Origin of the sequence: Aphanothece hegewaldii CCALA 016 (genome assembly GCF_003007785.1) — a bacterium.
GTDB lineage: Bacteria > Cyanobacteriota > Cyanobacteriia > Cyanobacteriales > Microcystaceae > Chroococcus > Chroococcus hegewaldii.
Genome location: NZ_PXOH01000001.1, coordinates 115,344 through 229,951, shown reverse-complemented (window position 1 = coordinate 229,951; position 114,608 = coordinate 115,344). Strand labels below are relative to the sequence as shown.

Annotated in this window: 124 protein-coding genes and 1 tRNA gene (2 of these 125 cut by a window edge); 51 read left to right on the top strand and 74 right to left on the bottom strand. The window is 38.6% G+C overall.

Annotated elements, in window-relative coordinates:
* The 3 genes in view from C7H19_RS01095 to C7H19_RS01085 are tightly spaced (at most 50 nt apart) and all read left to right on the top strand, a layout consistent with a single transcriptional unit that may run on beyond the window.
* Positions 1-156 carry the end of a thiol-disulfide oxidoreductase DCC family protein gene (locus C7H19_RS01095; protein ID WP_106455036.1) on the top strand. The gene continues 330 nt to the left of window position 1, outside the view, so 156 of the gene's 486 nt are visible here — the last part of the coding sequence; the start codon falls outside the window, past its left edge; the stop codon is at positions 154-156.
* A 17-nt stretch (positions 157-173) separates the two neighbouring features.
* Positions 174-386, top strand: coding sequence for an RNA-binding S4 domain-containing protein (locus C7H19_RS01090; RefSeq protein ID WP_106455035.1), 213 nt, complete (start codon positions 174-176; stop codon positions 384-386).
* Positions 387-436: 50 nt separating this feature from the next.
* Positions 437-1,021 (top strand): endonuclease dU, encoded by a 585-nt coding sequence (locus C7H19_RS01085; protein WP_106455034.1) that lies wholly within the window; start codon positions 437-439, stop codon positions 1,019-1,021.
* On the opposite strand, the gene prfA is transcribed toward C7H19_RS01085, so the two are convergent.
* The 31 genes from prfA to rplC all read right to left on the bottom strand — a co-directional run bounded on the left by prfA (position 1,018) and on the right by rplC (position 18,115).
* A complete protein-coding gene (prfA, locus tag C7H19_RS01080) occupies positions 1,018-2,130 on the bottom strand; it encodes a peptide chain release factor 1 (RefSeq protein WP_106455033.1) in 1,113 nt (370 codons plus the stop codon). The genes C7H19_RS01085 and prfA overlap by 4 nt on opposite strands.
* A gap of 100 nt (positions 2,131-2,230) precedes the next feature.
* A complete protein-coding gene (rpmE, locus tag C7H19_RS01075; protein ID WP_106455032.1) occupies positions 2,231-2,485 on the bottom strand; it encodes a 50S ribosomal protein L31 in 255 nt (84 codons plus the stop codon).
* Positions 2,486-2,515: 30 nt separating this feature from the next.
* A complete protein-coding gene (gene rpsI / locus C7H19_RS01070; protein ID WP_106455031.1) occupies positions 2,516-2,929 on the bottom strand; it encodes a 30S ribosomal protein S9 in 414 nt (137 codons plus the stop codon).
* A complete protein-coding gene (rplM, locus tag C7H19_RS01065) occupies positions 2,929-3,384 on the bottom strand; it encodes a 50S ribosomal protein L13 (RefSeq protein ID WP_106455030.1) in 456 nt (151 codons plus the stop codon). Before rplM ends, rpsI begins: the two co-directional genes overlap by 1 nt.
* The gene (gene truA / locus C7H19_RS01060; protein WP_106455029.1) at positions 3,381-4,217 is read right to left on the bottom strand and encodes a tRNA pseudouridine(38-40) synthase TruA; all 837 of its coding nucleotides are present in this window, start codon (positions 4,215-4,217) and stop codon (positions 3,381-3,383) included. Before truA ends, rplM begins: the two co-directional genes overlap by 4 nt.
* Before the next feature lie 17 nt (positions 4,218-4,234).
* The gene (gene rplQ / locus C7H19_RS01055) at positions 4,235-4,585 is read right to left on the bottom strand and encodes a 50S ribosomal protein L17 (protein WP_106455028.1); all 351 of its coding nucleotides are present in this window, start codon (positions 4,583-4,585) and stop codon (positions 4,235-4,237) included.
* Between the two features lie 34 nt (positions 4,586-4,619).
* On the bottom strand, positions 4,620-5,564 hold the full coding sequence (locus C7H19_RS01050; RefSeq protein WP_106455027.1) for a DNA-directed RNA polymerase subunit alpha: 945 nt from the start codon (positions 5,562-5,564) through the stop codon (positions 4,620-4,622).
* Positions 5,565-5,668: 104 nt separating this feature from the next.
* Positions 5,669-6,061, bottom strand: coding sequence for a 30S ribosomal protein S11 (gene rpsK / locus C7H19_RS01045; RefSeq protein WP_106455026.1), 393 nt, complete (start codon positions 6,059-6,061; stop codon positions 5,669-5,671).
* A gap of 45 nt (positions 6,062-6,106) precedes the next feature.
* Positions 6,107-6,490, bottom strand: coding sequence for a 30S ribosomal protein S13 (gene rpsM / locus C7H19_RS01040; RefSeq protein WP_106455025.1), 384 nt, complete (start codon positions 6,488-6,490; stop codon positions 6,107-6,109).
* A 71-nt stretch (positions 6,491-6,561) separates the two neighbouring features.
* Positions 6,562-6,675 (bottom strand): 50S ribosomal protein L36, encoded by a 114-nt coding sequence (gene rpmJ / locus C7H19_RS01035; protein ID WP_106455024.1) that lies wholly within the window; start codon positions 6,673-6,675, stop codon positions 6,562-6,564.
* A 112-nt stretch (positions 6,676-6,787) separates the two neighbouring features.
* Entirely contained in the window at positions 6,788-7,015 is a 228-nt protein-coding gene (infA, locus tag C7H19_RS01030; protein WP_106455023.1) for a translation initiation factor IF-1, read from the bottom strand.
* A gap of 183 nt (positions 7,016-7,198) precedes the next feature.
* Complete coding sequence (locus C7H19_RS01025) at positions 7,199-7,756, bottom strand: adenylate kinase (RefSeq protein ID WP_106455022.1); 558 nt, start codon at positions 7,754-7,756, stop codon at positions 7,199-7,201.
* Positions 7,757-7,866: 110 nt separating this feature from the next.
* The gene (secY, locus tag C7H19_RS01020; protein WP_106455021.1) at positions 7,867-9,186 is read right to left on the bottom strand and encodes a preprotein translocase subunit SecY; all 1,320 of its coding nucleotides are present in this window, start codon (positions 9,184-9,186) and stop codon (positions 7,867-7,869) included.
* Positions 9,187-9,300: 114 nt separating this feature from the next.
* Positions 9,301-9,750, bottom strand: a complete 450-nt coding sequence (gene rplO, locus C7H19_RS01015) for a 50S ribosomal protein L15 (RefSeq protein WP_106455205.1) — start codon at positions 9,748-9,750, stop codon at positions 9,301-9,303.
* Between the two features lie 12 nt (positions 9,751-9,762).
* A complete protein-coding gene (gene rpsE / locus C7H19_RS01010) occupies positions 9,763-10,284 on the bottom strand; it encodes a 30S ribosomal protein S5 (RefSeq protein ID WP_106455020.1) in 522 nt (173 codons plus the stop codon).
* A gap of 14 nt (positions 10,285-10,298) precedes the next feature.
* Positions 10,299-10,661 carry a 50S ribosomal protein L18 gene (rplR, locus tag C7H19_RS01005; RefSeq protein WP_106455019.1) on the bottom strand — a complete coding sequence of 121 codons (363 nt, stop codon included), beginning with the start codon at positions 10,659-10,661 and terminating at the stop codon, positions 10,299-10,301.
* A 2-nt stretch (positions 10,662-10,663) separates the two neighbouring features.
* Positions 10,664-11,206: a 50S ribosomal protein L6 gene (rplF, locus tag C7H19_RS01000; protein ID WP_106455018.1), complete on the bottom strand. Its 543-nt coding sequence runs from the start codon at positions 11,204-11,206 to the stop codon at positions 10,664-10,666.
* A gap of 24 nt (positions 11,207-11,230) precedes the next feature.
* Positions 11,231-11,632, bottom strand: coding sequence for a 30S ribosomal protein S8 (rpsH, locus tag C7H19_RS00995; RefSeq protein ID WP_106455017.1), 402 nt, complete (start codon positions 11,630-11,632; stop codon positions 11,231-11,233).
* 86 nt (positions 11,633-11,718) lie between these two features.
* A complete protein-coding gene (gene rplE, locus C7H19_RS00990; RefSeq protein ID WP_106455016.1) occupies positions 11,719-12,273 on the bottom strand; it encodes a 50S ribosomal protein L5 in 555 nt (184 codons plus the stop codon).
* A gap of 78 nt (positions 12,274-12,351) precedes the next feature.
* Positions 12,352-12,711, bottom strand: coding sequence for a 50S ribosomal protein L24 (rplX, locus tag C7H19_RS00985; RefSeq protein ID WP_106455015.1), 360 nt, complete (start codon positions 12,709-12,711; stop codon positions 12,352-12,354).
* 14 nt (positions 12,712-12,725) lie between these two features.
* Positions 12,726-13,094: a 50S ribosomal protein L14 gene (gene rplN, locus C7H19_RS00980; RefSeq protein WP_106455014.1), complete on the bottom strand. Its 369-nt coding sequence runs from the start codon at positions 13,092-13,094 to the stop codon at positions 12,726-12,728.
* A 31-nt stretch (positions 13,095-13,125) separates the two neighbouring features.
* Positions 13,126-13,380: a 30S ribosomal protein S17 gene (rpsQ, locus tag C7H19_RS00975; protein ID WP_106455013.1), complete on the bottom strand. Its 255-nt coding sequence runs from the start codon at positions 13,378-13,380 to the stop codon at positions 13,126-13,128.
* 7 nt (positions 13,381-13,387) lie between these two features.
* The gene (gene rpmC, locus C7H19_RS00970; RefSeq protein ID WP_106455012.1) at positions 13,388-13,633 is read right to left on the bottom strand and encodes a 50S ribosomal protein L29; all 246 of its coding nucleotides are present in this window, start codon (positions 13,631-13,633) and stop codon (positions 13,388-13,390) included.
* 1 nt (position 13,634) lies between these two features.
* Entirely contained in the window at positions 13,635-14,054 is a 420-nt protein-coding gene (rplP, locus tag C7H19_RS00965) for a 50S ribosomal protein L16 (protein ID WP_106455011.1), read from the bottom strand.
* A 52-nt stretch (positions 14,055-14,106) separates the two neighbouring features.
* Positions 14,107-14,832 (bottom strand): 30S ribosomal protein S3, encoded by a 726-nt coding sequence (rpsC, locus tag C7H19_RS00960; RefSeq protein WP_106455010.1) that lies wholly within the window; start codon positions 14,830-14,832, stop codon positions 14,107-14,109.
* A 27-nt stretch (positions 14,833-14,859) separates the two neighbouring features.
* Positions 14,860-15,219: a 50S ribosomal protein L22 gene (gene rplV / locus C7H19_RS00955; protein WP_106455009.1), complete on the bottom strand. Its 360-nt coding sequence runs from the start codon at positions 15,217-15,219 to the stop codon at positions 14,860-14,862.
* A 78-nt stretch (positions 15,220-15,297) separates the two neighbouring features.
* Entirely contained in the window at positions 15,298-15,579 is a 282-nt protein-coding gene (gene rpsS / locus C7H19_RS00950; RefSeq protein WP_106455008.1) for a 30S ribosomal protein S19, read from the bottom strand.
* A 59-nt stretch (positions 15,580-15,638) separates the two neighbouring features.
* Positions 15,639-16,472, bottom strand: coding sequence for a 50S ribosomal protein L2 (gene rplB / locus C7H19_RS00945; RefSeq protein WP_106455007.1), 834 nt, complete (start codon positions 16,470-16,472; stop codon positions 15,639-15,641).
* A 48-nt stretch (positions 16,473-16,520) separates the two neighbouring features.
* Positions 16,521-16,826 carry a 50S ribosomal protein L23 gene (locus tag C7H19_RS00940; protein ID WP_245927230.1) on the bottom strand — a complete coding sequence of 102 codons (306 nt, stop codon included), beginning with the start codon at positions 16,824-16,826 and terminating at the stop codon, positions 16,521-16,523.
* 10 nt (positions 16,827-16,836) lie between these two features.
* On the bottom strand, positions 16,837-17,469 hold the full coding sequence (rplD, locus tag C7H19_RS00935) for a 50S ribosomal protein L4 (RefSeq protein WP_106455005.1): 633 nt from the start codon (positions 17,467-17,469) through the stop codon (positions 16,837-16,839).
* A gap of 7 nt (positions 17,470-17,476) precedes the next feature.
* On the bottom strand, positions 17,477-18,115 hold the full coding sequence (gene rplC / locus C7H19_RS00930) for a 50S ribosomal protein L3 (RefSeq protein WP_106455004.1): 639 nt from the start codon (positions 18,113-18,115) through the stop codon (positions 17,477-17,479).
* 670 nt (positions 18,116-18,785) lie between these two features.
* On the opposite strand from rplC, the gene C7H19_RS00925 reads away from it, so the two are divergent.
* On the top strand, positions 18,786-19,028 hold the full coding sequence (locus C7H19_RS00925) for a DUF4327 family protein (RefSeq protein WP_106455003.1): 243 nt from the start codon (positions 18,786-18,788) through the stop codon (positions 19,026-19,028).
* Between the two features lie 6 nt (positions 19,029-19,034).
* Here the strand turns inward: C7H19_RS00925 and C7H19_RS00920 are convergent, their stop codons facing one another.
* Entirely contained in the window at positions 19,035-19,772 is a 738-nt protein-coding gene (locus C7H19_RS00920) for a Uma2 family endonuclease (RefSeq protein WP_106455002.1), read from the bottom strand.
* 152 nt (positions 19,773-19,924) lie between these two features.
* Here C7H19_RS00920 and C7H19_RS00915 point away from each other — a divergent pair, with 152 nt between their 5' ends.
* The 4 genes from C7H19_RS00915 to C7H19_RS00900 are packed head-to-tail and all read left to right on the top strand — an operon-like array spanning position 19,925 to position 26,563.
* Positions 19,925-21,073, top strand: a complete 1,149-nt coding sequence (locus tag C7H19_RS00915) for a vWA domain-containing protein (protein ID WP_106455001.1) — start codon at positions 19,925-19,927, stop codon at positions 21,071-21,073.
* Between the two features lie 18 nt (positions 21,074-21,091).
* Positions 21,092-24,379: a tubulin-like doman-containing protein gene (locus C7H19_RS00910; protein ID WP_106455000.1), complete on the top strand. Its 3,288-nt coding sequence runs from the start codon at positions 21,092-21,094 to the stop codon at positions 24,377-24,379.
* A gap of 25 nt (positions 24,380-24,404) precedes the next feature.
* Complete coding sequence (locus C7H19_RS00905) at positions 24,405-25,907, top strand: methyl-accepting chemotaxis protein (RefSeq protein WP_146136483.1); 1,503 nt, start codon at positions 24,405-24,407, stop codon at positions 25,905-25,907.
* A 29-nt stretch (positions 25,908-25,936) separates the two neighbouring features.
* Positions 25,937-26,563 (top strand): OmpA family protein, encoded by a 627-nt coding sequence (locus tag C7H19_RS00900; RefSeq protein ID WP_106454998.1) that lies wholly within the window; start codon positions 25,937-25,939, stop codon positions 26,561-26,563.
* A gap of 4 nt (positions 26,564-26,567) precedes the next feature.
* Here the strand turns inward: C7H19_RS00900 and C7H19_RS00895 are convergent, their stop codons facing one another.
* On the bottom strand, positions 26,568-26,912 hold the full coding sequence (locus C7H19_RS00895; RefSeq protein ID WP_106454997.1) for a hypothetical protein: 345 nt from the start codon (positions 26,910-26,912) through the stop codon (positions 26,568-26,570).
* A gap of 205 nt (positions 26,913-27,117) precedes the next feature.
* Between C7H19_RS00895 and cdf31 the strand changes: the two genes are divergently transcribed.
* Positions 27,118-28,044, top strand: a complete 927-nt coding sequence (gene cdf31, locus C7H19_RS00890) for a CDF family zinc efflux transporter Cdf31 (RefSeq protein WP_219907550.1) — start codon at positions 27,118-27,120, stop codon at positions 28,042-28,044.
* Positions 28,045-28,303: 259 nt separating this feature from the next.
* On the opposite strand, the gene C7H19_RS00885 is transcribed toward cdf31, so the two are convergent.
* The 4 genes from C7H19_RS00885 to C7H19_RS00870 all read right to left on the bottom strand — a co-directional run bounded on the left by C7H19_RS00885 (position 28,304) and on the right by C7H19_RS00870 (position 31,040).
* A complete protein-coding gene (locus C7H19_RS00885) occupies positions 28,304-29,263 on the bottom strand; it encodes a YsnF/AvaK domain-containing protein (protein WP_106454996.1) in 960 nt (319 codons plus the stop codon).
* Between the two features lie 110 nt (positions 29,264-29,373).
* Complete coding sequence (locus tag C7H19_RS00880; RefSeq protein ID WP_181280495.1) at positions 29,374-29,973, bottom strand: YsnF/AvaK domain-containing protein; 600 nt, start codon at positions 29,971-29,973, stop codon at positions 29,374-29,376.
* 300 nt (positions 29,974-30,273) lie between these two features.
* Positions 30,274-30,627 carry a carbon dioxide-concentrating mechanism protein CcmK gene (locus C7H19_RS00875; RefSeq protein WP_106454994.1) on the bottom strand — a complete coding sequence of 118 codons (354 nt, stop codon included), beginning with the start codon at positions 30,625-30,627 and terminating at the stop codon, positions 30,274-30,276.
* 104 nt (positions 30,628-30,731) lie between these two features.
* On the bottom strand, positions 30,732-31,040 hold the full coding sequence (locus C7H19_RS00870; protein WP_106454993.1) for a carbon dioxide-concentrating mechanism protein CcmK: 309 nt from the start codon (positions 31,038-31,040) through the stop codon (positions 30,732-30,734).
* Between the two features lie 105 nt (positions 31,041-31,145).
* On the opposite strand from C7H19_RS00870, the gene C7H19_RS00865 reads away from it, so the two are divergent.
* Positions 31,146-33,305 carry a Tex family protein gene (locus tag C7H19_RS00865; RefSeq protein ID WP_106454992.1) on the top strand — a complete coding sequence of 720 codons (2,160 nt, stop codon included), beginning with the start codon at positions 31,146-31,148 and terminating at the stop codon, positions 33,303-33,305.
* Here C7H19_RS00865 and C7H19_RS00860 read toward each other — a convergent pair.
* Entirely contained in the window at positions 33,302-33,868 is a 567-nt protein-coding gene (locus C7H19_RS00860) for a Uma2 family endonuclease (protein ID WP_106454991.1), read from the bottom strand. The two genes, C7H19_RS00865 and C7H19_RS00860, sit on opposite strands and share 4 nt — an antisense overlap.
* Positions 33,869-33,900: 32 nt before the next feature.
* Positions 33,901-34,374: a riboflavin biosynthesis intermediates N-glycosidase gene (locus C7H19_RS00855; RefSeq protein ID WP_106454990.1), complete on the bottom strand. Its 474-nt coding sequence runs from the start codon at positions 34,372-34,374 to the stop codon at positions 33,901-33,903.
* Between the two features lie 93 nt (positions 34,375-34,467).
* Between C7H19_RS00855 and C7H19_RS00850 the strand changes: the two genes are divergently transcribed.
* Entirely contained in the window at positions 34,468-34,794 is a 327-nt protein-coding gene (locus C7H19_RS00850) for a DUF433 domain-containing protein (RefSeq protein WP_106454989.1), read from the top strand.
* A 14-nt stretch (positions 34,795-34,808) separates the two neighbouring features.
* Here C7H19_RS00850 and C7H19_RS00845 read toward each other — a convergent pair whose 3' ends face one another.
* The 3 genes from C7H19_RS00845 to C7H19_RS00835 all read right to left on the bottom strand — a co-directional run bounded on the left by C7H19_RS00845 (position 34,809) and on the right by C7H19_RS00835 (position 38,771).
* Positions 34,809-35,939 carry a tetratricopeptide repeat protein gene (locus tag C7H19_RS00845; RefSeq protein ID WP_106454988.1) on the bottom strand — a complete coding sequence of 377 codons (1,131 nt, stop codon included), beginning with the start codon at positions 35,937-35,939 and terminating at the stop codon, positions 34,809-34,811.
* A gap of 85 nt (positions 35,940-36,024) precedes the next feature.
* The gene (locus C7H19_RS00840; protein ID WP_245927228.1) at positions 36,025-37,446 is read right to left on the bottom strand and encodes a BCD family MFS transporter; all 1,422 of its coding nucleotides are present in this window, start codon (positions 37,444-37,446) and stop codon (positions 36,025-36,027) included.
* Between the two features lie 62 nt (positions 37,447-37,508).
* Positions 37,509-38,771, bottom strand: a complete 1,263-nt coding sequence (locus tag C7H19_RS00835) for an RNA-guided endonuclease InsQ/TnpB family protein (RefSeq protein WP_106454987.1) — start codon at positions 38,769-38,771, stop codon at positions 37,509-37,511.
* Positions 38,772-38,931: 160 nt separating this feature from the next.
* On the opposite strand from C7H19_RS00835, the gene C7H19_RS26975 reads away from it, so the two are divergent.
* Both C7H19_RS26975 and C7H19_RS00830 read left to right on the top strand, forming a co-directional pair.
* Entirely contained in the window at positions 38,932-39,066 is a 135-nt protein-coding gene (locus tag C7H19_RS26975; protein ID WP_281261709.1) for a hypothetical protein, read from the top strand.
* A gap of 5 nt (positions 39,067-39,071) precedes the next feature.
* Positions 39,072-39,515 carry a DUF29 domain-containing protein gene (locus tag C7H19_RS00830; RefSeq protein ID WP_106454986.1) on the top strand — a complete coding sequence of 148 codons (444 nt, stop codon included), beginning with the start codon at positions 39,072-39,074 and terminating at the stop codon, positions 39,513-39,515.
* Positions 39,516-39,579: 64 nt separating this feature from the next.
* Here the strand turns inward: C7H19_RS00830 and C7H19_RS00825 are convergent, their stop codons facing one another.
* Genes C7H19_RS00825 through pilM form a run of 4 tightly spaced genes read right to left on the bottom strand, consistent with a single transcriptional unit; the run spans position 39,580 to position 44,505 of the window.
* Positions 39,580-41,787 (bottom strand): secretin N-terminal domain-containing protein, encoded by a 2,208-nt coding sequence (locus C7H19_RS00825; RefSeq protein ID WP_245927203.1) that lies wholly within the window; start codon positions 41,785-41,787, stop codon positions 39,580-39,582.
* A 37-nt stretch (positions 41,788-41,824) separates the two neighbouring features.
* Positions 41,825-42,619 (bottom strand): pilus assembly protein, encoded by a 795-nt coding sequence (locus C7H19_RS00820; RefSeq protein WP_106454985.1) that lies wholly within the window; start codon positions 42,617-42,619, stop codon positions 41,825-41,827.
* Entirely contained in the window at positions 42,616-43,398 is a 783-nt protein-coding gene (locus C7H19_RS00815; protein ID WP_106454984.1) for a PilN domain-containing protein, read from the bottom strand. Before C7H19_RS00815 ends, C7H19_RS00820 begins: the two co-directional genes overlap by 4 nt.
* Positions 43,399-43,401: 3 nt before the next feature.
* On the bottom strand, positions 43,402-44,505 hold the full coding sequence (pilM, locus tag C7H19_RS00810) for a type IV pilus assembly protein PilM (protein WP_106454983.1): 1,104 nt from the start codon (positions 44,503-44,505) through the stop codon (positions 43,402-43,404).
* A gap of 160 nt (positions 44,506-44,665) precedes the next feature.
* Here pilM and C7H19_RS26970 point away from each other — a divergent pair, with 160 nt between their 5' ends.
* Together C7H19_RS26970 and C7H19_RS00805 are read left to right on the top strand one after the other, a co-directional pair.
* Positions 44,666-44,800, top strand: coding sequence for a hypothetical protein (locus C7H19_RS26970; protein WP_281261708.1), 135 nt, complete (start codon positions 44,666-44,668; stop codon positions 44,798-44,800).
* Positions 44,801-45,237: 437 nt separating this feature from the next.
* The gene (locus C7H19_RS00805; protein WP_106454982.1) at positions 45,238-46,488 is read left to right on the top strand and encodes an FIST signal transduction protein; all 1,251 of its coding nucleotides are present in this window, start codon (positions 45,238-45,240) and stop codon (positions 46,486-46,488) included.
* A 20-nt stretch (positions 46,489-46,508) separates the two neighbouring features.
* On the opposite strand, the gene C7H19_RS00800 is transcribed toward C7H19_RS00805, so the two are convergent.
* Positions 46,509-46,594, bottom strand: a tRNA-Leu gene (locus C7H19_RS00800).
* 84 nt (positions 46,595-46,678) lie between these two features.
* Positions 46,679-49,702 carry a plasmid replication protein, CyRepA1 family gene (locus tag C7H19_RS00795; RefSeq protein ID WP_106454981.1) on the bottom strand — a complete coding sequence of 1,008 codons (3,024 nt, stop codon included), beginning with the start codon at positions 49,700-49,702 and terminating at the stop codon, positions 46,679-46,681.
* Positions 49,703-49,838: 136 nt separating this feature from the next.
* Between C7H19_RS00795 and C7H19_RS00790 the strand changes: the two genes are divergently transcribed.
* On the top strand, positions 49,839-50,060 hold the full coding sequence (locus C7H19_RS00790; protein WP_106454980.1) for a DUF5678 domain-containing protein: 222 nt from the start codon (positions 49,839-49,841) through the stop codon (positions 50,058-50,060).
* A gap of 61 nt (positions 50,061-50,121) precedes the next feature.
* Here the strand turns inward: C7H19_RS00790 and crtB are convergent, their stop codons facing one another.
* The 3 genes from crtB to nfi all read right to left on the bottom strand — a co-directional run bounded on the left by crtB (position 50,122) and on the right by nfi (position 53,359).
* Entirely contained in the window at positions 50,122-51,048 is a 927-nt protein-coding gene (crtB, locus tag C7H19_RS00785) for a 15-cis-phytoene synthase CrtB (protein WP_106454979.1), read from the bottom strand.
* Positions 51,049-51,145: 97 nt separating this feature from the next.
* A complete protein-coding gene (pds, locus tag C7H19_RS00780; RefSeq protein WP_106454978.1) occupies positions 51,146-52,582 on the bottom strand; it encodes a 15-cis-phytoene desaturase in 1,437 nt (478 codons plus the stop codon).
* 111 nt (positions 52,583-52,693) lie between these two features.
* Positions 52,694-53,359 carry a deoxyribonuclease V gene (gene nfi, locus C7H19_RS00775; protein WP_106454977.1) on the bottom strand — a complete coding sequence of 222 codons (666 nt, stop codon included), beginning with the start codon at positions 53,357-53,359 and terminating at the stop codon, positions 52,694-52,696.
* Between the two features lie 144 nt (positions 53,360-53,503).
* Between nfi and proS the strand changes: the two genes are divergently transcribed.
* Both proS and C7H19_RS00765 read left to right on the top strand, forming a co-directional pair.
* A complete protein-coding gene (proS, locus tag C7H19_RS00770; protein WP_106454976.1) occupies positions 53,504-55,306 on the top strand; it encodes a proline--tRNA ligase in 1,803 nt (600 codons plus the stop codon).
* A gap of 248 nt (positions 55,307-55,554) precedes the next feature.
* Positions 55,555-56,181 (top strand): alpha/beta hydrolase, encoded by a 627-nt coding sequence (locus C7H19_RS00765; RefSeq protein ID WP_106454975.1) that lies wholly within the window; start codon positions 55,555-55,557, stop codon positions 56,179-56,181.
* A 28-nt stretch (positions 56,182-56,209) separates the two neighbouring features.
* On the opposite strand, the gene C7H19_RS00760 is transcribed toward C7H19_RS00765, so the two are convergent.
* Positions 56,210-57,136 (bottom strand): glycosyltransferase family 2 protein, encoded by a 927-nt coding sequence (locus tag C7H19_RS00760; RefSeq protein ID WP_106454974.1) that lies wholly within the window; start codon positions 57,134-57,136, stop codon positions 56,210-56,212.
* Between the two features lie 191 nt (positions 57,137-57,327).
* Between C7H19_RS00760 and C7H19_RS00755 the strand changes: the two genes are divergently transcribed.
* Positions 57,328-57,615: a DUF427 domain-containing protein gene (locus tag C7H19_RS00755; protein ID WP_106454973.1), complete on the top strand. Its 288-nt coding sequence runs from the start codon at positions 57,328-57,330 to the stop codon at positions 57,613-57,615.
* Positions 57,616-57,650: 35 nt separating this feature from the next.
* Positions 57,651-57,893 (top strand): hypothetical protein, encoded by a 243-nt coding sequence (locus tag C7H19_RS00750; protein ID WP_106454972.1) that lies wholly within the window; start codon positions 57,651-57,653, stop codon positions 57,891-57,893.
* Here C7H19_RS00750 and C7H19_RS00745 read toward each other — a convergent pair.
* Positions 57,890-58,969 carry a GspE/PulE/PilB domain-containing protein gene (locus C7H19_RS00745; RefSeq protein ID WP_106454971.1) on the bottom strand — a complete coding sequence of 360 codons (1,080 nt, stop codon included), beginning with the start codon at positions 58,967-58,969 and terminating at the stop codon, positions 57,890-57,892. The two genes, C7H19_RS00750 and C7H19_RS00745, sit on opposite strands and share 4 nt — an antisense overlap.
* Positions 58,970-59,187: 218 nt before the next feature.
* Here C7H19_RS00745 and mfd point away from each other — a divergent pair, with 218 nt between their 5' ends.
* Entirely contained in the window at positions 59,188-62,685 is a 3,498-nt protein-coding gene (gene mfd, locus C7H19_RS00740) for a transcription-repair coupling factor (RefSeq protein WP_106454970.1), read from the top strand.
* A 111-nt stretch (positions 62,686-62,796) separates the two neighbouring features.
* Here the strand turns inward: mfd and C7H19_RS00735 are convergent, their stop codons facing one another.
* Together C7H19_RS00735 and C7H19_RS00730 are read right to left on the bottom strand one after the other, a co-directional pair.
* Complete coding sequence (locus C7H19_RS00735; RefSeq protein ID WP_106454969.1) at positions 62,797-63,105, bottom strand: hypothetical protein; 309 nt, start codon at positions 63,103-63,105, stop codon at positions 62,797-62,799.
* Between the two features lie 61 nt (positions 63,106-63,166).
* Entirely contained in the window at positions 63,167-63,727 is a 561-nt protein-coding gene (locus C7H19_RS00730; protein WP_106454968.1) for a Cif family virulence factor, read from the bottom strand.
* Between the two features lie 152 nt (positions 63,728-63,879).
* On the opposite strand from C7H19_RS00730, the gene C7H19_RS00725 reads away from it, so the two are divergent.
* The 7 genes from C7H19_RS00725 (at position 63,880) to C7H19_RS00695 (ending at position 72,868) form a co-directional block, all read left to right on the top strand.
* Entirely contained in the window at positions 63,880-65,367 is a 1,488-nt protein-coding gene (locus C7H19_RS00725) for an efflux RND transporter periplasmic adaptor subunit (RefSeq protein ID WP_245927201.1), read from the top strand.
* Positions 65,368-65,472: 105 nt separating this feature from the next.
* Positions 65,473-68,763, top strand: a complete 3,291-nt coding sequence (locus tag C7H19_RS00720) for an efflux RND transporter permease subunit (protein ID WP_106454966.1) — start codon at positions 65,473-65,475, stop codon at positions 68,761-68,763.
* Between the two features lie 183 nt (positions 68,764-68,946).
* Positions 68,947-69,168 (top strand): hypothetical protein, encoded by a 222-nt coding sequence (locus tag C7H19_RS00715; RefSeq protein ID WP_106454965.1) that lies wholly within the window; start codon positions 68,947-68,949, stop codon positions 69,166-69,168.
* 96 nt (positions 69,169-69,264) lie between these two features.
* Complete coding sequence (locus C7H19_RS00710; RefSeq protein WP_106454964.1) at positions 69,265-69,678, top strand: NINE protein; 414 nt, start codon at positions 69,265-69,267, stop codon at positions 69,676-69,678.
* Positions 69,679-69,685: 7 nt separating this feature from the next.
* Positions 69,686-70,201, top strand: a complete 516-nt coding sequence (locus C7H19_RS00705; RefSeq protein ID WP_106454963.1) for a ComEA family DNA-binding protein — start codon at positions 69,686-69,688, stop codon at positions 70,199-70,201.
* A gap of 4 nt (positions 70,202-70,205) precedes the next feature.
* On the top strand, positions 70,206-70,655 hold the full coding sequence (locus C7H19_RS00700) for an SRPBCC family protein (RefSeq protein ID WP_106454962.1): 450 nt from the start codon (positions 70,206-70,208) through the stop codon (positions 70,653-70,655).
* Positions 70,656-70,801: 146 nt separating this feature from the next.
* Positions 70,802-72,868 (top strand): BRCT domain-containing protein, encoded by a 2,067-nt coding sequence (locus C7H19_RS00695; RefSeq protein ID WP_106454961.1) that lies wholly within the window; start codon positions 70,802-70,804, stop codon positions 72,866-72,868.
* A gap of 60 nt (positions 72,869-72,928) precedes the next feature.
* Here C7H19_RS00695 and C7H19_RS00690 read toward each other — a convergent pair whose 3' ends face one another.
* Positions 72,929-73,975, bottom strand: coding sequence for an NAD(P)/FAD-dependent oxidoreductase (locus C7H19_RS00690; RefSeq protein ID WP_106454960.1), 1,047 nt, complete (start codon positions 73,973-73,975; stop codon positions 72,929-72,931).
* Positions 73,976-74,105: 130 nt separating this feature from the next.
* On the opposite strand from C7H19_RS00690, the gene C7H19_RS00685 reads away from it, so the two are divergent.
* The 3 genes from C7H19_RS00685 to C7H19_RS00675 all read left to right on the top strand — a co-directional run bounded on the left by C7H19_RS00685 (position 74,106) and on the right by C7H19_RS00675 (position 78,611).
* Positions 74,106-74,942: a YaaW family protein gene (locus tag C7H19_RS00685; protein ID WP_106454959.1), complete on the top strand. Its 837-nt coding sequence runs from the start codon at positions 74,106-74,108 to the stop codon at positions 74,940-74,942.
* A 39-nt stretch (positions 74,943-74,981) separates the two neighbouring features.
* Positions 74,982-76,307, top strand: a complete 1,326-nt coding sequence (locus tag C7H19_RS00680) for an O-antigen ligase family protein (RefSeq protein ID WP_106454958.1) — start codon at positions 74,982-74,984, stop codon at positions 76,305-76,307.
* A gap of 231 nt (positions 76,308-76,538) precedes the next feature.
* Entirely contained in the window at positions 76,539-78,611 is a 2,073-nt protein-coding gene (locus tag C7H19_RS00675; RefSeq protein ID WP_106454957.1) for a choice-of-anchor Q domain-containing protein, read from the top strand.
* A gap of 20 nt (positions 78,612-78,631) precedes the next feature.
* Here the strand turns inward: C7H19_RS00675 and C7H19_RS00670 are convergent, their stop codons facing one another.
* Positions 78,632-79,360: a YdcF family protein gene (locus tag C7H19_RS00670; protein ID WP_425428851.1), complete on the bottom strand. Its 729-nt coding sequence runs from the start codon at positions 79,358-79,360 to the stop codon at positions 78,632-78,634.
* A complete protein-coding gene (locus C7H19_RS00665) occupies positions 79,354-81,912 on the bottom strand; it encodes a DNA gyrase/topoisomerase IV subunit A (RefSeq protein ID WP_106454955.1) in 2,559 nt (852 codons plus the stop codon). Before C7H19_RS00665 ends, C7H19_RS00670 begins: the two co-directional genes overlap by 7 nt.
* A 108-nt stretch (positions 81,913-82,020) precedes the next feature.
* Here C7H19_RS00665 and C7H19_RS00660 point away from each other — a divergent pair, with 108 nt between their 5' ends.
* Positions 82,021-82,425, top strand: a complete 405-nt coding sequence (locus C7H19_RS00660; RefSeq protein ID WP_106454954.1) for a response regulator — start codon at positions 82,021-82,023, stop codon at positions 82,423-82,425.
* Positions 82,426-82,567: 142 nt separating this feature from the next.
* On the opposite strand, the gene C7H19_RS00655 is transcribed toward C7H19_RS00660, so the two are convergent.
* Positions 82,568-83,326, bottom strand: coding sequence for an LmeA family phospholipid-binding protein (locus C7H19_RS00655; RefSeq protein ID WP_106454953.1), 759 nt, complete (start codon positions 83,324-83,326; stop codon positions 82,568-82,570).
* Between the two features lie 204 nt (positions 83,327-83,530).
* Between C7H19_RS00655 and C7H19_RS00650 the strand changes: the two genes are divergently transcribed.
* Together C7H19_RS00650 and C7H19_RS00645 are read left to right on the top strand one after the other, a co-directional pair.
* Entirely contained in the window at positions 83,531-84,310 is a 780-nt protein-coding gene (locus C7H19_RS00650) for an amino acid ABC transporter ATP-binding protein (protein WP_106454952.1), read from the top strand.
* Positions 84,311-84,406: 96 nt separating this feature from the next.
* Positions 84,407-84,922 (top strand): PPC domain-containing protein, encoded by a 516-nt coding sequence (locus tag C7H19_RS00645; RefSeq protein WP_219907549.1) that lies wholly within the window; start codon positions 84,407-84,409, stop codon positions 84,920-84,922.
* Here C7H19_RS00645 and C7H19_RS00640 read toward each other — a convergent pair.
* Positions 84,898-85,512, bottom strand: a complete 615-nt coding sequence (locus C7H19_RS00640) for a class II aldolase/adducin family protein (protein ID WP_106454950.1) — start codon at positions 85,510-85,512, stop codon at positions 84,898-84,900. The two genes, C7H19_RS00645 and C7H19_RS00640, sit on opposite strands and share 25 nt — an antisense overlap.
* A 341-nt stretch (positions 85,513-85,853) precedes the next feature.
* Here C7H19_RS00640 and ppk2 point away from each other — a divergent pair, with 341 nt between their 5' ends.
* Together ppk2 and C7H19_RS00630 are read left to right on the top strand one after the other, a co-directional pair.
* A complete protein-coding gene (ppk2, locus tag C7H19_RS00635; protein ID WP_106454949.1) occupies positions 85,854-86,801 on the top strand; it encodes a polyphosphate kinase 2 in 948 nt (315 codons plus the stop codon).
* 120 nt (positions 86,802-86,921) lie between these two features.
* Entirely contained in the window at positions 86,922-88,514 is a 1,593-nt protein-coding gene (locus C7H19_RS00630; protein WP_106454948.1) for an Hsp70 family protein, read from the top strand.
* Here C7H19_RS00630 and C7H19_RS00625 read toward each other — a convergent pair.
* Both C7H19_RS00625 and C7H19_RS00620 read right to left on the bottom strand, forming a co-directional pair.
* The gene (locus C7H19_RS00625; RefSeq protein WP_106454947.1) at positions 88,511-88,966 is read right to left on the bottom strand and encodes a hypothetical protein; all 456 of its coding nucleotides are present in this window, start codon (positions 88,964-88,966) and stop codon (positions 88,511-88,513) included. The two genes, C7H19_RS00630 and C7H19_RS00625, sit on opposite strands and share 4 nt — an antisense overlap.
* Before the next feature lie 144 nt (positions 88,967-89,110).
* Entirely contained in the window at positions 89,111-91,846 is a 2,736-nt protein-coding gene (locus C7H19_RS00620; protein ID WP_106454946.1) for a cation-translocating P-type ATPase, read from the bottom strand.
* Positions 91,847-91,981: 135 nt separating this feature from the next.
* Here C7H19_RS00620 and C7H19_RS00615 point away from each other — a divergent pair, with 135 nt between their 5' ends.
* From C7H19_RS00615 to C7H19_RS27140, 4 genes are all read left to right on the top strand, one after another.
* Complete coding sequence (locus C7H19_RS00615) at positions 91,982-93,049, top strand: ATP-binding protein (RefSeq protein WP_106454945.1); 1,068 nt, start codon at positions 91,982-91,984, stop codon at positions 93,047-93,049.
* 44 nt (positions 93,050-93,093) lie between these two features.
* Entirely contained in the window at positions 93,094-94,233 is a 1,140-nt protein-coding gene (locus tag C7H19_RS00610) for an anhydro-N-acetylmuramic acid kinase (protein WP_106454944.1), read from the top strand.
* A 97-nt stretch (positions 94,234-94,330) separates the two neighbouring features.
* The gene (locus tag C7H19_RS00605) at positions 94,331-95,350 is read left to right on the top strand and encodes an RNA-guided endonuclease TnpB family protein (protein ID WP_219907548.1); all 1,020 of its coding nucleotides are present in this window, start codon (positions 94,331-94,333) and stop codon (positions 95,348-95,350) included.
* On the top strand, positions 95,235-95,582 hold the full coding sequence (locus C7H19_RS27140; protein ID WP_425428850.1) for a zinc ribbon domain-containing protein: 348 nt from the start codon (positions 95,235-95,237) through the stop codon (positions 95,580-95,582). Before C7H19_RS00605 ends, C7H19_RS27140 begins: the two co-directional genes overlap by 116 nt.
* On the opposite strand, the gene C7H19_RS00600 is transcribed toward C7H19_RS27140, so the two are convergent.
* Positions 95,473-95,844 (bottom strand): HepT-like ribonuclease domain-containing protein, encoded by a 372-nt coding sequence (locus tag C7H19_RS00600; RefSeq protein ID WP_106454943.1) that lies wholly within the window; start codon positions 95,842-95,844, stop codon positions 95,473-95,475. The two genes, C7H19_RS27140 and C7H19_RS00600, sit on opposite strands and share 110 nt — an antisense overlap.
* On the bottom strand, positions 95,834-96,124 hold the full coding sequence (locus tag C7H19_RS00595) for a nucleotidyltransferase family protein (protein ID WP_106454942.1): 291 nt from the start codon (positions 96,122-96,124) through the stop codon (positions 95,834-95,836). The genes C7H19_RS00600 and C7H19_RS00595 overlap by 11 nt, the downstream gene beginning before the upstream one ends.
* Positions 96,125-96,310: 186 nt before the next feature.
* Between C7H19_RS00595 and C7H19_RS00590 the strand changes: the two genes are divergently transcribed.
* Together C7H19_RS00590 and C7H19_RS27135 are read left to right on the top strand one after the other, a co-directional pair.
* Complete coding sequence (locus C7H19_RS00590; RefSeq protein WP_106454941.1) at positions 96,311-96,991, top strand: potassium channel family protein; 681 nt, start codon at positions 96,311-96,313, stop codon at positions 96,989-96,991.
* A gap of 388 nt (positions 96,992-97,379) precedes the next feature.
* Complete coding sequence (locus tag C7H19_RS27135) at positions 97,380-97,667, top strand: formylglycine-generating enzyme family protein (RefSeq protein WP_245927198.1); 288 nt, start codon at positions 97,380-97,382, stop codon at positions 97,665-97,667.
* Between the two features lie 285 nt (positions 97,668-97,952).
* Here the strand turns inward: C7H19_RS27135 and C7H19_RS00580 are convergent, their stop codons facing one another.
* Both C7H19_RS00580 and C7H19_RS00575 read right to left on the bottom strand, forming a co-directional pair.
* The gene (locus C7H19_RS00580) at positions 97,953-99,506 is read right to left on the bottom strand and encodes a cation:proton antiporter (protein ID WP_106454940.1); all 1,554 of its coding nucleotides are present in this window, start codon (positions 99,504-99,506) and stop codon (positions 97,953-97,955) included.
* Positions 99,507-99,511: 5 nt separating this feature from the next.
* Positions 99,512-99,847, bottom strand: a complete 336-nt coding sequence (locus C7H19_RS00575; protein WP_106454939.1) for a hypothetical protein — start codon at positions 99,845-99,847, stop codon at positions 99,512-99,514.
* A gap of 113 nt (positions 99,848-99,960) precedes the next feature.
* Between C7H19_RS00575 and C7H19_RS00570 the strand changes: the two genes are divergently transcribed.
* Positions 99,961-100,533, top strand: coding sequence for a DUF3124 domain-containing protein (locus tag C7H19_RS00570; protein ID WP_106454938.1), 573 nt, complete (start codon positions 99,961-99,963; stop codon positions 100,531-100,533).
* A gap of 1 nt (position 100,534) precedes the next feature.
* Positions 100,535-101,116, top strand: a complete 582-nt coding sequence (locus tag C7H19_RS00565) for a putative antibiotic biosynthesis monooxygenase (RefSeq protein WP_106454937.1) — start codon at positions 100,535-100,537, stop codon at positions 101,114-101,116.
* 22 nt (positions 101,117-101,138) lie between these two features.
* Here the strand turns inward: C7H19_RS00565 and C7H19_RS00560 are convergent, their stop codons facing one another.
* From C7H19_RS00560 to C7H19_RS00545, 4 genes are all read right to left on the bottom strand, one after another.
* Positions 101,139-101,837, bottom strand: coding sequence for a hypothetical protein (locus C7H19_RS00560; protein ID WP_106454936.1), 699 nt, complete (start codon positions 101,835-101,837; stop codon positions 101,139-101,141).
* Entirely contained in the window at positions 101,812-102,294 is a 483-nt protein-coding gene (locus tag C7H19_RS00555; protein ID WP_106454935.1) for a hypothetical protein, read from the bottom strand. Before C7H19_RS00555 ends, C7H19_RS00560 begins: the two co-directional genes overlap by 26 nt.
* Before the next feature lie 5 nt (positions 102,295-102,299).
* Entirely contained in the window at positions 102,300-103,709 is a 1,410-nt protein-coding gene (locus tag C7H19_RS00550; RefSeq protein ID WP_106454934.1) for a MotA/TolQ/ExbB proton channel family protein, read from the bottom strand.
* Positions 103,710-103,793: 84 nt separating this feature from the next.
* Positions 103,794-104,009: a hypothetical protein gene (locus tag C7H19_RS00545; protein WP_106454933.1), complete on the bottom strand. Its 216-nt coding sequence runs from the start codon at positions 104,007-104,009 to the stop codon at positions 103,794-103,796.
* Positions 104,010-104,245: 236 nt separating this feature from the next.
* Between C7H19_RS00545 and C7H19_RS00540 the strand changes: the two genes are divergently transcribed.
* Positions 104,246-106,822: a type I secretion system permease/ATPase gene (locus tag C7H19_RS00540; RefSeq protein ID WP_106454932.1), complete on the top strand. Its 2,577-nt coding sequence runs from the start codon at positions 104,246-104,248 to the stop codon at positions 106,820-106,822.
* Here the strand turns inward: C7H19_RS00540 and C7H19_RS00535 are convergent.
* Positions 106,819-107,004, bottom strand: a complete 186-nt coding sequence (locus C7H19_RS00535; RefSeq protein WP_106454931.1) for a hypothetical protein — start codon at positions 107,002-107,004, stop codon at positions 106,819-106,821. The two genes, C7H19_RS00540 and C7H19_RS00535, sit on opposite strands and share 4 nt — an antisense overlap.
* Before the next feature lie 277 nt (positions 107,005-107,281).
* A complete protein-coding gene (locus tag C7H19_RS00530) occupies positions 107,282-107,797 on the bottom strand; it encodes a helix-turn-helix transcriptional regulator (RefSeq protein ID WP_106454930.1) in 516 nt (171 codons plus the stop codon).
* A gap of 139 nt (positions 107,798-107,936) precedes the next feature.
* Here C7H19_RS00530 and C7H19_RS00525 point away from each other — a divergent pair, with 139 nt between their 5' ends.
* Both C7H19_RS00525 and C7H19_RS00520 read left to right on the top strand, forming a co-directional pair.
* Positions 107,937-108,611, top strand: coding sequence for a PEP-CTERM sorting domain-containing protein (locus C7H19_RS00525; protein WP_106454929.1), 675 nt, complete (start codon positions 107,937-107,939; stop codon positions 108,609-108,611).
* Positions 108,612-108,907: 296 nt separating this feature from the next.
* Positions 108,908-109,474, top strand: coding sequence for a Uma2 family endonuclease (locus C7H19_RS00520; protein ID WP_106454928.1), 567 nt, complete (start codon positions 108,908-108,910; stop codon positions 109,472-109,474).
* Here C7H19_RS00520 and C7H19_RS00515 read toward each other — a convergent pair.
* Positions 109,469-111,793: an ATP-binding protein gene (locus C7H19_RS00515; protein ID WP_106454927.1), complete on the bottom strand. Its 2,325-nt coding sequence runs from the start codon at positions 111,791-111,793 to the stop codon at positions 109,469-109,471. The two genes, C7H19_RS00520 and C7H19_RS00515, sit on opposite strands and share 6 nt — an antisense overlap.
* A gap of 187 nt (positions 111,794-111,980) precedes the next feature.
* Between C7H19_RS00515 and C7H19_RS00510 the strand changes: the two genes are divergently transcribed.
* The 4 genes from C7H19_RS00510 to C7H19_RS00495 all read left to right on the top strand — a co-directional run bounded on the left by C7H19_RS00510 (position 111,981) and on the right by C7H19_RS00495 (position 114,368).
* The gene (locus C7H19_RS00510) at positions 111,981-112,274 is read left to right on the top strand and encodes a BrnT family toxin (protein WP_106454926.1); all 294 of its coding nucleotides are present in this window, start codon (positions 111,981-111,983) and stop codon (positions 112,272-112,274) included.
* Positions 112,222-112,488, top strand: coding sequence for a BrnA antitoxin family protein (locus C7H19_RS00505; protein ID WP_106454925.1), 267 nt, complete (start codon positions 112,222-112,224; stop codon positions 112,486-112,488). The genes C7H19_RS00510 and C7H19_RS00505 overlap by 53 nt, the downstream gene beginning before the upstream one ends.
* A gap of 166 nt (positions 112,489-112,654) precedes the next feature.
* The gene (locus C7H19_RS00500) at positions 112,655-113,602 is read left to right on the top strand and encodes a ferritin-like domain-containing protein (RefSeq protein WP_106454924.1); all 948 of its coding nucleotides are present in this window, start codon (positions 112,655-112,657) and stop codon (positions 113,600-113,602) included.
* Positions 113,603-113,612: 10 nt separating this feature from the next.
* On the top strand, positions 113,613-114,368 hold the full coding sequence (locus C7H19_RS00495; RefSeq protein WP_106454923.1) for an undecaprenyl pyrophosphate synthase: 756 nt from the start codon (positions 113,613-113,615) through the stop codon (positions 114,366-114,368).
* 14 nt (positions 114,369-114,382) lie between these two features.
* Here C7H19_RS00495 and C7H19_RS00490 read toward each other — a convergent pair whose 3' ends face one another.
* Positions 114,383-114,608: the end of a hypothetical protein gene (locus C7H19_RS00490; RefSeq protein WP_106454922.1), read on the bottom strand. It continues 821 nt past the right edge of the window; 226 of the gene's 1,047 nt are visible here — the last part of the coding sequence; the start codon falls outside the window, past its right edge; the stop codon is at positions 114,383-114,385.

Here is a 114,608-nt window from a genome sequence, read left to right as displayed (position 1 = left end):
TATGGAATTTGGGCAGATTTAAGGCTTTTACTCACTGGAAGACCCAATTTAGCAATAATTACGGAACAACGTCAAAAGCGGTTAGGAGAAAAGCACTCATCCGGAAGATGCCGCATGAATGAAAAAGACGATACAGTGGCTAAAATTAAACAGTAACAGAACTAAATTGATCGATGACCCAAGATAAACAAGAAGATACCCCAATCATTACCCTAGCTCAATTTCTTAAATGGAAAGGTTTAGTACAGACAGGAGGTGAAGCTAAACACCGCATTCAAGGGGGAGAAGTTTTAGTCGATGGAATGGTGGAAACACGACGCGGACGTAAACTAACTACTGGTCATCGGGTGACTATCGATGGTAATACATATGTAGTGGAACTTTAATCATTACTCAAGCGCGATCAAGGATAACGGCAAAACACGACTCATTAAAGATGAAATTAGAAGAATTATTAAGATTGAGGCGGACTATTCGCGTTATTGGCTTCGACGATGCACCTTTTGTACGAGGATCAGGACAACCAGTAGGAGTAGCGGGCGTGATCTGTGGTAATACTCGTTTTGAGGGGATGCTTTGGGGAGAAGTCGAGGCGGATGGATGGGATGGAACCGAACAACTCTGTAAATGGTTAAGCAAAAGCAAGTTTTTACCCCAACTTCATCTCATTTTGCTAGACGGCATCTGTTTAGGGGGATTTAATGTGATCGATCTGCCGTTGTTATCCCGGACGTTAAATTTACCTTGTGTGGCACTAATGAGATCGCTCCCCGATTTAGATAAAATGAAATTTGCTTTATCCCGTTTGCCTTTTCCTGAAAAACGATGGGAAATTTTACAACGTGCTGGCGAAATTTATGGGTATCCGCCGTTTTATTTTCAGGTACAAGGAGACACCCCCAATACGATCGCATCAGTTTTAAATTCTTTGACAGATCGCGGTCATGTACCTGAAGCTTTAAGATTAGCCCATTTAATCGGTGCGGCAGTTATTAAAGGCGAAAGCGGTAAACAAGCTTAGTTAAAAGCGCCGGCGGTTTCAGGAGAAGTGGCTAACTCGGCTAACTGTTCTTGTTGGTCTTTTCCGATACAAGATTGAATCATCTCATCAATTTTGCCTTCTAAAGCTGCGCCTAGATCAAAGTTTTGTGAGAGACGGTGATCGGTAACTCGGTTATCTTTATAGTTATAAGTCCGTATTTTTTCGGATCTTGAGCCGGTTCCAACTTGAGAGCGTCGCATCGAGGTCACTGCTTCTTGTTGTTCCCGTAATTTTAATTCATACAGTTTAGCTCGTAAGATCTGCATAGCGCGTTCACGGTTTTGAAGTTGCGATCGCTCCTCAGTACAAAAGATTCGTATTCCCGTTGGTTTGTGCATTAAATCGACCGCCGTTTCTACTTTGTTGACGTTTTGTCCACCTGCGCCACCTGATCGAGCCGTCGTAAGTTCGATATCTTTGGGATCAATATGAACTTCTACATCATCAACTTCTGGCATAATAGCCACTGTCGCGGTTGAAGTATGAACCCTTCCACCTGCTTCGGTTAAAGGAACTCGTTGTACACGATGAACCCCTGCTTCAAATTTCAGCTTGCTGTAAACTTTTTCGCCTTTAATTTCGAGAATTGCTTCTTTAAAGCCTCCCATATCGGCTAGTGATTCACTCACGAGGTGTACTTTCCAGTTTTGAGATTCAGCATATCGTGAGTACATTCGCACTAAGTCACCAGCCCAAATACCCGCTTCATCACCACCTGTACCGGCCCGAATTTCTAACATGATATTTTTTTCATCGTTAGGGTCTTTAGGAAGCAGTAAAATTTTGAGGTTATCTTCCAACTCGGCTAGTTTTTCTTCGAGTTCTGTAACTTCTAAAGCTGCCATTTCTTTTAATTCGGGATCGTTGACTGATTCTTTATAGATCTGTCTTGCGCCGTTTAAGTCTTCTTGAGTTTTTTTCCAGATGTCGTAGGTTAGGGCGGTTTCTTCGAGTGATGAACGAACTTTAGCGACTTTTTGGAGTTCACCAGGTTTCGTGGCAATGTCTGGATCAGCCAAGCGCCTGGTTAATTCTTGATAAGTTTGTTCAACTGATTTGAGTTTTTCGAGTAAATATGTTTCAGCCATTTTCAGTAACCAAAAATTAAATTAATTTAATGAATTTTCTAAGAATAGGACTAACCCAGCAGTCTTGTAACCACTGGGTTTTCTAAAAGATAAAAATAAGCTATTTTTTATCGGCTTTAGGAGCTTTAGGGGTTTTTTGTGCGCTTTTATCACCCATACCGTATTTACGAAGAAAGCGATCGACTCTTCCTTCCGCGTCAATAATTTTTTGCGTTCCCGTGAAAAAGGGATGATTTCCCGACCAGACTTCAACATGAATTTCAGGTTGGGTTGAACCAACAGTCATGACGACTTCGCCATTACAAATGACTTTGGCTTCAGGATACCAAGTTGGATGAATATCAGTTTTAGGCATTGTTTTTTTGTCCTCCTTCTTAAATCTATTTTATCGTTTAGAGTATTGAGGAGCTTTACGAGCTTTGTGTAAACCGTATTTTTTCCGCTCTTTTGCTCTGGGGTCACGAGTTAGATACCCTTCTGTTTTTAGAGGTTGACGGTTTTCGGGAGCCAGTTGACACAAAGCACGAGCTACACCGAGTTTTACTGCGTCCGACTGACCAGTTAAACCGCCACCTTCTGCTTTAACGATAATATCGTATTCATTCTCTAAACCTAGGGTTTCTAGAGGTGCTTTAACTGACTGAATATAGTTAGGAAGACGGTTAAAGTGGATTTCTCCAGGACGACCATTAACGATGATTTGTCCAGTTCCAGGTACTAGACGAACTCTAGCAACGGAAGATTTACGGCGACCAGTTCCCCAGTAAACGACTCTATCTTTAGGATCTGCGGCTTGCATTAGTTTTCTCCACCTGGAATGGTATTAAGGACTAAATTTGAGGGGCTTTGGGCTTGATGCGGATGACTTCCACCCGCATAAACTTTAAGTTTGGTAAACAGTTGACGGCCTAAAGTATTTTTCGGCAACATTCCTTTAACGGCGTGTTCGATAATTCGTTCTGGAAGACGAGCTTGTAGTTTATTAAAGGTTTCAACTTTCATACCACCAGGACGACCGGAGTCACGGCGATAGAGTTTTTGTTCAGATTTTTTGCCAGTGACAACGACTTTTTGAGCGTTAATGACGATCACAAAATCCCCTGTATCTAAGTGAGGGGTATAAGTGGGTTTATTTTTGCCCCGCAGAATCATGGCAATTTCGGAGGCGAGACGGCCTAAGCGTTGATCAGCCGCGTCGATGACATACCATTTTTTTTCTAAGGTATTGAGATTAGGTAGAGGTGTTTTGTTCATTGTGAGTTAGACTCATGCAAACTAAATAACGGTTGAGTATCATACCAAAGATGGTCAGGGAAGGGAAATTCAGGATAACCGACTCGCAATAAGCATAAGCCTTTTGCTGGGGCCGAGTATTTAACTTCTTCCCGTCGCCCGTTAAGCCATATTTGAGTAAAGTTGTCTAGCGATCGCTTACCACTCCCGACTTCTACGAGCATACCTACGAGTAACCGGACCATTCCGTATAAAAAGCCATTAGCTTGGATTTCTAGACGAATCAATGAACCATTGCGTTGACATTCTACGTCTTGGATCTCGACCCAAGAGTGCTGACGATGAGAGCCAGCTTTCTGAAACGCTGCTAAATCATGCTTTCCCAGTAGGGGAAAGAGAGCAGCTTTCATGAGTTCGCTTTCTATTGGTTCGCGGTAGTAGTGCCAGCTATAGGGTTTTATGAACAGGTTTGGCCGTTTACCGGTATAAATTGTGTATCGATAACGTCGCCAGAGGGCATCAAAACGAGCGTGCCAAGATGGGGAGACTCGCTCTGAAGCTCGGATGACTATATCATCGCTCACCTTCGCATTTAAGACATTTGCCCAAGAAAAGGCGGGAATCGGACTGTTATGATCAAAGTGGGCGACTTGAGCCGCAGCATGAACACCGGTATCGGTTCTTCCCGCCCCATGAAGGGTAACGGGATGATTTAAAACATTTGCGATCGCTGTTTCTATTTCTTCTTGAACACTACGACGATTCGGTTGACGTTGCCACCCATAAAAATGCGTCCCCAGATATTGAATAACTAGGGCGACACGTTCACTTGGTTTGATCGTGGCTGTCAACATTCGATCGCTTTTGTGTATTATACGAGTTCTAAAATGGCCATTTCGGCATTATCTCCCCGTCGGGAAATAGTCCGAATCACGCGAGTATAGCCGCCATTACGGTTGCCATAGCGTTCTTTTGCTTGTTCAAATAGACGATGTACGAGTTGTTTATCGTATATATAGCTTAAGGCTTCTCGTCGAGCGGCGAGAGAGCCATCTTTAGCTAAGGTAATCATTCTTTCCACTTCACTTTGAACCGCTTTGGCTCTAATTTTGGTGGTTTTGATTTGACCGTGACGAATCACTTCAGTTGCTAAAGCTCGCAATAGCGCTTTACGTTGATCCGCCGGTAGTCCTAATTGAGGTACTCGACAGCGATGACGCATGTTCCTTTCTCCGACTGTTAATAAGATGAGGATGTTATGGTTTTGTTTTTTCTTGAGGGAGTGTGATTCCTAGCCGTTTTTGTAGGGCTTCGATCACTTCTTCAGCCGATTTTTGACCAAAGTTTTTGATCTCTAAAAGGTCTTCTTGACTGTAATCGAGGAGATCGGCTACAGTGTTGATTTGAGCGCGTTTTAGACAGTTATACGCTCTGACCGATAGCTGTAGTTCTTCGATGGGGATTTGGCTTTCTGGGTTAACGTCGTCTTGATAGTCTGGTTGAATGGTATCGAGTTCGTTAAGATCTTTTAGAGGATTAAACAAACCGACGACAATTTCCGAGGCTTGGGATAAGGCTTCTTTGGGGTTAACGCTGCCGTTCGTCCAAATTTCTAAAATCAGTCGATCTTTGGGTTGGATGCCGTCTCCGCGAATATCCTCTACGCTGTAATTGACTTTTGTAACAGGCATGAAAACCGAGTCAATTTGTAGGAAATCGAGAGAAGTGTTTTCATCTTTGCCCCGCTCGATCGCTCGATAGCCTTTCCCTTTTTCGACGCGGAATTCCATTTCTAGCTTAGACCCTTCGGCCAAGGTAGCGACGTATTGGTTGGGATCAACAATTTCTACTTCTGAAGGAATTTCAAATTGTCCAGCGACCACGGTTGCGGGTCCTGTTGCAACTAAACGCCCAATTTGCGATTGATGGGTATGACTTTTGAAGACGACTTCTTTCATGTTGAGCATGAGTTCCATGACATCTTCGCGTACGCCATCAACTGTAGCAAATTCATGATTGACCCCAGCGATCCGAATTGCTGTAACGGCTGCCCCTTCTAAGTTGGACAATAACACCCGTCTTAGAGCGTTACCGACTGTTGTTCCTTGTCCACGTTCGAGAGGCTCTAGAACAAATTTACTATACTGACTTTGATTTTTGTGAGTTTTTGACTCTACACATTCAATTTGAAATTGCGCCACCGCATGACCTCCCTAGTTTGCCGTATGAGTACGATTTGCATGACCGTATGATTGTCATGAGTGAGAAAAGTACTCATTTATGACTGATGATCAATGACTAATCTTTAGACTCTTCTCCGTTTCGGGGGACGACAGCCATTGTGAGGAATTGGTGTTACATCACGAATTAAAGTAATTTCGATTCCAACCCCCTGCAAAGCCCGAATGGCGGTTTCTCGTCCTGCTCCTGGCCCGCTCACCATCACTTCTAGCTGACGCATTCCCTGTTCCATTGCTCTTTTGCCTGCGTTGTCGGCTGCGGTTTGAGCCGCGAAGGGGGTTCCTTTTTTGGCTCCTTTGAAGCCGCTTGAGCCAGCAGAAGCCCAAGAAATGACATCTCCTTTGGTATCTGAGATAGTAACAATTGTGTTATTGAAAGTGGACTGAATATGAGCAACGCCGTTTGGTACGTTTTTTTTCGCTTTTTTCGGCCCACTTTTTTTAGTTGGTCGCGCCATAGTACTTTTCTTATTATTAAGGAACTAGATAGAGTCAACAAAGATTTATTTCTTAGCTGGTGCTTTTTTCTTACCAGCAACGGTTACCCGTCTGCCTCGACGAGTTCGGGCGTTTGTTCGGGTTCGTTGTCCTCGTACCGGTAGCCCTAAACGGTGGCGACGACCTCGATAAGTGCCAATGTCGGCCAGCCGCTTAATGTTCATTGCTTCCAACCGTCTCAAATCCCCTTCGATTTGAAAGTTGGTTTCAATGTATGATCGAAGATTGGCAACTTCTTCGTCTGTTAGATCTTTGACTCGGGTGTCTGGATTGACCCCTGTTTTTTCTAATACTTCTTGTGAACGAGTTAGACCAATCCCGTATAGATAAGTTAGTGCGATTTCCACACGCTTATCGCGGGGTAAGTCTACACCTGAGATCCTTGCCACGCGCTATTTCTCCCTTTGTTTTTTTGTTTTTGTTGTCTATAACCTTGACGATCGTTTATTGTTGTAATTAACTAACCTTGACGCTGTTTATGTTTGGGGTTAGTACAAATTACCATGACACGACCGCGTCGTCTGATGACACGGCACTTGTCACACATTTTTTTCACTGATGCTCTAACTTTCATGCCTAATCAATAAATGGCAACACTGCAAGCTTCTTATTATATCAGTAAAGTAGGGTAGATGTCATCTTACATAACAAAATTATTTTTTAATTTGAGTTAAAGAAGAAAAAATTTATTTTTTGTTTTTTAGTCGATAAGTAATTCTACCTTTGCTGAGGTCATAGGGGGTTAGTTCGACTTTAACCCGATCGCCTGGTAAAATTTTGATATAGTTCCGGCGGATCTTGCCTGAAATATGGGCTAAGACGTTAAAGCCATTATCTAAATCTACTCGAAACATCGCATTAGGTAAGGATTCGGTAACCGTTCCTTCCATTTCAATTAAGTCTTGTTTGGACAAAATGTAATTCCTCGGTTTAAAATATAAATTACGGAGAAACTAGAAAAGGTATTTGGTAAAAATCAGCAAAATTTACCTATAAGAGCAAATCCGTCTTAATTGATCTTAGCAAAATTTTACTTTACACCACACCAGACTTATAATTTAGACGATCGGCTTAAGTTTGTAGCTTAAGTTTGTAGCTTAATTTTGTACGATGTCTTTTAAGGTTTGGGTAACTTCTTCAGGCAGTCGGTTTCCATCAACTATATGTAAAGTCCCTTTTTGGCGATAGTAATCGGTTACAGGCGCAGTTTGCGCCTGATAAACTTCTAAACGTCGTCGAATCGTTTCTTCGGTATCATCTTGACGACCTCGACTTAAAAGACGTGTAATTAAAATTTCATCAGGAACTTCTAAATCAATGACACAAGGGGAAGTATAGTTAATTTCATTTAAAATATGCTCTAAAAATGCGGCTTGGGAAACACTGCGAGGAAAGCCGTCTAAAATCCAACCTTGATGGGTATCATCACAATGTAGACGTTCTCGAACTAAATTAAGAATTAGCTCATTAGGAACCAATTCGCCTTGATCCATATAGCTTTTAGCTTTTTGTCCTAGAGGCGTAGAGTTAGCGATCGCACTTCTAAGAATTTCTCCAGTCGAAATATGTGGAATATTTAACAATTCAGCTAAGATCTCGGCTTGTGTTCCTTTTCCCGAACCAGGAGGACCTAAAAAAATTACGCCTTTTGTCATTGAAAAACCTAGATATAAATGGTGTTATTAGATAAAATTGAGCCGTAACAAGACAAAAATTTTTTAGATAAGCAAAAGGGTAGGATTAAACCCACCCCCAAAGCTACTAATTATTGTTTAATCATGCCTTCATAACGTTGGGAAATAACATAAGTTTGAATCTGTTTTGCAGTATCAATAGCTACGCCAACCAAAATTAAGAGAGAAGTGGCCCCAAATCCTTGAAAAGTTGGTACATTTGTTGCTCTTTCGACTAAACTCGGCAGAGTAGCGACCAAACTTAAAAAGATAGCACCAAGAAAAGTTAAACGATTGAGAACCCCTTCTAAATAAGTGCTAGTGGCTGTCCCTGGTCGAATCCCTGGAATACTGGTTCCCATTTTTTTCAAGTTTTGGGACATATCTTTCGGGTTAACGATCAAAGATGAATAAAAATAACTAAAGAAGAAAATCATCAAGCAGTAAAACAAAATATAAGCCCAACTGCCAGGACTTAAAACATTAGCAACTTTAGCGATGACTTCACCGACAGCGTTTCCAGACGGAATACTGCGGGCGAGTTGATAGGGCAAAATCAAGACGGCTGAGGCGAAAATAATTGGCATGACACCACCTTGATTGAGACGTAACGGAAGATAGTTAGCTCGTTCGCGGTAAACACGGCCGCCGACTTGACGACGGGCTGAGACAATTGGAATTCGTCGTGTTCCTTCTTGAACAAAAACGATCCCGATGATCATAGCAAAGAAGACTAATAAAAGAATCACGACCTGAGCGATCGCTTGTCGTCCACCTTGTTGAGCATAAGTAATCGTATCACCAAGAGTTTTCGGCAAAACGGCGACAATGTTCACAAAAATTAATAAAGATGCCCCGTTACCGATGCCTCGTTCTGTGATTAATTCTGAGATCCACATAACGAACATCGAACCAGCCGTTAGAGCAATTACCGTAGCAGCAATCGGGTAGAATTCATTATTAATAATGCCATTAGAGGCGAGTAATCCGATCGCAATGCCTAAACTTTGAATAATTGCCCAACCCAAAGCCACATAGCGAGTAATTTGGGAGATTTTGCGTCGTCCTGCTTCACCTTCATTTTTCTGTAAATCTTCTAATGAGGGGATCGCCTGAGTCAGCAACTGCATGATAATCGATGCGTTGATATATGGCAAAATTCCTAGGGCAAAGATCCCTAGGGTAGACAAACCGCCTCCAGTAAAAATATCTAAAAAACCTAATGCCGCATTGCCTTGGATCAATGACAAAAATTTAGTCCGATCAATTCCAGGTAAAGGAATAAAAATACCTAAACGAACTAATACAAGTAATCCAAGGGTAACAAGCAGCCGACCTCTCAAGCCAGCCGCTTGCGCCATTTGCAAAAAGGTTTCTTGCGCCGTGGGAGTTTTATCTCGACTGACGACCATTAATGGCTACCTCTAATGTTTTTTTTGACAAATGATTTTGTAGCAGTGGAAACGATTATATTTTTTTAAGATTTCCCCTTCTTTTTTATGATATACGGATTGCTCCGCGATCGGTTATGCTTCAATCACTTCCCAACTGCCTCCGGCGGCGGTGATTTTTTCTTTGGCCGACTCACTAAAAGCAGCCGCTTTCACTGTCAAAGCGACATTAAGATCGCCGTGTCCTAAAATTTTGAGGGGTCCGTCATTGGTTGTAACAATACCCTCTTTCATCAAAGAGTCTAAAGTAACTTCTGTCGATGCCGCTAAATTGGCGAGTTTACCAACATTAATAATGGTGTAATGCTTTTGATTAACCAGAGGAAAATGTTTCAGCTTGGGCAGACGACGATACAAAGGCATTTGACCCCCTTCAAAGCCAGGTCTAGTCCCTGAACCTGAACGAGATTTTTGTCCCCGCATTCCAAAACCACAGCTTGCACCTTGTCCGGCACTAATCCCGCGACCCACGCGACGACGACGCTTTTTAGACCCTTCCTTGGGTGCTAATTCGTTTAAATTCAGCATGATTTTTCTTTAAGTATAAAGGTGTTCTACAGGTAGACCCCGTTCAGCGGCGACATCAGTAAAGGAGCGAACGGATTCTAGGGCATTAATCGCGGCTCTAGCATTATTAAGCGGGTTATTAGAACCTAGTTGTTTAGCGAGAATATTTTTCACGCCAGCTAATTCTAGAACTGTCCGAACCGCACCCCCAGCAATTACCCCAGTACCAGGTGCAGCAGGTCGCATAATGACTTTAGCTCCACCCGATGCACCAGTTGAGATGTGGGTAATAGAGCTTGCTTTGGTCAGAGAAATATCGATAAGTTGTTTTTTGCCATCAGCAACGCCTTTACGAACTGCTCCGATGACATCACTGGCTTTTCCGACTCCTACACCGACTTGTCCGCCTTCATTACCGACAACAACGATCGCACGAAAGCTAAGTTTTTTACCGCCTTTGACTACTTTACTAACACGGCGAATTTGAATAACTCGCTCTTGCCAGTTGGTTTCTTTTTCTTTTTTGTCGTTTTTTCTTTGACGTTTTGCCATAATTTCACCTGATGTTAGAAATTCAACCCAGCTTCTCTTGCTGCGTCGGCTAAAGATTTGATCCGACCGTGATAGATGTTGCCACCTCTGTCAAAAACAACTTGTTCTATCCCTTTATCTAAGGCTCGTTTAGCGACTAAGCGACCCACTTCGGCGCTCGCTTCTTTTGTTGCACCAGACGATAGTTTCTCTCTCATAACGGGTTCATTGGTCGAAGCAGCAGCGAGAGTATGACTCGCCGTATCGTCGATCACTTGGGCGTAGATGTGGTTGTTTGACCGAAAAACGCACAAACGGGGACGTTCTGGAGTACCGTTTACTTTTTTGCGTATCCGTCGATGGCGACGGGCTAATGATTCTTTGCGGGTCATTTTCATGATTATTTCTTACCTGTCTTACCAGCTTTACGTCTAACAAATTCGCCTTGATAACGAATCCCTTTACCTTTGTATGGTTCGGGGGGGCGTACTTCACGAATTTTCGCGGCGGTGTTCCCTACTTCTTCTTTATTAATGCCACTGACGATAACTTGGGTGTTATTTTCGACACTCACTTGTACCCCTGCTGGCATAGGCATTTCAACGGGCTTGCTATAGCCGACGTTGAGGGTAATTTTGGTTCCACCTTGAGCTTGAGCCCGATAACCGACCCCTTGAATATCGAGGCGTTTTTCAAAACCTTTGGAAACTCCTTCGACCATGTTTGAGATAAGGGTACGACAGAGGCCGTGTCTTTCTCTAGCGACGCGAGATTCATCAGCGCGTACGACATTGATTGTGTTTCCTTCCTGTTCAATGATGATTCGTTCAGGTAAGGTTCGTTCTAAGGTTCCTTTAGGACCTTTAACGGTGACATGAGAGCCGTTAATGGTGACAGAAACCTTGTCAGGAATGAGAATTGGTCGTTTACCAATACGAGACATAGTTTTTAGTTACCTGTTGAAAAATTACCAAATGTAACAGAGGATTTCACCCCCAACGTTTGAAGCGCGGGCTTCTCGATCGGTCATAATGCCGTTTGAGGTAGAAACAATGGCAATACCGATCCCACCAAGGACACGGGGGATGTCTTTGCTATTTTTATACACTCTTAATCCTGGTTTGCTGACTCGTTGAAGAGTGCTGATAATGGGTTGACGGTTACGTCCTTTGTATTTTAAGGAAATTACAAGTTGTTTAGTAATTCCTTCGCCTGTTTCAGAGTAGTCTTCAATAAAGCCTTCTGCTTTAAGAACTTTAGCAATGCTCAGTGTCATTTTGGTGGTTGGCACAGAAGTTGTAGGATGTCGCACAGAACAAGCGTTGCGAATCCGAGTGAGCATATCCGATATAGTGTCGTTAGATGCCATTATTACCTGTTGGTTTCTCCTTAGTACTTGAGGTCACGGATGAAAGGAATGAGTAGAGACGTGGTTGATCACGTCTAGTAGACACGTTATGTTGCGTCTGTACTACGGAAGGGCATACCCATTTCTTTGAGGAGGGCTCGACCTTCTTCATCAGTTTTGGCGGTGGTGATAATCGAAATATCCATGCCCCGAATTTGATCGATGCTGTCGTATTGAATTTCAGGAAAGATCAATTGTTCGCGGATGCCAATACTGTAGTTGCCCCGTCCATCGAAGCTATTGCCACTAACGCCACGAAAGTCACGAATACGAGGCAAAGCTAAATTCATAAAACGATCAAGAAAAGCGTACATCCGATCGGAACGGAGGGTTACCATCACACCGACGGGCATTCCTTCACGAATTTTAAAACCGGCGATCGCTTTTTTCGCACGAGTCACGACTGGTTGTTGTCCAGTGATGGTCGCTAGTTCTTTAAGGGAAGATTCTAGAGCTTTCGCATTTTGCGACGCTTCACCGAGTCCTCGGTTAACGGTCACTTTTATCACTTTTGGGACTTCGTGAACGTTTTTGTAGCCAAATTGTTCAGTTAATTTAGGGGCGATCGTATCTTGATAGATTTGTTTGAGTCGTTGAGCCATTGTTTAAAAGTTTCCTCTATTTTCCTGGGCTTGGTCAGGAGACAGTAATTAGTTTTAATTGATCAACCGAAAAACGGTTTAATCGATTATTTCGCCAGTTTTTTTGAGCATACGCACTTTTTTCCCGTCTTCGGTAAAGGTGTAGCTAATTCTGCTGGCGATTTTTTCTTTGTTGGAATAGAGCATCACATTAGAACTGTGAATGGGAGACTCATAAGTGAGGATTTGCCCTGATTCCCCCTCTTGGCGAGGTTTCATGTGTTTAGTTGTGATATTTACCCCTTTAACAACCACTTTGCTTAACTGGGGTAAAGTTTTAATAATTTCGCCCACTTTTCCTTTATCACGTCCTGTGATCACCTGAACGGTGTCGCCTTTTTTGACGTGCATTTTTTGAGGTTGGGGCTTGGCATTTTTTTTATTACTTTTTGTACTCATTTTTTTACCCCTGTTTAAATGACTTCGGGAGCCAGCGAAACAATTTTAGTGTAATTTTTGTCGCGTAATTCCCGGGCAACTGGCCCAAACACGCGAGTTCCTTTGGGGTTCCCATCATTGTTAATAATGACAGCAGCATTATCATCAAAGCGAATACTCATACCGCTTTCTCGTCTGACGGCTTGTTTAGTGCGGACGATAACCGCTTTTACAACATCAGATTTTTTGACGGGCATATTGGGGATCGCATCTTTAACAACGGCGATGATTTCGTCACCGATACCGCCATAAGTACAGTTCCCTGTACTAAGAACCCGCAGACACATTAGCTTTCTTGCTCCGCTATTGTCTGCCACATTAAGATAAGTTTGTTGTTGAATCACTTTTCGTTCTCCAAATCGCTAAAAATAAGCGTTATGTAGTTGTTTGATGCAGGTTAATAATTTCTGCGACGACCCAACGTTTGGTTTTACTCAAAGGTCTAGTTTCCCGAATGCGGACGCGATCGCCTGTTTTACACTGATTTTCTTCGTCGTGTGCTTTGTACCGTTTGGTATTCACTACGATTTTTTGATATTTTGGGTGAGGAGAACGGTTCTCAATAGCCACAACAACGGTTTTATCCATTTTGTCGCTGACGACGACTCCCACTCTTTCTTTTACTGCCATGTCTTGTTTAATTCTCCTCAGTAGTTACGGTAGTAGCTAAAGCTTTATTGTTTTTACCCAGTTTACGTTCGTGTTCTACGGTAAGAAGTTGGCCAAGTCGATGCTTAGTATGTTTAAATTCATGAGTTTTTTCTAAACGTCGGGTGGCTTGTTGTAGCCTCAGTTGAAATAGTTTTTTCTTAGTGCTAGTAATTTCTTCGCTAATTTCTTCATCGCTTAGTTTTCTAGCATCTTCGATTTTAGGTAGAGCCATATTAGTTATACTCCTCCTCACGGCTAATAAATTTGGTTTTGATCGGCAATTTCTGAGCCGCTAGACGCATTGCTTCACGAGCAATTTCTTCAGTAACTCCAGAAATTTCAAACATGATGCGTCCTGGTTTAACGACGGCTACCCAGAATTCGGGAGAGCCTTTACCAGAACCCATACGGGTTTCAGCCGCACGTTGAGTTACTGGTTTATCTGGAAAAATACGAATCCAAATTTTACCGCCCCGCCGGATATAACGAGTCATAGCGCGTCGGGCTGCTTCAATTTGACGGGAGGTGATCCAACAGGGTTCGGTTGCTTGTAGGGCAAATTCTCCAAAGTTGAGGGTATTGCCACGATAAGCCATTCCGGTTAGTCGTCCGCGTTGTTGTTTGCGGAATTTCGTTCGTCTGGGACTTAGCATAGTCAGTTATCAGTTAAATTTACTTTTTGTACAGACGTGATATATCACGTCTCTACTGTTCACTGGAACGGTCTTCAAATTGTTGACGACGGCGTTGACGTTTTGGGGTTGCCACAGGTGCTGCGGTGTTGGTTTCTTCTTGACCGGGGATAATTTCGCCTTTAAAGATCCAGACTTTTACGCCTAAAATGCCGTAGGTGGTTTTAGCGGTTCGATAAGAATAATCAATATCAGCCCGCAAGGTATGTAGAGGGACTCTTCCTTCGCGTACCCATTCAGTTCGAGCAATTTCAGCCCCGTTGAGACGACCACTAATTTGTACCTTGATGCCTTTTACTTCGGCTCTTTGCGCCCGTTGGATGGCTTGGCGAACGACTCGACGAAAAGATACCCGTTTTTCGAGTTGTTGGGCAATGTATTCAGCGATCAGATTAGCATCTGCATCAACGCGGGCAACTTCGATGACGTTGATCCGAATTTGACGAGTTCCGCCTAAAGCCGCTTGTAGACCTACTCTAAGTTGTTCAATGCCTTGACCACCGCGTCCAACGACGACTCCTGGTCTTGCGGTATGGATGGCGAGGTCAATTTGATCGGCTTTGCGTTCGATGTGAATATCAGCAATTCCAGCATTACTGAGATTTTTATCGACATATTGCCTAATTTGGTGGTCTTCTTGGAGTAAGTCAGGATAGCGTTTTGCATCGGCGTACCAACAAGATTTGTGGTCTTTGATGATGCCGAGGCGCAGTCCTAATGGATGTATCTTTTGTCCCATAAGAGTTTGTGAATAAAGAAGTGTGGTTTAGTCTTCGGATGCGGGAGCTACAGCCAAGGTAATATGACAAGTTGGCTTACGAATTTGGTAGGCTCGTCCTTGCGCTCTGGCTCGGAAGCGTTTTAGGCTTGGTCCGCCATCAGCGAAGGCTTTACTAACAATTAGGGTAGATGGATCAAGTCCTGCGTTGTGTTCGGCGTTGGCGACTGCAGAGCGTAACGTTTTGAGGATGATGTCACAGGAGCGGTAGGGCATGAATTGGAGGACGATCAAGGCTTCCCGATAGGAACGACCGCGAATTTGATCCAAGACTCGCCGCACTTTGTAAGGGGACATCCGCACATAACGAGCGATCGCCTTTACTTCATTGGTGGTATCTATTGCCATTGTTTCAGTTACCAGTTATCAGTTATCAGTTATTAGTGAGCAGTGATCGGGTTTTATTCTTTTACTATTCACGACTCACTATTTACGTCCGGCTTTTTTATCGCTTTTGGCATGACCTCTAAAGGTTCGAGTCGGAGCAAATTCACCGAGTTTGTGTCCGACCATTTGTTCGGAAACATAGACGGGTACGTGCTGTTTGCCGTTATGAACTGCGATCGTATGACCGACCATATCGGGAAGAATCGTCGATGCTCTAGACCAGGTTTTGATTACCTGTTTATCGCCTCTAGCGTTTAGCTTCTCGATTTTTTCTAGGAGATGATGGGCAACAAATGGCCCTTTTTTTAGAGAACGACCCATAGTTTACACAAAAAGTCAAGAGAAAATAATAAATTGTAAAGACGTGACCTGTCGCGTCTCTACTTTGTACGACGACGCACAATTAAAGAGCTACTGCGCTTTTTCTTGTTGCGGGTCTTCATGCCGAGTGCGGGTTTACCCCAAGGTGTACGAGGTCCTGATCTTCCGATTGGCGCACGTCCTTCACCACCACCATGCGGGTGATCGACTGGGTTCATGACGCTTCCTCTGACGTGGGGTCTTTTACCGAGATGGCGTGTCCGGCCGGCTTTGCCAAGGGTTAAGTTACGATCGTCAACGTTACCTACTTTACCAAGGGTGGCATAACATTCTTTACGAACCATTCTGACTTCTTTTGAGGGAAGTCTGAGGGTAACATAATTTCCTTCTTTGGCGACGACTTGGGCTGATGCACCAGCAGCACGCACCATTTGTCCACCTTTGCCGGCAACAAGTTCAACATTATGAACTTCTGTACCCAGAGGAATCATTCCTAAAGGCATGGCGTTACCGATTTCAAAAGGAATGTCGTTATTACCAGCGATGACGGTTGTCCCAATTTTGATGTTAGCTGGAGCGAGAATATAGCGTTTTTCTCCATCTTGGTAGAAAAGTAGGGCTATTCTAGCGTTGCGGTTGGGATCGTATTCAATGGCGGCTACTTTTGCGGGTATGTCTCGTTTATCACGTCGGAAATCGATTTCACGATATAAGCGTTTGTGTCCGCCCCCACGATGACGACTGGTGACAATTCCTCGGTTGTTGCGTCCAGTACGATTATGTTTATGCCCGGTGAGTGACTTTTCAGGCTTATCTTTTGTGATCTCCGCAAAATCGGCGACACTGGCCTGGCGAGTTCCGGGGGTGATTGGTCTATATGTACGAATACCCATGACTCATTTGATGGCGTTTTTAGATGAATAGGAAGCTATTTTCTGTTTTTAAAGTTCTGGGAAGAGAACTTCGTTGAGTGAGTCACCTTCTTTTAAGGTTACGATCGCCCGTTTATACTGGGTTTTGTAACCGTTAAATTTGCCAACTCGTTTTTTCTGGCGCGGTAAACGCATTGTATTAACTTTGGCAACGGATACATCAAATAGGCTCTCGATAGCTGCTTTGATTTCGAGTTTGGTTGCTGTTACGACCACGTCAAAAACGTATTTATTCAGTTCAAGCAACGTGGTCGCTTTTTCGGTCACAATTGGCCGAACAATTAAATCGGCTAAATCTCTTTCTTGTGTTTTGATGGCTAAACTTCTACCCACCGTAAACCTCCTGTATTGTATTAAGTGCGTCGGAGGTGGCGATAATTTTGCTGGCTTGCATTATGTCATAAATATTAATGCTGTCTGCCCGAATGAGCTTGACATTGCAGATGTTGCGTGCACTTAAATAGACGTTTTGCGGAATTTCCGGCAAGATGATCAAAACTTTGTCTTTTCCTTCGACACCCCAACGGGTTAGAGCGGACGCGAGTTCCTTAGTTTTGGGTTGAGTGATTTGCAATAAAAAGTCTTCCACAATGACAAAATTTTCGCTTCTAGTGCCCAAAGCAGTTCTTAAAGCTAAACGTCGTTCTTTGCGGTTCATTTTCTGGCTGTAATCTCTGGGTTTTGGACCAAAGGTTACACCACCACCTCGCCATAAGGGGGAACGATTGGAACCAGCACGCGCCCGTCCAGTTCCTTTTTGTCTCCAAGGTTTGCGACCACCGCCTCGAACTTCGGCACGAGTTTTAGTTGATGCTGTTCCTTGGCGGGCTTGAGCGAGATGTCGGACAATGGCTCGGTGTACGATGTGAGCCGCGTTTTCTGGCTTTGCGACTTGGAGGTCGAAAGATGTATTACCTACCTCTTCCCCTTGCCAGTTGAAAATCGTGTATTCAGTCATGAGTGTTCTACTTCCCTACTTTTTTAGCTGGAGTGATATCCAATAGGGTTCCAGGTTTTCCAGGAACGGCTCCTTTAATTAGGATGATGTTCCGTTCTGCGTCAACTTTGACAACGGTTAGTTTACGGATGGTTACTTGAGTTCCGCCATACCGTCCAGCCATGCGTTTACCAGGGTAAACACGTCCTGGGGTTGTTCCTGCTCCAGTTGAACCGGGGGTACGATGGCTTTTAGAACCGTGAGTCATTTGCCCTCGTTTGAAGTTGTGACGCTTTTGATAGCCAGCAAACCCTCGACCGATGGTTGTACCCGCTACATCCACAAAATCGCCCACATTAAATAAGTCTGCTTTAATAGCATCTCCAGGTTGATACTGGTTAGGATCATCTAATCGATATTCTTTGAGGTGACGCAAAGGTGCTACACCCGCTTTTTTTAGATGACCAAGTTGAGGTTGATTGAGGGCTTTTTCTTTTGTTTCTCTGTAACCAACTTGGATGGAGTTATATCCATCTGTTTCTTTTGTTTTTATCTGGGTAATAATACATGGCCCCGCTTGAACAACAGTCACCGGAATTGCTATACCGCTTTCTGTGTCGAAGATTTGGGTCATGCCCAGTTTTGTACCAAGGATACCGACAGCCACAGGTTTTCCCTTTTACTTACTAGACGACATGATGAATAATAACTAACACGACTAAATGAGTGAGAATAGCTATTCCCACTTGTGAAGGCGTGCTAATCTTTGCGTTTTACCTTCTTAATTTATTAGGTAATAACAACGGGTGGCTTCCAGGATTTAAAATATAAGTTTATTTTGTTGACCTGGTTACAATATATATTGGCCGTAACGCTTTCGAGACTTAAGGATTGAGTCCCCAGTATCTTAAAAGCAGCCCATGATTTTAAGGATCATGGTCACCAAGTGAGTAATCTTAACTCCATACTCTCAGAGGTCGGCTTATCTCACCTAAAACATTTTAGGTCATAAGGCGACTTGAGCTATTAGCCCTGATTTCTACCAGATGTTAAGAATCAACTTGGTCACGATCAAACAGTATATAAGATTACGGATGACAAGATCAAGGGGGTAGCCAATTTTTTTTTGAGGCGAGTGTTGACGGTGTAGCTACAGCTTAAAACTAATCAATAAAAAATGATTTTTCAAGTAATTGTTAAGAAAAAACTTGATTTTGTAATGTTTTGACAAAATAAGTAGTAAATTGTAATTAACGATACAGTTAAAAAAAAATTTTTTTAGTGTATTCTCGACTACCATAAAAAATTAGAATCCTTAATATACGGATTGATCATTTATGATTTTGCCCACATTAGGTTCACCTCAAAAACTTTTTTATTCTGTCGATCTGCTTCAAGAGGAAGCGCGTCACTTAGTTGAAAAAGGAGCAATTAGTCGTCAACAGCCTATTTATATTCTTTGTCAGTATATACCTGCGCGTGAATGGGTCGGTTTAGAATGTGAGTTAGAAAAGTGTGATTATTTGCTTAGAGATTCTATTGGAGATTTAATTGGTAAAGAAAATTGGGGTGACGATTAAAGTTTTTTAGATATCTTCAGGATTAATCCCCATTTCTCTTAGTTTAGCAGCTAGGCGATCGGCCCGTTGGCGTTCAAGTTCGGCTCGTTGATGTTCAAGTTCGGCTCGTTCGTCTCCAGTTAGTAATAAATTTCCAAGCTCATCCCACCAACGCAACCAAGGAAGATCTTGATTTTTATATTCACCTTGCCAAATTCCGATTTCTACCCCTAGTGGTGGGATGGGATAATGTCCACGTTGATTCGGTTCCATTCGTTGATAATGTCCTTCTGTTAAAACATACATCTCAACGGATGCTTTTTGCACTTCATAGATTCCATAAAAAGGAACACGTATCGCTTTTTCGTATACCCAGAATTTACCCTTATAAGGTGTTGTATCTCGTTCCTCAAATCCTGTACCTGAAACAAATTCTAATACTATTAAAGGTGCGACAAATTCTTGCCACATGACATAAGAACGACGTGCGATTCCATTTAGAGTCGGTGGCACATCAGGAACATAAAACCAGTCGGGAGCTTCTGCACCTTTTTCTAGGGGTTCTGTAATTCGCCAATAAATACCGCTATCTTGTCCGATACAGAATTGTTTGTCTGGATGAATTTGCTCTAAAGTTAGCCAAATTGATTCGGTTAATAAAATGCTTTGCGGGTGTTCTTGAAAGTTTTTCACGAAAGTACCATCAGAATCAGGAAGTTGTGTATGATCCCGGAGAGGTTGAAATACTTCGATTTGAGTGGTCATAAAAAATAAAATTAAGCAAAATGTTTTTGTCTAATATACATAGTATACAAAATTTTATATATTAGTACTGCGTCAGATTTAGAAACTCTAGCTTAATCTTAAAATCGGATATAAACTGGTAAGAAGACTAACCATCAGACAAAAAACTTACTTTGGCTAAAGACTGTCAGACCGTTATTCCGGGGACTTTTCCGACTGGATGGCAAAAAACGGGTTTAGAATGGGTAGCGCGTCTTAATGGCGGGCGTGATGTGGTTTTAGCCCTTGATTTAACCGAGAGTGTTGGGTTAAATGATGAAGGGCGAACTCGTTTGCGTCAAATTGTTGAGAAAAGTTTACAACCTGGCGACTCCGTTTATATTGTTCCTTTTGCCTCTAGTATTAATCCTTTAAATACTCAAGAAAATCCTTTGTCGAACGAGAAATCAATTGTTTATAAAAACAAGAAAGAAGACACTGAGCGAATCTTACAAATTATTCCATTTCAATCAGATGAAAGATTACAAAACACAGACATTCAACAAGCCGAATTATTTATTTATCAAGAGTTAGCAAAACTTAATCAAAATCGTCTAAAAAATAATCAACCGATTCAAGAACAATCGATTATTTGGCTAACCGATGCACCATTATTTACTCAAGCTGGAATTCCTTCTAATGTTTGGATAGAAACGCCAGCCGATAGTCCTTTTAGAGACACAAATACGCCCGAAAGTCAAGAACGACAATGCTGGATTGATTGGGTTAAAAAACTACCAGGTAAAGAGCGATCGCAACCCATTCCCACACAAAATAATCAGACCTATAATTTAACAGTAGTCGATCTTCCTCCCAGTATTCAAGAATTTTGTACCCCCACACCAGGAGGAAAACAAACTTGTTTAGTGCCATCTTATCTTTTTAATCAGCTTTGGCTACCCGTTTTAGGATTAATACTGTTTACAGGTGCAAGTCTTTTTGGGCTAAATTATTTTCGTTTACTACAAAAGAAATGGACAATAAAAGTTAAATCACCGAAAGATGATGAACTAAAAACCTTATATTTAAAAAATAATCAAAAAATAACAATAGGAGAACTTGAAGGCTTAAATACTATTTATAGTCCCGGTGATGAAATTAGAGGATATATAAAACGTAAAGGAAATAGCTTATATTTAGAACCCGCAAAAAATGCAGAACCCATATTTTATAAAGGTAGAGAACTTCAAAAAACCGAAAAAATTATCACAAATCGAATTCGCTTAAATTGCCCAGATAATAGAGCAAGAGATTTTGAAACAGAAATTAATATAATTAAATAATTATAGGAGAGTTTAAATATGGTTACGGAATTTCAAGGCAAACCCAAAGAACGTCAATCCCGTGTTATTAAAAAAACCATTTGTATCGGTTTAGGTGGGACAGGAAGAGATGTATTAATGAGAATCCGACGGCTCATTATTGATAAATATGGTAGCTTGGATGAGTTACCTGTGATTAGTTTTTTGGCTATTGATACCGATAAAGATGCACTACAAACAACAGGACTAAGAACAGGAAATACATATCAAGGAGAAGAAATTGTATTTACAGATTCTGAGAGAATTGCAGCAACAATGACCCCAGTTGATGTTAATACATTTCGTCAAGAATTAAAAGATCAATATAAATATAATCGACCAGGGCCATGTCATCATATTGCTCGTTGGTTTCCACCACAGCTAGTAGAGCATATAAAAGCAATACAAGACGGAGCGCATGGAATTAGACCTGTAGGAAGATTAACCTTTTTCCATAATTTTCGTAAAATTCAAAAAGCTATTGAAAGTGCAGAAAATCGCACCAGAGGACATGAAGGAGTATTACTAAAAAAAGGGTTTAATGTCGAACAGGGATTAAATATATTCGTTGTTGGTTCTTTGTGTGGGGGAACAGGTAGCGGGATGTTTTTAGATGTTGCCTACACAATTAGAAGAATGTATAGCGAAAAAGAAACCCAGCTTTTTGGTTATCTCGTTGTCAGTCCACAACTATACGGCGATACACCGAATATGAATGGAAACGTCTATGCAGCATTGAAAGAACTAAATTACTATTCAACTCCTCAAACAACTTTCGATACTTGTTTCGATTTACAAAATTTAATCGAAATTCAAGAATCTAGACCCCCTTTTGATTTTACTTATTTAGTTTCTAATCAAACAGCAAAAGATTATAAAATTATTGATAAAAATAAGTTAACTAACGTTATCGCTCATAAAATAACCTTAGACTTTTGTGGAGAATTAGCATCAGCATTAAAAGAACAGAGAGACAATTTTAGACTACAGATGTTGAGTGCGGATGAACATCCCTTTAAAATGACACAACGCTATCTAACTTTTGGGTTAGCTTCTGTTTATTTCACTCGTGATATTATCGTTCAAGTAGCGTTAAATAGATTAGAACTCAACCTAACTAAATTTTGGTTAGATGGAAAAGGTCAAAGTCCTGAAGCGCAAACATTACTTAAACGCTTTCTTATTAATTGGAGTGCCGACAAATCTAGTAAAGATTACTTTCTCTTAAAGCTAGAAGAACTGACACAAGACACTAATAAAAATTTTGCACAAACACTGAAAACTTGGAAGGTAAATCTTGATATAAGTTTAGAAGAAAGTAAAAACCTAGATGAAATAGAAGGAATCATTAATCAACTACCAGGGAAATTAAGAGAACAATTTCGCACTGTTCAACCAGGAGAAACCGAAAGTACTAGAGGAATTTGGTTAACGTATTTACAAAAATCGAGAGTGAGTTTAATCGATAAATTGAAAGGAGATATCGAGCAATATTGGGAAAGTTTGCTCAATCCTGGAAATGCCGACTTTTGTGTTAATAATACAAGAGCGTGGTTAGAAGCCTTTTTTACTGAATTAAACGATTCTCAAAGACGTTTGGAAGAACAAAAACAAGATTTAAGAGAAATGTATCGCTTAGAAGATTTAGAGAAAAAATGGCAAGATACTAAACAATTAATCGATGACTTTCAGCAACAAAAAAGCCTACCCTTTTTTGGTAAAAATAAAGTTGGACAAATTCAAAGTGAAGCCAGAAACGGAGTACAGCAAATTTATCAACTCATTAAACATAACTTTGATTTTGCTTTAGTTGAAGAAGCCCTAAAAATTTGTATAAGTCTGCAACAACAGATACAGTCTTTAATTAATCAAACAAATAATCTTAATAATCTTTTTCAAGATTTAAACGTATTTTATCAAAAAAATGAATCTGATCTCAAACAAGTTAACTTTGACGAAATGAGTGGCGAGGCAATTCTCCCAGAAGAAGATATCGATAGTTGTTATGATGATTTTGTGGAAGTAAATGAGCCTTATGCTCAACTGGTTTCTGTTAGTTTAAAAATTATTGAACGCTTTGGAAATAATCAGACACTTACTCAACTGCTTAAACCCAATTTAGTTGACGAACCACATCTTAAACAAATAATTAATAATACAGTTGATCGTCAATTTAGCAATCGTGGAATGAGTAAAGTTCAATCAGCCATTAAACGCTTTTTAGAACATTATCCCATTTCGGAACGCTCCAAACGTCTAGAACAAATTTTACTAGAATCAGAACCGCTTTTACCAATAAATGTCAGTGCAACACGTTATTTTGATGATCCAGGAAAAACCCTTAAAATCATTGGTTTTAAAGATAAAGATGAACCAGAAGTTAGACAATTTAAAGAAATTCTTAAAAAAGAAATCGGTGTTGCAGATAGTGTTTTAAAACCAATGCAAGCCGAAGATGAAATCATTATTGTACATGAATATGCTGCTTTTCCGCTTAGAATTGTCAGTGGTTTAGAACAAATGCGACAGCTATACGAAAGACAACTGAAGTTAGCACAATCATTCTTACATAATGATTATTCAATAGACTTTTTTGAGATGATTCCTCCTGATGCAAATCATGTTAATCAAATTGAACATACTTTCTTTCCCTGTATCGCTCTAGATATTTTAAAACATAATGCACAAATTGATAAATTTGAACTCACTTATTATGATCAGTTTCGTCGCACAGAAGAAGCAATTTTTTTAAGTTCGGTGTGGCGCGAAGCCGTCGAACAATTAGCTAAACGTCAAGATATTGCTCAAGCTTTAATTGAAAAATTTGAGCAGTTTAAATATCAATTGAAATCGCAACCAAATCAATGGTACACTTATTATTTTCCTGAAAAGATAGTTAAATTTATTGCTCACATAGATACTTTACCAAAAGAACATTTTAATTATTTTGATCGGGGTAAAGTAATTGGCGAAAAGGCAACAGATAAAGAATTAGCAAAAGACGGCATTATTCAGCTTTTTTGCTTGGAAATGAGAAATTTTTTAGGTGTGATGGAACCTCAGTTAACACCATCGACTAATCAGACAAATAGTCAACCGATTTTAACGGGAGAAGTTTTAGAGCCAGAAATCGAAGATAATGTTCAATCAACTGCTGTATCTCAGAAAAGCTCATTAGAACAATTAGAAAAATTAAAACTGTTAGATAAGTATACTGACGATTTTAAGCAAGGATTCTTAACACAAGAACAATTTGAAGCTGTTAAAAAGCTTATATTTGATCAATAAAATAAAAATTATAGAGGTTTAATTTATGTCTGATTGGTTGAAAATTATTCCGCCATATTTATTAATATTGACGGTATTGTGTGTCTTACTTCCTACAATACTTTGTATTTTCATGCGTTATAAACTCTATGCTCACCAAAGAGATATTATAAATAAAGTTAGACGATTATTAAAAGGAGATTCGCCTGGAATAAAACCAACAATTCTTACAATTTTAGAAGAAAGATTTAGAAAAGCAAGTTTTAATCTAGAGCAAGTGAATACAGATGCTTTAATTGATGGAACTTATATTCAAGAAAAATTTAATTTCTTTGGAAATTCGTTAAATTGCGAGAAATGGGATTATTTTTGTCGTGTTTTACCTAACTTATTATTAGCGTTTGGGTTATTAGGTACATTTATTGGGATTACGATTAATTTACAGGATTTGAGCCAAACAATTAATCAAGCACAATTTAGTGATATTAATCAACTTATTGAGCAAATCCAACAACCCTTACAAGGAATGGGGATCGCTTTTTTTACCAGTTTAATTGGTATACTGTGTAGTTCTATATTGACTGTAGTTAATATTCGTTGGAATACTAATTTATCAAAAAATTTATTAATTAGTTCTCTTGCTGATTACTTAGATAATGTTTTTCAAGATAACTTAAACGAAAATGGTACACGTTTAGATAAAGCAGTAAATAAAATGGTGGCGCAACAGAATGAATTTTTATTACGTTTTCATCAAAAAGTAGGAGACGTATTAGAAACAACGATTGGGCGTGAAACTCGAAAAATGACAGATGCTAATGCTCAAGCACAACAATTAGTGATCATGATTTGTAATAGATTAATGGAAGTTTCAGGCACTTTATCAAATGGTGCAAATGTTTTTCGTGAATCCCTTGGCTTAATTAATCAAGAAGTTGTTGCTTTAACAGAAGTCTTGCCAAAAGTACGAGAATATGCTCAAGTTATTGGACAAAGTGCGATCGTTTTTCAGGGTGCTTCTCAAAAAATTGAACAAAGTAAGTTTTCAGAAAATTTAGAACAGACGGTAACAGAATTAGTCAATACTCACCAAAATCTGACATATTTAATAATGTTACTCAAGGATAATGTTGAAAAACTAATTGGAGAAAATTTAGAATCAAATCAAATAGCCAAAAAGGTTTATACTCAATTAGAATCCTGTTCTAGTCAACTTAAAGAAAGTTCTACCGAATTAGTCAAAGTTTCCCAAACCTTTAAAGAAAGTGAATTTGCTACTCAGCTAACACAAGCAACTCAAAAATTAGAAGGAATTGAAGGATTATTTGAAATATCTGTATTGCAATTAAATCAGGGAATTAAACCTTTAGAAAATTTAATTACTTCTCTGCAAAAATCGATTGATCAATTAAGTTTAAATGAGCAAAAAATTCTACAAAATGAAAAGCAAAATTTGAATAATAATTTACAAAAAAATCAATTAAATACAGATTTGACAATAGAACAAAAATTAAAACACTTAAAAAAGGATCTGGGAATAATTGATTAAGAAAACTAATATTTATTTGATTATAAAAAATGAAAAGACGAACATATTCTAGAAATGACTCAGAAGATCTTAATGTCTTTCCCGCATTTACTGATTTAATGACAAATGCGTTTATGATTTTGAGTTTGTTTTTATTAATGGCATTATTGCAAGCTCAATATTTAAACCGAAAATTACAAGCGGCAGCACCAATTATTATTGATGAGCAATCAGGAAATTTTAAATTTAAGTCGGGAAGTGCCGAACTTAATTTAGACTTAAAAAACTATATTTTTCAAGATATTATACCTAGTATACAACGCATTACCCAAAGTCATGATATTGAATTTATACAAGTCATTGGTCATACGGATGGTCAAGAAATTGGCAGTGTAGGGAATTTAGATAAAATGTTAGAAAAAGTCGCAAATCGAGAAGCATCGGTTACACAACTTAAAGCAGGTTCTAACGCAGATTTAGGATTAATGCGAGCCTTAGCCGTTATTCAAGAAATACAAAAAGTAGAGGAATTAAAAAACATAGAATTTAGGGCTTATTCTGCTGCACAACTTTATTTACCTTCAGGGGAACTCGCGTCATTTGATCGAGAAAATAACGAAGATAGAAGACGAATTGAAATTCGTTTTATTCCCCCAGGAAAGCAACAAAAGTATTAGAAAATTAGGCAAACTGATTTAAAAACTGCTCAAGATCTTCCGTAAGTCGCATCAGTTCCGCTTCTGTGGTTAAACGAATACGATCGTCTCTTACCGTTAATAAAACTTTAGCAGCAAAAGGACTCGGATAGATATTAGGATTGCAGAAAACTTCGAGAAAAACATCACCTGTATAGCGGTATTCCATCATTTTTTGAGGTTTAGGTTTACCTCCGCTAGATGCGTTAGAAGCGATCGCTTTCAAACTTAGCATCAATTGGTTAATTTCTTGTTTAAGGTTTTGTGCCGCTTCAACAGTAAAACTAAAAGATACAGAACCTTGAATGAGATTGAGGGTAATTTGTGCCATAGCCAATTAGTCAGTTAATGAAAAACTTTTTTTTTCTACAACAGATGAATTTACCAAACAATTACGCTTAGAGGGATTCTTTGTTACAAAATATCTCAATAAACTACTCATTTTAGTTACATAAAAGATAGCTAAAGTCAATAGCATATAAGGTTTTAGGTGATTTTTCTTTTCAAATTAATATAATAAATATGAACCCAGTTCTATGGTAAACAGTGTGATACGCGACAATCGTTCTGAAGTTCAGAAAGTTTTGCTAATAACTCTTTTTTTAAACTTTTTTGTCATGGGTTTAAAAGGATGGGTGGGCTTAAAAATCGGTTCCTTGAGTTTACAAGCAGATGCACTCCATAGCGTTACGGATAGCGCAAATAACGTCTTAGGTTTAGTGGCAAATCGTTTTTCATCACCTCACCCAGATCGAGAACATCCGTACGGACACCAGAAATATGAAGGTTTAGGGGCGTTAGGAATTGCCGCATTTTTGGGGGTTGCTTGCTTTGAGATTATCAGCAGCGCCGTAGATCGGATTATTCATGGTGGAGAAACTGTTAAGATTGCGGGGACTGAGTTATGGATACTTTTGCTCGTGTTGGGCGTTAATATTTTTGTTGCGTTTTATGAACGACGAGTCGGAAAACGGATCGGTAGCCCTATTTTAGTTGCTGATGCTTACCATACCATGAGTGATATCTGGGTAACGATCGCCGTTTTAGCGGGATTAATTGGCATTTGGATCGGACAAATTTGGCATATTCCTCAATTACAATCATTAGATGTAATATTATCTTTTCCTGTCGCCTTTATGGTGTTTTTGAGCGGTTGGAAAGTGCTTAAAGAAAATATACCTTGGTTAGTCGATGAAATTGCGATCCCACCAGAAGAAATTCATCAGATTGTTATGTCGGTTTCTGGTGTGGTTAACTGTCATGATATTGCATCGCGGGGAATTGTTGGGCGACAAGTTTTTATCGAGATGCACTTAATTGTCGATGCAGATGATGTCAAAGGATCTCATCAAATTACTGAAGATGTAGAAAGACGACTAGAAGAAAGATATAGCCCTGTACGAGTCGTGATTCATGTCGAACCTTTAAGTTATGAATCTAAAGAATTGTTTCGCCATGAATAAAAATTGTCTATGTATTTTTGTTTGCCAGTAGAACTTTAGAAAAATTTGTGATATATTGCTTTTTTTTAACCCGCCAATCCCTGATGACGATAAAACAACTTTCTCGGTTTTCATTGGATGAGGAATTTAGATTATAATCGAGAATAAAACGTATCGAATACTAACCAAAATCTAACCAAAAAAAAGAGACACAATGCAGACGATTGGCCTCTTAAATACAAACAAGTATTATTCAATAATAAGAGTAAACGGCAAGAGTTTATTTAGCATTTACTCTTTCAAAAGAATGACGAATAATAGCGCGGAATTTATCCCAGGTGTTAGGATTTCTATCTTCCCACATTTGATGAGCATCGGATTCAATATCTGTCCAACTCCGTCCAGGATAATGATCAGCTAGTTGATGACCATAACGGAAAGCGGGGCTATACTGTTCGTAGGTCATTCCAGTGTTAGCTAAATCGCGATCGTAATAGGAACGAAAATCCGTGTCATAATCAGAGTATTGACGAGCAGTCTGGTAATCTTCTTCAACCTGTACATCACTGCGACGGACAGTATCTCGGATCGTCTCAACTTTATTAGCAACTTCTTTACTAATAACCACTTCTTCGACGACACGTGCAGTCTTAGCGACAACTGCTTCTTCGTCTACTTCGGTCATTTCAAAAGAACGCTCTTGGAAAGCAGCATCAAGTTCAGCACCCGACAACGGACGATTAACCGTACGTCTTTCAACATTAATTGTCTCATCGCGTAGGCCGATTTGTTCTTCTACTGCACGCTCCGTAATCCGATTGTAGACCCGTACGCGACCCCGTTCAACTTCGCGTTTACCAACTGCTAAAGATTCTTCAACCACTTGTAGCACTTGATCATTGTCGTTGTAGTTGCGTAATTGAACATTACTACCTTGCGATCTTAAAGTTTGAGCGTGTCTATCTACATCGATCATGCCATGACGAGTAAGAATTTCAGCCACTCGACGAGCTTTGTCATCTGGGGTATCAACTGATACTAATGTTCCACCTTGGTTTACACTCTCAAGATAGAAATCCACATCAGGATCATCCATACTACTTTTGAGATGATTCAGTTCATCAGTATTGTTTCTTCTGAGAACTTCGATATCTCTGGGGTTAAGTCCTTCTTGTAAAAGATCATCATAAACCGCTTTTACTGATTCGTGGTTATCAAATAAACCCAATATCGTCTGCATAGATTTTCTCCTTAATAAGATTGTTTTAGTCAGGGAAATATTCCCCGCGTTTTTGCAGGTTGTATACTATAACCAATTTGATGGCTTAAAGTTCTGAAAAAATCGCTAGTTTAAATGCTAGGATTATCCGTCGTTTCAGTCGGAAATCTTTCGATTTCAACCATCTGAGAACGTAGCACAACTCGTTGTGGTTTTCTCACAGTTGCTTTGTGCTTAGTCAGACGGACTTCTTCTCTAAGCAAGATCTTTTTTTCAATCACTAGGACTTCTTCAATAATGGGAATAACCATAACTCCGTTTTCTTCGCGGACATCTGGTATATTCTCAATTAATTGATTAACTGGCACCCGATCGACTGAAACCCATTCATACAATAGCGGTTCATCGATCACCTCTTCATGAGAATCAACCTTAGTAGTTACACGAACCATCGATCTTTCGACGGACTCTTTTGTAACCTGTAACTCCTCTTTAATCACTGGAACAACAATCTGTTCATTATTGTCCAAAGAAGCTAACTCCATATCAGTTAGCATTGTTTGATCAAGAGGAATTAAATAAGTGCCATCCTCATTCTGGATGAGTACGTCTTCTGCTATAGTTAAGCTGGTTCCATCATCGAATGATAAGACCAGTTGATCTGGACTACCCATGCGGGAAATGCGTTGGGTCACAGTTGCAAGTTGTCCATCATTTCGTACAATCTGCACGATCGAACACTCTTTAATTAACAATTGCATCCTAACATACAGATTTTTTCTTTATCTAATGCCATTAGATAGATTAAAAAAGTTTGAATATAATTAAAAAATTTTAGTATCTTAAGTTATAGAAAGCTTCTAGCCCTTATTATGTAACGGTTTAAGAAAAAGCCAGACTCATTTATCGGCTACAATTTGGGCGATTAATATCTTTAGATAGAAGAAAAATTTATATCTAAAGACAAATTAGGGCTTGAAAACCAAGCCCCGACAAATTGCATATAAAATTTTAGGTTAATTATTAAACGATTAACGTCTTCCACCATTGGGGGGGACAGAAGCACCTTCAGCAGCGAGTCTAAAGGGTTCAACATCATCACTATAATCGATCGGCAAAACAGCAACAACATTTTCATGAGGACGAGGAATAATCACCCAAGTTTCTACCGTTGCACCTTCGGTTTTGTTCACTGCGTCAATACCTGCGGCCATTGCGGTTTTAACTTCTTGCACATCGCCACGAATATTGAGGGTAAAGCGTGCGCTACCGGCTCTGAGATAACCTACAATGGTAATCCGTCCTGCTTTCACCATTGCGTCTGCTGCGGCTAAAATCCCTGGAAAGCCTTTTGTTTCAATAGAACCGACGGCTTGGGCTGACATACTCTTAAACTCCTAGTTTCTTTTTCAGGATAAACAATAGAATTTTTTCAATAGGGAATTCCCAGTCATTAACTATAGTCTAATTTGATACAAATCGCTATAGACTAACTGCGAAACCGTTCTACTTTTGCTGTATAGGCGATCGGTAAAACAGCCACTACATTTTCGGGCGGATTAGGTACAATATAATGACTAACGACATTGCCTCCGTGACAACTTTCGGCCGCTTTTAATCCCGCTTCTACCGCAGGTCTAACCTCAGAAATCGGCCCACGAATCGCCACGACAAATTCTGATCTTTCGGCTAAATCAAAATAGACTAAAGTAACTCGTCCTCCTTTGACCATTGCATCAGCCGCCGCTAAAATGGGGGGAAAACCTAGGGTTTGAATTACACCGACTGCTTGGGGCATGTCTTATCGTCTCCTCTTGGGAATCAAGCATGATACTTTTGCAGCAACGCTTAATTATAGCTTATATTAGAGTAGTTTTCTTAAACAGATTTGCTTTCATAACTCATGTCACAACTGGATATTCCTAAACTTATCGCTTCTGAATTATCTATCCAGACTGTAAGAGTCCAAAATGCTTTAAATTTATTAGCTGAGGGTGCAACAATTCCCTTTATTGCTCGATATCGCAAAGAAAAAACAGAATCATTAGATGAAGTGCAACTTAGATCAATTCAAGATCGCTACAATTATTTAATAGAATTAGAACAACGCAAATCAACAATACTAGAAGCTATTGCCACACAAAATAAACTTACAGAAGACCTTAAAGTTAAAATCCAATCTTGTCTCCTAAAAAATGAATTAGAAGATCTATATTTACCCTATAAACCCAAACGGCGAACCAAAGCGACAATAGCAAGAGAAAAAGGCTTAGAACCTTTAGCAAATTTAATCAAATCTCTTAATTCTCCTCATGTCTTACCTTTAAATATTGAACAAGAAGCTAATCAATATATTTCCCCTGAAAAAGACGTTAAAACCGTAGACGAAGCCTTACAAGGTGCATCCGATATTTTAGCCGAAGAAATAGCCGAAAAAGCTAACTTAAGAGCTTATTTACGAGATTATCTCCTTAAAGACGGTGTATTTGTTTCTCAGATTAAAAATACACATCCTGAAGGTAGCACTAAATATGAAATGTATCGTAACTTTAAAATTTCTCTTGCTAAAGCAGCACCTCATCATATCCTAGCTCTTTTTCGTGGAGAAAGCGAAGATATTTTATCAGTTGATATTGATTTTGATGAGTCAACAGTCATAAATTATCTAACTTCCCAAGAAATTAAAACTAAAACTTCTCAACTTAAAGAATTTTATCGAAAAATGCTTGGAGATTCCTTTAATCGTTTAATTAAACCCTCTTTAATGCGTGAAATTCGTCTCCTAAAAAAGCAATGGGCTGATTTAGAATCAATTACAACTTTTGAAGAAAATTTAAGAAACTTACTCCTATCTTCACCTGCTGGAATGAAACCGACTTTAGCCGTCGATCCTGGATTTAGAACAGGTTGTAAAGTCGCTATTTTATCAGAAACAGGACAATTTTTAGAATATCAAACAATTTTTCCTTTTGGTAGTGAAAAACAACTACAAGAAGCGAAAGATGTTATTAAAAAATTAATTCAAAAACATCAAATACAATTAATTGCTATTGGAAACGGAACCGCATCTCGTGAAACCGATCAATTCATGAGTGAAATTCTTAAAAATTTAGAGCAAAAACCGATTAAAGTTACTGTCAACGAATCAGGTGCATCTATTTATTCTGCGTCTGATGTAGCGCGAGAAGAATTTCCTAATCTTGATCTAACAATTAGAGGTGCAATTAGTATCGGAAGACGCTTACAAGATCCCTTAGCAGAATTAGTAAAAATCGAGCCTAAATCAATCGGAGTCGGGCAATATCAACACGATGTAGATCAAAAGTTACTAAAGAAAAAACTAGATGAAACAGTAGAAAGCTGTGTGAATTATGTAGGTGTAGATCTAAATACCGCCTCGAAAGAATTACTAACCTTTGTTTCAGGAATTAATTCAACAGTAGCGAATAATATTGTTACTTATCGCAACGAAATAGGAAAATTTGAGAATCGAAAGGAATTACTAAAAGTACCTAAACTCGGTGCAAAAGCGTTTGAACAAGCGGCAGGTTTTTTAAGAATTCGGGATGGAGAAAATCCCTTAGATAATACCGCAGTACATCCAGAAAGTTATAAAACAGTAGAAGCGATCGCATCTTTTTTAAACATTCCTATTTCCCAAATTAGTCAAAAAAATCATCATTTAAAAACGTTAGATCTTAAGCAATTTGTTAGCGATAAAGTTGGTTTACCCACCTTAAAAGATGTCATTCAAGAACTCGAAAAACCAGGGAGAGATCCTAGAGAAGAATTTAAGTATGCTACCTTTGAAGCAGAAATAAAAGAAATTACCGATCTTAAAGAAGGATTAATTTTAGAAGGTGTAATAACAAATGTTGTAAATTTTGGCGCATTTGTTGATATTGGTGTACATCAAGATGGTTTAGTGCATATTTCCCAACTCGCTAATCAATTTGTATCCGATCCAAAACAAATCGTAAAAGTTGGACAAGTCGTAAAAGTAAAAGTAATGGAAGTAAATGAAAAACTAAAAAGAATTAGTTTATCAATGAAAGATGTTTAACGAAAAATACGACTCACCAAACAGCTAAAATTAGGTAAAAGAGGACTCGTTAGCGTATCATTCGGATATAAAGTCATAACTAATGTTAACGCTGCATTATCTCGACGATAAACTTCTATTTGTTGTTTTTGTCGATCAACAATCCAATATTCATGAACTCCTTTTGCCGAATATAACTTAAGTTTTAGCTGTTTATCTCGTCTTTCTTGATCTTTTCCCGGTGATAAAACTTCTATTACTAATTCTGGCGCACCCGTTAAATGTCCCGCATCATCAATGACTTGCTCTAAACGTTCTTTACTCACCCAAATTAAATCAGGAATTACATTATCTGCATCGGTAAAAATGATACCAGGAGCAAAAATTACAACACCATTACCTGTTTGCTCTGACCAATTTTCTAACTGAGTCGCCATTTTGACGCAAGTCGTTTGATGTAGTACATGGGGCGATCGAGTCACAAAAAGTTCTCCATTAATAATCTCATAACGAGAGCCATCATCGGGTAATAATTCAAGATCCGCCGTCGTCCAACGCATCAATTGATTGATCTCAACAGACATAATCGATCACTCAACTACTTGGTACTAATATTCTAATCGCTTTCTACAAATAAAATACCTTGAAGCTCCTTACGAATCTGAGCGCGTATTTCCATCAGTAATAACCCAAGCATATTTTTTCCACTACCATCACCACCATCACCCCAATAACCATCATTTGGAGTATGTTCAATCAGTTGAACGTCTTTTGTTGCCAGCAGTTTTTTAGTTAAATCAGGATGTTGAGTAAATTTAGCATAAAGAGCCTCGCGCATAACATCATTTTTTACAGCATTCCAGTCAGAACGTATAGGATTATTTTGATCGCGTCCTATTTTTGCTGCTTCTCCTGGTTTTTTTGCTAGACGAACATCTTCTTCTTTCGGTGTACCCGTAAATTTTTGCGCTTGAAAATAATGTTCTGAAGTTGGCCAAATTTTACCCTTAAGATAAACTGCATGGGTAGAAAAGTTAGAAAAAAAACCATAAGGTCGATCCTGATGATAAAACATGATTGGTTCACTCATTCTTATTTATCCTAATTAATCACTACTCTATTAGTTTGCCCAAAATAGCTACAATAAACTATAAACTCGCTTTTGTTTTTAGGAATTTTTTATATGACTTTAGCAATTATACCTGAGTCTCCACCTTTGAAAGTTAATGCTGATGGTGTGTTTAGAATCGGTAATACTCGCGTAACCTTAGATACTCTTGTTACTGTCGTTAAGCAAGGTTTAACAGCAGAAGAAATCGCTTATCGTTATCCATTCAAATTAGCTGATATATATGCTACGATTGCTTACTATCTCAATTATCAACAAGATGTTGAATTTTATCTTAAGCAAAGGCAACAACAAGCGCAAGATATTCGTAGTATGAATGAAGCTAAATTTGCTCCACAAGGATTACGCGATCGGTTATTAGCTCGTCAAGCATTACAATAGATATGCTCAAAAAGTTAACTTTTATTCTCTAATAAATCATTTAAACGAGCTTGAGCAACATCAAAATCTGGCTGAATGGCTAACGCTTTGCGGTAAGAGACGATCGCGTTTTCTTTCTGTCCTAAAATCTCCAATACACAGCCTCGATTATACCAACCAGGATAAAAAGCTGGCTCTAACTCTAAGCATTTTTCCCAACATTTTAAAGCTTCTTCCCAACGTTCTAAACCATAAAAAATACTACCTCGAATATTCCAGATTTGGGAATTTTCAGGATCTAAAGCAATAGCGCGATCAAAACTAACTAAAGCTTCTTCAAAACGGCCTAACATTCCTAAAGCACTACCTCGATTGTGCCATGCTTGAGCATCTTCAGGATCTATTGCAATCGCACGATCAAAACTAGCGATCGCACCTTCCCAGTTAGAACTCTCAGCTTGTTTTAAACCAACATCAAACCAATCATCGGCTGTTTTGGGTAGATTTTCATCATTTTGTAGCTGTGATGACTGAAATTGTTCTACTAATGTTTGAATAATTGTCGTCGGATCGGCTGTTTGAAGACCTAATTGTTCACTCATCAAACTCGCTAATTCTGGATCATTTTGTAAGCGAGTGAATAATTCATCTAGTGTTAGTGTCTGGGAACTTTCAGGATCGGGCGTATCTGTTGACGGGAGAAAGGGAACTTCAGCAATCACAGCGTTTTCGGCTAAATCTGGTCCTTCGTATTCCCAAACGACATTTTCTGTAGATTTAGCATAGATTTCTTGCCCGATTTTCATAGAAGTTACGCCGATTTGCTCAATTTCGGGGAAAGACTGAGCTAATTCGCCTAAACGGATCATACGGACTGCTAATATTTGATTAGGTGCAGTAGAAGAGCGAACTTTTTCGCCAAAACCTTCTAACCAAATCACCCAATCTCTGGGGCGACTGCGATCGTCAAGAGCATGAAAAAATTTTAGCACTCTTCCTTCATGCCAACCGTGAGCAATTCCTTCGAGTAACTGCATGAAAAGAAACTCATAATCTGTAGCGGTTAATGGGGGTAACAAGAGCGCTATTTTCCCTGTATTGGATGTTTGTCCCAATCCCAACAATCGTTTCAGCCATTGCCATAACCGTTTAAATAGTCCCTGCATGCTTTCCTGTCTCTGATTTTTCAAGGCAACCCTGTAATTCTAAGCATCTCACAAACCCTAGTCAAGAAGCTAGGTTTTTATCATATCACCCATCTAAATCGCCCTGCATCACCGCAGAAATAGCCGCTTGAGCATTTTCTCTAAATTCCTTCACATCGACACGCCCTAATAAACCGACTGCGATGATTAAACCGATCGCTTGTACGACAAAAACCGTACCATAAGCCATAACGGGTAACTCAAAGATCATCTTACCCAAATTTAAGACCAAACCGCCACACAGTGTTGCTAAACCTCTAGCCATTGCTTGTGAGAGTCCCCACGCACCAATAAAAGTACCTGCTGTTTCTGCGATCGTTAAATCCAACATCAAGCTAGTCGCACCCGCCGTAATCATACCCGAAGCTAAACCAAAAAATAATAACCCCGATTTCAATAAACTTGTACTAGCTGGAAATCCCGCACCAATGATTAAAATGATACACACCGCCGCTAAAATACAGCCTAATTTGGTCGTTTTTGGCTTTCCTAGGCGTGGTAAAACCAAAAAACCCGTTGAAGCAATCCCCAGTAGGGTTCCCATGCCAAAAAACGCATTTAATTGGGTTGTTTGTGCGATCGTCATGCCAAACACTTCACCGCCGTAGGGTTCCATCACCGTATCTTGCATGAATAAACTGATGGTGAGAACCAACAAAAAGCTAAAAAATAACCCCGTTTGACGACTCGCGGTTAAAACACTTAAGGCTCTAGTGAGTGTAATTTGATCTTCTCTCTCAACTAAAGTCGATCGCATCGAATAGCGGGAATATTTTTTCTCTACCCCAGAAGTAGCGATGAGACACAAACCAAAAACAAGCACTGGCATAATAATAAAAACAGGGTTAATGATCGTTTGCAGTTGAGCAATATCCAGTGTTTGGGAGTCTGCACCTTTTAACAATTTAGAACTAATGATCGCCCCAACTACAATACCTACCATCAACATCGACCAAACTACCCCAACTAACTGAGGGCGGTTATCTTCGTCGGAAATATCGACCAACAAAGCAGCAAAAGGGGTGGAACTGGCACTCAAAGCTAAACCATAGAGGGCAAAAGCTAAACCTAATATAATTACCCAAGTATAAGTGATGGCACTCCAACCACTCCCTTGTAAATTTATGCCCAGTTGCCAGACAATTTGTAATGCAATAAACGATAGGGTTGTAAATAATGCAGCACCTAGCCACACATAACCCGTGCGATGATAGCCTAAAAGCGGTTTAGCATCGGACATCTGACCAAACAAAACGCGGGCTGGACTGACAAACTGGTGCATTGCGATCGCTGCCGCCGCCAAAAATGGTAATACTTTTAGTTCATCAATCATAATCCGATTGAGAACCCCCAAGGTTAAGAGGGACATAATACCAAGACCCATTTGAAAAAGTCCTAAGCGAAACATTGTTAGGAGTTTTAAGCGAGGCAAGGGTTTACTTTGATAGGTTGTTCCAGAAGTAGACATTTTTTCCATTGTTGTGAGGTTGAGCCAAAAATAAGATTTAGAGTTTGACATACTCTCACTCCCTAAAGGGAGGAGATTCTTATTCTTGATTCATCGACATCACTTACTATTTCTAGTTTCCTATCAATAGTAGAGGCGAAAGTCTCCTCAAGCGTTCCCGATTTCTCGGCAGTTTCCTTTTGCCCAAAGGTACTGTTATTCCACTGAATTCCCAAGACATTCATACCCTTTTTAAGAATATTAATCGCTGCATTTGTATCACGACAAATTTCTATTTCACAGTTAGGGCATGAATGAGTTCTAGTGCTAAGACTTTTTTTAACTCGATGACAGCAATTAGAACAATCTTGGCTTGTGTAGTTAGGCGACACTGATACTACTGCTTTATCCCAAATTTTTCCGTAGTAGTCTAACCAAGTCGTGAATTGATACCAACTAGCGTCAGAAATGGATTTAGCTAAATGGTGATTCTTGACCATGTTTAATACTTTTAAGTCCTCATAGACAATCACATCATTAGAGTGAACTACGCATCGGGCTTGCTTAATCGCCCAATCTTTACGTTGTCTTTGAACTTTAAGGTGTATTTTACCTAATCTTTTTCTTGCTCTATGGTAGTTATTTGATTGAGGCTTTTTATCCTTGTTAAATTTTCTGCTTAATCTTTTTTGTGCTTTTTTAAGTCGTTTTTCAGACTTGCTTAAATATCGAGGGGATACTACTGCATTATCGTTTTGGTCTTTATAGAAATACTTTAAGCCAAGGTCTAATCCGATAGCGTTACCTGTATAGTTACCTTGCTCTTTGCGTTCAGTATCAAAACAGAATTGGGCATAATAACCATCTGCTCTTTTTACAACACGAACACGATTTATCTTAAGTCTAAATAAGTCTTCTCGTGTTTCAAAATTACAATACAAAGACAAACTACCAATCTCAAAACCATCTGTAAAGGCAATATTCATGCAATCATCTGATAGTTTCCATCCCGATACTTTGTACTCGACAGAGCGAGTGTTTTTCTTGAATTTAGGATAACCTTTCTTTTTCTCCTTCTTTTTACAACGAGTATAAAAGCTAGATATAGATGCCCACGCTCTTTCTGCACTTGCCTGTCTAGCTGATGAGTTTAATTTTTTAGCAAAACAAAACTCCTTAGCTAAATCTTTGCATAAAGAATACAAAGTAGCTTTACTCACATCTTGATTGTTCATCCAATATCTAACCGCTTTATTTCTAATAAATTGGGCTGTCCGAATGGCTTCATCAAGAGCTAAGTATTGCTCCTTTGTTCCGTTTAGTAGCTTGGCTTCTCTAATTAGCATAAAACTATTTTATCACACAATATTGTAGATAAAAATATTATAAATTAAGATATATTACAAAGCCGTCCTCTTATGACGGGGTAAAAGACCCAAATTTTCGGTAAAATAATGGCTAGATATATTTGCTTATTTTATTGGTAATTGGGGACAAACTGGCTTTATGGTTTTAATTCGTACTCCTAAAATTTGGCAATTATCCAAAAATGAAGTAACTGCCGAAACCGTTTATTATAACCGTCGCCATTTCCTTAAAGGTTTAATAGGATTAAGTATTGGTGCTAATTTATATGCGTAAGCAAAATGACAACTCAAATCAGAACACTTTATGAACAAGATTTTTGTCTTTGGTTAGAAGAAACCATAAAACTTCTTGAAGAAGGACGATTATCTAACGTAGATCTAGCTCATTTACTTGAAGAATTAATCGGTATGAGTAACAGCGAGAGAAGTGCATTAGAAAACAACTTAACAATTATTCTGATGCACCTACTCAAATACGCTTATCAACCAGAAAAAAGGTCTAATAGCTGGCGTGTCACCATTCGAGAACATCGACGAAGAATCAGCAAAGCATTCAAAAAAAGTCCGAGTTTAAAACGATATTTTGCTGAAGTCTTTGAGGAATGTTATCAAGATGCTAGGGCATTGGCAGCAGATGAAACCATGATCTTATTAGAGCGATTTCCTGCTGTTTGCCCTTTCACACCAGATGAGTCTCTTAATCCCGATTATTTACCTAATTAGCGATTAGCTCATCATCAGGACACAGTAAAAAAACTGATAACTGATAACTGATCACTGATAACTGTTAAGGCATAGGTTGAATGGGGAAACCTTGACGCTTCAGGATTTCTGCTGCATCTTTGCCAGGTTGATAGTTATAGCCAAAGGCTGAATTAGCATTATCATCGAGAATCTTTGGAGTCACGATAATAATCACTTCATTGCGTCCGACTTGATTGCTTCTGCTTCTGAATAACGCGCCCAAGATTGGAATATCACCCAAAATTGGTACTTTACTTTCGGAAGTCCGATCGGCTTCTTGGATAATTCCAGATAAGATCAGAGTTTGTCCATCTTGTAAGCGAATCAAACCCGAATTTAACTGGCGTGTGGTTAAAAGGGTAATTTGGTTAACTGCACCATCGCCACTATTAAAATTAACGGTTGAGCCTGGCGCTGAGATCGTTGGGTTGACAGCAAGACTAATAAACCCGTTATCATCGATGCTATTTAAGTCTACATCTAGAATTAAACCAACTCGTGATATCTCTGGTGTAGTCGTTCTCACTCCACTAAGGGGATCAACTTGAGTGTTGACACCACTAATGACATTTTCTGTCACTGCAATAGTGGCTTTTTGTCCTTCTTGCACAACAACTGAGGGATCGGTAAGTACCTTAGCATTTCCACTGGTAATCTGAGCTTCTAGAGAAAGCAAGAATTTTTGGGGATATTGGTACAAACCAGGTAACTCGTATTCATACTCAACAATCCCAGTAGTCGGGTCAATGTTAATATCACTTACACCAGGCTGAAAAGGATTATTTCTGCTACCAAAGTTAGGACGAGCATAGGGAGACAAACTATCAGTAAACTCGTTAAAACCTCGCGGAATATTGCTAAATGGTCCGCGCTGGATATCAAAGAAAGGAGCTAAGGTTGCTGCCCCTCCAACAATGGTATTGAGCAAAGGAACAACGGGTCTAGAGAAAGCCCCGCCAGTTACATCAGAGCGACTCGGTGGGTTAACTCCGCCAAAGTTTAACACGGCGGCACCACCATCTTGAAGGAAAAATCCATCATTGAAGCCAAAGGAAAAACTACTGTTAAAATCGTCTGTATTTAACAGGTTAACGTCAATCACTTTAACATTTACAACAACTTGACGACGACGTGCATCAAGTTGTACCAAGAGTGATGTAGCGATTTGAACCAGTCGCGGTTCTCCAATTAAACTAACTGAATTTAAGCGCTCGTCTGCTACTACCTTCAAACCTTTAAGTAAAATGGGTGCAACTGAGCCATCATCTGGTTTAATCGTTAGAGGTCGAAACTCTGGTGGTCTTGTTTTTCTAGCCACAACCGCATCTATATTACTACTTGTACCTTGACCAGTTACTGAAGTTTGTCTAATGATTTCTTCAACTTCGGTAACAAGTCTAGGATATTCTGCTCCTTGGGCGGCTAAATAAGATGCCGCGTCGATCGCTCTAACTTGGTTCATTCGTAGTGTACGACTGATTAAATTCCGTGCAGAATCGGGTAATTTTGCACCGACAAAAATGGTTCTTCCTTGTAGATTCGCGCTAAAACCAGAGATCATCAAGATAGAATTAAAAATATCTTCGACTGATTCGTTGTTGAATTCTAAGGAAATCGTTTGTAATATGGCTGGTTGATTGGGATCACTTTGACCACCAGGACCATCAATATACACAACGTTGTAGCCCGCATAGTTTGCTAATGTCATCAGCACTTCTCGCACCGACGCTTCTCGCAAAAGAACACGGGGAATAATCACTGAGCCTGTATTAAATTTTACTTTCTGTGACGTTGCATCAATGTTAGAAATGGCTATATCACCCACTGGAGGAGCGACGGCTCTCGGTAAAACAGGTGTATTATACTCTGGCACATTAGCAGTTGGTGCCTCAAAAGGATTCCCATTACTATCTTGAATTGTAATTGCAGGATTGGGAATCATCGGAGGTTGGGGGTAAGCTTGTGCGATTTGAGTCGTTTTTTGTACCGCTTCTATCGGTTTTGTCTCCATTTTAGGAGTAGCTATTTTAAGCCCTTGCTCGACTGAAAATGTTTTTTGATTAACTTCCGAAAATGATAGATCTTCTGCTTTGACATTAACTCCTGTAATTTTATGAAACTCCAACTTATTTTCGCCGTCTGTTTCATTGAGGAGCGATTGAGTTTCTGTTGTAGCGATGCCTGGTTGTACCGCTAGAAATAAGAAAGCTGTACTATTAATAAGCCAAGAAAGATAAGTGTAATTTTTCACAAGTTTGCTCCTTGCACCGATTTTGCTTAACTAAAAATTATTTTTGTTCTGCTGGGGGTTGTTGTCCTTGTTGATCTGGCGGTGGTGGCGGGGGGGCTAGTTTGGCCAGTTCTTCTGGGGTTAGAGGCATAATCACGTCCAATCTCATCGTTGTAGTCACTTTTTGATTGGCTTTGGGGATGATTTTAGAGGTCTTCGTTGCTGTATCAACTAAGAGAAAAGCATCGGTTTTTTGATTTCCCTCTAAGGTTGTTTTGAGATCTTTAATGAGTATTAATGGTTGTAATCGTTCTAAATCTCTAATCACAGATTGAGTCGGCTCAAACGCGCCTGTTATATTTACGTTATAACTTTGACGTTTGAGTTTTTTATCGACTGCTGTACCTAATGAACCATCCTCAATAATTTTTGTCCCGTCTGCTTCGGGTTCAAAACTCGTTAATTCTACGTTTCGATTTTTGAATAATTGATTAATATCAAGCAGGATTGTATCAAGGGATGCTTCATTGGCAAAAAGAGCTAAAACTTGCAATTTTAATGCTTCTTTTTGTTTAAGTTGCAGTTCTAATGTTTGATATCTTTCGTCGAGTTTACCGCTTTTTTGTTGCTCGATTTGCTCTTGTTTAGCTTGTTCATCGGCTTTGAGTTTTTGATAGCTTTCATTAAGTGGTAATACCCAATTTGATGCTAGAGCAGCCGAGCCGAGTAACCCTCCTAGAGCGAGAGCAATACCACTTACTTTTGGCGTAAAAGTAATCCCAAAAGCAGTCGGATAATCACTTCCTTCTAAATCCTGATCTTCTTGCGGGAGGTATTCTTCAGTATATGTCATGGTTGAACGGCTCCTTTTTGTTCAAGGGTTTTGATGCGCGTTACTAAACCGACTGCACCATTACGAGCTAAAGATGGTAATAACTTTGAGGCTGGAATATCGCTCAATTGAGTCGTGATGGTATACTGCACTGCTTCGGGAATTTCAAGCTTGATCTTTCGTGTTTCTAAGTTAGCTCCTGTAGTATCTAAGTTAATCGGTGATCCCTCTTGTCTGGCTCCTTGAATTCGTGTTTTGGACGCTGTGAAAAACTCAGAATTCTGTAAAGATAGTAGAAATTTATTCACATCATCATAGCTACGAGCATAACCCGTGAGGAGCAATTGTACTTTAGGTTGTGTGCCGCCCTCTTCAGCCGTTGGTGCGATCGCGCTTTCTTCAATAGTGACTACTTGTACAGTCGGTGGCGTTCGGCGGCGTATTTCTTGCAAAACGGCTGATCGTGGCTTAATTTGATTGAATACAGTCACTAAAGCCGTAACTTCTTCATCAATTGCCTTAACTTTTGCTTCCATTTCTGCCAAGCTTTGGCCTTTCGCCTGAAGTTGACTAATTTCTGCATCTAGTTGTTTGATATTGGCTTCCGTTTTGGCTTTTTGCCAATTCAGCATTATTCCTAAAAGGGCAGTTAAGCCCATCAGCGCAGCCCCAATACCCAAACCGATGAGAAGTGGTGTTTGTTTGCGCCAAGAAATCGGTGTCGCGCCCCGAATGGGAGCCGCCTTTGTTGATTCATCTAATTTGCGATCTTTGAGAAAGTTAACATCTAAGCTATACATCGATTAAACCCCCCGCAATCCTAAACCAAGTACGGTACCAAGTCCAGGCCGTTTGATGGCTGGTATTTCTTGCTCTAAATCGAGAGATAATGCCGAGATGGGATCAATTTGCATGGTGGGAACACTTAAACGTTGTGTAAAAAATTCATCGAGTTGAGCAAGTCCACCACCTGGCCCCGCTAAGAGTAGTTGCACGATTTCTAATTCATCGCTTTGGTTAAGATAGAAATTAATCGATCGTCGTAATTCGTCGGTTAATTCACCTAAAACTCTTGTTAGGGCAGTAATTCCAGGATTGACGGCGGCTCCTGCTGTACTTAAGCTATCTAAAGCAGTGACGGGAATGGTCATCCCTTGGAGAATTTCGGGGTTTCTCGATGCGGGTAAGTTCATCGCTCGTGAAAGTGAATTCTGTAACTGATAGGTGCCGATGGGAACGGTTCGAGAAAATTGGGGAACGCCATCGACAATGATCGCAATTTCGGTATTATCGAATTCGATATCGATTAATACGGCGGCTTCATTTGAGCTAAACTGTCTGAGTTGTTCCCGAATCGTACGAATTAGGGCAAAACTATTGATTTCTAGGACATCAATTTGTAACCCCGCCTGGCTACAAGTTTCTAGATAAGTATCCGTCACTTCTCGTCTTGTTGCGACGAGTAACACTTGTACTTTTTCGATGCCATCCTCGTCTTGAAAGTACCCTAATTTTTGGTAGTCGAGATCGACTTCTTCTCTAGGGTAGGGAAGATACAAACCCGCTTCATGATTTAAAACCATATCCCGTAATTCAAGGTCGTTGAGGGCTGCTGGAATGGGAATGATCCGAATGACCGATTCTCTCATCGGAACGCCCGTTGCGACTTTTCGGGTTTTGATTTTATTTTCTGCCATCAATTCCTGTATTAGTTCGGCTAATGCAGGAGAGTCCACGATTTTTCCTTCTTCAAAGATGCCTTCCGGAATATCGACGGTGCAGTATTTGGCAAGTTTATAGCCCTGTCCCTGTTTGGCCAGTTGAACAAGATTGACTCGTTCTGGAGTAATTTCTAACCCGATTCCTTTTGATTTTTTGTCAAAAAGATTTTTGAAGACATTTGCCATGATTAATTTGACCTTTATGCAAAAGTCAGAGATTAAGAAAGCTTTCTCTATAAAGCATTCCCTAATTCAACTCAATAATTACTTTGATTGGAGGCGAGGAGGAGAAAAAAATATTAACTTATGTTAAATCGTGTGGCTAGGGTGCGAAGCTAGACCAAGAATGGATGAGTTTTCCTTAAAAAAGTCAATTCATCTGAAAATGGGTAAACAAGCGATCGCCATTCGTCCGATTCCCCATCTTTCTAAAAATACTTTTAGTGCATCCACTCTAATCAATTCTCTAGGAAAGCTATAAGTTTTCCTACAAAAATGACACTTTTTAAACAATTGTTTGAAATTGATTCAAAATCTTGATCAACAAATATCATGTTATGGCGAAAAAATCAAGTTTTGTTTTCTTTTCCTAACGATGTCAGGAATTCACAACCAAACTGAACATCAGGAATTGATCTAATACACTTAATGAATTGGTAAAGTTAATAAGCTAAAATAACTTTTTAACTTTAGAGGTCAAAGTGATTGAAATCTATAAAAAAAGCAATCAAGCTAAATTTTAACTTGATGACAAAAGTCAATGATACAATTTATGTAAACGAAATCTCTTAAGTTAGTCAACCCAGATTTTACTTAAATTCTTCCTTCAAAAAAATATTAAAGAAAAGTAAAGAATCTAGACTCAATTTACTTTCATGTTAGAAAAAATTATCAAAACTTAAATCTAACACTAAATCGATGATCAAATCTATGCAATGGTTTAACGCATTATCAACTCGCCCTTCTTTAGAAGCTGCCGTCACAGAAGTTGTTGACAAAATTAACAAATCTTTACTCGGTTCTCCAGACTTGGGAATTGTTTTTATTTCCTCTTCCTATGCGAGTGACTATCCTCGTCTAGTGCCTCTCATTTTAGAAAAAATATCTTTACCTTTATTAATAGGCTGTGGAGGTGGAGGTATTGTCGGGATCTCTTCAACAGAACAAGTTATGGAAATCGAAAATGATTTAGCATTAAGTTTAACGGTTGCTCAATTACCAGAAGTCGCTATTCAACCTTTTTCTTTTTCTAGTCAGCAATTACCTGATTTAGATAGTTCTCCTCAAAGATGGACAGAGTTAATTAATGTTCCCGTTGAGCAAAACCCCCAGTTTATTCTATTATGTGACCCGTTTACGTCGAGGATTAATGATCTTCTTGAAGGATTAGACTATGCTTATCCAAAAAGTGTCAAAATTGGTGGGTTAGCGAGTGGTGGGCTAAGTGATCGACAAGCGACTTTATTTTATTACGATCAAAATAATCCTCAAATTCCAAAAGTCCAACGTGAAGGGACTGTTGGAATTGCCTTATCAGGTAATATTATTGTAGAAACGATCGTCGCTCAGGGCTGTCGTCCCATTGGTGAACCCTATCAAGTCACCGAAGCCGAACGTAACATCATTATTACATTGAGTGATCCACAAAAAGGCGGTGTTTTCCGTCCTCCTTTAGATATCCTAAGAGAATTGATTGATACTTTAAGCGAGTCCGAGCAGCAACTTGTCCAAACGTCTTTATTTATTGGGATCGCTAGAGATGAATTTAAACAAGATCTTAAAAGCGGAGATTTTTTGATTCGGAATTTGTTAGGTGTTGATCCTAAACAAGGTGCGATCGCTGTTGGAGATCGTATTCGTCCAGGACAACGCATTCAATTTCATCTTAGGGATGCCGCCACCTCAGCCCTTGATTTAGAATTACTCCTAGAATCCTCTTGCGCTGAACAAACCCCCAGAAGCGAGCCAGTTGGGGCATTGATGTTTACTTGTTTAGGACGCGGACAAGCCCTTTATCAGCAAAATAACTTTGATTCAGAGCTTTTTCGCCGATATATACCAGATATTCCTCTAAGTGGCTTTTTCTGTAATGGCGAGATCGGCCCAGTTGGCGGAAGAACCTTTATACATGGCTATACTTCAGCCTTTGCTCTTTTTCGCCAGAAATAAAATAATGGAGCCAATTCTAATGGGGGCAGTGGGACTTGAACCCACACGACCTTATAAGGGTCAACGGATTTTAAGTCCGTAGCGTCTACCATTCCGCCACGCCCCCGTTTTTTCTTTTTTAACCGACAATTTCTAATTGTAGCATAGGCATTTCTATAATGCAATACCTTCGCTCAAAAATCTTTTGGGGCTACAATTCTAGGGATAACTGTAGGTACGGACTCTCGATGCTAATGGATTGATTTTTCAAATTCTTTAGAGTAAAAAGATAATCCTCATACCAAATTTCCGAACTACCTGGACATTTTTCATCTTTAAATAACCACTGTCTGAAAACTTCTTCTCTACCATCGTTTGGGGGCAAAATTTGATAAACCCTGACAGTTTTTTTATTAACTCTTTCGCTACGAGTGTGAGTCAAACCATAACCCAATAAATCTAAAAATCTTCTAATAATCGTAATTGGGCTAGAATTAGCAGCTAAACCAATTTTAGTAATTCCTTTAATTTCTGAACGATTATAAATAGCAATTTCGGCCATTTTCTGTAAATCTAAATCAATTGAGCGCAATTCACGTTCAGGATGCGCTAATAATACAGATATTCCTAAAACTTCCATTGTGCCAATTATTGCGCCCAGTTGCGAACCATTAAAATCGGGAATAAAAAGACTACCATGACCAGAGTCTAACAATTTTTTGGCAATTAGAGTATCTCGATCGGATAAAAATTGTCGTCCGATAGTTAGAAAATAATGTAACCTTAATTTCTGATACCAACCCGCATCATCTTTCATCACTAATTCAGGATTAACCAAAATTCCATAACGTTTTTGTAAATCGTATTTTTTGATTGATCGTCGTTGGGAAATTGTTTTAATTAGTTGTCTTTTTATTTGTCTATATTCATCATCCGATACAAGATTTGCCGAAGCGATCGCCTCACATTCTACTTGATAATTTTGTTCTCGAACTGCCTTAATAGCCTCCGTTAATTGATGCTGTTTTTGTTGATTTTTTTCCGCTTCTTGTTGAGAAATCACCTGATTTTGTTTAACATAAATAATCTGATGTCCTTCATGTTGTAACTGTGCTAAAATATTTTCTCGGTAATTAATCATCGACGCATTAACTCGCACCGCCATTTTAGCCCAACAGAGTAAAGATTCTGCTTGAAAACCTGTATCTAAATCGTCTAAAGCTTCGAGATCCGATTGTTGTAGTAAACGGATATTTAACTCAATTAAACGATGTCCAGAACTCAACAAAGAAGGGATAGAAGTTGAACCATTACCCACTTGATTAAAACCATAGGATGCTAACCAAACATAGCGAGGAATATTTTCTCGAATTCGCCCTAAAGATTGACAAATTGATGTAGCTGTTTGTATTCCTTGAGCTAAACACCAAACCGAAGTAAAATGCTCTTTTAAATCAAGACTAATACCCGTTTCAATTGATGGACTTGCTAAAACAATATCATAGTTAATTAAAATTTGATTAAGATTGACGATACATTGATAAGCAGGATGAGTAGGTTCTATTAATGACTCAGAATCAATGCGTAGTATTTTTTTGTCAGGAAATTGTTTTTTAAAATAAGATTCTAGGGTAGAAGTTCCCCACTGACTGGTTAATTTTTGTGCTGATAGACAAACGAAAGGTTTTCCGCCATCTTTAATATGTTTTACTAAATCTTTAATAAACTTTTTTGGTGTAGTTTCAGGATAATTATAAATCTTGCAAGCTTCTTCATAACTAGGTTTCCAGGTATTTTGAATTACAAATGGTTGTAACGTAATTCCCGAAAGTGAAATTAAATAATCAATAGTGATATCGCTAAGATCTGCATCTGCTAGATAAACTTTGCCCTTTTCTCCTAAAACATTTTGTATCAAAGTTTTTAAAGATTTCAGAATAGCCACACGATTACTTTTACAGGTATCGGAGTTTAAACCATGCCAAATAACTTGTTCAACTTCATCAATAATAACAATCCCATCTTTCCATTGTGACGCATTAAATTGTGCTTGAGAATTAGGATGGAGAGAATCGATACATAAACCATAACCTGATATTTGATTATGAGTTTTATCACGAACTTCTGTGATATATTGTAAGCCAAAACGATGACAAAGTTCTTCAACTAATTTAACTCGATGTCCAATTACTAAAACTGATTGATGCTGTTCTAAAGCTTGGGCAACAATATTTTCTAAAAAGCGAGTTTTTCCTGTACCTTTGGCTGATTTTAGAGCAATTAGTTTAGCGGTTTGCGGAATTGTAATATCGGGTAAATACCGACTGTTAATCTCTAAATTGGGCTGATAAGTTAATTGGGATAAATTTTGAGCTTGCCAAATCTCAAAAGAAATAGATTTTTGATATAATTCATCAAACACAAGTTGTCCATGATTAGCTAAAACATCATCAACCCCTTTGCCTAAACTTGCTGTCCATGACGTTACTTTTACTGAACATTCAGCTTGTGTGAGTAAATATCCCATCCGTTTAATGGCTGTATTAACTGCTTTAATCGTATTAGGTTTAAGATCTTGATCAAAAACAATATAAATTTCTCTTTTTGGTGTTGCTAATTTATGTAATTGAGGAATAAGATAAGCTTTACCAATACGGTTGCCTAAATCATCTTTTGGAATACGATAACCATTGTTAATACCAGGAAGTGCGATCGCTGGATATCCTGCTGTCAATAATGCCCCCGCTTTTTTCGCCCCTTCGGTAATACATAGGGGAATTTGAGGATGATTTTTCAGCCATTGCCAAAAACCAAAATCAGGTTGCTCTTTATCGATTTCATGTGATAAAATAGGAACCCCAAAACGTTCAGAAATAATTTGCCAAATATGAAGCGGAACCCGTAAGGCAAAGATTCCAGTAGAGGTTTTAGGCGGATGTTCGTATTTAATGGGTTTTTGTTGCTCTGTGTTTAAACGCGGTGTATTCGGCTTAAAACAGCCCCACAAATCATCATTACCCGTCAGTAAATCAATTCCAGAACACCACCAGCCCCCTTGTTCCGTATGTTCGTAACGTTTGAGGATACTTTGAGTCACTCTGCCATCATTGCGTCGCGGTAGTTCATCAGAATAGAGTAAATAGTCAGCCGGTAAAGAACCAAATAAAGCAGTGACATTCAGACGAATTAACTGATCATCTACACAACTATTTTGCCACTCCAATAAATAATTCATCTGTTCTATGGTCTATCCGTAGTGTTTTGCTTGATTATTATACAAATAAAACACTAAATATGTGTAATTCAATTTTTAGCTTATTAACGAATTAGATGGTATACTTGTATTAAATGATGAGAGTGAAAAAATTATCATGTCATCTGACTCTCAAATGCGGGATATTCTCAAATGGCTAAATAATAATCGCCATGAAATCTTGCTCAAATATCCCAATCAATATATAGCTTATAATCAACATGGGATCATCACTCATAGTGAGAATTTACAAGAAGTTTTGCAGCAAGCTAAAGCATCTGGAGAAACCTATTTAATTTATTTAGTGCCGATTTATACTGCTTCTGTACAGATATTATAAATTCGTTTTAAAAAATAAAAGGTAAGCAGTCGCCCACCTTTTTGTATTAAGAGTTACTAATTTATAAGGCCTGCGCTCGTAACCAAGCTACAGGTAAATAAACCATTTTCTTAGTCGTCGGGACAAAAGCGCGTTTTGTAAACACATCATAATTGTTGGCTTCAATAACATCTAAAATACCCTGATAGAGCATTAAAGCCGCCCAAACGGGCCAACGAGCATCGGAACACAAAGACTGAATCCCTCTTTCGGCCGATGTATAATATTGTCGCGCTCGTTGAATCTGAAACTGCATCAAAGCTTGCCAACGTTCATCAATAACCCCTTTTAATAAATCTTCTTCTGTATAGTTAAATAGCTCTAAATCTTCTAAAGGTAGATAGATTCGTCCTCGTTGGACATCTTCTCCCACATCTCTAAGGATATTCGCCAATTGATTCGCAATTCCGAGGGCGATCGCTTCCTCTTCTGGGATATAGTACCCTTGTTCCCAGGGAGCCGTTCCCCGTCGTTGATCCACTCCTAAAACAGGACTGGTCATTAGTCCAACAGTACCAGCGACTCGGTAACAATAGAGCTTGAGTTCCTCAAAAGTTTCGTAACGATTACGATAAAGATCCATCCTTTGTCCAGCTATCATATCGCGGAAAGGTTGAATGTCCATCGGATACCGTTGTAAAGCATCGACTAGGGCCACATCTGCATCTTCAATAGGAGAACCGGCAAAAATAGAATCGAGGTTTTGCTCCCATTGATCGAGGGTTTCGGGCGTTGTTAGTCCTGCTTGTGGTCCGTCCACGAGTTCATCTGTACGGCGACACCAGACATAGATTGCCCAAATCGCTTGTCGTTTTTCTTTGGGCATCAGGAGAGTACCGAGATAAAAGGTTTTAGAAAATTTCTCGGTAATTTGGCGACAGAGTTCATAGGACTCTTCTAGAGAGGCCAGAGGGGTTGTTGGTAGAGGGGGTCTAGGCAATTGCAGCATTCACCACAGGCAGATCACATGTCTGTATACGAGCTTAATCGTCATTTAGCATTGTCTCATTCAATAGGCCAGTAGAAAACTGACCTTGGTAAGACGATTAGACCATCTGCACTTTGCGGGCAGTGGTGTTATAGTCACTAGAGGAATTCACGGCATCAAGAAGAGAATCTTGAGCAATGACACTCGCCGCTAGTTTACCAGATAAGACGGCTCCTTCCATACTCCCTAAATATTGTTGCATGGTGTAATCCCCTGCAAGATAGAAATTTTTAATAGGAGTTTTTTGGTCTGGACGGCACGCCTGACGACCTGGAGTCGCTTTGTAGACTGAGCGAGGAGTTTTCACAACATGAGATTTTAGTAACTGAGTTGGGTTATCTCCTGTAAAGTGTTGCGGGAAGAGTTTTTCTAATTCGGCCATCGTAGCCGCGATAATCTCTTCATCCGATTTACTGATCCAATTCCTAGCCGGGGCTAAAACGAGTTCTAACATCGAGCGATCGGAATTAGCATACTCTTTACAAGTGTTGCTCATATCAGCATATACGCTCAACAGAGGAGAACGCGAGAAAAGAAGATGATCAATATCGGTTAGTTTGCGATCAAACCATAGATGCAAGTTAATGACTGGTACACCTTCTAAACCATCCAATTTCTTGAAAAAGTCCATCTGTTTCCAGAAGTGGGGTAACATGACCTTTAACGGATCGACTGGCATCGCAGAAACATAACAATCGGCGGTAAAAACTTCATCAGGTGCGCCGTCCATTCCCCTAAGCAGGAATGCTTTAACGCTACCATCTTCGTTGAGCAAAATTTCTTTTAAAGGGGCATTTAAGCGAACCTCGCCCCCTCTAGCCGTAATATACTCCACAAGAGGGTCACAGAGTCTTTCAGTCGGAGAACCGTCTAGAAATGCCATTTTAGAGCCGTTTTTTTCTTGTAGAAAACGGTTTAAAGCGGTTAGTAAAATGGTCGATGAAATCTCATTGGGATCAATGAAGTTTAAAGCCTTAGACATGGCGATAAAAACTTCTTTTTCTACTCTAGGAGGGATGTTTTGTTTTTTCATCCATTCTGACCAAGAGTATTGATCCATCGCTTCTACATACTTTTGACCCTTGATCATTGCTGGAATGAGTCCGATGCCAAACTTAATTTTTTCTGGCCAGGTCAACATATCATTATTCCCCAAAATGGCAATTACTCCATTAATTGGGGCAGGAAGATCGGGAAAATCGAAGCGAGAATAGGTTCCAGGTTGATCCGGTTGATTGAAGATCATCGTGTGTTCTTTCCACTGTAGGCGATCTTCAATATCTAGCTCTTTGAATAGCTGTAACATATTCGGATAAGCACCGAAAAAGATGTGCAGTCCAGTTTCGTACCAGTCTCCGTCTGCATCTTTCCAAGCGGCAATTTTACCCCCTAAAACATCTCGACGCTCTAGGACAATAGGTGTATGTCCCGCATCAACAAGATATTTGGCACAAGATAGGCCAGCCAGTCCGGCTCCAGCGATCGCAACTCGCATTTATACTTTACTCAATGGTGTTTACGTGTAACTTTTCAATTATTATACTTTGCATTTCGTTACATTTTTTAAATCGATGGAGTAATTTGGCGAAAATTTTGAATATTTTCTTTAAATTCTTCCTTTAGACAGGCGATCGGCGATGCGTGTTGTTTCAGGTAAGCGGTACTTTGTGGTACTTTTTAGCACATACTGAATCGCGGTTGGTAAACTTATTCGATGCCCAGGTGAAATGTATAGCGGTTTGACTTTATACTTAGTTCTGAGTACGATTCCAATTGTTTCTCCTTGATCTATTAAGGGTTGTTGACTCCCTTTTTCTAGATTGACTTCTTCATGAGAACCGATTAAACGAGATTTTGCTACACCAATAGTTGGACAATCAATTAGTACTCCTAAATGACTTGCAATCCCCAAACGCAAAGGATGAGCGATTCCTTGACCATCACATAAAATTAGATGAGGAACGATCGTTATTTTTTTTAATGCTTCTATAATTGCTGGAATCTCCCGAAAAGACAGAAAACCCGGAATATAAGGAAAACAAGTGGGTAAAATAGCGATCGCTGTTTCGACCAATTCTAGTTCAGGAAATCTTAATACAGCAACTGCCGCTCTTGTCAATGCGTAATTATCCTCAAATCCAACATCAACTCCCGCCACCAATTGCACTGGTTCGAGTTGATCAGTAATAATAACTTGCGATCGTAAATTTTGTTGAATAGCCTTTGCTTCTTCTAGTGTTTTTGGAGATTGGTAATCATTTGGAATTTTCATAGATAAATATGTTAATACACAATTAATATTAAAAGTCAAGTTGTCATAGATTAAATGTATAACTTGCCTTCTCTCAAATTATTTCAATCCTAATTTCTTGTTTTGATGAGATAATATAAAGTTTGTCTAGATCAAAGTAAAACAATGCGACTTTCTCAAATGCTTTTCGTCACTCTGCGAGACGATCCCGCAGAAGCAGAAATCCCCAGTCATAAACTATTAGTCCGTGCGGGTTACATCCGTCGCATTGGAAGCGGTATTTATGCTTATCTTCCTTTGATGTGGCGTGTTCTACAAAAAGTATCGCAAATTGTCCGCGAGGAAATGAACGCAGCAGGGGCTCAAGAAACCCTTTTACCCCAACTCCAACCCTCGGAATTATGGAAAGAGTCGGGACGGTGGGATACTTATACAAAAGCAGAAGGGATCATGTTTGCCCTAGTTGATCGCCAAGAGAGAGAATTAGGACTAGGGCCAACACACGAAGAAGTTATCACCTCAATTGCGAGAGATTTAATACGATCTTATCGTCAACTTCCCGTCAATTTATATCAAATTCAAACTAAATTTAGAGATGAAATTCGCCCACGTTTTGGCTTAATGCGCGGCCGAGAATTCATCATGAAAGATGCTTATTCTTTTAATTTAGATGAAGATTGTCTAAAAAAAACCTATCAGGCAATGGATCAAGCATATAAAAATATTTTTCGTCGCTGTGGTTTGGCTTTTCGGGCAGTAGAAGCAGATTCTGGAGCAATTGGGGGATCAGCTTCACAAGAATTTATGGTATTAGCAGAAGCGGGCGAAGATGAGGTTCTTTATACTGATGATGGAAAATACGCCGCAAATGTTGAAAAAGCCGTTTCTTTACCGCTTGAGGTCGAAAAATCACCCTTTACAACCTATGAAAAACGCGAAACACCGAATACAAATACCATTGAAAAACTCTGTCAATTTTTAAAGTGTTCTCCGACAGTGGTAGTTAAAAATGTTCTCTATGAAGTGATTTATGATAACGGAATCACGGTTTTAGTATTAATCCACATTCGGGGAGATCAAGACGTAAATGAAGTGAAGTTACAAAATGAGTTAACGCGGTTAGCTTCAGTTTATCAAGCCAAAACCATTTTAGCTTTACAAGTTCCTGACGAGTCGGCACAAAAAAAATGGGCGACAAAACCTTTACCATTAGGGTATATTGCTCCCGATCTATCTGATGACTATATTAAATCTAGTTCAGATTATGCCCCGCAGTTCCTCAGATTTGTTGATCAAACGGTGATTGATTTAAAAGATTTTGTGACGGGAGCGAATGAAACGGGTTATCATGTCGTCGGTGCAAACTGGGGAAAAGATTTTCACTTAAGCGATCTAAAAGTGGATTTTCGGAAAGCGAAAATTGGCGATCGCGCTATTCATGATCCTAGTCAAACCCTGAAAAGTGCCAGAGGAATTGAAGTCGGTCACATTTTCCAATTAGGCATAAAATATTCTAAGGCGATGGGGGCTACTTATACCAACGAACAAGGGGAAGAAGTGCCTTTAGTCATGGGATGTTATGGAATTGGGGTATCTCGTTTAGCACAATCGGCCGTCGAGCAATCCTATGATAAAGATGGTATCATTTGGCCAGTAGCGATCGCACCCTATCAAGTCATCGTCGTTATTCCCAATCTCAAAGATTCTGAACAAGTCACCGTTGCCGAACAATTGTACCAAGAACTCAATCAAGCAGGAATTGAAACCCTTTTAGATGATCGAAATGAACGACCGGGAGTTAAATTTAAAGATGGGGATTTGATCGGAATACCTTATCGAATCGTCACTGGGCGATCGCTTAAAGAAGGTAAAGTCGAAGTCGTGGAAAGATCTACTCAAAAATCCCAAGAAATTACAATTTCAGAAGTTGTAGAAACCCTGAAAAACTGGATTAAAGAAGCGACCTAACATAGAAAAATAGTTGTAATATTTTTAGCAGAAAATTATCTGTAGGGATTTGGTTTCATCTAAATAAGGCAAGGGTTGAAAGACCAAAACCCTACAATTAATTATAGTTTTATTAAGTGAGATTAGGTCTTATGCCAATTTAGACTAATTTTATATTATAACATATATCATGAAAATTAAAGCAATTTTAAAATCAGTTTTTCAGCCAAAATAAGCTAAAATCAGAAAAAATATATTTTTTTAATAACATGAATAACTCTCAGTCTTTAAAAGTAATTTCTATTCCTCCAGACAATGGACAACCTCCAACTCATTTAATGATTTTTCTTCATGGTTGGGGTGCTGATGCTAGAGATTTAATCCCCATAGCATCCTTTCTTGATTTACCAGACTATCAATTTCTTTTTCCTAATGCGCCGTTTCCACATCCTCAAGTTGCGGGCGGTCGAGCGTGGTATGCTCTAGAAACAAATGACTATAATGGTTTGAGCGAAAGTCAAGAATTGCTTAGAGCTTGGTTATTATCTCTAGAAGAACAAACCGGCATTCCTTTGGCTAAAACGTTTTTGTCTGGTTTTTCTCAAGGTGGGGCAATGGTTTTAGATGTCGGTTTAACCTTACCGTTAGCGGGTTTATGTTCCTTGAGTGGCTATCTACATTCTGCCCCCGAAGTAACAGCGACTCCCATTCCACCCGTATTTATCGCACATGGTAGAAAAGATACGGTTGTTCCCATAGAAGCAGCCCAACAAGCTAGAGAAATCTTAACCGCTTGGGACGTAAAGGTAGAATATCACGAATTTGACATGGGACATGAAATTCCTTTGCCCGTTTTGAGCGAGTTACGCGAGTTTCTTTTAGCACATTCTAATTAAAAGGTTTAACAATATTTGGCACTCATTATTACTTTTCGCATTCAGTAGAACTGGAAATGGGAATAGCTGAGATAGCATTTGCATGATGGTTTCGATGTCCGTTTTGGAGTTCCTTGGTTTCGATAAATGGACTTTCGGGTAATAGTTTTTTCTGAATTTCTTCAACTTTAAGCAAAATTAGATATTCATAAAATGCTTGCAAAGTACACCAAGCAAAACCAGCACGCCCATCTAAAATCCCACCTAAAAGAAAATACATATATAACCAACGTAACAGAGGACGAAAGGGAAGACGTAAAGATAAGTCTTTTAAAGCGCGTCGTCTTTCAACTTCTGAATTACCTAAAACTAATTTAGTCCACTCGACTTGTCCATTTGTTAGCTGTTTGAGTGTTTCTTGTGCTTCATCACTCGAATAGCGGTTATGTTTATCGATCCATCGGCTTAATCCTTTTCCACAGGTATAATGAGGATAGGTTTCTTTTAAAAAACTGGTTTTGCCGTCATATACTTCTCGTTCGGTGTGTCCATAATCTGTAAACCAAACTTTACCTTTTTTAAACAGACGCATTTGATAACGAGGATACTGGGTACTGTAACGAATCCATTTCCCCATAAACATAACTCGCTCGGCTACATAATAACCGATGATTTGCTCTTGTTGTGTGGCTTTTACACATTCAGCAAATAACTCATCTGTCATCCGCTCATCTGCTTCCAAAAGGTATACCCATTCGTACTTTGTCGGAATTGTTTCTAACATCCATGTACGCTGTTTTCCATGACTTTCAAAACGATGCTGTATCATTCGGACAGGGTATAATGACGCTATTTCAAGGGTTTGATCGGTACTATAGGAATCAACGACGATGACATCATCCGAGCGTAAAGCTGATTTAATACAATCTGCGATATCTGTTTCTTCGTTATAGGTCAAAATGTAAATTGAGAACATGGATGATTATTAATTTTTATGATTTAAAGTTAATTAATAGATTTATCTAGTAGAATAAGAGCAATTGTCTAAATTTGCAATATTTTGTAATTTTTCAGGAACAAGTTAGGTTTTCAAAGAAGCTGTCAGACATTTGGAGAAAACCTAGCTTAATAATCATATCAAGATTAGACGAATACCCAGAATAGAATATGGCTAAAGCAATTTGGAATGGTGCAATCTTGGCAAATAGCGATCGGTGTGAGATTGTCGAAGGTAATTATTATTTTCCTCCAGAGTCAGTCAATCGAGAATATTTGCAAGATAGTAACACTCATACGACTTGTGCTTGGAAAGGTGTAGCAAGCTATTATACAATTGTTGTTGATGGACAAACAAATAAAGATGCAGCATGGTACTATCCGGACACTAAAGAAAAAGCCAATAATATTAAGGGTTATGTAGCCTTTTGGAAAGGCGTTCAAATTAACAAAAATTAGTGATTCATTGGATTTATATTAGGTAAAAATAATCGATGAAAGAGACTTTGATTAAATGGCTAGACCGTATCCTGATTTTTAATGTCTTTTTAGTAATCATTGGTTTCCTTTGGTTAATGATTGCGGTTTTGGGTCAAGCGCTGGGTATACCTTTGGGGTGGGAACTTTGGTATAAACTTTGGTTACCCCTTTTTAATCCAGCTATTAGTATTTTAGTTTTAGGAGCGATCCTAAGTTGGGTCATCAAAAAAATTAATCAGAAATTTGTTTCTAATTAAGACCAAGGATCAGGAACCGAAGATATTAAACTAGATTTGACTGGATGATTAACAGGTTCATCCTCACAAATATCAAAAATAATTGTTTCTTGAGCGGGATGAAGCTGATCTCGTAATTTTTCCCAATCTCCAGGATCGGTTAACTCTTCGTAAGGTTCAGAAATGATGGTTTCAGCACCAGAAACGAAGTCTTTAACTAAAGTTTTCCAAGACTGAACATCTTGTAATTCTTCGGTTATAGCTTCAGAAGCGGGTGTCAAAAAAGTAGAAAACTCTTGTTTAAGTAACTCAAATTCTTGACAAGTTAGTGATAATAATTTCTCAAAGTTTCGTAAGCGATCGGTTATTTTTTGCTCATTCGTGAGTGAGGGAATTTCTTTAACGGGTGAGAGAGTTTCCTCTATCACTTGATTTAAGTTTTGTTTCCCTTGCTCAAGAATCGGTCTTGTTTTTTCTACTACTTGTATTTGCTCCTCTAAAACAGATGGAATTACCGCAAAATCCTCAGTCATCTCAACCACTGTTTCTAACTCTTGTTCCTTAAACTGTCGAAGAGGTGAAAGATGAGGGAGGTACTGTTTTAATAAGCGATTATAATCTTGTTGTCGAATCACCTTGCGTTCAAATTTGACATCATTAATTTTTAAAATTTGTCGCAAATCTTCTAATATTTCATGACGATCAGGATTAACCATCGCAAGAGTAATAACCATGAATTCCCCATCTCGTCTAGCTATTGGTAAAACTTGATGACGATGACAAAATTCAAGAGGGATAAAAGATTTTAAAAGAGGTTCAATGTCTGACCAAATATTGGGTAGAGTGTCAGGATCAATGACATCAACACCATGTAAAATTTTTAGAATGAAAAGCTGTTCTCGACGATATTGTTTAAAAATGTCTGAAGGGAGCAGATGTCCTGTAATCGTTTCGATAATTTCTGTAAGCGATCGCTCCGATTGACGTTTCTCGATCAAAGCCTGCTGTACTTGTGGTAAGGTCAGATAGCCAGACTGAAGCAGTTGATTTAAAAACGGTGGAAACGTAGCTTGAGAAAAATCATTATTTAAAGACATACCAAAAACCCAGTACAAAGAGATCAAGCAGGCTATATTTTATAAGTATTCCCAAATCAATCTCAAATCTAACAGCCTAATTTGGCTCTAGGCTAAATGTAAAAACTTTTTTCTTAATTGGAGCCATCCTTGTAGAGAAAGCGTTCCATAGCGATTTGTAGCATAATAAAAGATATAGAACGATTGTTCACTGCTCAGTGTGACTAATTAACTCACCTATGTCTTTCTCTTCCGTCATCCGCAACCTCGAAAAATCACCCCTCACGGCTGAACTGATACAGAAATTAAAACAAAATCAATCGCTGACTCTTACAGGACTTCCGAGACTTCCTAAAGGTATTGTCGGTTCTAGTATTGCGCGATCGCTCTTTCAAAATCTATTCGTTGTTTGTGCCACCTTAGAAGAAGCTGGACGATGGGCGGTTCAATTAGAGGCGATGGGCTGGAAGAGTGTAAATTTTTATCCAACCTCGGAAGCGTCGCCCTACCTTGCATATAACCCCGAATCGGAGATGATTTGGGGACAGATGCAGGTCTTGGCAGGTGTCGGACTTGATAAAGGGAATGTTGCTATTATTACCACCGAAAAAGCCTTACAACCTCATTTACCACCTCCTAATATTTTTGCTTCCTACTGTCTTGAATTCAAAGTAAAAATGACGCAGGAGGCTAAAGATTTAGATCAAGCTTTTGCTAAATTGGGTTATGAGCGAGTCAATTTAGTGGAAACAGAAGGACAATGGAGTAGAAGAGGGGATATTGTGGATATTTTTCCCGTTTCTGCCGAATTACCCGTCCGTTTAGAATGGTTTGGCGACGAGTTAGAAAAGATCAGAGAATTTGATCCAGCCACTCAGCGATCGCTCGATGTGATTAATCATATAAACATAACTCCAACCAGTTTTTATCCGATTATTGTCAATGCCATCAACTCAAATAATGAGTCATTAGAAAATTATTTATCTGCCGAAGAATTAGATTTACTTGAAAGAGGTAACTATCCGAATGGAATGCACCGCTTTTTAGGATTAGCTTTTCCAGAACCCGCCTCATTACTCGATTATTTACCTCAAGAAACTTTATGTATATTTGATGAAGTAGAACAATGTCAAGCACATAGCGATCGTTGGTTAGAATTTGTCGCTGAACAATGGCAAGATACACCAAATCCTGTACCGCAAATTCATCGCTCTTTTGAGACATCTTTAGAACTAGCCAAACAATTTTTAATTCTTTATTTAGCCGAATTAACAGAAGCTAATTCAACAGGTGTAAACTTATCGAGTCGCCCAATTCCCATTACACCTCATCAATTCGCTAAACTCGCCGAAATATTAAGAGGAAAACGAGAAGTTTATAATGGAATTAATCTCAATCGTTATGCTACTTGGTTAATTTCTGCACAACCCTCTCGCACCGTTTCATTATTACAAGAACACGATTGTCCGGCTCAGTTTATCCCAAATCCAGAAGATTATCTCGCTATTGATAAACTAAATACTCAAAATACAGCCGTTGCCGTAAAATATTCAGGATTAGCCGAATTAGAAGGATTTATTTTACCCACTTTTCGGATAGTTGTTGTTACTGATAGAGAGTTTTTTGGACAACACGTATTAGCATCAGCAGGTTATATCCGTAAGCGTCGTAGGGCTGCATCGACTCAAGTTGATGTCAATAAATTACGTCCAGGTGATTTTGTCGTTCACAAGCATCATGGTATCGGACGCTTTTTAAAATTGGAGAGTTTAGATACACAATTAGGGATAGGTTCGCGGGAATATTTAGTAATAGAATATGCCGATGGACTATTAAGAGTACCTGCGGATTCTTTGGATAATTTATCTCGTTATCGTCATACCAGTGACCAACCGCCACAACTTCATAAAATGACGGGTAAATCTTGGGAAGCGGTGAAAAATAAAGTCCGGAAATCTGTGAAGAAATTAGCCGTTGATCTGATGAATTTATATGCAAAAAGAACACAACAAACGGGTTTTGCTTATCCGATGGATACCCCTTGGCAAATGGAACTAGAAGACTCTTTCGCCTATCAAGCAACACCAGATCAACTTAAAGCAATTCAAGATGTTAAACGAGACTTAGAAAATGAACGCCCAATGGATCGTTTAGTCTGTGGTGATGTCGGTTTTGGTAAAACAGAAGTGGCGATTCGTGCTATTTTTAAAGCCGTAACAAGTGGAAATAAACAAGTTGCTTTTTTAGCCCCAACAACAATTTTAACTCAGCAACATTATCACACCCTAAAAGAACGTTTTGCACCCTATCCGATTAATATTGGTTTATTAAATCGTTTCCGAAGTGCTTCCGAGAGAAAAGATATACTAAAAAGATTGGCGACGGGTGAATTAGATATTGTGGTGGGAACCCATCAACTTTTAAGTAAAGAAGTTAAATATAAAGATTTAGGGTTACTGGTAATTGATGAAGAACAACGTTTCGGAGTTGGACAAAAAGAAAAAATAAAAACCTTAAAAACCGAGGTGGATGTATTAACTTTAACAGCAACTCCCATTCCGCGAACCCTGTATATGTCGATTTCAGGAATACGGGAAATGAGTTTAATTACCACTCCTCCACCGTCACGTCGTCCGATTAAAACTCATCTTTCGAGCTATAATTCTGATGTGGTAAGAACTGCACTTCGCAATGAATTAGATAGAGGGGGACAGATTTTTTATGTCGTTCCCAGAGTAGAAGGAATCGAAGAAATTGCGGGAGTATTACAACAGATGGTACCGAGTGCTAGAATTGCGATCGCACATGGTCAGATGGACGAATCAGATCTCGAAACCACTATGTTAGCGTTTTCCAATGGAGAAGCTGATATTTTAGTCTGTACAACGATTATTGAATCAGGTTTAGATATACCCAGAGTTAATACGATTATTGTTGAAGATTCCCAAAAATTCGGTTTATCCCAACTCTATCAACTGCGGGGACGAGTCGGACGATCGGGTATACAAGCTCATGCTTGGTTATTGTATCCCAATAAAGGCGAACTCAGCGAAAATGCGCGGGCTAGATTACGTGCTTTACAAGAATTTACCCAACTCGGTTCAGGATATCAACTCGCAACGAGAGATATGGAAATACGCGGGGTCGGGAACTTATTAGGAGCCGAACAATCAGGACAAATGGAAGCGATCGGCTTTGAATTGTATATGGATATGTTACAAGAAGCGATTCGAGAAATTCAAGGTCAAGAAATTCCGAAAGTCGATGATACGCAAATTGATCTTAAACTAACGGCATTTATTCCGACTGATTATATTCCCGATGTTGAACAAAAAGTCGATGTCTATCGGGCAATTACAGCAGCAAATACTAAAAAAGAACTAGCACAAATTGCCGCAGATTTGAGCGATCGTTACGGAACTTTACCATCACCTGTTCAACAGATATTTAAAGTGATTGAACTGAAACATCTCGCCAAATCATTAGGTTTTTCTAAGATAAAAACTGATGGTAAACAACACGTGATCTTAGAAACACCGATGGAAGAACCAGCATGGAAATTATTACACGAAAACTTACCGCCCCATCTGCGATCGCGTTTTGTTTATACGCCTAAAAAAGTCATTGTACGCGGTTTAGGTGTCGTTAAACCTCAAGTGCAGTTAGAAAATCTGATTGACTGGTTAGGTAAAATGCAAGGTGCTTTACCTGAAGCAAGCGTTAGTTTAGTCAGTTAGAAAAATTAGAAAGGGTTTGAAGACCAAACCCTCTACAATTATCAATCATCAGTTACCAGTATGAAAGATTTTTTGATTGATTACTGATTACTGATTACTGTTTACTGTTTTTTAACCTCTTCTCATCCGTAGACCTTCTTGAAAACCGCGAGTGTATTCATTGGAATTACGAGGGTTATCGTATTTAGCACCATTAAAACCATCTTGCCGACCTCTGGTAAATTCTTGTTCTGGAGGAACAAAACCATATCTTTGTCTTCTTTGGTTTTGGGAATTATTGATGAGAATTGCTGAACCAGCACCCACACCAGCACCGAGCATAAAATTACCAAAATTGGCACTTGCAGGAGCCGTGAAGAAGGCTGAACCAGCACCTAGAGCAGTTAAAGTGCTTAAACTAATTGCAGTAATTTTGTTCATGAAACACCTCAAATTTTGTACATTAAATCAATTAAATTGCCGTCAAGGATTCGTTCAAAATTTATTTTGCATCAGCAGGGAGAATTGATAACCAACCGTTTAGAGTAGCAGAAACGATCATCGGTTGATTATTAACCATACCAAATCTAAGGATATCATTGCCAGAAGTCAGAACCGTTGCACCTTGAGCAGTTGTGATTTGTTCAGTGCTATTAAGAGTAGCAATGGCATAATTTCCATCAGCAGCAACATCAACTTTTGCTGTTTCATCGAGCGTGGTACTTGCATTTCTGAGTTGAGCCGATTTGGTTAATAGATCACGATGTTCATCAGTGCCTTGAACATTAATGGTGATGCGTCCGTTATCGGTTTGTACGGTTACTTCAGTATAAGCAAAAGGTGCAATGTATTTTAACATTCCATCAATATCTTTTTTTTCGCGGGCTGTTTTCAACTCTTCTAAAATTTTTAGAATGGCTGATTCAGTAATTTTATTAGTAGCCTGGGCTACCATTTGAGACTCAGAAGATTTTAGTGGCGAAGCAACTATCGGCAAACTCGGAAAACTAACATTGAGTAAACAAAATGTTAAACAACCAGACAATAGTCGATGACCAAACATTAACTCAACTCCTCAACAAAAATTAATATTATCAAAACTACACACACTGAATAGTATAAGATTAGGGAGTCATAAGCCAAGAATATATTTAATGAAAGTTACAGATTTTGTCATCTAACTTAAGCCATAAAAATCTGCTATAACAATTAATCATGATGCTATTATCCACAACTCCTATGCTGCGCTCAATTTCCTATCCTCTAGTCAGTTTAACCATCGCCACATCATTGCTAGTGACTGCCTGTAGCGAACCCGAAAAAAGAGCCACAGGGCCGCAAGCCGTACCCGTTAAACTGCAAACGCTAAAAGATGATAATTTAATCGTTAGCAGTGAATATGTCGGTACATTAGAAGCCGTACAAAGAGTTAATTTAGCCTTTAAAACCAGTGGACGCATTTCTAAAATTTATGTCCAAGAAGGAACCCAAGTTAGGCAAGGCCAACCCATTGCCGAATTAGAACCCGATCAACAAAGAGACAATGTTAATGCAGCAGTCGGACAAGTTAACATTGCTAAAGCGAATCTAGGCAATGCAGAAGCTCAACTTAGACAACGGCAAGCCGAAAGAGATGCTACCCAAACAACGATCGCGCAAAGTCAAGCCAATATCGCTGGAGCTAAAGCCAATTTATTAAATAGAGAAGCCGAAATTAGTAGTAGAGAAGCTGATCTACAAGAATCTCTCGCTAATGTGGCTCTCGCTCAGAAAAATTATGAGCGTGCCGTTTTTCTAGTCCGAGAAGGCGCACAAGCTACACAAGATCTCGACGATCGTTCTCGTGGTTTAGCAGTAGCCAGAGCTAATGTTGATTCAAGACGTAAACAAAGAGATGCAGCGATCGCTTCAAGAGATCAAGCCAAAGCGCAACTCAACGCCGCACAAGAAGCTTATAACAACGCCGTCAAAAACGTAGCAGCAGCCAATCAACAGGTTAGTGGTGCCGTAGCCAATATAAATAGTCAAAGAGCAGGTGTGAGTCAAGCTCAAGCACAACTTGCCTCAGTTGGCCAAGATTTAGCATTTACAACCCTAAAAGCTCCCATTGCTGGTATTGTGGGCAGTTTTAACCAGAACAAAGTAGGAGATTTTTTAAATACGGGTCAAGTGTTGACCACCATGACGAATAACGGAGCCTTTAACCTCAATATTTATATTCCGACAGAATACAGAGATCAGCTTCGTGTTGGTTTACCTGTAGAAGCAGTTAACCAAAAATCTAACCAAGGCGTAAGAGGGCGGATTACGTTTATTTCGCCGACAGTCGATCAAAACACACAAGCAATTTTAACTAAGGTTACTTTTAACAACGATGGCAGTTTACGAGATGATCAATATGTCAAAGTGCGAGTAATTTGGGATGAAAAACCAGGTGTTTTAGTCCCAACGACTGCGATTACCAGTTTGGGAGGACAGAAATTTGTTTTCGTCGCAGAAAATAATAAAACTGATGATGGCAAAGAAACTTTAGTTGCTAGACAAAAACCCATATCTGTCGGAACTATTCAAGGGCAAGCTTATCAAGTTTTAAGCGGTGTAAATCCTGGGGAAAAAATCGTACTAACACGACTTTTAGATTTACGCAATGGGAGTGCGATCGTTGATGAGTCTGCGGTACAAAAACAAGCCCTTAAACCCTAAATATGTTCTTGATTTAAGCGAGTTATGATGCTTGCTATATGACATCAATTATTTAAACAACACTGTCTATCGATGATTATCTTTATTTGCTATTAATAAAATATTATGATATTTTCCCTTTCAACCGCTTTTATTAAACGACCAGTTCTGACAACAGTTATCAGTATTGTGACGATCCTGCTCGGAATGATTTGCCTTGCTCTTTTACCTCTTGACAAATTGCCACAAATAGCCCCGCAACAAGTCACCGTATCAGCTAACTATATTGGGGCTGATGCTAAGACAACCCTAGATAACGTAACAACGGTTATTGAACGGGAAGTCAATGGGGTAGAAGATGCAAGATGGATGGGATCTAATACCAGTAATTACGGAGAAGCAACGATCAACGTCTCTTTCCCCGTTGAAAAAGATATTGATATTGCTCAAGTATCAGTTCAAAACCGGGTTAGTCAGGCTAATTCTAACCTTCCTTCTGTCGTACAACAAACAGGGGTAACGACTGTAAAGCAATCACCTAGTTTTACTTTGGTGTATTCGTTTTTCTCAGATAAAGGGGAAAATGGTCAATATTTCTACGATCCAATTTTTATTAATAACTATATTGATCGCTTCATCTGGAACGAGATTAGAAAGATTTATGGAGTAGGAAGTTTATCGATCATCGGTGGAGATACCTATGCGATGCGAATCTGGCTCGAACCATCGCGTTTAGCAGCAAGAGGCCTCACAGCAACAGATGTCGTTAATGCTGTTCAAGAACAGAATTTTGAAGTAGGAGCAGGGATCATCGGTTCTAGTCCCGCACCCAATAATCAGCAGTTTGAAATACCCTTAAGAATGGTCGGACGCTTCAGAACCGAAGAAGAGGCGAATAACATCGTCATTCAAGTCGGCAAAAACGGAGCTTTAACTAGAATTAGGGATGTTGGACGAACCGAATTAGGAAGTAATACTTACCTCACCCAAGCCTCGGTTGATGGGAAACCAGGTGTAACATTAGTTATCTATCAATTACCCGGAACAAATGCACTAGATACCGCCAATGCCATCAAAACCAAAATGGCCGAGTTAAAAGAAAGTTTTCCACCTGGTTTAGAAGTTGAGGTAACTGTTGATAATACTTTATTTATTACCGCTTCACTCGAAGATTTAGCCATTACCCTCGCCCAAGCGATCGGACTGGTGGTTTTAGTTATCTTTATTTTCCTTCAAGATTGGCGTACTACCCTCATTCCCGCCCTAGCTATTCCAATCTCTCTAGTAGGTGCATTAATTGGCTTAAAAGCTTTTGGATTCTCCCTCAATCAGTTAAGTTTATTTGCTCTAGTTCTAGCAGCAGGTTTAGTAGTAGATGACGGGATCGTAATCGTTGAAGCAGTTTCCAATAAGTTAGCTCAAGGAATGCGGCCTCTACAAGCAGCCATTGACGCAATGGAAGAACTATTTGGGGCAGTTATTTCAACCACTTTAGTTTTATTAGCGGTGTTCCTGCCTGTGACTTTCTTTCCGGGTACAACCGGCATCGTCTACACCCAGTTTGCGATGGTGATCATCTTTTCGATGTTGGTTTCTACCCTCAATGCGCTGACATTCTCGCCAGCAATGTCGGCTATCTTATTACGTCGAGCAGGTGAGACACATGGGCCTTTATCTGTTTTTTTTAGAAAATTTAACCATAGTTTTGACTGGTTAAGAGAACGATATACAGGATTAATTGAATTTTTCGTTAAAATCAGATATCTAATCATGATCTTGTTTATCGGCGGTTTGGTCGGAACATACTTAATTTATGTGGGACTACCGCAAGGCTTTATTCCTGAAGAAGATCAAGGCTATCTCCCCGTCATTGTAGAAGCACCGCCTGGCGTATCTTTAGGCTATACGGCCCAAGTGGGTGAAAAGGTCATTAAAATCGCTCAATCATTGCCAAACAGTGAGAAGAATATCGAATCAGTCGTCGCCTTAACGGGTTTTTCCTTTGATGGTGCCAGTAGCAACAAAGCCATAGTTTTCGTCAAACTCTCTGAATGGCACGATCGCCCTGGTGCCGAAAATTCCGCATTTGGCATTATCCAACAGCTAAATCAACGTTTTGCAAGAGAAATTAGTGAGGCTAGAGTTTTTGCGGTGAATGCGCCTGCTGTCGATGGTTTAAGTAGTTTCGGTGGTTTAGAAATGTACCTACAAGACAGGCAATCAAGAGGAATGGAGGCTCTGATTGACAACGCACGGCGTGTTATGGTGGCGGCAAATCAAAGACCCGAAATTGCTCGCGCTTTCACAACCTTCACTTTTGATAGCCCAATGTTAGAGATTAATATCGATCGAGAAAAGGTCAAAGCGCAAAATGTGGCTTTTAATGAAGTTCTCAGAACAGTACAAACATACTTTGGTTCTAATTTTGTCAATCAATTTGTTTTAGATGGGCGACTTTATCGAGTAATGGTACAAGCTGATGTTGATGAACGTGCCAATCCTCAAGATCTTGAGCGGGTGTATGTGCGTTCCCTAAATGGTGGACTGGTTCAACTAAGCAATATCGTGACAGCGACACCGACCACCTATCCGCCAATTCTAACCAATTACAACACCTATCCAGCGATTAAAATTAACGCGGCTCCTGCCCCCGGTTTTAGTTCAGGTCAAGCAATTCAAGTGATGGAACAAGTGGCACAAGAGACATTACAACCAGGGTTTGGCTTTGAGTGGACAAACACAGCTTTTGAGGAGAAAGCTTCAGCAGGTGCAGCACCTATTGTATTCGGTTTAGCGTTTGTCATCGCGTTCCTCGTCTTAGCGGCTCAATATGAAAGTTATATCGATCCTTTGATTGTTATGCTAACGGTTCCCCTATCGATATTAGGCGCGTTAGGGATGATTTGGTTACGAGCGACTTTTGTCCAAACAAGCGGAATTTGGCCAATTCTCGATAATAATATGTATGCTCAGGTGGCGTTGGTTATGCTCATTGGTCTAGCCGCTAAAAACGCAATTCTAATCGTAGAATTCGCTAATCAATCTTTAGCATTAGGGATGAGTATTACACAAGCGGCAGTTTATGCAGCAAGTGAACGCTTTCGACCAATTTTAATGACGGCGATTTCTGGTTTAGTGGGTTTTGCACCTTTGTTATCAGCGTCTAGTGTTGGTTCAGTCAGCCGATGGTCACTCGGAACCGCCGTGTTTGGAGGATTGGCTTTAGCAACCGCTTTGAGTATGTTATTAGTACCGATTTTATATATCGTAATCAAAACCTTTGAACACAATATCTTGAAAGGTGGCAAAGGAGGTAAACCGCCTCAAGGAGGTAAGACGGGAATCCCTCCATCTCCGCCCACACAACCCAAAGAAAAAGAAATTACACCCCTTAATGTACCCTTGCAAAATGAGTAAATAAGTTATGTTTAAAAATTGGACATTTGATGACTGGATGAATCATATCCTTTTCACTTTAACCGTTTTGTTACTCATTTACTCATTTGTATTTATTTGAGAACAATGCTACAAATTGTAAGAATATAAGTCTATTTTTGTCATAATTGTCATAATAAAAATAAACGGTTAGGTAAAAATATCATGAATTTTAGAGTTGTTATTTTTTCGGGAATAGTCGCAGCCTTCATCGGAGCGATGATAGGTGTCGCATTAGCCCATATTTCACAAAGAGAATTAAGAAAACAAGCTATTCTTGTTGGTGGTGCTTCTCTGGGTTTTGTTGTAGGTGCTACATCATCAATGATTATGCAACAAAAGCAAGAACGTTCCGAAGATTATGGCGAGATTGATCGATTAAAATAAGCGAAAAACGGGAACAAGTTTTAATCTTTTAAGTCTGTTGCTAAAGATAACGTTTATGATCAATTCATTGGTAAATAAGTCTTAGTAACTCATTAAATGGCGACATTATCCGATCTAGTCAATTTACCGAAAAGTCGAAAAGTAGCAATATCGATCGCTTTACTCGGTACAATTTTATCGTTACCATTTCCCATTGCAGGTCTACATAAATTCTATTTAGGTCAACCATTATGGGGCGTGATTTATTTATTATTATGGCAAACCCCGATTCCTCGGATTGCCTGTGCGATCGATGCGGTACTATATTTTATACAAGACTCAGACCAGTTTGCTCAACAGTTTAGCCTAACTGGACTAACCAACACGAACCCACCCACACTAAACACAACAACTCATGTTGAATCAATTGCCCAAGCAATGCGAGAATTGGATCAACTACGACTTGATGGACTTATTTCAGAATACGAATTTGAACAAAAACGCCGTCATCTTCTTGACAAAATAACCTAAATATGGTATGGGCTGGCTGACTCAAAAAACGCTACAACAGAAAATTATCAATGATCCCTATTATCGATTTCAATCATTTGAGGAAATTGCGATCGCAGCCGCATTAGGGATTAAAATCAATGTAAATCAAGCAAATGTCGATGATTGGCTCAGATTACCTGGAATATCTATTCATCAAGCTAGAATGCTCGTACAATTAATCAGTAGCGGTGTAGAATTACTATCAATTGAGGATTTAGCCGCCGCTTTAAGTCTTTCCATCCAACGACTCAAACCCCTAGAACCCATCTTAGAATTTAGTTATTATCATCCAGACAGTTTCTTGACTCCTGTAAGACTTAACCCAAATACTGCTACCATAGAGCAGTTATTAGAAATACCTTTAATTACTCCTCAGTTTGCCGAAAAGATCATCATTCAACGTCAAGAATACGGAAAATATCAAAATTTAGTTGACTTTAAACAGCGTTTAGAATTAGATGGTCAAATGATGTCTCAACTGATGCACTATCTCCAGTTTTAGTAATATGCTTCGTTTTGAATTTTCGAGTCTCATTAATGCACCAGTCGAAGTCGTTTGGAACTTTCACGAAAGATCAGATATACTACAAAAACTAACCCCACCTTGGCAACCTGTAGAAATTATCCGTAGAGAAGGAGGTTTAGGAGTTGGGGCGATTTCAGAATTTCGTCTTTGGATAGGTTTTATTCCTGTGCGTTGGATAGCCCGTCATACTGAGTGTATCCCATATCAACTGTTTATAGATCAACAAATAGAAGGCCCTATGCAGTCTTGGGTACATCGCCATCAGTTTCAAACCGAAAACGGACAGACTCGCTTAACCGATATAATAGAATATGAACTCATCGGCAGCGAGATTACAGAATCTTTACTTCATCGGTGGGTTAATGCTCGTTTAGAAGATATGTTTCGCTATCGTCATCGGGTAACTCAACAAGAATGTGAACAAAAATAAGACAATATCTTAATTAATATTCGTAAAGAGAGAGTACATTAACTGTTATAAGTAGAAAGATAGGTCAATTCTTTTAGTTGCCTCACGACAAGAGAAATATTAATTTAATTTTACTTGTTATTCTTGCTGTATTAGGAGAGTTCAAAATGAGTAACGAAATTATATACGAAGGAATAGGAGCATTTGTAACATTTATTGGATTTGCGGCTATATTACGCAATAGAAACCAAAAAATTACAGGAAATAGTGACGGCAATAAAACAAAGGCGAATCAAGCAGCTTGGATAGAGGAAAAAAAACAACTTCAAGGCATTGTTAAACAACTTGAATATGATTTTAAACAAGCTCAAGAATCTGTTAGTGAACTAGAACAAGATAAAATTAAACAAGCTCAAGATCTTAATGAGGGACAACAACAAATTATTGGCTTTAACAGTCGTTTACAAAAGATAGAACAAGAAAAGACTCAATTAATACAACAATTAGAAGAAGCTATAAATAAGACAGATTTAAAAGATAAACTCAAAGAATTAGAGTTACTGAAAATAGATTTAAGCAAACAAATAGAAGCAGGACAAAACCAAGTAAAAATTCTACAAAGTGAACTGCAAAAAGAACAAGCATCCAAAACAGAATTAGTAAATAAGGTATCTATTCTGGAAACATTACAATCTCAAATTAAAGAATTAGAGCAACAAATTGAAGCGGGACAAAACCAAGTAAAAAACCTAGAAACTGAACTACAAAAAGAACAAGAATCTAAAACAGAATTAGTCAATAAAGTATCTATTCTGGAAACATTACAATCTCAAATTAAAGAATTAGAGCAACAAATCGAAGCGGGGCAAAACCAAGTAAAAAACCTAGAAACTGAACTACAAAAAGAACAAGCATCCAAAACAGAATTAGTCAATAAAGTATCTATTCTGGAAACATTACAAGCTCAAATCCAAGAATTAGAGCAACAAATCGAAGCGGGACAAAACCAAGTAAAAAACCTAGAAACTGAACTACAAAAAGAACAAGCATCCAAAACAGAATTAGTCAATAAAGTAGCAACTTTAGATACTTTACAAGCTCAAATCCAAGAATTAGAGCAACAAAAATTAGATTTTTCTCAACAGCTAGAAAAATCACAAACAGAAAATCAGAATTTACACACTCAATTAAAAGATTTACAGCAAGAAAAAGTTAGCTTAGAAGGAAAATTAGATGATTCATCTAGAGCGCAAAGTCAAATTGAAGAACTAGAAGAACAAAAGTCAGACTTAACTAAACAGTTAAATGCGCTTAGAGAACAAATTACAACAGGAGAAACTGAAGCACAAGAATTACAAAAAGTCAATCAAGGACTAGAAATTCGACTAGCTAATCTGACAACTATACAAAGTCAAATTGAAGAACTAGAAGAGGAAAAAATAAAACTTAATAGACAGATAGAAACGGCTACAACAAAATCAGCAAATTTAGAAAATCAACTACAAGAATTACAACAAACTAATTCCAATTTAGAGACGAATCTATCTAATTCTGAAACTCAAATTTCTAATCTCCAAAAGCAGATACAAGACTTAGAAACCCAACAAACCGAACTTAGAGAAACTTTAGCCAACCTTCCTGAAGAAGAAACACAAAACAACTTAGAGCCAACTACTGAAGATAGTAATGTATCAGATGTTTCCGAAAACATCATAGAAAAATCAGAACAAATAGAACCAGAAACCGAAACAAACATTACCGAAACGAGTCCAAAAACAGTAATAAATGAGGTAGAAGAAGAAAACGAACCCGTAGAACCTGCTACAGTTGAAGACAATATTATAGAAGAATCAACCCCAGAAATCGTAGCAGAACAAGAGCAACCTATTTTAGAATCAGAACCACACACAACAGCAATAGAAGAACCCTCGAAAGAACCAGAATCTGTTGTTGAAGAAAACCCCCAAGTTACTGAAACAAAAACCGAGACTGAAGAAATTTATTTTAAAGGTAAAAACCTTGTACTTTTAGGAACTCTTACCAAATTAAATAAAGAGCAATTCAAAGAAATTATTCATAAAGCAGGTGGACAAATTACCAGTTCACCCAGTTCCACAACAGATTATGTCATTGTTGGTAAATCTCCTGGTGACAAATTGAAAAAAGCTCAAAAACTTGGACTGACCATTCTATCAGAACCGAAATTTTTAGAAATGGTCGAATCATTAAATTAGCATCACCAATAAAAAATGTAGGGGTTTGGTCTCCAAACCCTTTAAACGATGAAAAAAAGATTAAAACAACAAATTTTTCAACACCTTATCAGCAGCAGTAAAACCCGAATTTAAAGCACTTTCAACCAAATGACCCCCGCACCAATCCCCACAACAAACGATCGGTAAAGGGTCAGTAGCAACCAAACAGGAAACCGATAAAGACTGAAGCGGTAAAGCATATCGCCATCGGTGAACTTGAAACCATAAAGGTTGATTTAACCAAGAAAAAAAAAGTTGAGATGCACTATCTAATAATTGTTGTCCAGCTAATTCTAAATTAGACGTATCGAGATAAGTTTGAGCAAAAGAAGGAGTACTATGAAAAATAAAAATCGGTGCTTCAGAATTATTTTTTTTACTACTTTCAACAGAAATCCAAGATAAATTAGGGTGTGTAAAAATTCTCAAACTTTGCCATTGAGAAGATAATTCAGATAAATATCGAGAGTCATAACCCGCCATAACAGCAAGACAAGGGTTAAACCGAACCGAAGCTAAATCACTTAAAAATGAAGGTGCAAGATTTTTAATTGCTGAAGCTTCAATTAACATTAAAGCTTGTGGTGCAGGAATAGCCAAGACAACAGTTTTAGCCTCAACAACATGAGGATAGTTAGAGTCCGTTTCCAAACTCAGTTTCCAAGTTTGTTTAGAATTTAGAGCGAGATTAATGACTCGACAAGAACGCCAAATCTCTAAATCAGTCGCCAAAAATTTAGCGATCGCACTCAGTCCCGTACCAGAAACATAAGCACTTTGGCTACTATAAGGCTGTAATTCTCCATTTTGGGATAATTGAGTGATAGAACCAGTCCAAAGATGACAAATCCCTTGATTACACAAATCCCTCATCAATTGCTCAGTAAAAGACCCTTGAACCTCCAAATAAGGATTACCATGATCCACCCAAGTATCCTGTAAACGCCGTGTCGCAACTCGTCCGCCAAGACCTCTTGATTTTTCTAAAATAATAACCCCAAAACCCAATTCTTGTAAGCGTTTGGCGCAAGTTAAACCCGCAAGTCCTGCCCCGACAATTGCCACATCATATATTTTGTTCGTCATTCATTCACCATTTAATCATTAATATCTTTGAAATCTGACAATTGCTTTAATTCACTACGCAATTTTAGACCGCTAATATTAGAATAGTTGAGAGTCACTAAAATGGTTCGGGGTTGTGGAGGAAAAAAAATTGGACGAACTCAGGTCAGTCTTAGAATTAGCCACTGAAGAAGAACTACAGCAGCTAACCCAACTTTTATTTAGTCGTCGCTTTAATCCCTTAGATTATCTGCAAACACCAGATCCAATAGAAGTTCAGAGCCAAGGTTGGGAAGCCTGGCTAGATGCGATCGAAAAACGTTTCCGTTATCTCGCTGCCGATGGCATAACCGTTTTAAAAGGAAAAACCGCCGCCGTTAGTTACAGACAAGCTTTAATTAGAGTCTGCCATTATCTCAAAATTCCTTACTCAAACCAAATGCCCACCACCGATATAGAGGCTGAAATATTTCTTAACTTAATTGGCAAAGCTTGGAAAAAGTTACCCGAAACTGAGCAAAAATCCCTTTCTGTCAAAATTCAACGTTCTTTAGCTCAATCTAATCTACCGGAACCTTTACCCGTTCAATTGCAACATAACCCCGTCAATGTTGTTCTCAAAGGTAGTAGTGCTTTGGCGGTTAACTCAATTCTTAAACCTTTTATTCTCAGAATCACAGCCGAACAATTCGCCTTACATTTTGCACGCTATCAAGCCGCCCAAGCCGCCTTACTGGGAGGCAGTACGATGGCAGCAAGTCAGTTAGCAATTTCGAGCGCACAACGGGGCATGATGGTTAGTGCCGCACGTTATGGGGCAGTTCGGACAGTATTTAGTTTTGTGGGACCCGTTTTATGGGGTTGGTTTGTCGCCGATGTCGGTTGGAAAGCAATTTCAACGAACTATAGTCGCATTATTCCCGCTATTTTTGCCCTAGCCCAAATTCGTTTAACTCGTGCTGAAGAGGAGTGCTGGGAACCAGTTTGAGAAAATATCGCCAGTTTGACCTAAAAACGCAGACTTGACATGACAGAACAATTCAAAAAAACTAATGAATGGGAATGGAGGTTAGTCAAAGTCTCTGTATTGATTTTCCCACTTGTCCCAGAATTGGGAGGATTAGGGTTATTAATTGCTTCAATACGATCAATAAGCAAGCATTTTTCGAGCATTATTAAACAGCCTATCGTCTGGGGTTTAGGCGTTATTAGTCTTTGGTTGATTTTAACCTCTAGTTTGTCACCGCGTCCGATTGATGCGTTTTTGGGTTTAGGTAATTTCCTGCCCTTTTTTCTACTCTTTCTTGGTCTAAGTTATCTCATTACAACACCCTCTCAACTGCGTCAGTTAGCTTGGCGACTGCTAATTCCGTCGGGACTTGTATTTCTGTTGGGTTTGGGTCAATTATTTTTAGGATGGGGTGTTCCTGCTATCATTGACCCCATTGTTAGTGCTGATTTTCCCCCTTATGGTGATCCCATCGGTCGAATGTCTTCTGTGTTTATGTATGCGAATATCTTGGCTTTTTATTTTTTGATGGTATTTATCCTGGGTATTGGTTTAACAATTGATGTCTTTCAACAATGGCGACTTAACCCATCTGCAAAAAATCGCTTTTCTTTAATATTTTTAGGTTTAACGACACTGGGTAATGGTTTGGGACTCATTTTGACCAATTCTCGCAATGCTTGGGGTTTGGCATTTTTGACCGGTTTAGTCTTTGCATTGTATTTAGGATGGCGAGCGCTCGTTGCTGGTTTTGCTGTACTAGCCAGTAGTATAGGTCTTGCTTCTTGGGGACCAAGTCCCATTAAAGAAGGGTTTCGTCAATTTGTTCCTGCTTATTTTTGGGCGAGATTATCCGATGAACTCTATCAACGTCCTTATGCTTTGCTCAGAAGCACACAATGGAAATTCGCCCTACAGATGATGTTAGATCGACCTTTAACGGGTTGGGGACTCCGCAACTTTAGCCCCATGTATAAAGCACAGATGAAATTATGGTTAGGGCATCCTCATAATCTATTTTTGATGTTTTTAGCAGAAACTGGAATAATTGGCACGATTTTATTCTGTGTCTGGGTCGGTTGGATTCTATATTTAGCCGTTAAGCTATTAATTGTACAGTTTTCGATTCCTCGTTCTTTAAGACATTCAGGACATCTGATCTTTTTGACTTATTTACTGGCTTTTGGCGAGGCAATTCTTTTTAACTGTTTTGATATTTCTGCAATAGATGGAAAAGTTAATACATTAGGATGGATAATATTATCGGCAATTGCAGGAATTGTCATAAAAAGCGAAAATTTTCTTCAAAAAACTTATCAATTTAATGATGAAATGATGAGTTAGAGAAGAGCTAACCAAGCATTAATAATGAGACAGAAAATTCTTTTTTTAGCAATAATGAACCCAAAAAGTTAAGTTAAGCATGTTATGATTTAGGCTGAAACTTGCTATCTCTTGAGGAGTATTTTTAGAGTATTTACAAGTTTTACTCCTTTTCAAAGGTATACTGCTCTAAAAAAGAATAATTATTCACTCATCTACTCGGAACGGCAACCAAAAAACAATACAAGTAGCATGATTAATCAGGGAGGAAATGATCAGATGTTATTGCTCGATGATTCGTCAACAATTCTTTATAATGAAACAAACTTTTTGACAGAATCTGTTAATAAGAATCAAGAAAATGATTTAGACACAAACTCGGTTCAAAATGTTCCAACTGTTGGACAAACTATAGAATTTACGCCCGCTCAAATCCCAAACGTTGAAGTTTTAGCCTTAGCAACTTCAGCACCGATCACTTTACAAGGTAGTCCGATTATTTATGTACGTCAAGGTGCAGGCGGTTCGGGGACATCGTGGGCTGATGCTTATGGGGATTTACAAACCGCTATTAATAACGCGTCTTTTGGGAGTGAAATTTGGGTCGCGGCTGGAGTATATGTACCAACGGGAACAGGCGATCGCGCTGCTAGCTTTTCTCTTAAAGATGGTATAGAAATTTACGGTGGCTTTGGCGGTTTTGAAACCGATTTTTCTCAAAGAAACATTGCAGGAAATGTTACCTATCTCAGTGGCGATATCGGAGTTGTGGGTAATAATTCAGATAATAGCTATCATGTGGTTACTGCGATTAATATCCCCAACAAAGCTGTCTTAGATGGTTTTACAATCACAGGAGGTAATGCCAATCAGCAGAACTTTAATGATGACGGGGGCGGAATTTTTAGTCGAACTGGGCGTACTACATATTCTAATCTGATCATTACAGGAAATAGGGCTAATGATCGAGGCGGCGGCGTATACACCGATAATACTCAAGATCAGTTTAACAATGTTGTGATTCTTGCGAACCAAGCGGGTCAAGGTGGAGGAATCTTTATCGATGACATGGTAACTAGCGATGGTACTTCCAATTCGACCATATCGCTTACCAATTCCATCTTAAGTCAAAATAGTGCTAGTGTAATTGGCGGTGGAATTAGGGCATTTAGAACAACACTCACACTATTTGGGACAGTTTTTGATCGTAATGCGTCTATTAGCGACGGTGGGGGGATCTCCTTTTCTGCAACTAATGTCAACGCGACAAACTCTACTTTCAGTAATAATACCTCTCAAAATAAAGATGGGGCTATTAATGTTATTTCTGGTAGTTTGACCGCAACTAATAGTATTTTTTGGGGAAATCAGGCTCCAACTAATAGTCAATTTGCAACAACTCGGCCTGAGCTAATTACTAATAGCATTGTTCAAGGTGGATTAGCTGGCAGTGCTTCTGTTTTCAATATCGATCCTCTGTTTGTCGATGCAGCCAATGGTAATCTAAGCTTACAAGCGGGTTCTCCAGCCATTAATATCGGTAATAATGCTGCAGTTCCAACCAATGTTGTTAATGATGTGGCGGGTTTACCGCGAATTTTTGGCGGGTTTGTTGATTTAGGTGCTTATGAGTTTTTTGCCTTTGATCCAGCATCATATGCCGCGTCTAATCCCAATGATTTAATTCGTTACTATATTGACTCAGGCTACAGTTTGGCAGCGCTCACCAATCATTATTTACAGTATGGTCGTTTTGAAGGTCGTCTAACTGATACCTTTGATGAATTCCGTTACATTGCCTCAAGCTATCCAGGAGGAGATTTAATTGGGGCTTTTGGAAATAAACCCATCGCAGGAGCGATCGATAGTGCTGGTGCAACCCTACACTATATTAATCATGGTTGGTCTGAAGGACGTTCTACAACTTCTTTCGATCCCGCCCGTTATATCAATTCTTGGAGTGATTTAGTCAATGCACCTTTTATTGGTACTAATACCTTAGCAGGTACACAACATTTTATTACGAATGGTTTTGCTGAAGGACGAGATCCGAATCTTTTTGATGCAGCACGTTATATTGCTTCTAGTTATACAATTGGCGGCGATCTAATTAAGGCCTTTCACTATGATCTAGAAGCGGGTTCTAATCATTATCTTAAGTTTGGACGTAATGAAAATCGCTCTCTAACTGATTTTAATCCTGCTGCTTATCTAGCTAATCCGAGCAATGCGGATATTGCGGCAAATCCTTACTTTGGAACCCTGACAGGTGCGACTCAGCATTACATCCAGTTTGGTTTTGCTGAAGGCCGTTCTGTTGCTTAATTAGTATAGGGATTAGGAAGTTAAAAACCTAATCCTTGTTTTTTTCTTTGCAAATTTTTATACAGTCTTAAGCGAGATTCACACTGATAATTTTGATTTTTCCAATTGTTGAGATCAACCTTAGATAATTCTGTCACATCAGAGCAGTAAGGACGAATAATCTGACTGAAAATACCCCAAACCATACTCCGAGTGATATCTAAACCTGTTTTAATCAATGATTCATTATTTCCAGGTATTCCAGTTTCTTTAACGATACTCATTTCGGCGGCTATACCTTGAGCGCCTAAATGAATTTTCACAAGCCATTCTGCCCTCGGTAAATGAGTCGGTGAAGTGACGACTTTTACTTTATGAACACCCCAATCCTTTAAAATAGGTACACTAAAAAAAAAGTTTTCAAAGGTTGAATTAGCGCATTTTTCGAGCCAAACATTGCTTTTTCGAGATCCCGTAAAACGGAATAAATCCACAATACATGGTTCACTAGAACCTTGAGAGATCAAGATCGGTAACTTAGGATAAGCATCAGCTAACTCTGTAGCATAAATTTCTCGTTGCACACTGCCACCTAAAACTAAAATTGCATCTACGTCTTGTGTCAGATTTTGCGGAAGACGAATCGCTAAATTATTGATAAGACTGAGTAAAATAAACCCTAATACTCCTACCAACAGAAAGCGAAACAGTCTGGTTATTTTCTTCCAAAATAAATGACGACTCAGATCCAATTTTTGCTTCTTCACAATGTGCCTGATCCTTCCTCATAAGAATTGATGAGAGTAATGATAGATTCTGACGCTTGCAATTTGACAACGCGATCGCCGACTCCATCTTTACCACCCAAAACGACGGAATTAGTATCTATCATTAAATATCTCTTTTGATTCGTTAAAACTATCACTTTGTGATCGGTTTCTGCTTTGAGTATTCCTGCTAAGTTATCGCTTTTACTGGAAAATTGTAAAGCCGTTGTCCCCAATTCGCCCAGTTTTGTAAAACGTAATATATTAATTGGTACCCGTTTTCCATAACCCAACTGAGACACTAAAAGTAAATTATCTTTTGATTTTAGGGTGACACAGCCAACAATTGCTTCACCATACCGCAACCGTAAAGCCGTATTTCCTTGAGCATTGCGCCCCATGATTGGGATCTGTTCATCGTTAACACAAAAATGTAACATCCGCCCGCTTGATGTTGCGATCGCTACTTCTTCTCCCTCTTCTGTCCAACAAACATAACTAAGTCGGTCTTGCTCTTTCAATTTCGTTAACGCTAAACCACGATTACCAATCTGGTCTAATTCTGTCATGTCAAGCCGTTTAATTCGCCCTTCTTGGCTTAATAACAGCATATCACCTCTTTTTTGACCTTCAGGCAAAAAGAAAACGCTTACAGCCCTTTTAGTGTCCTGTTGAGCCGTTTTTGAGAGAAGGGTCAAGACCGATACAGGTTGACTTTCTAGTGGAGGAATTTCGCTAATTGCCACAGGATAGGCTTTACCACTATCTGTAACAACGATTAAATTTTCTCTTTTTTGAATGCTTTGGGCAAAAATAAGCTTTTTATCGCGGTTTTTCTCTTCATTAATCGGCTTTGTCCAGTATATTTCTCCTTGATGCGTCAGACAAATAAAGGCATCTTCGGGCGGTGTTTGCGGGGTAAACAGAGTTAGAAGAGATGCTTCGGGTTTAGATAATGGGGGTTTTGTTTTGGTGTCTTTAATAGATGTTTCTTGAATGTTTGTTTTTTTCGTTTTTATTGGTGTGGTTTCTGGGATGCTTTTTGACTTGGGTTGAGGCAAAATACGAGTACGACGCTCATCAGTAAATTTTCGTTTTAGACTTCTGAGATCTTTTTTTAACGCTTTGAGTAATTCATGACGATCGCCGAGTAAGGTTTGTAACTCCTGAATTCGTTTTTGTAACTCGGTATATTCTGTTTGGAGTTTTTGGCGTTCTAAACCCGTCAGACGACGCAAAGGCATTGCTAAAATAGAATCGGACTGAGCTTCTGTAATTCCTAATTCGGCTTGAAATCTTTGTTTAGCCGTTGTTCCATCAGCAGCAAGGGTCAAAATTTCGATGACAGTTTTTAGGTTTTCTAAAGCGAGAAGTAGCCCTTCAAGTAGATGTACTCGTTGTTGAATTTCTGTAAGTTCGTGGGTGTATTGTCGGGTGAGAGTTGTTTCACGAAATGATAAAAATTCTTCGAGTAACTGACGTAATGATAATTGACGCGGTTGGTTATTGACTAAAGCCAGAAAAATCGCGCCAAAATTGATTTGTAGTGCTGTTTGTTGATATAGTGCATTTAAAATCGTTTTCGGATTGGTTTCCCGCTTGAGTTCAATGACGACCCGCATTCCTTGGCGATCGCTTTCATCTCTAATATCGGCAATTCCTTCTATTTTCCCATGATTGACTAACTCAGCAACTTTTTCAATCCAAGCGGATTTATTCACTTGATAGGGCAATTCAGTAACAATAATAGCGGTTCTTTCTTTGCGTCGTCGCCCTTCTATAAAAAGTGTTTCAGTTTTTGTCACCCCGCGTATCGGAATTAATCCTTTACCAGTACGATAAGCTTCTTTAATACCTTCAGTATCTAAAATTTCCCCGCCTGTAGGAAAATCTGGCCCTGGTATAATCTTCCATAACGCCTCATCTGTCAAATTAGAATTATCGATCAACGCAATTAATCCATCAATGATTTCACCTGCGTTATGGGGAGGAACATTTGTCGCCATCCCAACCGCGATCCCTGTACAACCATTAAGGATCAAAAACGGTAACTGTGCGGGCAAAACTACGGGTTCTTGTTGAGAGTTATCGAAGTTATTTGTAAAATCAACGATCGCCTCACTAATTCCCTGTAACATTGCTATGTCCGCTACAGCAGCCAGACGAGTTTCAGTGTAACGCATTGCGGCCGCTGGATCATTATCCACTGAACCAAAATTCCCATGACCCGATAAAAGTGGATAACGGGTCGTAAAATCTTGTACCATACGCACAAGGGCTTCATAAACCGATTGATCGCCATGAGGATGATATTTTCCTAACACATCCCCAACCACACGGGCGCATTTACGAAAAGGGCGATCGGACGTTAAACCCAGTTCATACATCGCATACAAAATACGACGATGTACTGGTTTTAGCCCATCTCTGACATCGGGTAAAGCGCGTCCAACGATTACACTCATGGCATACTCTAGATAAGAGCGTTCCATCTCTTGATGTAAAGCTGTGGGGAGAATTTGACCCCTTGTCAAAATATTTAATTGCTTTGCCATGAGTCCTGTTTTCCTAATTGACTTGTGTTTTTCTTCCAGTAGTATCGAGACAGTGAGGATTGTCGTGAATTCCTCCTCTATTAACAATACTTCTTTAGTACAATTCTTATGACAACCGTTTTGATTGTAGAAGATGATCCTCTTAATTATCGAGTTTTTGCCAAAATTCTGACAAAACGAGGCGGTCTAGAGGTAAAAGGAACCGAAGATGTCGAAGAAGTAATGCGGATCGCCCAGCACAAAGAAGCTGATCTGATCCTTATGGATGTTTCTTTGGCTCATAGTACATATCGAGGTCAGTCTGTTGATGGAATTAAGATAACGCAGATGTTGAAAGCGAATCCAGATACAGCATCTTTACCGATTATTTTAGTCACTGCTCATGCGATGGAGGGCGATCGTGAGAATTTTCTAAAACAAAGTGGCGCTGATGGCTACATTTCTAAACCTGTAGTCGATCATCAAGCTTTTGTCAATCAAGTTTTAGAAATTGTTGAAGCCCATCCGATCTAGACAATACAGTAGGGACTAAGATTTGTCGTTCATTGTCAAGAAGTTAGTCATGATCAGGCTTTCTTAAAAAAATGGAATCACTGAACATCATAAAAATATCATGATTGATCAGTTATTCTAATTTTAGTACAAATGATCGGCTTTATTTGGGTTTCTTTTGTGGAAACTGATTAATTTGAGCAACTCCATAAAAAACAATTTGTTGATCTTTAATTCTGGCTCGATCTATTTTAATTTGAGTCCCTTCTAAGGCAAATTTATCAAGATCCATCAAATTATTGACGTGATCGATCAATGCTTTTCCTAATTCTTGTGCTTCTTCACTTCCTTGATAGGTGACGTTAATAAACTGAATTTTACTGCGATCTTCAACATTTAAAAAAGCCGTCATATCCACGTCAAGGGGTTCTGATGCTTCACCTACTCGGATCGCTGTCTTTAAACGTAATGACTTGTCATCATTTAAAATCATTTGCGTATTCTGAAAATGTAGCGATTGATCTTGATATTGTAAACCCTGTAATTTTTCGACAACAAATGGTGTATTGAAAGAAGTTGTTAAATCTTCTTCTGTTAAAATAACCCTGAGACTTGCTTGTGTTGGTTGTCTGAGTTTAACTTGTCCTGTAAAAATGGCACTAAAATCGATCGATACAGCTTGTACATATAACTCCATTGCTTCGATTCGCAATCCGTTATACATTAACATTCCGTTCCCGATAAAATCGAACCCGTCTATACTTCCTTGCAGAAGTTTCGCAACAGGTTCAGCCCGGACTTTAGCTTCTAGTTTACCAGTCCGTTTAAAAAGAGCCGCAATAGCCGCGCTGACTGCTTTGCTGACGATCTGATCGCCGCCTTGATTAGAAAAGGGTAGACTACCAAACACAAATGATGTCATGTCCTAATGGCAAACTTCTCAACAGATCTTAACATTGTGTTGTTGAAAAAGCTTTAAGATCAGCCCAAGGGAAAAGCTAGTAAAAATTATCAGAGTGATAAAAACCTTTGAAGTCATCCCCTAATAGGTCAGTAACAAGATTCTGTGATAGAACAGTTAAAGAAAGCTTGACAAAAACTTATTTTTATATTTAATCATTTTTAAATGACGCAAATTGAACCCAACCGCAGTAATTCAACAACAAATTTAGAACCGATAATTATTGCCAAAAATGTAGAAAAGTGGTATAATAACGGCTTTCATGTTCTTAAAGGCGTTAGTTTAACGGTCAATCAAGGGGAAGTCGTCGTGATTATGGGGCCATCAGGTTCGGGTAAATCAACATTTATTCGGACTTTCAACGCTTTAGAACCTTTTGAAAAAGGAACAATTACCGTTGATGGAATCCAACTAACTCACAATCTAAAAAATATTGATACAATTCGCAGTGAAGTGGGAATGGTATTTCAGCAATTTAATTTGTTTCCCCATCTAACGGTAATGGATAATGTAACGTTGGGTCCGATATATGTCCGCAGATGGAACCCGAAAAAAGCCGACTTAATTGCCACGCAACTTTTAGAACGAGTTGGAATTCTCCATCAAGCGAAAAAATACCCCAATCAATTATCTGGAGGGCAACAACAACGAGTAGCGATCGCACGTGCTTTAGCTATGCAACCGAAAATCATGTTATTTGATGAACCCACTTCCGCCCTCGATCCTGAAATGATTAAAGAAGTTTTAGACGTAATGCGAAATTTAGCAGATTCTGGTATGACAATGGTTTGTGTCACCCATGAAGTCGGTTTTGCTCGTGAAGTCGCCGATCGCATTGTTTTTATGGCGGATGGTCTCTTAATTGAAGATACCACACCCGACCGATTTTTTAATAACCCTAGCAATGAGCGTACACAAAAATTTTTATCGCAGATTTTACATTAATCTAGAAAATGTAAAGACGCTTCATGGCACGTCTCTACTAACATTCTGTTATGAAATCATGACATAAAGATTCAATATTCAACGATGAATAAACCTATGAATGAGTTTCAGCAAATCTACAGTGCCCAATTGAATAGCGGCAAAACTTGGCGCGTCTCCGTCATTCCAGAAAATTCTAACATCGATTTTGATCTTTATATTTTCGATCCCCAGGGTAAGGAAATAGCCAAAGATGCTAGTAGTGAACCTGATGCGTACTGTACCTTTACCAGTTTTGCTGATGGGATATATCAATTCAAAGTTGTAGCCCCAAAAGATTGTAGTTTTACTATTAACGTTGCTCCTGTATCCATTTTATTATCGCGTTTATATCATCATCGTTTACCTAGTAAATCATCTTGGAGTGTTGCAGTCATTCCCAGTGAACCTAATGTTGATTTTAACCTGTATATCGAATCTCCAGAGGGTGAACAACTTGCACAAGATAGTAGTCCGAATAGTAATGCGTATTGTACCTTTACCACAACAGTAGAAGGAGTTTATAGCTTTAGAGTTGAATCATTAAAAGGTGTAAGTTACTATGACTTTCAACTCAAACCTTTAGACACATAAAAATATTTTAGAAGTAAATTAGCGGCTTCATCTAAACTTTTTCCAAAAGCAATAATACCTTCTAAATGTCCTTTCATCACCAAAATTTGAGCTTTGAGTAAATTAGCTTCACGACATAAACGGATAATTTCTTTAGCCATTTGCGGGGTTCCATATTCTATTTCTGCGGAAGTTGTTGGAACCTCATCCATTAAATTTCGCCAGAGTTCTAAATGATGTACATGAATAATCCCATTAATTTCGGGGTTTGCTTGATAAATTGCCCCATGCGTCAAAGATTCTGAAGAAGCTTGTATCGGGCCAAAACAGGTTAAATGATTTTTTTCCCAATTATAATCAATCACCGTTGTATAGTGTTGTGAGGTAAGCGTGTTCATTCCCCCAGTTTGAGTACCAGAAATAATAAACTTTGAAGAATTGCCCTCACGAATGCTAATGTTACCAAATCCGATCCCATTTTCATACTGTCCAATGAGTCCCAGTTGATAAAATTTTGTTCGCCATTGATTCATTTTTTCAATTCTTGTTTGAGGTAAGGGATCAGCTATAATCCAGTTACAGTCGTACTTAGTGTATCCTTCATCAAACATAAATTTTAAGTCTCCAATCGAGATTAATCTAATCGGAGTTTAGAATTAGCGGTATCTCAAGTCAATCTTATACATTTTTACAAGAATGGCTGATTTTCTTTTTTAGTAGCATTATCTTAAGAAAGTGCATATTACAGATATTCTGAAAGTCCACTATGAACTATTTTTATAAAAACATTCTTTAGACAGATCTATAAGAAAAGATTAAGAGAGCCAAATGAGGAAAATCTCCCAGTTAGAATATCAACAGTCCTATTAATGGGATTTGGTATAAAGCTTGATCTAAAAAGACTAAATACGTTTTTGAACTAAACATCTTTCTCAAAATATGAGGTAAATTGATGAGTGAAATTATCGAAAATGCTATACATGAATTGAATGATGGTGTAGGCAAAAAAGAGCAAAAAGCCAAGAAAAAAGCGAAGAAACAAAAGAAAAAACCAAAAGATGATATTTACGAACCTTCACAACAATTAGACAATCTTAATAATAGTAATGATGAAGGTCAGACAAGTAAACTAAATAATAAATTTTATGAAAAAGAATTAATGCGTCTTCAGGTAGAACTCGTGAAGATGCAATACTGGATTAAACACGTAGGATTGCGTGTAGTCCTCATATTTGAGGGACGAGATGCAGCCGGTAAAGGAGGCACAATTAAGCGAATCACTGAACCGCTTAACCCCAGAGGATGTCGTGTTGTTGCTTTGGGAACGCCTTCGGATTTACAGAAAACTCAATGGTATTTTCAGCGTTATGTAGAACACTTGCCATCGGCGGGCGAAATTGTTTTATTTGACCGTAGTTGGTATAATCGGGCAGGTGTTGAACACGTGATGGGCTTCTGCACTGAAGAACAGTATAAAGAGTTTCTCTTTTCCTGTCCAGAGTTTGAGAGAATGTTAGTGCGATCGGGTATAGTTCTCCTTAAATACTGGTTTTCAGTTAGCGATCATGAACAAGAAACCAGATTTCAATCCCGTCTGTTAGATCCTGCCCGTCGTTGGAAACTTAGCCCAATGGACTTAGAATCGAGAGAGCGCTGGGTAGAATATTCTCAAGCAAAAGATAAAATGTTTGCCCATACTAATATTCCTGAAGCCCCTTGGTTTACTGTTGAAGCGGATGATAAAAAACGCGCAAGATTAAATTGTATCAAACATATTTTGAGCAAAATTCCCTATGAAGATCTTACCCCCGATCCTCTAATCTTACCACCGAGAAAACCCGCCGCCGATTATATTCGTCCTCCTCGTAATGAACAATTTTTCGTACCCCATTTTTATTAAAAGGTCGGAATCTTAATCATTAAATTATTTTTTCTTTGAAATTCACCCTGTAAGTATTGCCGAACATTGAGGAAAATCGGATAAAATAATTCTTGCCGTCCATCTACATTTATCCTATCAGTGTTCTACGCCATCGATTTCGGAACCAGTAATACCGTTATTACCCGTTGGAATGCTGTCACCGAACAGCCAGAAATCATTAAACTCTCTGGACTTTCTCAACAAGTGGGAAATAATCCCCCGTTGATTCCTAGTTTAGTTTATGTTCAAGATGCGAGTCAGGGTCAAGTCATCGCGGGACAACAAGTTTATGATCAAGGATTGAATAATAACTCTGATTCTCGCTTCTTTCGTAGTTTTAAACGGGGAATTGGCGCACAAATTCAAGGTTTTTTACCCGAATTAGACGATAATGTTGTTACTTTTGAACAAGTCGGCGAATGGTTTTTATCTACCATCATCAAACAACTAATAAGGGAAACCTCAGAAATTCCTCAATCACTCGTTTTAACGGTTCCTGTTGATAGTTTTGAAACCTATCGCAATTGGTTAAGTCAAGTTTGTCAAAGCTGGAAAATTGAACAAATTCGGCTTCTTGATGAACCCACCGCAGCAGCTTTAGGTTATGGAACATTAGGCAAAGAATTACTTTTAGTCGTTGATTTTGGGGGCGGAACCGTTGATTTATCCTTAGTTCAGCTAGAATTAGGACAGAAAAAAACTCAAGGATTTATTTTAAAATGGGGTGAAAAAAGCTTAGGTAATAATTCTGCACAAAAAACAAAATTAGCTAGAGTTTTAGCCAAAGCGGGAACCAGTTTAGGTGGAACAGATATCGATAATTGGTTAGTAGACTATTTTTATAAAACCCAAGATTTACCTAAAACTTCTTTAACAACTCGTTTAGCAGAACGTCTTAAAATACAATTATCCACCCAAACCGCAGCCACAGAAGTTTATTTTAATGATGAAACTTTTGATAGTTATGAACTGAGTCTAACACGAGAACAATTTGAGGAGATTCTAAAACAACAGAATTTCTTTAATCAATTAGATGATCTCATGACGCAAGTTCTACAGCAAGCAAGACGCAACGGAATAGAAGTCAGTGATATTGATGGGGTTTTATTAGTTGGAGGTACAGTACAAATTCCCTCGGTACAAAATTGGGTGAAAGAATACTTTGATGCAGCTAAAATAAAATACGATCGCCCTTTTGAAGCCATAGCGGTTGGTGCCCTGCAACTCGCTCAAGGAATCGAAGTTAAAGACTTCCTCTATCATAGCTATGGGATTCGCTATTGGAACCGAAAAATTAATCGTCACAGTTGGCACCCAATTATTAAAACGGGGCAACCTTATCCAATGGGAGAACCTGTAGAATTAGTTTTAGGGGCATCCGTCGAAGCACAACCGAGTATTGAATTAATTATCGGTGAATTGGGGTCCGAAAGTAGCGGAACTGAAGTTTATTTTGATGGCGATCGTCTCATTACTCGTACAATTGGAGGAGGGGAAACAATAGTACAACCCTTGAATGATCGTGACGGAAGTCGTACTATTGCTAAACTTAATCCTTTGGGGTATCCAGGACGCGATCGTGTTAAAGTATCATTCAAAGTCGATCAACTACGTCAATTAAGAATTACCGTCGAAGATTTATTGACTCAAGATCTATTACTCAATAATCAAATTGTCGCGCAGTTAAGTTAGTAAGCAAAAATCGCACCTTGTCTATTGATATTAAGAGTACTATATCCGGGTGAATCATTACCTCCTTTGGTAACAGTCACAGTAACCATATTATTTTCATCTACAGAAACCGCATAAATTAGACTATAAGTCGGAAACTCGCTGGTAGAAACGGAACGATTAATTAAAATATACGCTGGAATTCTTACCGTTTTTAAGGTTGCTGGTTCGCCGGGGTTGATTTGTACAGGAGACGCATTAACATTAGCAGTAAGGTCATAATCTAATAAAATATCGGTCTGATTAATAATCTTAACTCCGACAGGACGCTGTGTATCTACCCTAGCGATAGGTTGCCAAGGTCCTGGTTGAAATGTACTAGCTGGTGGGTTTTGCGCTACAGTAACAAGAGGAAAAGTTAGGCCAGAAGTCATCAATAAAAGAGATGTGGCTAAAAATTGATTGAAGTTCATATACTTACAAATGTAATTAAAATGGCTAGTTATAAATTTTAAGTCCTGTTTTAATATACTATTTAACCTAAATTTAGGAATTAAAATGGATTATGCCAATTTTGTAAGGGTTTGGTAACCAAACCCCTACGAGGAATAATAATACTAATTACCTTCTAAAGGATCGACTCTATTGGCGATCGCCGCCCAGACAATCATAGGTGAACCCGCTAAAAGACAGAATAACCACTCTTGACCCGTTAACGGAGCAGTGTAAAATAATTGATTGATGACTGGAACATGAGCAAAAATAATTTGTAAGAGAATTGCTCCAATAATTCCAAAAGCGATCGCAGGTATTCTCTCACCCATTGGTATTTCGCCCCGTAAGCGTCCCAATAAATTTGGGATTAACTGACTAATACTTAGCATATAAAAGATCCGTCCCGAAATGAGAGCGTTGATCGTCATGGTTCGTGCGATCGCTAGGTCCCCAGTTGTCATCCGAATATATTCAAAAACCCCAAAAATCAACAACCAGTTAAACAGGGAGATCATCAAGATCCGTTTCATCCGATTTCTTGATAATAACCCCTCCTTTGGATTGCGTGGGGGACGATCCATCGTGTTTGTAGCTTTCGGTTCAAAAGCTAGGGGAGTCGTCATGGTAATCGTATTAAGCATATTAATCCAGAGGATCTGTAGGGAAAGAATTGGTAAATCTCGTACTAATAATGTACTGATTAAAATCGTCATTGATTCCCCACCGTTAACGGGAAGAATGAAACTAATCGCCTTAAGAAGATTATTATAAACCGATCGCCCTTCTGAGACTGCCGATTCAATCGAGGCGAAATTGTCATCGGTTAATAACATATCTGAGGCTTCCTTGGCGACTTCCGTTCCAGTAATACCCATTGCGATCCCGATGTCAGCTTGCTTTAACGCGGGCGCATCATTTACCCCGTCCCCCGTCATTGCGACGACTTCCCCACGTGACTGTAATGCCTCAACAATGCGTAATTTCTGTTCTGGGGCAACACGAGCAAAAACCGAACCAGATGCCACCGCATTAGCCAAATCTACCGCATCCATCGCCGCTAGACTCGCACCAGTATAGGCGATAACTTGCCCGTTTCCAATTCCCATTCTTTGGGCGATCGCACGGGCGGTATCAATATGATCACCCGTAATCATCTTGACCTGTATTCCCGCATTTTGGCAAGCATGAACGGCTTTAATTGCGCTTTCTCTTGGTGGGTCGATCATGCCCTGTAATCCGATGAAAATCAGTCCTTTTTTGATATCTGGATGCTCGATCGTATTTTGCTCATTTTTGACGGGTAATTTAGCAAAGGCTAACACTCGTAACCCTTGATCCGCCATTTTTTTAACACGAGTGAGAATGCTTTTCTCATCATCCACTATCTCACAAGAACCGCCCTGAACCGTCAAATAAGAACTACAACGGGGTAAAATCGCTTCTACTGACCCTTTAACATAAATCACTTTTCCCTGTGGTGTATCGTGTAGAGTTGCCATGTACTGATAATCCGACTCAAATGGGATCGAGTCTAGACGCGGCATTTTTTGATTTAATCTCAAAGGTGTAAAAGATCCTTTCATCGCTGAGGTGAGTAACGCCCCTTCAGTAGGATCGCCGATCACCATCCAACGCGCCCCTTCATTTTCTAAGCGCGAATCATTACAGAGTAAACCTGCGATTAAACATTCTTGTAAAGCGATTTCCTCGTTAATTTGAATGGGTTTTTGCTCGAAGAAAATTTCTCCTGTTGGATCATACCCGTTGCCTGTGACGCGGTATTCTTGGTATCCAGCGTGGATTTCTTGCACTGTCATTTGATTTTCGGTCAAAGTTCCCGTTTTATCGGAGCATATCACCGTCGCGCTTCCTAATGTTTCTACTGCGGGCAATTTCCGTATGATGGCGTTTCTTCTAGCCATACGTTTTACCCCGATGGCGAGGGTGATGGTGACGACTGCGGGTAAACCTTCGGGAATCGCCCCTACGATCAGTGCAACAGCCGATTCTAGGGCGCTATTAAGATTACCAGAACGTAATCCAACCGCGAAAGTAAGTGCGGCTAAACCGAGGACGATTAATAACCATTTTCGAGTAAATTTATCGAATTTTCGCGTTAAAGGGGTAGAAAGTCCGTGATTTTCTTCAATTAATCCGGAAATTTTCCCCATCTCTGTTTGATTGCCTGTGGCGACGACAATTCCCATTCCTTGCCCAAAGGTGACAAAACCGCCAGCGTGTGCCATATTATGCCTATCTCCCACAGAAGCATCTACAGGACAAATTTCTGTGTTTTTTGTTACAGCTACTGATTCTCCTGTTAAAGCGGATTCATTAACCTGTAAATCACGGGTTTTGAATAGGCGTAGATCCGCAGGTACTTTATCCCCAGAAGTCAGAATAACAATATCTCCAGGCACTAACTCACCTGAAGGAATCAGTTTTTTTTGTCCGTCGCGGAGTACCATCGCTTCTGTTGTTACGGCGTTAGCTAAGGCTGAAATTGCCCCTTCTGCTTTAGATTCTTGAATAAAACTAATTAAGGCGTTCGTCGTGGTGACACCCCAGATGACGCTTGCATTCACCCATTCCCCTAACATCGCTTTTGTGGCTCCCGCGCCGAGCAATACATAGAGCAGGGGTTGATTAAATTGTAAAAGAAATTTTAACCAGATTGGTTTCGGTTTTTTGGTTTCTAGCTCGTTTTTGCCGAATTTCTCGATTCTCTTTTGTACTTGGTCTTCCGTTAATCCATTTTCGCGATCGCCATTTAAACTATCTATCAGTCGATCAATTTCTAACTGGTGCCAAGCAGGAGTATTTTGCTCAGGGGTAATAGAATGTGATAGTGTCATCATAGATTTTTTTTGAAAAAACGAGTTATTTTATTTTTAGCACTATTTAATAGTTTTATAGCGAAAGCAAGCATTAAAAATAGTAATTTGAACAATCGACACTGTTCTATAGTATTTTAGGAAAAATAGTTCTAAAAGATGGTAATATCACCAACGAGCAACCGTTACGCTAAAAACATGACCTTTACTGAGTTCACTTCTCCCTTAAACCTTTTCGGGCGACAATTACAGTTTCAGCAAATGACAGAAGCACTAACACGCGATCAAGATATTTTGTTGGTTGGAGTACCGGGGAGTGGACGACGTACCTTAGCCCGACGCGCTGTCAATGCGGTGGGAACACTGGGAATTGAGATTGATTGCATCCGAGCGATCGATAGTAGACGGTTTGTTCAATTACTGTATGAAGGTATAGTGCGAGCCAGTCAAGAATTAGAAATGAGCGATATTATCCCTAAAATACAACTTAACGAGGATATTTGGTTATCTTTTACTACCATACTAAATTTATTGCAACATATCGCCGTTTCTATTCCTCGTCCTGTGGTATTAATCTTGCATGGATTTCCCCATATTCGAGCGTGGGATCGTCAGGGAAAATGGGAAACTTATCTCAGGGAAGAAATCAAACGTCACACGGTAGTAAGTTATGTTTTAATTGCTACGATCGCTGAAACCAGTCATCCGAGTGAGGAAATCAGCAAGAATTTAGAAATAATTACCCTTGACCCCTTGACAAATAATGTAGTAGGTGCATGGGCAGGAGAGGTTTTAAACAGGGAGGGTTTAAGCTTTGATCCACGTTCTAATGCTTTACAAACCTTTCTCAACGCGGTAAGAGGACATATGGGGGACGCAACGGCGTTAATACGACGTTTACAAAGGGAACCCTCTAAAAATCTGATTGGAAATCAAGAGATTAATCAAGCCATTCAAGAATTGTTAGAAGATCTTGGTACTACCTTTGAATCTTTATTAATGTTACTTCCTCCCACGCAAGTACAATTATTAGAAAGTCTTGTCCTCGACCCCACCGATAAACCGCAAAGTCGCGTTTACATTGATAAACATTCTCTTTGTCGCGGAGGGAGTTTACAAGGTGCATTGAGTGGTTTACAGAATAAAGGCTTAATTTACGGGCCAGAGTTAGGCTATCGGTTAGCCCTTCCCCTGTTTGACCTCTGGATTCATCAACGTTTACAATAAGTCGATTAATCGGCTAATAATATTTTTAGGATATTGAAAACTAAATGTATTGTATCGGTTTAATAAGTGGCACGTCCGTCGATGGAATTGATGCAGCGTTTGTAGAGATTACTGGGAATGGTTTTGATTTACAAGTTGATTTGTTGCAAGGTGAAACTTATCCCTATTCACCTCAACTCAGAGACAAGATTTTAGCCGTCTGTGCAGGGCATCCCATTTCAATGATAGAATTTGCTGAGTTAGATGATGCGATCGCCGTAGAATTCGCCACCGCCGCGCAAAAAATCCAAACAGGATACCCCGCAGAAATCATCGGATCTCATGGTCAAACGGTCTTTCACCGCCCTCCAACTCAGAATATGGGGTACACCCTACAATTAGGAAGAGGGGCGTTAATTGCCCATTTAACAGGCATTCAGACCGTTAGTAATTTTCGTGTTGCAGATATGGCCGCAGGGGGACAAGGTGCGCCTTTAGTCTCTAAAATAGATGTCTGTCTACTTTCTCATCCCACCTTACACCGATGTATTCAAAATATCGGCGGTATTGGGAATGTGACTTATTTACCCCCGCGTAACGTCCCTCATTGGGAAACCCTCGCTTATGGATGGGATACAGGGCCTGGAAATGTTTTAATTGATTTAGCCATCCAAAAACTGACGCAAGGAAAACAAACCTATGATGCTGATGGACAATGGGCTAGACTTGGCAAACCGTGCGATGAATTAGTTCAAAATTGGCTAAATGATGAGTATTTTCAGATCCATCCGCCAAAATCAACAGGACGCGAGTTATTTAGTCCATCATACTTAGAATCTTGTTGGAAATCTGCACAGCCTTATAATTTAAGTATATCTGACTGGTTAGCGACTTTAACTGAATTTACCGTTGCTTCCATTGCCTTGAATTATCGTCAATTTTTACCCCAAATGTCCGATGAAGTTTTAGTATGCGGGGGAGGTAGTCGAAATTCTTATCTAAAAGAACGATTACAATACAGATTAGGCGAAAAATGTCAAGTGTTAACTACTGATGATGTAGGATTGAATAGTGATTTTAAAGAAGCGATCGCATTTGCCGTATTAGCTTATTGGCGACTCCATGACTTTTCAGGTAATTTACCTCATGTTACTGGAGCCAAACAAGATATGTTATTAGGTGAAATTCATACACCAATTTTGTAATTATTCTTGATGTATGAGCGTCGCACACTCGTGTATTTATACATGAGTTATACGCTTTCACTTCTGGTATAATATTAACAGTAACAGCATTTTTTCTATGCAAAAAGCTTTTAAAGTCAGATTACAACCAAACCAAAAACAGCAAACCCAAATTAATAAGACAATGGGGTGTGCTAGGTTTGTCTATAATCGCTTTTTGGCTTTGCGAAAAGAACTTTATGAGACGGAAAAGAAAACTTTAAATTACAACGGTTGTAGTCAACAGTTAACTTTGCTTAAAAAAGAGTTAACTTGGTTGGGTGAAGTAGATAAGTTTGCTTTACAAAATTCTTTAAAGAACTTAGAGACAGCTTACAAAAACTTTTTTGAAGGTTTAAAAAAAACAGCTAAAAAAATCGGTTTTCCTAAGTTTAAGAAGAAGCACGGTTTTAAGCAATCATACAAAACTAATTTCACCAACAATAATATCGAGATTAAGGAACAATATTTAAAGCTACCTAAACTGGGTTGGGTTAAGTTCAACAAATCTCAAGAAATCACGGGAAAGCTTATTAATGTGACCGTCTCTCATACGAAAGATGGTCATTATATGGCTAGTATCTTATGTGAAACCGAGATAGATAAACATCCTGACTCAACAAAAGAGTTAGGCTTAGACTTAGGACTAAAAAGTTATGTTATCACCCATACTGGAGAAGAAATTGAGAATCCAAAATACTACAGAAAGCATCTAAAAAAGCTCAAAAAAGCTCACAAGAATCTTTCTAAAAAGCAAAAAGGTAGCAGTAACCGAGTCAAAGCGAAAATCAAGTTAGCTCGGTTATCTGCTCAAGTTACCAATCTTAGAGATGACTTTCTGCATAAGTTATCTACTCGTCTAATCAAAGAATACGGAATCATTTGTATTGAAGATCTTAGAGTGCAAAACATGGTTAAGAATCACAAATTAGCACAGAGCATCCAAGATGCCTCATGGTCTAAGTTTGTGTCGATGTTAGAGTATAAAGCTAACTGGCGATCTGCGAATAATACAGAAAGTTTCTCCCTTTTTCCCTTCGAGCCAAACTTGTTCATGCTGTGGTTTTGTCAATTCTTTGGTCAAGGATTTAAGTGTTAGAGAATGGGTTTGTCCATCATGTAATACTAATCATTTAAGAGACAAAAACGCAGCGACCAATATCTTAAAAGAAGGGATAAGAATTCTAACAAGGGGCTGTGGCAGCGACCTGCGCGCCGCCTTTATAAGCCCCGCCGCCGTTGGTGCGACGGAGGTTGTAAAAAACGCCTGTGGAGAGAAGGTAAGACTTGGGGCAACTCAAGCACTTGTCGGTGAAGCAGGAATCTCGTGACTTTAGTCATGAGAGGTTCAAGAGCAATTACATTTCTCATATCCCCCATGAGTCGCCAAGGTATCTCACAGAAGTAAGATTGAATTTCAGGAGGAATGCTAATAGCCGCTTCACCAATGACGATAAAATCATAGAGAACTGCTTTAATAAGAGTTTCATTGCTTTCAAAATATTCAAAATTGATACTTTTAGTTTTTTCTTGAATACTATGAATAGCGTCGAGAATATCTTGAACTCTTAATTTCCAATTTCTAGATGACACAGATTGTATCCTTCATGACAGATTCTTTAAGCGGTTCTCGTAAAGAGTCTTTTGTGCCTAAATCCACTTTACAACCTAATATGTCTTCTAAATAATATTTCAGTTGAATTAACTCAAAAAAACCCGCATCATTGGAGAATTCTACCATAAAATCTACATCACTGGTCACAGTTGCTTGATTACGAGCTACAGAACCAAATAAATCCAAAGATTTTACCCCTAAACGTCTTAGTGTGTCTTGATGTTCCGTAACAATTAATAAAACTTTTTCTAATTCCACAAAATTTTCCTCAAACTACAGGAAAAGAGTAATATAGTTCATCATATCTAGAAAACTGAGCGATCGCGCATTTGTAGTTTTAGCATACTGACAATTGTCTCAATTTCTAGATCATTTACTCCACATCATCAGAGCTAAACAAGATATGTTATAGATAAAATCTATTTACCTATTTTCTAAAAATTTATGTATATTCTCATTGGTGGCGCGGGTTTAGTCGGATTAAATCTAGCTCAAAAATTAGTAGAATTAGGGCATACTGTCGCTGTGATCGATATTGATGCAAATGCTTGTCGTTATGCGCGTGAACAAGTCGGAGTAATGGCGTTTGAAGGAAGTGCGGTTAGTACAGAAACACTCATCGAAGCAGGTATTAGAAAAGCCGATTCACTTGCTGCTGTTTTACGGAATGATGCGCTAAATCTTGCTTTAGTGACACTCGCTAAACATTATGGTGTCCCTCATATTATCTCTCGAATGCGTCATAGTGACTTTACTCAACCGTTGCGAATTGCTGGGGCTAATCATATTATTAGCACAATTGAATTAGCCGTATCAACGATGGTTAATGCGATCGAATATCCTCAAGTTGAATCAATGATGCACTTTGAACAGGGACAAATTGAGGTATTAAAGTTACCAATTCCCTACAATTGTAATGTAGCAGGTCGTAGCGTTGCTGATATTGCTCAAGATCCCAAGTTTCCCAGTGGTTCACTAATTATCGGCTATCAAGCACATCCTCACGAAGATTTGATTATTCCCAATGGTAGTACGATTTTAGAAGAAGGTTCTACAGTTTTGATTGTTACTAAACCCAATTCTTTACACCAAGTCGTCGATTTTATGGAAGAATGTCGCTGTTAGACGCTACTTTTGAAATTATGAAAGCCAAATTGGGAACTATTAAAGAAATAGATTGAGGCAAGGTTGAATGGGTTTAGGTAAATGGTTAGGTTCTTTTGCAAACGCAATACATCCCATCGTCGGTTCTGTTGTAAAATTTGGAATGGATTTGTTACAACCAGAACCTTCTATAACTGAAACGCAAAAAGACAATTCATCCTGAGGCACAATGGGAATAAGCTTGTCGTGCGGGAACAACTACGCCCTTTTATTTTGGCGAGACAATAACCACAGAATTAGCTAACTATAATGGCAGCAACTTTACTTATGCAAGTGAAAAAAAGGAGTCTTTCAAGCGGAAACTACCTTAATAGATCAATTTCCACCTAATGCTTTTGGACTATACGATATGCACGGAAATGTCGCGGAATGGTGCGCTGATCCTTTTTATCGTAACTATGATGGTGCGCCATGCGATGGAAGTGTTTGGGATAAGCAAAATAAGAAGAAGAATTTTTATCAAGACATTTTAAGCAATATAAATGTACTAATTAAAGCGAGTGAACCCCGTGTCATTCGCGGGGGAAGTTGGATTAGTCCTCCTAAGAATTGCCGTTCCGCTTATCGCTCCTCCTACTATCCTGGCAGTAACAGTTACAATGGGTTAGTCGGTTTGCGCGTGGTTTGTAGTGTATAATCTGCCAGTCAGGGATTAAAATCCCTGTCTCAAAGCATAAGTCGGTTAAAACCGACTACATCATAAGAAGGATAGTCCATTTTAATGAGGGGCTGTCTGGGCGACCTGCGCGCCCAGCTTGTAATCCCCGTAGGACTTTAGCTATTAGACAGAGAATTTATTCTCTGACAGTATTGATGTTCTAATAATTACCGAAATAATTATTCATCCTCCATTAAGTTGCTTTTTAAATAAGCCTAAAAAGCTTTTTCATATTCTACCCATCGCTAAACCAATAGAAATTTTCTAATCATCTTCTAAACTGAGTAACTGTTCATCAATCTTTCTCATTCGTTCTTTAGCCACTTCCTCAGACAAAATACGTTTACGCAGTGCTTCAGTGAGTGAACCTTTTTCGGCTAAAAGTAAACGACGACGTAGACTATCGAATTTTGATAGATCCCCACTTTTGAGATCAAATTCATCGGGACGACGATTATAGTATTCTCTCAGCGATTTTTCTGCACTGGCAATTTTTACCTGATAAGATGCCCGCATTTCCTCATAAATTCCTCTAGAAAGAATTCCTGTTTTTAATAAATTATCTAATTCTTCTTGTGCTGCTTTAGAAGTCATTAACTGTGCTTGCCATTCTTCAACTTGTTGTCGAGAATTAGAAAGACGAGAAAGATTTAACTTTTTGACTAACCAAGGTAAACTTGTTCCTTGTACGACTAAAGAGAGTAAAACGGCACCGAAAATTAAAGAAATTAACTGCGATCGCTCTCCAATTGTCGCGGGTATACTTAGAGCGAGAGCCATTGAAAGTGATCCTTTAATATTACCCACAAATAGGACGTGTTGCCAGCGTATCGGTACAGGACGATCAAAGCGAGGAACCAGTGCAAGAACGGAATACACTGAGATAAGACGGCCGATTTGATAAGCAATAATAGCGAGTAAAACAGCAGGTAAAGTCTGCCAAAGTGTGCCTAATTTGACTTCGATTCCAATCAGCAAGAAAATAAAACTATTGACCCCAAAACTAGCCGACTCCCAAAAGCTTAATAAAGTTAAACGAGTCGAAGCGGAAATATTACCCGATAAACCAATATTCCCAACAATTAAACCCGCAACAACTACCGCAACAACACCCGAAACGTGTAAAATATGACCCAGTTGAAAAGCACCTAAAGCTATGGCTATCGTTAATAAAATACTACTCAAAGGTTCATCAGAACGGATAAATAAACCTGTACTTAAATAACCTAAAGCTATCCCGACTAAAGTTCCACCAATAATAACCAGTAATAATTCTTGTACACCTTCAACAATCGTAATTGAACCCGCGTCGTGTACTTTTAAAATCAAGCTAAATAAAACCAGTGCAACCCCATCATTAAATAGGCTCTCTCCCTCAACAATGGTCGTCAGACGCGAGGGAACGGAAATTTCTTTAAAAACAGCAATCATTGAAACTGTGTCTGTAATGGCTAAAATTACCCCGGCTAACAGCGCGGCAATCCAACCTAAACCTAAACCCCATTTTAAGATCATGGCTGTAATTCCTGATGCTAGAAGTACGCCGGGGCCTGCGAGTAATGCGATCGGTTTTACGGTACTGCGAAGACGACTTACATCTGTATTAATCGAGGCTTCAAAAACTAAAATCGGTAAGAATACATTGAGGATTAAAGAATCATTTAAACCCAACTTTTGTGGTAACAATTCAGCGATCGCTAAACCCGCTAAAACCAAACCAGCAACATAAGGAATACGAAGTCGTTGCGATAATAAAGCAACACCCGTAGCAACTAATAGAAGAATAATGAGATTTGTGACTAATTCCGAAACATTCATTATTTTTATAGACGCTCTTCAAGTCGGCTCAAAAGTTCGAGCATTCTTGCTTGTCTTTCGTCAATCTGTTCTAAATGTTGGTAATAATCTGATTGAATCTCCCAGAACGTCGCTTGAGCAGCAGCTAACCTCGTCATAGCTTCATACAAGCGATTTCGAGCTATCCTCCCTTCATTAGTCAATGCTTCAATTGAGCGAGCATTAGAATCAGTTCTCTGTCTAGTTTCTGCTAAAGCTTCCAGAATTTTATCAGTTCCGTGTCTAGTTTCTGCTAACCCTTCTAAAATTTTTTCGGCTAATGCTTCTAGTCGATCTAATCTACTTTTTTCGTCGTTGCTCATTGTAACCTCAAATTGTCTCGAAAATTTTATATTGTTCTAACCTGTAATCTACTCTAAATTGAGTTTTGTGGCAAAATCAAGTTATCAATTCAATAATAAGGCCATTTTCTCTCATGAAGAGATATTTTTACTGGGTTATCATAATTTTTGTCGTTTTCCTGACATCATGTGAAGCGGAGACAACAAAACAATCATCACAAACCTCACCGATCGCACAAGCTAGTAATGCTACAACTAATCCCGATAATCGTGTTTCTCAAGCTATTGGAAAAATAGCCACAGGAGAGACGATTTATGTACCGATTTATCCGAAGATTTATCATTTAGAAAATCAAACTTTAGACCTAACATCAACTTTAACGATTCGTAATATAGATTTAGAAAATCCAATCATTTTAACCTCAGTTCGTTACTATGATAGTACTGGAAAATTAGTTAAACAATATATAGATTGTGCTAAAAGACTAGATCCTTTAGCATCCCTCGATTTTTTAGCAACAAAAACTCAACCAACTAAAAGTATTGGAACCAGTTTTATTGTCGAATGGGTAGCCGAAAAAAACGTGAATCCGCCAATTCTTGAAAGTGTCATGCTCAGTACAGTTTCTACTCAAGGAATTTCTTTTACAAGTGTTGGTCGTGTCATTCAAAACCCAAACCCCGCATCTGTTAAACTGTGTCAATAATATGAATAAATCAGATGAACTTTTTGATCCCCCTGTAACCGTTTCCATTACTCGACGGGTTAAACCCGGTTGTGAGAAAGCATTTGAGGAGTTTGTATCAGGAATTACGGCAGCAGCAATGACCTTTGAGGGACATTTAGGAGCAACGATTATTCGTCCGTCTAATCCTGCTATTCCAGAATACCGCGTTATTTTTAAATTTGATCGTCGTAGTAATTTAGAAAAGTGGGAAAACTCAGAATGTCGTCGTCAATGGTTAGCAAGAGAAAAAGTTTTAATTGTTGGTTCTCCTGTTAGAGAAGTTCTCACTGGTTTAGAAACGTGGTTTACTCTTCCTGCATATCAAGAAATTATTCCACCTCCGCGTTATAAGATGGCTGCAATTACATTTATTGCTATTTTTCCTCTGATTAAAATTGTCAGTTATTCTTTTAAACCTGTTTTAGTTTCTTTACCCAGTCTTTTACAAGAAATGATGGCTACAGGATTAATTGTTTTACTGATGACTTATGTCGTGATGCCTAGAATGACGCGACTTTTTGCCTTTTGGTTATATCCCTATAGTCGAAAATCACGTCGGTAAAAATTTGGAATAAACTAATAATTTATTGTACTCCGATCGCACGACCACTAGAACCAAAAACAATGGGTGATTCTTGGGGATGAGGTTCCCAACCTACATCGAATCCTTTATCCCAAGCTTGTTTTCTTGCCGCCCGAAAAGTCGCAAAACTATCAGGACGAACAATAAAAGCAAGATATTCTGTTTGAGGATTCATCGATTTTAGTAAATTAGTAAAATTAGAATCTTTTTGTTTCAATTCATCCATTGAATCGCCAATTTTTTCAGATTTCGGGACATATAAAAGTGAATCTTGGCCAACAAACCGAACCTGATAAAATTTTGTTTCTGTTTGAAAGCTTTTAATTTGCTCAACCATTATTTGTCTACAGCTTTCATATTCCTGTAACTGAAATAAATAGTCTTGATAGGAAGATTCATCAATTGCTGATGGGGGTTTTGGTTCATTACACGAGGGTAAATTTTCTAAAACTTGTGACAGTTGACTATTGACTAATTTATCATCTATGTAAGCAACTCTATTATGATTAATTTCAAAAAAATGAGGTTGTTTTTGACTTTTTTTAACTAAAGGAGTTTTGACAATAGCCCCAGTTTGCACAGTAATTAAAGTAATAAATAAACTGACAAACATCAAAACACCAACAGTATTTGTTAATATATCCAAAAATGAATCTAAATTTTGTGTTGGTAAATTATTTTTTCGGCTTCGTCTTCTCATCTTTTTCGGTCTCAATTTTTATTTTCCAATTTTGATCAATCGGTTCATAACCAATATCAATACCTTGTTTTTCAATTAATCCTCGTACTTCCTGAAATGTTTCTATTCCATCAGGACGTATGGCAACAATTAAATACTCTTTATCTCGATTTTGTTTGATAGTAAGCAGTAATTCTAATAGTGTATCAGAAATATTCAAATATTGTTTAGGTATAAATTTTTCTTCAGGATAAATAACTATTCCATCTTGACGACATTCGAGATAACGTGGAGTTTTAGCAGCATTTTCTCCTGTTTCCGATTTAGCTATAATAGTAATCGCTTGTTGTTCACCTAATAGTTGAGTCGTTAAAACAATAATTAATAAAATTAGTGTGCCAATTGTACAAGCAAGAACAGAAAGAAAGGGAAATAATTCTACTTCTGTCGCTGGAGGAGAAAAAGAACGCCGTCGCATAATGGTTATTCCTCATCCATAAAAGTAACAATTCTCGGTTTACTAAGTTTATCTAAACTGGGTTTAATTTGGTCTAAATTATCTTTAATTTCTGTTAAAACTTTTTCTGCTTCTAAAACCTCTACTAAAGAATTATTTAAGTTTTGTAATCCTTCTTTAATCTGATTAATTTCTGTCATTTTCAGTGTTGCTTGTTCTAAAGAATTAAGTCTATTTTCTAGTAAATTGGCTGTATTTTCCAAGCTTTTACTAATTTTTTCGGCTTCTTTAAACATATTTTGTGCCGTCTCTAGATTACTTGAGCGAATCAATTCGATAATATTTTCTAAATTAGAAAGTAAAGTAACCTGATTTTTTTGTTGTTCATCTATAGAAGCTGCGAACTGATTTCTATCTTGTAAATTTATTTGGTTAATTTGTTCAATTTGTTGAATCCAACTAGAACTTAAATTTTGTAATTTACCGAGTTCATTAATAAAATTCTGAGTAAATTGTGTAACCGCTTGTTGAGCGTATTGATGTGCGGGTTCAATGAGAGATTCTGGCGATGGTAAATGTTCTTTTAAAGCTTCTGAAATTGTTTGATTAATTGTTGTATTATCTAATAAATTTTCTTGCTTTTCTCCAAAGTTTGCTAAAAGTCGATCATGAATAAAAATATCTATAGTCAGTAATAATCGTGCTTCATAACGTTCCACTAAAACCAGAGGAATCATTACTAAAATACTGAGTAACAAGGCTAAAAGTGTGGTATCAAAAGCAATTGCTAAACCTGTTGTAACAGTACCAATTCCTTTTTTTATTTGTTCAATATCTCCAGCTTTATCTAAAAGCCCAGAAAATCCATTAACAGCTTCACTAATACCAAAAACTGTACCAATAAATCCTAATAAAGGAATTGCCCATACTAAAATTCTTGGAAAAGCATAGGAACTTTCAGAAGAACTTAGATAAAATGAAGAATCATCAAGTGCTATTTCTGAGGCAGATTTCCGACTTCCTGACTGAAAATATGCCGCAATAACCCGACTACAACGAGTAGCTAATAAACTATTAGAACGAGCTAAGTTTTTTTGTAAACTGAGTAAATCTCGATTTTGTGGATCATTAAATAAATTTGGGATATCAGGTACTAAATTTTGTTGTAAGAAAGAGCGTTCTTTTCTAACTTTAATCCACTTCGTCACTGTTAGAGTTATAACGATCGCACTAAACCAAACCGCTAAATATTGAGTCCAGCCTCTATCGTATAATATAATACCTAAAAATGAATCCCTAAAGGGTAATACTAAAACATATATTATTAAAGTAAGGATTAAAGCGATCGCAATAATCAAACCAAAATTAACATCTAGTTTTTTACGCTCATCATCACTCGTAGCCCAGGGATTTAATCCCCCATTTTTTCGCTTCATTTGACTGAATAAATAATGAATTAAACAAATAATACTAGAAAACCCGCATGGGCGGGCTTAAAACTAAGTAAGAATTATAATTATTTAATAACTATCGTCTTTTTGGACTGTTTTTGATGTTAAGAACTGATTAGCAGCAACCAAAGAATCAGCAACAGCAGTGCGATCGGGTAATGCGATCGTGGGAGTTGCTAAAATTTCTTGTGCTTCTTGGCGATAGGTCGCCCCTGTAACTAAATCGACTTGATCAATTGTTTCTAGGTTGTTACACACTTTATTAATGGCTATAGAATCAGGCACTTGTTAGCCCTCCTATCTCGCTTCTATCTTTATTTTAAACAATAAAATTTGTAAATTTCCAAAAATGCTACTCAAAAATGTCATAAAATTATTAATATATTATGCTTAGGTCTGTCCCAAAGTTTAAGAATTCTCATCGCCTCACCTGAAAGCGTCCTAAAGCAGGGACAATATAATAAAGTGCTATTGAATACGTTTGGTGGCAATGCTTCTAAAGCCAACCAGTTATATTAATAATGACTAGCAAAAACGTTAATTCTGCCTCACCCTTCAAACAAGAAGATTCATCTAATCTAACACTCGACTGGGAAAAACCGCCCCTAGCTTGGCTAAGTTCATCTCAACAACTACAATTTAATCAAAACGCGCAAGTTTATCGATATAAATTGGGCGAAAAGATTTGGGGTTCCGATGAATCCTCAGATAATCTCACTGGATATTTTTTAATTATCGAAGGAAAAGTACGTCTCAGACAAGAAGACTCAACACAAACAATTGCTACTTTGGGCGCGGAAAATTGGTTTGGAGATTGGATAAAAACGGAGATCCCTCTAAAAGTAGTTGCAGCGAGTAAAACCGTTGAAGTCATCCGATGGGATAGTACCCTATGGAATGCCATCACCTCCGCAACTATCCAACAATTTTGGAGTCAACAGCAAACTCGACTGATACCCCACACCGTCGAAACCTCGAAAACAGTATCGGGTTATCCTTTTATTTCGAGTCAGAATACGGGCGCAGCTTGTCTGACGATGGCTGCCTATTATCTGCAACTTCCCGCCCAGTTAGATTGGATACAACGGCGTTTACGCGGACAAAAACCAAGTCAAATCATCGAAACTGGCGAAAAAATCGGCTTACAACTGAGAAAACTACAACTAACTTGGCATGATTTAAAACAGTTACAGTTTCCTGCATTACTCCACTGGCATAATGAATCATGGATTATTGTCTATGGAATTAGAGGAAATCGTCTCATTATTGCAAATCCGCTTAATTTAGATAATACCTGCGAAAGCATCTCCAAAAATCTTGTCGAAGCGTCGTGGGATGGCAAATTATGGCAGATTGAACCGATACAAAAGCAAGAACGTTTTAACCTCACTTGGTTTTTGCCGGCGGTTTGGCAATATCGCAACCTACTCATTGAAGTTCTTTTAGCCTCATTTACGCTACAAATTTTGGGTTTAGGAACACCGATTATTACCCAAGTTATTATTGATAAAGTCATGGTACAACAGAGTATACCGACTCTCGATGTCATGGCTGTTGCTTTACTCGGTATTGCTATTTTTGAGGCTGTTTTAGGGATTCTCCGCTTATTTATTTTCACTCATACGGCGCGTCGTCTCGATTTACGGCTATCTTCTCAGCTATTTCGCCATTTAATGCGTCTTCCTTTAGCCTATTTTGAAAATCGTCGGGTAGGAGATACCGTAGCCAGAGTTCAAGAATTAGAAAATATTCGAGAATTTATTACGGGAACTGCAATGACAGTCATTCTCGATAGCATTTTTGCCGGTGTTTATCTAGCAATTATGTTTTATTACAATACTAAATTAACTTGGATTGCTTTAGCTGTTTTACCGTTATTTGCATTAATGACTTTATCCGCTACCCCGATTTTAAGACATTGGTTAAACGAAACTTTTAACCGTAGCGCAGACAGCCAATCTTTTTTAGTCGAAACAATCACAGGAATTCAATCTATTAAAGGTCATGCAGCCGAAAATACAACGAGAGAACGCTGGGAAGGATTATTCGCTCGTTTTATTCGGACAGGTTTTAAAGCATCAACGACATCGAATATTAGTAATAATATTGCGGGTTTCTTGACCAGTTTTTCTAACCTTCTAATCCTTTGGTTTGGAGCAAAATTAGTTATAGATCAAAAATTGACGGTAGGTCAACTTGTGGCTTTTCAAATGTTATCTGGACGGGTGACAGGGCCAATCTTAAGATTAGTGCAATTATGGCAAAATTTACAACAAGTTGTACTATCAGTCGATCGCATTGGTGATATTCTCAATGTATCTCCTGAAGCTGAACCCGGTACAGGTTTAGTTTTACCACCCTTGCAAGGTGAAATTATTTTTGAGCAAGTTATTTTCCGCTACCAACCCGCTCAAGAACCGATTTTACGCGGTATTTCTTTTGCTACAAAACCTGGAATGTTTGTCGGAATTGTCGGGAGAAGTGGTTCAGGAAAAAGTACTTTATCTAAGTTAATACAACGATTATACTCGATAGAATCAGGACGTATTCTGCTCGATAGTTTTGATCTAAATAGTGTAGATTTAGGCTCTTTGCGTCAACAAATTAGTGTAGTTTTACAAGAAGATTATTTATTTAATGGCACGATTTTAGAAAATATTTCTCTCAATAATCCAGATATCACAGATGAGCAAATTGTAGAAGCGGCTAAATTAGCAGTTGCTCACGATTTTATCTGTAATTTACCCTATGGATATGACACAAAAGTCGGTGAAAGAGGTGTCGCTTTATCAGGGGGACAACGACAACGAATTACACTCGCTCGTCTATTTATTTCACAAGCACCAATCCTGATTTTAGATGAAGCAACAACTGGATTAGATGCAGAAACCGAGCAACAAGTCTTACAAAATTTACAAAACTTTTCAGAAAATCGCACCGTTTTTATGATTGCCCATCGCTTTGAACCCCTGCAAAAAGCCGATTTAGTTTTAGTATTAGAAAAAGGAATTTTAGTAGAACAGGGAACCCACTTAGAATTATTACAAAAACGCGGTTTATATTGGTCACTCTATCAACGCCAGCAGAGTAGTTTTTAATTGGTATTATTGTATTTTTTTAGTAAACGTTCTCGCTTTTGCTGGCGTGCTTCTGCTTCTATCATGGCGATTAACTCATCTAATTGTAAATTATAGAGATCAAGTTGACGGTTTGTTTCTCGTAAGCGTTCTAAGCATTTTTTACGAGATTCTTCATCAGGTATTTGTCTTTGTTGAGTCATGGTAGATTTGGAAAATACTATCAGAGAATAAATTCTCTGCCTCAAAGCAGAAGTCGGTTTAAACCGACTAATTCTATACAGTTTAGTCCATTTCAATGGACTTGCGCTATGAGACAGGGAATAAATTCCCTGATGAACTGATATTCATTCCAATTATATAAATAATTATTCATTTTCTATTATTCCCTTTATAGCCTTTGCAACTTAAGTTAACACTAATATATATACCTGCCTACAATTACTACAATTATTACAACCTAATTCTACTAACTATAATTTAATTTTCTTCTTGTAACTCTTTATCTTCTAAATCCTCAAAACCTTTAACATCAGACGATAAAGGTGTAGCTAAACGGATATTCAAATCAAAGTAAAGATTATTATTTTTAAGAGTTAAGTTACAATTTTTAACAGTTATCTCACACTCTTTAACTACTATATTAAGTGATGAATAATCAATTATATTCTGTCCATTAATGGTCTGATGTTTATATCCTTCTGCCTCTAGCCACTCACTAATATTACGCCAGTTTTCTACTTTACCATTGGATTGACCAACTAAATTTTTAACATATTGATACACAGTATTACAAAAAGCAATTTCAACACCTTTGACACTTTTTTGCAGTTTTTGAGCGATTTCTGAGGGACTGTAACCACTGAGTAAACCCCGTAGATGCTGTTTTTCTACAGGCGTTAGGCTTTTTCCCTTAACCGAGGCTAGGTCTTTATATAGTGTCTCTAAATCCCATTGATTTCGCGCTTCAGCAAAATCCTGATCAACCGTTGCCATAATTAAAACTCCTGATTTAACATAGCCAAATTATAGCCATAATAAATAGTTTTAGCTATACAAAATTTTAAAAACTATAATGTATGGTATTTAATAACTAGGTTTTAACTAGATTAATCATTTTTCGGGAAAATATTCTATGAATAACACAATTTTTCTAAAAACGGCTTTAGTTGCCTTGACTACCTCAGCTTATTTTGGCATTACTAGCGCAGCACAAGCAGCAATCTTTACTTCTAAGTCAGCATTTTTGAACGCCACCTCTGGACTGACAACCGTTGACTTTGAGGGACTTACCCCACCTAATACTGTTGCTAGTCTCAATAATTCCACTATATCAGGAGTAACGTTTAGTGATACTCAAAGTTTTACTTTGGTTCTCAATTGTGCCACCTTCCCAAACAATTTTTCTAATTGTAATACCACTATTCCTTTAGTCGGCCCTACCTCTATAGCTTCAACTGGTGCTGCATCGAATACAATTACTGCAACCCTTCCAGCAGGAATAACCGCAGTAGGAGTCGATCTCTTACCTTACAGCCTCAATCAAGATTATACAGTTAGTATCTCTACTGGAGAATCTGAAACCATTACCATTAACAATGATGTGAAATTTATTGGTTTTACATCCGCAACACCAATTACATCTCTTAGTATTTTTTCTACCGAGGGACAAGTATTTGATAATTTAGTTTATGGACAAGCAGACGTTAACCCGCCACCTACAGGCACTCCCGAACCTTCTGCCATGTTAGGACTATTGGCAATTAGCGGAATAGGATTAAGTCAATTGAAAAGAAGAAAAGGAAAATAGTTAATAGAAAAGTAAAATCAAAAACTCTGTGGGGTGGGCATTTTGTCTACCCTATTGTTGTAGTTTAGAATAGAAGTAATATCATTTCTATAGAGAAAGACAACAGATTAGTTGTAGGGGTTTGGTTGCAAAACCTTGACGATTTGGTATAAGTCAAAGAAAAAAGTAAAAACTCTAGTATTTGTCTAATTTGTAGCTCAACTCTGACTTTTTATTTAGAATATAGCAGAGCGTAAATTAATAAGATACATTACATTTAAAGGGTTTGGAGACCAAACCCCTACATTCTGGAGGCGATGATGCTTACAAATCAAATTCCGAAACCTTTAACATTAGAAGAATTTTTAAAACTTCCTGAAACTAAACCAGCAAGTGAATACATTGATGGAGAAATAGAGCAAAAACCTATGGCTCAAGGAAAACATAGTATAATACAAATACGTTTGGGAACAGCAATTAATGAAGTTGCTTTGTTGCCAAAATTAGCCTATGCTTTTACCGAATTACGCTGTACTTTCGGAAGACGATCTATCGTTCCTGATATTGCAGTTTTTGAGTGGCAGAATATTCCTAAAGATGCAGATGGTTCAGTTTCTAATAAATTTGAAATTCCTCCAGATTGGATTATTGAGATTCTGTCACCTGAACAATCAACTAATAAAATTATCAAAAAAATTCTTGTCTGTTTTAAGCATGGAACAAAATTAAGTTGGTTGCTCGATCCTGAAGATGAATCAGTTACTATATTTTATCCCGATCGCCTCCCAGAAATCAAAGAAGGTGATGATATATTACCTGTTTTAAGTGTATTATCAAACTGGCAATTAACATCTTTAGAAATGTTTAGTTGGTTGAAATTATAATAAATTATTTGCTTCCTGAACTTTATGAATTTGTCTGGGTGCTTCGATTTCTCTAAATAGTTGTATGGCTTTTTCAAAAGATTTGTTGTAATTTTCTCCTAACTGCTGTTGTGTTAATCCTAACTGATAATAGCTTTCTGCCAAATCACATTTAGCGCCAATTTCTTCTAAAATATTAATAGCTTCTAACTGTTTAGTTATGGCTAAATATAATTTTTTTTGTCTTCGCTCAACTTCGGCTAAACTGATTAAAGCTTTTGCTCTAATTTGCGGGTAATGACTTTCTTGAGAAAAAGCGATCGCACTTTGTAAAAGTTTAATTGCTTTCTCCATTTCCCCTAAATTTACATAAGTTTGTCCCAAGATTTGTATAAAATAAGCAAAACGTCCCGTTTCATCAAATAATTCTTTATTAGAATAAATACTATCTGCAATTAATAAAGCTTCTTGTTGATTTCCTAAATATGATTTCACTAATGCTAAACAAATTAATGCTTTTTGCGCCCAACGAAAATGAGGTGTATTTTGAGCTAAATCAATAACCTGATTTAAGAAATAAATTGCTTTTTCGAGTTCCCACAAATCGCTCTGATATAAACCAATACTAAGTAATGAGTCTATTTCTAGCATTTTTAGATAATAAACTAGCCGTTGATTTTCTCTTGTTTCTTTAAGACAATTAACAGTAATATTAATTGTTTCTTCTTGGCAAGTAATAGCACGACGAATATTACCTGTAATCCAATATAAATCACCTAAAATATTATAAAGTTCACTGCGATGATAAGGATTTTTAACCTGTTCAATAATCTGAAGAATTGCCCTAAGAACAGGTTGCAGTAAACCCATCCGATAGAAGATACTACCAAGGGGTAAAAATTGTCCCCACTGATTTTTTCTAGGTTGTAGAATAACCTGACTCGCTTGCTCAAAATCTTTGATTTCAAGATAATGATACAATGCTTCCCAAGCTGTTATCCCATCTTGTAACGTTAAAATATCTTTAACACTTTCTGTCCAAAATTCAGCCGCTTTAACATTGGTTTGCTGCCATTCTTGAGAGCAACGTAAGCGCGTAATAGCTTCAGCGCGTATAACTGGATGTAGCCAATATTGCCCTTGATTATATTCAATTAAAGACCGATTTTGCAAAGATTGGATAACTCGTTTACGTTGAGTAATATCTATATCCCAAAGTAAAGCTAATAAAGCCTTTCTTGAAAGTTTAGGAATATCTTGATAACGATAACAACCTAAACGACACAACAATTTATAAGCATTAATATCAAGATTTTGTAGGCGTTCAAATTGACTAGCAACTAAATTTTTTAAATCGATTTCACTTAAAGGATCATCTTGAATTTCTTGCCAATATTCCCGCATATTTCCTGCAAAATCCGTTTGAATCACTCCACACAAAATACCCATTGCTTTAGGGTTTCCGCCATAGGTTTGTTGCATTGCTTGTAATGTGGAAAAATCAAGGGAAATCGCAGCAGCATAAAAATATCGTTCCCATGTTGGTAAATCTAATCCAAATAGACGATAATGATAGAGATTAAGGGCAGGTTCACAAATGCGATCGCGGCTAGTAATTAACGTAACGCACTGAACTTGTGATGTCAAAACTCGCAACAATTCTACATAGCGGTTTTGAGCAGGAATCAACATACCTTGAGCATCTAAAGCCGGTTCTATATTATCAATTATAATACCGATTCGCCGTGTTTCCAGATGTCGTTTTAACCGTCCTAAAGTAATGCCAAATTCTCGCCCTGGTTCTTCTTGTAAGTCTTTTTTTAGCCATTCCTCAATCACACTTTCAACAGAAGTAATATTCTGAGTTTCCTTAGCCATCAATAATTCTAAAACCAACTCAAACTCTTGATGTTTAAAATATTGTTGAGCTAAAGTGGTTTTTCCTATGCCGCCTTCACCTTGAATAACGATTACTTTATGTCCTCGTTCAACCAGAGAAAAAAGGTGTGTAATCTCACTTTTCCTTCCAACAAAATTTACATTTTTAGTAGGATAAGTAGTAAACTTGTTTTCAGATTGAGTGAGCAACTTTCGTTTTAATACAGAGCAAACATTACTTTTTGTTACCTTTTCTCCTAAAGCAATAGTTAATAGTTTCCATAACAAAGAAGCGACATCCTTAACGTGTCCTTCAGTACAAGAATACTCATCAGCAATCTGAATATAGGTTTGTCCTTGCCAAACTTTCTGTAAAATAGTGCTTTGTAAATCAGTTAAATGTTTACCAGTCTGGGTAAAAATTAGGGTATCTGCTAATACTAATGCTGCCTCTACATTCATGGCTAATTTCTACAACCAGATTGCTCTTTAGTCTAGTCTAACTCTATGATGCTGTTGATCATGGAATAATATATAACGTGTAATCTAGTTAATGTATCTTTCAGTGCGATACCCCGATGCTCAACCTTGGGTAATTCGGATTGGACATCGCGCACTCTACCGCTTTGGTTTGCGGTAAAATCAAAATATGAAGTTTAAATGGGACGAGCAAAAAAATGAAGCTAACATTGCAAAGCATGGGCTTGATTTTGCCGATGTTCCTCGAATTTTCACTCTACCGCTTCGTATTGCTTTAGATGAGCGAAAAAATTATGGAGAAGATCGCTGGATTGGTCTAGGTATGCTTGATGGACGGGTGGTGGTTGTAGTTTTTACGGAACCAGACGAGGAAACAATTAGAATTATTTCACTTCGCAAAGCTTTACCTTATGAACGAAAACGCTATGAACAATACCTCAAAGACGAACTGGGAGAAAGTTGACGCACTTACAGAAGAAGATATTGATACATCTGATATCCCCCCATTAACTGAAGAGTTTTTTAGCAAATCACGATGGTGGAAACCTGTAACGTCATTGAGCGTTCTTGTTCAAGTAGATCCTGAAACATTAGCTTGGTTTCAAGCGCAGGGGGAAGACTATGAAAAGAAGATGGCTGCTGCATTACGGATTTATGCAGAGGCACATAAGACATAGTTAAGTTTACTAGAAAGCGACACAACAAAATTTACTCGAATCAATACTATCTAATCCGACTTTTTCCGACTCGGTAGGTTATCGAAATTCCCGACTTTATTCGACTGACAAAGTTTAGGAGTCTATCTAAATTGGAACAAGAACAGAAATAAGACTTCGTAAACAAATGCTTTCTTACAAACTCAATATCGATAAGAAAAGTGAAATTGATCCCCATCTAAACATCTTAAAGCGACTCGATACGCTCATTGACCAATATCTTACCCCACAAATACTCTGCACACGTCTTGAAGATCTTCCTATCCAATTCAAAAACCCTCAACCGCGTCCCTGGCAACCGATTCATTGGCAGAATATTAATCCAGAACAAGTTATCGGCATTGAATTAGAGGTCTTTCTTTCTATTCTAATTGGTGCAATAGAAACAGAGGAACCCATTCGCGGTTACACCCAAACCAGTCGTCAGTATCTAGAACCCATTCATCCGCAACTTGCCCGTTTTGTCGGTGGGATCGCCGCCCCTGATGGCACAATGTTAGAGTTAGGATTGTGGGAAAAAGAAGAACGACAACACGCACCCGCATTAATCAAAATCTATAAACAGCTTACAGGCAAACAACCAACTTTTTCTCTTCATACTCCCAAAACTTATCAACCTTTAGATCATCCCTATGATGATTTATATCGTCACGGACTCCATCGTGTCATCACTGAGTATAGTGCAGTTTGTCTTTATCTGTGGTTGATGGCACATACAACATCCACATTGCAGCAAGTTTTCGCCGAACTGCTACAGGATGAAATTAATCACATGACTAAGTTTTGGGGATTCGGTTTATGGTTATTTCCAGAATCTTATCTAAGTCGGATCAAACATAGTCTGCATGGAATAATTATCCGACAAAACGCTACTAAAGCGAGTCATATTCAATCTACAACCCACTTATTTCGCACCTTTCGCCGCATGATGGGTGTACTAAATTGGAATGGTTGGTCGTGGTATCACAGACTAGAGTTAGTTTACACCTTTATTAAGGTTTTACATCTCCTGTGGCGTTGGAGTAAAAATCTAACACCAGAATATTTAAAACAACTTTTTGTAACTGAATATTAACAAGTGACCCATGAAACGATCGACATCTACATCTACATTAATCCAAAATCTTCCTTTAAACATTCCTAATTCTCTACCCCGTCACGTCGCTATTATTATGGATGGGAACGGACGATGGGCAACTCAACGAGGACTACCGCGCATTGCTGGACATTACCAAGGGGCAGAAGTCGTTAAAGATATTCTACGCTGTTGTAAGGAATGGGGAATCAAAATACTCACAGTGTATGCGTTCTCGACGGAAAACTGGGGTCGTCCCACAGCCGAAGTAGATTTTTTAATGGGTTTATTTGAACGTTTGTTGCGTGTTCAATTGAAGGAAATGCAGCAAGAAGGAATTTGTTTACGCTTTCTGGGTGAGTTAGATGTTTTACCTCTATCTTTACAACGGGAAATGCAACGCACAATTGATATTACTTCCCAAAATCAAGAGGTTTATTTTAACGTAGCGATTAACTATAGTGGTCGTCAAGAAATAGTACGCGCTTGTCGTCATTTAGCGAAACTTGTACAACAAGGGGAACTTTTGCCAGATGCGATCGATGAAACAATCATACAACAATCTCTCTATACACTCGATCTTCCCTCTCCTGATCTTCTGATTCGGACTAGCGGTGAGATGCGTTTAAGTAATTTTCTGTTGTGGCAACTCGCCTATACTGAAATCTATTTTACTAATACTCTTTGGGGGGATTTTAACTGCGAGGAGTTTCGCAAAGCTATTGAAGATTATCAAGGGCGCGAGCGTCGTTTTGGTAAGCTATAACTGTTTATAAAAGCTTATTTTTCTTTAGCTAAAGCATTATCAAAATAAACGGTTACTGCTTCTCCTTTACCTCGCATCGAAAACACCGCGACTTTACCTGATTTAAAAGATTCATCACGAAAACTAGCGACTCTTTTTCCATTAATTACACCAAAAATAAGATCATCTTTACAAACAATTCTTAAATTATTTTTCGTATTTCCTGACTTGATAACGCTATCTTTTTTCCAGCCAACTTTA

Excerpts from the sequence above, each read along its gene's own strand:
- rplD (WP_106455005.1), bottom strand. The coding sequence starts at position 17,469 with ATGACTGAATACACGATTTTCAACTGGCAAGGGGAAGAGGTAGGTAAT.
- C7H19_RS00735 (WP_106454969.1), bottom strand. The coding sequence starts at position 63,105 with ATGAACAAAATTACTGCAATTAGTTTAAGCACTTTAACTGCTCTAGGT.
- C7H19_RS00690 (WP_106454960.1), bottom strand. The coding sequence starts at position 73,975 with ATGACGAACAAAATATATGATGTGGCAATTGTCGGGGCAGGACTTGCG.
- cdf31 (WP_219907550.1), top strand. The coding sequence starts at position 27,118 with ATGGTAAACAGTGTGATACGCGACAATCGTTCTGAAGTTCAGAAAGTT.
- rplR (WP_106455019.1), bottom strand. The coding sequence starts at position 10,661 with ATGAAAATGACCCGCAAAGAATCATTAGCCCGTCGCCATCGACGGATA.
- C7H19_RS00570 (WP_106454938.1), top strand. The coding sequence starts at position 99,961 with ATGAAGAGATATTTTTACTGGGTTATCATAATTTTTGTCGTTTTCCTG.
- C7H19_RS00525 (WP_106454929.1), top strand. The coding sequence starts at position 107,937 with ATGAATAACACAATTTTTCTAAAAACGGCTTTAGTTGCCTTGACTACC.
- prfA (WP_106455033.1), bottom strand. The coding sequence starts at position 2,130 with ATGGCTGAAACATATTTACTCGAAAAACTCAAATCAGTTGAACAAACT.
- C7H19_RS00920 (WP_106455002.1), bottom strand. The coding sequence starts at position 19,772 with ATGACCACTCAAATCGAAGTATTTCAACCTCTCCGGGATCATACACAA.
- C7H19_RS00675 (WP_106454957.1), top strand. The coding sequence starts at position 76,539 with ATGATTAATCAGGGAGGAAATGATCAGATGTTATTGCTCGATGATTCG.
- C7H19_RS00655 (WP_106454953.1), bottom strand. The coding sequence starts at position 83,326 with ATGACATCATTTGTGTTTGGTAGTCTACCCTTTTCTAATCAAGGCGGC.
- C7H19_RS00925 (WP_106455003.1), top strand. The coding sequence starts at position 18,786 with ATGATTTTGCCCACATTAGGTTCACCTCAAAAACTTTTTTATTCTGTC.
- C7H19_RS00760 (WP_106454974.1), bottom strand. The coding sequence starts at position 57,136 with ATGTTCTCAATTTACATTTTGACCTATAACGAAGAAACAGATATCGCA.
- C7H19_RS00705 (WP_106454963.1), top strand. The coding sequence starts at position 69,686 with ATGGGCTGGCTGACTCAAAAAACGCTACAACAGAAAATTATCAATGAT.
- C7H19_RS00555 (WP_106454935.1), bottom strand. The coding sequence starts at position 102,294 with ATGCGACGGCGTTCTTTTTCTCCTCCAGCGACAGAAGTAGAATTATTT.
- rpsI (WP_106455031.1), bottom strand. The coding sequence starts at position 2,929 with ATGCAAGCCGCAGATCCTAAAGATAGAGTCGTTTACTGGGGAACTGGT.
- rpsE (WP_106455020.1), bottom strand. The coding sequence starts at position 10,284 with ATGGCAAAACGTCAAAGAAAAAACGACAAAAAAGAAAAAGAAACCAAC.
- rpsH (WP_106455017.1), bottom strand. The coding sequence starts at position 11,632 with ATGGCATCTAACGACACTATATCGGATATGCTCACTCGGATTCGCAAC.
- C7H19_RS00505 (WP_106454925.1), top strand. The coding sequence starts at position 112,222 with ATGAACGAAAACGCTATGAACAATACCTCAAAGACGAACTGGGAGAAA.
- C7H19_RS00660 (WP_106454954.1), top strand. The coding sequence starts at position 82,021 with ATGACAACCGTTTTGATTGTAGAAGATGATCCTCTTAATTATCGAGTT.
- rpsS (WP_106455008.1), bottom strand. The coding sequence starts at position 15,579 with ATGGGTCGTTCTCTAAAAAAAGGGCCATTTGTTGCCCATCATCTCCTA.
- C7H19_RS00650 (WP_106454952.1), top strand. The coding sequence starts at position 83,531 with ATGACGCAAATTGAACCCAACCGCAGTAATTCAACAACAAATTTAGAA.
- proS (WP_106454976.1), top strand. The coding sequence starts at position 53,504 with ATGCGACTTTCTCAAATGCTTTTCGTCACTCTGCGAGACGATCCCGCA.
- rpsQ (WP_106455013.1), bottom strand. The coding sequence starts at position 13,380 with ATGGCAGTAAAAGAAAGAGTGGGAGTCGTCGTCAGCGACAAAATGGAT.
- C7H19_RS00615 (WP_106454945.1), top strand. The coding sequence starts at position 91,982 with ATGGTAATATCACCAACGAGCAACCGTTACGCTAAAAACATGACCTTT.
- C7H19_RS00575 (WP_106454939.1), bottom strand. The coding sequence starts at position 99,847 with ATGAGCAACGACGAAAAAAGTAGATTAGATCGACTAGAAGCATTAGCC.
- C7H19_RS00720 (WP_106454966.1), top strand. The coding sequence starts at position 65,473 with ATGATATTTTCCCTTTCAACCGCTTTTATTAAACGACCAGTTCTGACA.
- crtB (WP_106454979.1), bottom strand. The coding sequence starts at position 51,048 with ATGCTGCAATTGCCTAGACCCCCTCTACCAACAACCCCTCTGGCCTCT.
- C7H19_RS00905 (WP_146136483.1), top strand. The coding sequence starts at position 24,405 with ATGTCTGATTGGTTGAAAATTATTCCGCCATATTTATTAATATTGACG.
- mfd (WP_106454970.1), top strand. The coding sequence starts at position 59,188 with ATGTCTTTCTCTTCCGTCATCCGCAACCTCGAAAAATCACCCCTCACG.
- C7H19_RS00625 (WP_106454947.1), bottom strand. The coding sequence starts at position 88,966 with ATGAACTTCAATCAATTTTTAGCCACATCTCTTTTATTGATGACTTCT.
- C7H19_RS00865 (WP_106454992.1), top strand. The coding sequence starts at position 31,146 with ATGTCACAACTGGATATTCCTAAACTTATCGCTTCTGAATTATCTATC.
- rplQ (WP_106455028.1), bottom strand. The coding sequence starts at position 4,585 with ATGCGTCATCGCTGTCGAGTACCTCAATTAGGACTACCGGCGGATCAA.
- C7H19_RS00560 (WP_106454936.1), bottom strand. The coding sequence starts at position 101,837 with ATGAGAAGACGAAGCCGAAAAAATAATTTACCAACACAAAATTTAGAT.
- rplP (WP_106455011.1), bottom strand. The coding sequence starts at position 14,054 with ATGCTAAGTCCCAGACGAACGAAATTCCGCAAACAACAACGCGGACGA.
- C7H19_RS00840 (WP_245927228.1), bottom strand. The coding sequence starts at position 37,446 with ATGTCTACTTCTGGAACAACCTATCAAAGTAAACCCTTGCCTCGCTTA.
- C7H19_RS00620 (WP_106454946.1), bottom strand. The coding sequence starts at position 91,846 with ATGATGACACTATCACATTCTATTACCCCTGAGCAAAATACTCCTGCT.
- rplX (WP_106455015.1), bottom strand. The coding sequence starts at position 12,711 with ATGAGTACAAAAAGTAATAAAAAAAATGCCAAGCCCCAACCTCAAAAA.
- C7H19_RS27135 (WP_245927198.1), top strand. The coding sequence starts at position 97,380 with ATGCACGGAAATGTCGCGGAATGGTGCGCTGATCCTTTTTATCGTAAC.
- C7H19_RS00900 (WP_106454998.1), top strand. The coding sequence starts at position 25,937 with ATGAAAAGACGAACATATTCTAGAAATGACTCAGAAGATCTTAATGTC.
- C7H19_RS00530 (WP_106454930.1), bottom strand. The coding sequence starts at position 107,797 with ATGGCAACGGTTGATCAGGATTTTGCTGAAGCGCGAAATCAATGGGAT.
- C7H19_RS00640 (WP_106454950.1), bottom strand. The coding sequence starts at position 85,512 with ATGTTTGATGAAGGATACACTAAGTACGACTGTAACTGGATTATAGCT.
- C7H19_RS00845 (WP_106454988.1), bottom strand. The coding sequence starts at position 35,939 with ATGCAGGGACTATTTAAACGGTTATGGCAATGGCTGAAACGATTGTTG.
- C7H19_RS00765 (WP_106454975.1), top strand. The coding sequence starts at position 55,555 with ATGAATAACTCTCAGTCTTTAAAAGTAATTTCTATTCCTCCAGACAAT.
- rplV (WP_106455009.1), bottom strand. The coding sequence starts at position 15,219 with ATGGCAATAGATACCACCAATGAAGTAAAGGCGATCGCTCGTTATGTG.
- C7H19_RS00815 (WP_106454984.1), bottom strand. The coding sequence starts at position 43,398 with ATGTATAGCTTAGATGTTAACTTTCTCAAAGATCGCAAATTAGATGAA.
- C7H19_RS00700 (WP_106454962.1), top strand. The coding sequence starts at position 70,206 with ATGCTTCGTTTTGAATTTTCGAGTCTCATTAATGCACCAGTCGAAGTC.
- C7H19_RS00610 (WP_106454944.1), top strand. The coding sequence starts at position 93,094 with ATGTATTGTATCGGTTTAATAAGTGGCACGTCCGTCGATGGAATTGAT.
- C7H19_RS00695 (WP_106454961.1), top strand. The coding sequence starts at position 70,802 with ATGAGTAACGAAATTATATACGAAGGAATAGGAGCATTTGTAACATTT.
- C7H19_RS00895 (WP_106454997.1), bottom strand. The coding sequence starts at position 26,912 with ATGGCACAAATTACCCTCAATCTCATTCAAGGTTCTGTATCTTTTAGT.
- C7H19_RS00850 (WP_106454989.1), top strand. The coding sequence starts at position 34,468 with ATGACTTTAGCAATTATACCTGAGTCTCCACCTTTGAAAGTTAATGCT.
- C7H19_RS00820 (WP_106454985.1), bottom strand. The coding sequence starts at position 42,619 with ATGACATATACTGAAGAATACCTCCCGCAAGAAGATCAGGATTTAGAA.
- C7H19_RS00795 (WP_106454981.1), bottom strand. The coding sequence starts at position 49,702 with ATGAATTATTTATTGGAGTGGCAAAATAGTTGTGTAGATGATCAGTTA.
- nfi (WP_106454977.1), bottom strand. The coding sequence starts at position 53,359 with ATGAAAATTCCAAATGATTACCAATCTCCAAAAACACTAGAAGAAGCA.
- C7H19_RS00645 (WP_219907549.1), top strand. The coding sequence starts at position 84,407 with ATGAATGAGTTTCAGCAAATCTACAGTGCCCAATTGAATAGCGGCAAA.
- C7H19_RS26970 (WP_281261708.1), top strand. The coding sequence starts at position 44,666 with ATGGATGAGTTTTCCTTAAAAAAGTCAATTCATCTGAAAATGGGTAAA.
- rpsC (WP_106455010.1), bottom strand. The coding sequence starts at position 14,832 with ATGGGACAAAAGATACATCCATTAGGACTGCGCCTCGGCATCATCAAA.
- C7H19_RS00835 (WP_106454987.1), bottom strand. The coding sequence starts at position 38,771 with ATGCTAATTAGAGAAGCCAAGCTACTAAACGGAACAAAGGAGCAATAC.
- secY (WP_106455021.1), bottom strand. The coding sequence starts at position 9,186 with ATGGTCGTCAGTCGAGATAAAACTCCCACGGCGCAAGAAACCTTTTTG.
- C7H19_RS00755 (WP_106454973.1), top strand. The coding sequence starts at position 57,328 with ATGGCTAAAGCAATTTGGAATGGTGCAATCTTGGCAAATAGCGATCGG.
- C7H19_RS00805 (WP_106454982.1), top strand. The coding sequence starts at position 45,238 with ATGATCAAATCTATGCAATGGTTTAACGCATTATCAACTCGCCCTTCT.
- C7H19_RS00535 (WP_106454931.1), bottom strand. The coding sequence starts at position 107,004 with ATGACTCAACAAAGACAAATACCTGATGAAGAATCTCGTAAAAAATGC.
- C7H19_RS00680 (WP_106454958.1), top strand. The coding sequence starts at position 74,982 with ATGACAGAACAATTCAAAAAAACTAATGAATGGGAATGGAGGTTAGTC.
- C7H19_RS00550 (WP_106454934.1), bottom strand. The coding sequence starts at position 103,709 with ATGAAGCGAAAAAATGGGGGATTAAATCCCTGGGCTACGAGTGATGAT.
- C7H19_RS00515 (WP_106454927.1), bottom strand. The coding sequence starts at position 111,793 with ATGAATGTAGAGGCAGCATTAGTATTAGCAGATACCCTAATTTTTACC.
- C7H19_RS00870 (WP_106454993.1), bottom strand. The coding sequence starts at position 31,040 with ATGCCCCAAGCAGTCGGTGTAATTCAAACCCTAGGTTTTCCCCCCATT.
- C7H19_RS00745 (WP_106454971.1), bottom strand. The coding sequence starts at position 58,969 with ATGTCTTTAAATAATGATTTTTCTCAAGCTACGTTTCCACCGTTTTTA.
- C7H19_RS00710 (WP_106454964.1), top strand. The coding sequence starts at position 69,265 with ATGGCGACATTATCCGATCTAGTCAATTTACCGAAAAGTCGAAAAGTA.
- C7H19_RS00520 (WP_106454928.1), top strand. The coding sequence starts at position 108,908 with ATGATGCTTACAAATCAAATTCCGAAACCTTTAACATTAGAAGAATTT.
- C7H19_RS00790 (WP_106454980.1), top strand. The coding sequence starts at position 49,839 with ATGTCATCTGACTCTCAAATGCGGGATATTCTCAAATGGCTAAATAAT.
- C7H19_RS00730 (WP_106454968.1), bottom strand. The coding sequence starts at position 63,727 with ATGTTTGGTCATCGACTATTGTCTGGTTGTTTAACATTTTGTTTACTC.
- rplM (WP_106455030.1), bottom strand. The coding sequence starts at position 3,384 with ATGAACAAAACACCTCTACCTAATCTCAATACCTTAGAAAAAAAATGG.
- C7H19_RS00565 (WP_106454937.1), top strand. The coding sequence starts at position 100,535 with ATGAATAAATCAGATGAACTTTTTGATCCCCCTGTAACCGTTTCCATT.
- C7H19_RS00500 (WP_106454924.1), top strand. The coding sequence starts at position 112,655 with ATGCTTTCTTACAAACTCAATATCGATAAGAAAAGTGAAATTGATCCC.
- C7H19_RS00665 (WP_106454955.1), bottom strand. The coding sequence starts at position 81,912 with ATGGCAAAGCAATTAAATATTTTGACAAGGGGTCAAATTCTCCCCACA.
- rplF (WP_106455018.1), bottom strand. The coding sequence starts at position 11,206 with ATGTCTCGTATTGGTAAACGACCAATTCTCATTCCTGACAAGGTTTCT.
- rpmE (WP_106455032.1), bottom strand. The coding sequence starts at position 2,485 with ATGCCTAAAACTGATATTCATCCAACTTGGTATCCTGAAGCCAAAGTC.
- C7H19_RS26975 (WP_281261709.1), top strand. The coding sequence starts at position 38,932 with ATGGTTTTAATTCGTACTCCTAAAATTTGGCAATTATCCAAAAATGAA.
- C7H19_RS00875 (WP_106454994.1), bottom strand. The coding sequence starts at position 30,627 with ATGTCAGCCCAAGCCGTCGGTTCTATTGAAACAAAAGGCTTTCCAGGG.
- C7H19_RS00510 (WP_106454926.1), top strand. The coding sequence starts at position 111,981 with ATGAAGTTTAAATGGGACGAGCAAAAAAATGAAGCTAACATTGCAAAG.
- C7H19_RS00590 (WP_106454941.1), top strand. The coding sequence starts at position 96,311 with ATGTATATTCTCATTGGTGGCGCGGGTTTAGTCGGATTAAATCTAGCT.
- C7H19_RS00750 (WP_106454972.1), top strand. The coding sequence starts at position 57,651 with ATGAAAGAGACTTTGATTAAATGGCTAGACCGTATCCTGATTTTTAAT.
- rpmC (WP_106455012.1), bottom strand. The coding sequence starts at position 13,633 with ATGGCTCTACCTAAAATCGAAGATGCTAGAAAACTAAGCGATGAAGAA.
- C7H19_RS01025 (WP_106455022.1), bottom strand. The coding sequence starts at position 7,756 with ATGACAAAAGGCGTAATTTTTTTAGGTCCTCCTGGTTCGGGAAAAGGA.
- C7H19_RS00885 (WP_106454996.1), bottom strand. The coding sequence starts at position 29,263 with ATGCAGACGATATTGGGTTTATTTGATAACCACGAATCAGTAAAAGCG.
- C7H19_RS00580 (WP_106454940.1), bottom strand. The coding sequence starts at position 99,506 with ATGAATGTTTCGGAATTAGTCACAAATCTCATTATTCTTCTATTAGTT.
- rpsK (WP_106455026.1), bottom strand. The coding sequence starts at position 6,061 with ATGGCGCGACCAACTAAAAAAAGTGGGCCGAAAAAAGCGAAAAAAAAC.
- C7H19_RS00855 (WP_106454990.1), bottom strand. The coding sequence starts at position 34,374 with ATGAGTGAACCAATCATGTTTTATCATCAGGATCGACCTTATGGTTTT.
- C7H19_RS00605 (WP_219907548.1), top strand. The coding sequence starts at position 94,331 with ATGCAAAAAGCTTTTAAAGTCAGATTACAACCAAACCAAAAACAGCAA.
- ppk2 (WP_106454949.1), top strand. The coding sequence starts at position 85,854 with ATGAGTGAAATTATCGAAAATGCTATACATGAATTGAATGATGGTGTA.
- pds (WP_106454978.1), bottom strand. The coding sequence starts at position 52,582 with ATGCGAGTTGCGATCGCTGGAGCCGGACTGGCTGGCCTATCTTGTGCC.
- C7H19_RS00540 (WP_106454932.1), top strand. The coding sequence starts at position 104,246 with ATGACTAGCAAAAACGTTAATTCTGCCTCACCCTTCAAACAAGAAGAT.
- truA (WP_106455029.1), bottom strand. The coding sequence starts at position 4,217 with ATGTTGACAGCCACGATCAAACCAAGTGAACGTGTCGCCCTAGTTATT.
- C7H19_RS01090 (WP_106455035.1), top strand. The coding sequence starts at position 174 with ATGACCCAAGATAAACAAGAAGATACCCCAATCATTACCCTAGCTCAA.
- C7H19_RS00830 (WP_106454986.1), top strand. The coding sequence starts at position 39,072 with ATGACAACTCAAATCAGAACACTTTATGAACAAGATTTTTGTCTTTGG.
- rpmJ (WP_106455024.1), bottom strand. The coding sequence starts at position 6,675 with ATGAAAGTTAGAGCATCAGTGAAAAAAATGTGTGACAAGTGCCGTGTC.
- C7H19_RS00860 (WP_106454991.1), bottom strand. The coding sequence starts at position 33,868 with ATGTCTGTTGAGATCAATCAATTGATGCGTTGGACGACGGCGGATCTT.
- C7H19_RS00910 (WP_106455000.1), top strand. The coding sequence starts at position 21,092 with ATGGTTACGGAATTTCAAGGCAAACCCAAAGAACGTCAATCCCGTGTT.
- rplE (WP_106455016.1), bottom strand. The coding sequence starts at position 12,273 with ATGGCTCAACGACTCAAACAAATCTATCAAGATACGATCGCCCCTAAA.
- C7H19_RS00715 (WP_106454965.1), top strand. The coding sequence starts at position 68,947 with ATGAATTTTAGAGTTGTTATTTTTTCGGGAATAGTCGCAGCCTTCATC.
- C7H19_RS01085 (WP_106455034.1), top strand. The coding sequence starts at position 437 with ATGAAATTAGAAGAATTATTAAGATTGAGGCGGACTATTCGCGTTATT.
- C7H19_RS00495 (WP_106454923.1), top strand. The coding sequence starts at position 113,613 with ATGAAACGATCGACATCTACATCTACATTAATCCAAAATCTTCCTTTA.
- rplB (WP_106455007.1), bottom strand. The coding sequence starts at position 16,472 with ATGGGTATTCGTACATATAGACCAATCACCCCCGGAACTCGCCAGGCC.
- C7H19_RS00725 (WP_245927201.1), top strand. The coding sequence starts at position 63,880 with ATGATGCTATTATCCACAACTCCTATGCTGCGCTCAATTTCCTATCCT.
- pilM (WP_106454983.1), bottom strand. The coding sequence starts at position 44,505 with ATGGCAAATGTCTTCAAAAATCTTTTTGACAAAAAATCAAAAGGAATC.